Below are 110,957 nucleotides of genomic sequence, written 5' to 3'. Positions count from 1 at the left end.
ACCGCGAGCCCCTGGTCCGCTGGTTCACCGTGATCGCCGTCGTCGAGGCCGTCACCTGGGCCGGGCTGCTGGCCGGCATGTACTTCAAGCACATCGCCGACGTCACCGAGATCGGCGTGCGCGTCTTCGGGCCGCTGCACGGCGCGGCCTTCGTCGCCTACGGCGTCATCACGCTGCTCACCGCGATCAAGCTGCGCTGGCGGCTGTTCTCGTGGACGACGTTCTTCGCGCTGGCCGCCTCCGTCCCGCCGTTCTTCACCGTGCTCTTCGAGCTGTGGGCGCGGCAGACGGGACGGTTGACCGTGCGCGCCGAGGCGGCCGAGCCCGAGCGCGTCGGGGTCTCATAGCCCCAGGTGCGCGGCGAGGTGGCCGATGACCTCACGCGCGTCGTCCTCGATGCCGTGGATGTAGGTCGAGCGGCGGCGGCGCAGGACCGGCAGGCCCAGCCCGTACAGGCCCGGGCTGGCGGTGACCACTCCCCCGTCGTGGCGCAGCAGTCCTTTGGCGTCGAGGACGGGCACGTGCAGCCACCGGTAGTCGGGGCGAAACCCCGTCGCCCACACGATCGTGCCGATCTCACCGCTCCCCAGGTCCAGCCGCAGGCGGCTGCTCGCGGGCACCGCCGTCGGCTCGTACCGCTCGGGCGGCGCGAACTCGCCGTCGCGGCCGGTGGCCTGCGCCCAGGTGTCGAAGGCGTCGAGCAGGCGGGTCATCTTCAGGTCGGCAAGGGCGAAGACGTTGCGCAGGCCGCCGGAGAACAGGGCGTGGCCGTCGCGGATCGCGGCCAGGCGCCCGGCGAGGGTGACGCCTGCGGCGGCGAGGGTGTTGAGGTCGAGCGTGGCCCCGCCGGTCAGCTGCGGTGAGGGCAGGCGGCGGGCGCGCTCCAGGTCGTCGATCTCGTCGTGGCGCTGGGCCCAGACGCCGGTGGCGTCCATCCACCACAGGACGTCGCGGCCGCGGTAGGTGCGCGGCAGGCGCACGTGCTCACCGACGGCGAGGGTGACCGGGCGCCCCGAGCGGTGGATTTCGGCGGCGAGCTGGACGCCGGTCGCCGAGGCGCCCACGACCAGGACGCCCCCGTCGGGCAGCCGCGCGGGGTCGCGGTAGTCGAAAGGTGTGAGCTGCTCGATGCTCGCGGGGACGGCCTCGCGCAGGGCGGGCACCGAGGGCAGGTTGCAGGCGCCGCTGGCGAGGACGAGGGTGTGGCAGGCGATAACGCCGTCGCCCGTGGTGACGTGGTAGCCGCCGTCGGCCGTCCGCACCGACGTGACCTCGGTGCCGGTGCGGACGGGTGAGCGCGAGGCGGCGGCATAGCCGTCGATGAAGGCGACGACGTCGTCCCTGGTCATGTACCCGTCGGGGTCGGGACCGGCGTAGTGGGCTCCGGGCAGGCGGGTCTGCCAGTTGGGGGTGAGCAGGCGCAGGGAGTCCCAGCGCTCGCGGCGCCAGGAGTTGGCCACCCGGCCGCGTTCGAGCACGACGTGGTCGATCGAGCGCTCGCTCAGGAAGTGCCCGGCGGCCAGCCCCGCGTGTCCGGCGCCGATGACGAGGGTGGTGACGTGCTCGATGGCCGGGCTCCTCAGGCGACTTCGACGGCGACGTTGGTGGGGTTGGTGAGGGCGTCGAAGACCGCCGAGCGCTTCTGCGACTGGGCGACCAGGGCCTCGATGTCCTCTTTGGAGGCGTCGGCGTCGACGGTGAAGGTGACCCTGATGTCGTTGAAGCCGTTGCGGACGTCGGGGTCGGCGCCGAGGATGCCGCGGATGTCGTGGTCGCCCTCGACGGTCGCCCGCACCGAGCGCAGCTGGATGCCGCGGTTCTGGGCGACCGAGGCGATCCCGGCGGTCAGGCAGCCGGCGAGGCCGACGAGGAGGTACTCGATGGGGGTGATCCCGTTGTCGGCGGCGGCGAAGACCTCGGGGTGGTCGGCGTCGAAGACGGCCTCGGTCTTGTGGGCCTGCTCCTGGCCGAGTCCGAAGAAGTTCTGGATGCGGGTGGTGCTGTGGACGCCGGCCTCCCATGTGGACGTGGCGCGCCAGGTGAACTGGGCGGCCTCGGGCGCTCCCTTGAGGACGTCGCGGGCCTCCAGTAGCGCCTGGACGTTGACCCCGTTGTCGGCGGTGGTGGTCATGTCCGCACTCCCCTCTCGATATCTCCTATAATTCCTACCTGAGAAGCCGACTTTACCGGACGCCTCCCCCCGAGGACCAGCCATGACCGCGACCGAACAGCAGCCCACCGGGTCCATCGGCGAGGTCGAGACGCGCTTCCTCGACCTGCCCGGCCCCCTGAGACTCGACTGCGGCCGCGAGCTGGGCCCGGTGCGGGTGGCCTATGAGACCTACGGCGAGCTGTCCCCGGAGCGCGACAACGTCGTCCTGGTCTGCCACGCGCTCAGCGGCGACGCCCACGCCGCCGGGATCGCGGTGAGCCCGCTGGAGGCGGGCACCCGCGACGGTTTCGCCGCCGAGAGCCGTGACGGCAAGCGCGGACGGGGGCTCGGCTGGTGGGACGGGATGATCGGCCCCGGCAAGGCCTTCGACACCGACCGGTTCTTCGTGGTGTGCACCAACGTGCTCGGCGGCTGCCGCGGGACGACCGGCCCGTCCTCGGCCGATCCGGCCACGGGCAGGCCCTACGGCTCGGGCTTCCCGGTGATCACGGTGGCCGACATGGTCCGCGCGCAGCGGGCGTTCCTCGCCGAGCTCGGGATCGAGCGGCTGGCGGCGGTCGCCGGTGGCTCCCTGGGCGGGATGCAGGCGCTGGAGTGGGCGGTGCTCTATCCCGAGCGGGTGGACGCGGTGGTGGCGATCGCCAGTACCCACGCGCTGCATCCGCAAGGGGTGGCCTGGAACGCGATCGCGCGGGAGGCGATCATGCGCGATCCGGCCTGGCAGGACGGGCACTACTACGGGACGGGCCGCGAGCCGGAGGCCGGGATGGGTGTGGCGCGGATGGTCGGTCACATCACGTATCTGTCGGCGCCCGCGCTGGAGGACCGGTTCGCGCGGCGGCTGCAGGACGCCCCCGACATCGGCTACACGCTCACCGAGCCGGAGTTCGAGGTGGAGAGCTATCTGCGGCATCAGGCCGCGACGTTCGTGCGGCGCTTCGATGCCAATACCTACCTGTACACCTCGCGGGCGCTGACCTATTTCGACCTGGCCCGCCAGCACGGCGGCGGGTCGCTGTCCCGCGCGCTGGACGCCGTCGCCGCCCGCACGCTGCTGATCGCCTTCAGCTCCGACTGGCTGTACCCGCCCTCGGCCTCCGAGGAGATCGCCGCGGCCCTGCGCGCTCGTGGCAAGACGGTCGAGTACCACCTGATCGAGGCGCCCTACGGCCACGACTGCTTCCTGCTGGAAGAGCCGCGGCAGACACCGATCGTCCGCCGCTTCCTGGCGGCATGAGCGTCAAGGAGGACCCCGTGTCCGATGCAGGGGAGCACGTGTTCGGGTTCGACACCCGGCAGCTCCACGCCGGTCAGCGGCCCGATCCCAACACCGGGGCCCGCGCGGTGCCGATCTTCCAGACCAGCAGTTACGTGTTCGAGGACCCCGAGTCGGCCGCGGCCTACTTCAACCTCCAGGAGTACGGCAATACCTACTCGCGGATCATGAACCCGACCGTGGCGGTCTTCGAAGAACGGGTGGCCAGCCTGGAGGGCGGGTGCGGTGCCGTCGCCTTCGCCAGCGGCATCGCCGCGCAGGCCGCCGCGCTGTTCACGCTGCTGCGGCCCGGCGACCACGTGGTGGCCTCGGCGGCGGTCTACGGCGGGACGGTCAATCAGCTCAAGCACCTGCTGGGCAAGATGAGCGTGACGCTGACCTGGGTGAATCCCGACGACGTCGAGGCGTGGCGGGAGGCGGTGCGCCCGGACACCAAGGCGTTCTTCGCCGAGACGATCGGCAACCCCTCGGGCAACGTCCTCGACATCGAGGCGGTCGCGGCCGTCGCGCACGAGCACGGACTGCCGCTGATCGTGGACAACACCTTCGCCACCCCGTACCTGTGCCGCCCGATCGAGTGGGGCGCCGACATCGTGGTGCACTCGGCGACCAAGTTCATCGGCGGGCACGGCACCAGCATCGGCGGTGTGGTGGTGGAGTCGGGGACCTTCGACTGGTCCAACGGGCGCTTCCCGGTGATCGCCGAGCCCTCGGCGGCCTATCACGGGCTGCGCTTCCATGAGACCTTCGGAACCTACGGCTATCTGATGAAGCTGCGCGCGGAGACCCTCCGCGATCTCGGCGGCGCGCTCTCGCCGTTCAACGCGTTCCTTTTCCTGCAGGGCCTGGAGACGCTGTCGCTGCGGATGCGACGCCACGTGGAGAACGCCGCGACGGTCGCGGCCTTCCTCGACGCCCACGACCTGGCCTCCCGGGTGACCTATCCGGGGCTGGCCGGAAGCCGGTACAAGGCGCTGGTGGAGAAGTATCTGCCGCTGGGGGCGGGCGCGGTGTTCTCCTTCGAGTGCGCCGGTGGCCGCGACGGCGGCCAGGACCTCATCCGGGGCGTCACCCTCTGGTCCCATCTGGCCAACGTCGGCGACGCCAAGAGCCTGATCATCCACCCGGCCAGCACCACCCACCGCCAGCTCGGCGACGACGAGCTGCGCGCCGCCGGTGTCGCGCCCGGATCGGTGCGCCTGTCGGTCGGGCTGGAATCGGCCGAGGACCTCATCTGGGACCTGGAGCAGGGACTGGCCAAGGTCGCCGCCGGGCGGGGTGGGGCGGCATGAGCGGGCTCTCGCGCTACCAGGACGCCACGGCGATCCGGCGGATCCTGCGCACCGCCCGGACGATCGCGATCGTCGGGCTGTCGGGCGATGAGCTGCGCGCCAGCCATTTCGTCGGCTACTACCTCCAGCGGCACAGCTACCGGGTCATCCCCGTCAACCCCCGCGCGAGCGAGATCCTCGGCGAGACCTCCTATCCGAGCCTGCTGGACGTGCCCGTCGCCGTCGACCTGGTCAACGTCTTCCGTCATCCCGACGCCCTGCCCGGCATCGCCCGCGAGGCCGTGGAGATCGCCGCGGGCGGCCTGTGGTGCCAGTTCGGGGTGATCAGCGAGCAGGGCGCGCGCATCGCCCACGACGGCGGGCTCGACGTCGTCATGGACCGCTGCCTCAAGGTCGAGCACGCCCGGCACGCCGGGCGCATGCACTGGCTCGGTTTCAACACCGGCCGCATCACCTCGGTCCGCGAGGGCCTGCAGTGACCCTTCTTCGAGCACCACGGGTGACCGGTCCCACCGATGGCTACGCGGCCTCGCGCACCAGCTTCGTCAGGTGCCGCAAGGCATCGGCGGAGGCGGTGCCCGGCTCGGCGGTGTAGGCGATCAGGCTGACATCGTTGCTGGCCCGGAAACTCTCGAAGCCGACCGTGAACTCACCGACGACCGGATGACGCATCCGGTAGCCGCCGTGGGTCCGGTCGGCCACCTCGTATCCGGCCCACAGCCGCCGGAAGTCCGCGCTGCGCTCGGTCAGCTCCTCGATCAGCGCGGCGAAGGCCGGATCACCCGGGTGCCGGCCGTGGTCCATGCGCAGGTAGGCGACCACGTTCTGCGCCTTGGTCTCCCAGTTGACATACCGGCCGCGCACCTCCTCGTCGCAGAAGACCAGCCACGCGGTGTTCTGCCGTCCCCGCAGCCCCGCCTCGTGGAGTGAGCCGGCCCCGAGCAACTCGGCGTAGAGCGGATTCCAGGCGAGCATGTCCGTCCGGCGGCCCACGAGATAGGCGGGACTGTCGCCCATCGCGTCCAGCAGCTGCCGCTGCCCGGGACGCAGCTCCTGCCGTCCGGGCACCGCGACATGCCGCGGATTGACCGCCCGGGCCAGATTGTGCAGGTGCGCGGTCTCGGCCTCGCTCAGTTTCAGGGCACCGGCGACCGCGTCGATGATCGCGTCGGAGACACCGTCGCCCTTGCCCTGCTCGAAGCGGACGTAGTAATCCACGCTCACGCCCGCCAGCTGGGCCAGCTCCTCACGACGCAGCCCCGGCACCCGGCGCCGCTCGCCATAACGCTGCAACCCCGCGTCCTCGGGCTTGATCCGGGCCCGCCGGGATCGCAGGTACTCGCCCAGCTCGGCTCTACCGTCCATCCCAAGATCGTACTGGGGGGTTCTGACAGAACCAGGCTGGCCGATACCAGGGGAAAGCGCAGCCCTGCCCGGGTTCCGGCGCCGACGGCAAGATCAGTGACGAGCCCGAACAAGGAGAAAAAACATGTACCACATCGCCGTCAGCTTCGACGTCCCCGCCGACCGCCGCGACGAGTTCATCGCCGCCGCGCTGGAGGACGGCCGCGACTCCCACGCCGGGGAGCCCGGCACCCTGCGCTTCGAGCTGATCACCGACGCCGACAACCCCAACCGCTTCTACCTCAACGAGGCCTACACCGACAAGGCCGCCTTCGACCTGCACTGCGAGGGCCCCTACTTCGCCAAGTTCTTCGCCATCATCGAGGACTTCGCCGAGGGCCCCACCTGGCTCATCCAGGGCACCACCGTCGACGACAACGCTTAAGGAGCCACCATGTCCCTCACCATCATCGCCGGATTCACCGCCAAGACCGGCCGCGAAGACGACCTGCGCACCGCCCTGGAAGCCATGATCGAACCCTCGATCGACGAACCCGGCTGCCTGGCCTACCAGCCCTACACCGACCCCAACGAGCCCTCCCGGATGGTCATCATCGAGGAGTGGACGAGCCAGGACGCCCTCGACCTGCACTTCCAGACCCCCCACTTCAAGCACGTCGCCGAGGTCCTGGACCGGCTGCTCGCCGAGCCGTTCACCATCCGGCACCTCACCGACGTGAACTGAGCATCACCGCTCCGCACGAACGGCGGCCGATACTCCGCGGCCATGCCAGTCCCGGGCTGGCAGGCTCCGGTCATGTCGAGCGATCCCCCGCTCGCCCGAACTCGCGGGTTGTGGGAGGAGCCGGCCTCGGTGCCGGTCTCCTTCCCACCGGCGGGCGGCGTCCAGGCGAGTAGCGCTCGCCCTGGGCTTTCGGGAGCTGGGCGCGCAGCTCGGCATCAGAATCGCCTAATCCCACGACGCGGCGACCCGAGCCGAAACCCGCTGACCTGCGCGAACGCCGACTGTGCCGGGTGTGTGCCCGAACTGTGCCTCTGTTCGGTGTCAAAAAACGGGCCTTTTTTGTGCTTAGGGGTGAAGGCGGCCGTGCACTATCGGCCCATCACCGCAGGCCAGGCTCCTACCTGCCTGTCCACCTGCACTTTCGGGCAGCCCGCCCACCTGACGCTGACATATGGTGGTTGGGAACGATGTATCCACCGGGAGCCGCCGATGCGCGCCCAGCACGCCCACCGAGAACCGCGAGGTCAGCTTCTCAGCGCGGTCCGGGCGGGCGCGCCATCACCTCAGGGACGTCTCGTCGGCGCCGCGGCACTACTGGAGCTTCAGCGGACGGCGGGCAACGCCGCCGTGGCCGCGCTGCTGGCCGACCGGCGGGTGGGACCGGTCCTGCAGCGCTGCGGCGACATCCCCGCCGCGCAGTGCCCGTGCCACACGGCGGCCGGTGACGAGGACACCGTCCAGCGGGACGGACCCGACGCCGGGACGGGGAAGAAGCCGCCGAGCCTGCCGCTGGTGGGCACCGCGTGCAGCCCCTTCGGCAGCAAGATCGAGGCCGACCTCGTCCACGACCTGGTGGTGGACAAGTTCCTGCCCGCCGTCGCCTCCCAGTTCGGTTCGGAGACCGAGAGCGTGTGGAGCGACTATCTCTCCCGCGTGCTGGGGGTACCCCGGCCGCTGCGCCAGTTCGACACCCCCGGCGGGCAGATCGTGGGCGGCTTCAGCCGCCACCCCAAGACGCGCAGCACCCAGGACGTGCTGGTCAACCTCGCCGCCGAGGCACTGCGCAAGTCGCCGCGCGCGTTCCCGGCCAACACGCCGGTGACCGTCCCCCTGTCGGACCTGGTGGCGCCGGGAACGGTGTGGAGCACGCTCAACTTCAGCTCCGACAAGATGCGGTTCGAGAACCCGCTGTCGATCCCGGGGCTCCTCGCCGGCGGTATCGACCCGGCCGCCGACACCCGCAACGCCTGGGGCGAGCTGGTCATCACCAACCACGCCACCCCGTTCGGCGCCACCACCGACGTCACCATCGAGCCGAAGCTGACCTTCAAGGTCGAGGACAACGTCAAGTTCTGCCCCGGCAACACCGGCGGCCTGTTCATCCAGCCGCTCACGATTCCGCTGTCGCGCCTGGAGGCGACCGGGACGCGGTTCGGCGCGCCCTACGCCGGCGTCACGCCGTTCTGGGTGCTCTTCGACGGTCCGGGTGGAGTCAAGTCCTTCGGGACCACGATCCCGACGACCCCGGCGGTGCCGATCCCGCCCACGCCGCCCGGCCCCGGTCCGGGTCCCAAGACCGGGCCCGCGCACACCAACGGCACCCAGCTGCGGCTGCGCTCAGGTCCGGGCACCGAGCACGACGTCATCGGCGGCTTCCCCCAGCGCGACACCCCGATCAATGTGCTGGAGCAGGCCGAGGGCACCGAGATCCGCGGCAACAACCTCTGGGACCGCGTCGAGGGCGGCTGGGTCTCCGACTCCTACGTCACCTTCAACGCCTAACTCCGCCGGAGGCAGCGCGGGGTGGTCGGTGGGATAGATGCCGATGGCGAACCCGTACGTGGTCTCCCCCGACCTGGGCAGCCGGTCGAAGGCGCCGACGAGCTCGGCCATGCGGGCCCAGAACTCCGAGGCCTGATCGCGAGAGATGCGCGCGTGGCGGATGAAGCCCCACAGCTCGCCCTCGGCGAACGCCGGCGCCGACTCGCGCGCGGCCACTTCGAAGTCGTTGAAGTCGCCGGTCGCCTCGCCACCGGCGGGTGAGGGCTCGGCGGCGACGTAGAACAGGCGCGCGGTCCGCCCGTAGAAGCGCTCCTCGATCGCCCGGACCTTGCGGGTGGCGACCACCTGGAGCAGGCCGTTGCGGGCGAGCACGTCGACGTGGTGGGCGACGGTGCTCTTGGGGCGTCCGACCGCGCCTGCCAGCTCGGTGACGGTCGCGGCCCGCTCGTGCAGGAGCTGCAGGATCGTGGTGCGCAGGGGGTGGCCGATGGCCTTGACCTGCCCGGGCTCGGTCAGGGCCATTCTGTCGGCCAGTTCATAGCCGGGCGGGTTGTCGGTCATGATGGAACAGACTAGCATCCTCGAATGATCCGGAATGCTGGATCATTCGACTGAGGGAGACCGCCGACATGGCCGAAGTACTGCTGTACCACCACATCCAGGGCCTCACCGACGGCGTGCGCGCCTTCGCCGAGGACCTGCGCGGGGCCGGACACGTCGTCCACACCCCCGACCTGTTCGACGGGCGCACCTTCGGCAGCATCGAGGAGGGCTTCGCCTTCGCCCGCGAGACGGGCTTCGACGCCCTCGGCGAGCGCGCCGCCGCCGTGGCCGACGGGCTCGCGCCCGGCCTCGTCTACGCCGGGTTCTCCTTCGGCGTGATGACCGCGCAGAGGCTGGCGCAGACCCGTCCGGGCGCGCGGGGTGCGCTGCTGATGTACTCCTGCATCCCGTTCACGGAGTTCGGGGAGGCCTGGCCGGAGGGTGTGCCGGTGCAGATCCACGGCAAGGAGGGCGATGAGTTCTTCGACGAGGACCTGCCGGCCGCCCGCGAGCTGGCCGACACCGTGCCCGGGGCCGAGCTCTTCGTCTACCCCGGCGACCAGCACCTCTTCGCCGATTCCTCCCTCGGCGCCCACGACCCGGAGGCGGCGGCGCTGCTGATGGAGCGGGTGAAGGCCTTCCTCGCGTCGGTGTGACCGGGCCCGTCCCCTCTCGCGCGCCCACCGGCCGGAAGAGCGGCCATCGCATCGATGGCCGCTCTGCGTTCCCGGTGTCAGTCCTCGATGGCCTGGTAGGCGGCGGTCCAGAAGTCGTGGATGACGCGTGCGGAGTCCGGGGTGGACATCCCGACCTGGGTGCACAGGACGCCGATGAGCCCGCTGCCCGGGTCGGCGTAGACGCTGGTGCCGGCGCCGCCGTCCCACCCGAACTGGCCCAGGGGCGCGTAGTCGGTGCGGTGGACGCGCACTGTCATCCCGAAGCCCCAGCCGCCCTGCCCGCCGATGCCGTAGGCGAGGTGCCCGACCTGCTCGGCCCAGGCGTCGCGGGCGGCCTGCTGTCCTGGGGTCAGCCGGTTGGTGGTCATCAGCTCGACGGCCGGGGCGGACAGGACGCGCTCACCGGCGTGCTTTCCGCCGTTCAGGAGCATCTGGAAGTAGGCGTGGTAGTCGTCCACGGTGGAGTCCAGGCCCCCGCCGCACGAGGGGAACGCCGGTGGCTTGGCGTGGTGGCCGCCCTCGGCGGGGTCCTCCACGAGGAACTCGCCGGTCTCGGGGTGCGGGGCGTACAGGGGCGGGAACCGGTCGATCTTGTCGTGCGGCACGTGGAAGCCGGTGTCGTCCATGCCGAGCGGGTCCAGGATCCGCTCGCGCAGGAAGTCCTCGTACGGGCGGCCGGTGACCCTGGCGACCAGGACGCCGAGCAGGTCGTCGCCGAGGTTGTACAGCCACCGCTCGCCGGGCTGGTACATCAGCGGGAGGGTGCCCAGGCGGCGCAGCCACTCGTCGGGCCCGGGCTCGGGCAGCATCCATCCGTCGGCCTGGCCGTAGACGCCGCGCTCGAAGAAGGCGCTCATCATCGGCGCGGTCCGGGCGGTCATGTCCAGGCCGAGTCCCAGCGTCGAGGTCATGACGTCGCGGACGCTGATCGGCCGGAACGCCGGCACGGTCTCGTCCAGGGGCGCGTCAGGGCGCTTGAGGACCCGCCGGTCGGCGAGTTCGGGGATCCACTGGTCGATGGGGTCGTCCAGGCGCATGCGGCACTCGTCGAGCAGGACCATGGCGGCCGAGGCGGCGACCGGTTTGGTGGTGGAGGCCATGCGGAAGATGGTGTCGCGGCGCATGGGCGGTCCGCCGTCGTGGCGCATGGTGCCGATGGCGTCGACGTGGGTCTGTCCGTCGCGGGCGACGAGGGCGACGAGGCCGGGGATCTTGCCGGAGTCGACGTGGCGGGCGAGGACGTCGTGGAGGCGCGCGAGTCCTTTGCGGGTGAAGCCGTTCATGGCGGGGTCTCCTTGTTTCTGTGGGGTGGTCAGTGGCCGCGGGCGGTGATGTGGCCGTGTCCGGTGGTGGCGCGGATGGCCAGGACGGCCCGGGTGCCTTCGGTGTTCTTGAGGGCGTTGCGGATGCGGCCGTGGCCGGTGGAGGCGTCGAGGGTGGCCGAGACGCCGGGTGCGGTATCGACGGTCACGTCGCCCATGAGGGTGCTCAAGGTGAGGGTGCCGGTGTCGGCGGAGATGACGCGGACGTCGCCGTGCTGGGTGGTGATCTCGGCGGGGCCGGTGAGGCGTCCGACGGTGACGTCGCCGCCGAGGACGCTGAGGCGGACGTCTTCGGCCTCGTCGATCTTCACCGTGCCGCATACGCCGTCGCAGTCGACGCGGCCGAGGCGTCCGATGCCCCGGAATTCGGCGCCGGCGGATGTCACGGTGACGTGGGAGCCGGTGGGGACCTGGACGGTGATTTCGACGCAGCCGGAGGGGCCGAGGATGCGGCCGCCGTCCAGGGTGGTGGTGACGCGCAATCGGCCGTCGCCGTAGTCGACGGTGGTCTGCTCGGCGGCTCTCACGTCGCGGGCCCTGGAGGCCTTGGCGGGCCGGACCTCGACGGTGGCGTCGGTCCGGTCGGCGGCGATGACCTGGACGCGTCCGGCGGGGACGTCGATGATGGCGGTGATCGGGGTCGTCGCGGTGAACTTCTGCATGATGCGCTCCTGCGTTCGTTGTTTCCGATGCAAGAAACGCTACGTTGCGTTCGCGGGTGCCACAATCACGCCGGATCTTGATTCCAGCGTTTACCCAGGTGAACGTCTTGATTTCATTGCGACGGATGGAAATCTAACGCAATGGACGCACCACACCGTTGCGTTGGTTCTGTTTCGAACGCTACGATGGCGGCCGTGGATCAACACAGAGGAGGCGATGGTGTCGGGTAGCAGGCTGACCCCGCAGGAGCGGGCGCGGATCGCACGGGGGCTGGCCGACGGGCTCGCCTACGCCGAGATCGCCCGGCGCCTCGACCGTCCCACCTCGACGGTCACGCGCGAGGTGATGCGCAATGGCGGCCCCAACGACTACCGCGCCGACCTGGCGCACCTGGCCACCGAGCGCCGCGCCCGCCAGCCCAAGCGCACCACCCTGCGGCGGCAGGGCACGCCCGGGCCGGGATTCGGGCGCGACGAGGCGGCCGTCCGCGCCTACGAGGAGACCTTCACCGATCTCCTGATGAGCCGGGGCATGCCGCGCATGACGGCCCGCGTCCTGACGTTCCTGCTCATCGCCGACACCGGCAGCGTCACCGCCGCCGAGCTCATCGCCCGCCTCGGCGTCAGCCCCGCGACCGTCTCCAAGGCCATCGCGTCCCTGGAGAGCCAGGGCCTCATCCGCCGCGAGCGCCACGACGGCCGCCGCGACCGCTACTTCGTCGACGGCGACGTCTGGTACGAGTCCACCATCGACAGTGCCCGCGCCATGGTCCACGTCGCCGAGGTCGCCCGCCAGGGCACCGCCGTCCTGGGCCGCGACACACCGGCGGGCGTCCGCCTGGAGAACATGGCCCGCTTCAGCGACCACATCAGCGAGAGCATCCTGCGCGCCGCCGCGCAGGTCCGCGAGCTCCTGCACACCACGGCCCCGGGCGACGACGCCACCCGGGCCGGGTGACTCACTTCGCGGGTTCGCGGTTGTAGAGCCGCTTGGCCCACAGAAAGCCGCCCAGCGTGATCAGGGCGCACCACCCGGCGGCCCACAGCGCGCTGTCGCCGATGGGGGTCCCCATCAGCAGCCCCCGCAAGGTCTCGATGAACGGGGTGAACGGCTGGTACTCGGCGAACCACCTCAGGCCGGTGGGCATCGATTCGGTGGGCACGAACCCGCTGCCCATCATCGGCAGGATCATCAGCGGCGTCAGCATGTTGCTCGCCGTGGCCACGCTCTTGGCGGCCATGGCCAGCGCGACCGCCAGCCAGGTCAGCGCGAGGATGATCATCACCAGGACACCGATCGCGCCCAGCCATTCACCGGCGTTCGCACTCGGGCCGAACCCGATAAGCAGCGCCACACCGGTGACGGCGGCGATGCTCAGCATCGTCTGGATCAGGCTGCCCAGCACGTGCCCGGTCAGCACCGAGACGCGGGCGATGGCCATGGTCCGAAACCGCGCGACGATGCCCTCGGTCATGTCGATGGCCACCGAGATCGCCGTCCCCTGCGCCGCGGTGGCCGCCGTCATGAGGATGACGCCCGGGACGACGTAGTCCACATAGGCGTCCCGGCCGCCCGAGGCCGCACCGAGCGCACCGCCGAGGACGTAGACGAACAGCAGCAAGATGGCCACCGGGACCCCGGCGGCGGTCAGGATGAGCGCCGGATAGCGCAGCATGTGCCGCAACTGGCGGCGCAGCATCGTCACCGAGTCGGCGAAGGCGTCGGCGGCGCTGATGGAGACGGTGCTCATCGGGCGGTTTCCTGTTCTGTGACATCGCCGGTCAGGGCGAAGAAGACGTCATCGAGATCGGGGGTGCGGACCTGGAGCTCCTCGACCGTGAGCGCGGCGCGCTCCACGCGGTCCAGCAGCGCGCGCAGCGACGCGACATCACCGCCGGGGACCTGCAGGGTGTACGCCTCGTCATCGCGGGAGACGGCGTCCAGCAGCCCGGCGGCGCGCTCGTAGCCCGGCCGGTCGGCGAACCGCAGGCTGATGTGCCCCGCGCCGACCCGCCGCTTCAGCTCGCCCGGCGAGCCCTCGGCGACCAGCCTCCCCTCGTGCAGGACGGCGATGCGATCGGCGAGCCGGTCGGCCTCCTCCAGGTACTGGGTGGTGAGGAAGATCGTCACGCCCTCATCGGCGACCAGGCCGCGGATGATGTCCCACATGGTCCGCCTGCTGCGCGGGTCCAGCCCGGTGGTCGGCTCGTCGAGGAAGATCACCCGCGGCCGGCCGACCAGCGTCATCGCCAGGTCCAGGCGGCGGCGCATCCCGCCGGAGTACGTCGCGGCGGGCTTGCGGGCGGCCTCGGTCAGGTCGAAGCGCCGCAGCAGATCGGCCGCGCTCGCCCGCCGCAGCGCGCGGGGCAGGCGGTTGAGGTCGGCCATCAGCAGCAGGTTCTCCTCGCCGGTGAGGAACCCGTCGACGGCCGAGAACTGGCCGGTGACGCCGATCGCGGCCCGCACGGCGTCCGGCTCTGCGGCGACGTCGTGACCGGCGACACGCATCCGGCCGGCGTCGGCGCGGATGAGGGTCGACAGGATCTGCACCACGGTGGTCTTACCGGCGCCGTTGGGGCCGAGCAGGGCGAAGACGGACCCTCGCGGGATGTCGAGGTCGATGCCGTCCAGCACGACGTGGCCGCCGTACGCCTTGCGCACCGCGGTCGCGGTGATCGCCGATCGACCGATGTCGACGGTCATGGGGATGTCACTTCCTCTGCGGGGATGTGGAGTCGCGCGGGCGGGTGCCGATGCGGCCCGAGAAGCTTCGCGAGGAGGTGAAAATTACGTTGCGTACACGACGTCGTCAATCACAGAACCGCGAAGCAACAACATCCATGCAGGTAGATAGGCATGAATCATTGCGCGAGGCCTGCGAGTTAACGCAATACCCGTTGCGTAGACTGATCCCCGCCCCCGAACGCGAAGGACGCCCATGGCCGGTGACAGACTCACGCTCCAGGACCGGCGGCGCATCGCCGAGGGCCTGCGCGACGGCTCGACCTACGCCGCCATCGGCCGCCGCATCGGACGCCCCACCTCCACCGTCACCCGCGAGATCACGCGCAACGGCGGAGCACGCGGCTACCACGCCGAGGCCGCCCACCGCGCCGGAGCGCAACCCGCCCGCCGCCCCAAACCCACCCCACCGGCACCGCCCGGACCCGACCCCGGCGAGCGCGATCCACGGCTCATCGACGAAGTCGACGCCCAGAGCACCGAGCTGATGATCCAGGCCGGGCTCCCGCCGATGATGGCCCGCGTCCTGGCCGCCCTGTTCACCACCGACAGCGGCAGCCTCACCTCCGCCGAACTCGTGCGGCGCCTGCGCGTCAGCCCCGCCTCCATCTCCAAGGCCGTCGGCTACCTGGAGAGCCAGGCGCTCATCACCCGCGGCCGCGACCCCCGCGGACGCGTCGAGCGCTACTCCGTCGACGACGACGTGGCGTTCCTGTCCATCATGGCCAGCGCCCGCGTCCAGACCCGGATCGCCGAGGCCTGCGCGTCCGGCGCCGAGAAACTCGGCCCCACCACCCCCGCCGGCGCCCGCCTGGAGACCATGAGCCGGTTCCTCCACCACGTCATCGACGACCTGGTCCACTCCGTCCAGCACTGGCGCCAGGTCTACGCCACCCGCGAGAACGGCGAGGACACCCCGGCCTAGAAGCGCCCGGCGTTCTCCGCCGCCCACTGCGCGAAGGTCCGCGGCGCCCGCCCGAGCACCGTGGCGATGATGTCATTGGGCGTGTACGCGCTGACCGGCGGTGACTCATGCCAGCCGACGACGTAGTCCGCGTCGGCCTGCGACACACCCTGCGCCAGCAGCCTGTCGAGCGCGTCCTGGCGCGTGGTCTCCACGTAGCGCAGCTCGCGCCCGAGCGCCCCTGCCAGGATGGCGGCCCGCTCGGGCGCGGTCAGCGGCTCCGGGCCGTTGATGGAATAGGCGAGCCCATCATGGCCGTCCTCGGTCAGCGCGACGGCCGCGATCTCACCGATGTCGCCCTCGTGCACCACCGCACTGCGGACGCTCGCGAACGGCGCCCGCACCACACCCCCGGCGATGTCGGCGCGCCAGTCGAGCGCGTTGGACATGAACTCCTCGGGCTCCAGCCGCGTCCACTCCACACCCGACTCCGCCACCGCCTGCTCGGCCGGTCCGACATACCCGCCCCACAGGATCGTGATCCGCTCGACGCCCGCGGCCACCGCCCGCCTCACCAGCGCGGGCCCGGACTCCGCGACGCCCTTGGTGACCGTGATGTGCAGGCCGGTGACACCGTCGAGCGCCGCGTCGAGGGTCGAAGGGGCATTGTGGTCGCCGCCGACGACCTCCGCCCCAGCCGGGACGACGGCCTTGGCGGGATCACGAGTGAGCGCGCGGACTGACCGTCCACGCTTGAGCAGCTCGGATACGACGTGTCGTCCAGTGTTGCCCGTGGCGCCGGTGACCAGGATCGTCATGGTGGATCTCCTCTCGCCCCGACCGACGCTAGGAGCCGAACCGCGGTTGAGGTCAAGGCCTGGTGATCGCCGCCACCGGGCCCCGTGGTCCCCCGGCGGTCACTTCGGTTTCGCCGCGGCACGGGCGGCCTGGTACTCCTGCCAGGTATGCCATTGACCGGTGCCGACGGGGATGTCCTCGGCGCTGATGTACTCGGTGGGATCGGCCCGGTTCTGGGCGACGTCGACCTGATCCTCGTGGACGGTGACGCAGTACTCGCCGTAACCGCGGACGTCATCGCCGCGAGCGAAGTGGACGCCTTTCTTAGCGAACTCGCTCTTCGGGGTGTTCTCCCCGGTGTGCGTCAGCGGCTGGTTGGCGACCACGTCCGGGTCAGGGGTGCGGTAGACCAGGTAGTCGTGCGGGTTCTCGGCGACCTTGCGCAGGAACTCCGGCGTCGCCCGCGCCCGCGCGGTCGCCGGCACGTTCGGCCGCGCGTGGGGCGGGTCGATGACATCCCCGCCGGACGCCGACCGGCCCTTGGGCACCGGCCGGTCCAGCACCTTCCCGACGCCCCTCGCGATCCCGCTCACCGCCACACCCGCGACGAGCTCGGCCGCCAGCCCGATCGCGATCAGCGTCAGGGTCTCCTGGACGTCATGGAGCCACTGGTTGAACGCGACCAGATAGGTGGCCATGACCTTGGGAGCCGTCGCCGCCGAGAGCACCGTCGGCACGATCACCGCGCCACCGGCTCCCTCGAAGTAGGCGTGCCGCCCCTCCCCCGCCTTGGCTTGCGCCTCCGCCCGGGACGAGTACACCTGCTGGCTCGCCGCCGTGCTGGGAGCGCCGCCCGAGCGGACGATGTCGCCGGGGATCAGCACCGGCAGCTCCATCCCCGCGATGTACACGAGCATCCCGTCGGCGTACATCGGGCTCACCCCGACCGCCACCATGGCGTTGTCGATGTAGCGGGGACTCTCGCGCGGATTGGTGAAGCGCCCCTGCAGGCCCTCGGCGTCGAGCTCAAGGTCCACATCGATCCGCTCCTCCACCGGGACGTACCGAACCCCGAGCGCGGCGGCCACCGCCCGCTGCGTCCGCTCGACATTCGTCGCACGGCCCGTCTCGGTCCGGTGCGCCGTCAGCAGCTCCAGGTGCGTCCGGTCCAGCGTCGCCAGCACGGCGTCCGCCCGCGCCGCCGACATCTTCCCCAGCCGCTCGAAGGCCGCCGGATAGCGCCCGACGCGAATCGCCCAGTGGACCTCGTCGGCCTCCTGCCGCTGCGCGGCGTCCCCACCGCGCCGAATCCCCATGCTGATCCGAGCCCGGTCGAACAACCCGTCGGCCCGGTTCAGATGCGAGGCCACCAGCCCGCGCTCGGTCCCGGTCAGCATCCCGAACACCTTGGCGATGTCGTCCAGCGCCAGGCCATTGAGCACCCAGTACACCCCGGGCGGATCCGACCCCACCCAGTTCTGGGCGGCCACGGCCTCATGCACCCAGATGCGCCGCTGCTCGAACCACCCCACCTCACCATCGGCACGCTGCACGCTCAGCAACCGCGCCACGGCCCGGTTCCCGGCCATGCGCTGGAGCTGCTCCAGCCCACCCGTGGCCGAGGACGAGCCCCCGGCCCGCGGTCGGGGGTCTAACGCCGCGGCACGGCGGCGGGCGCGTTCCATGAAGGCACGATAGAAGCGCACTGTCGGATATGTCCCAGGCCGCGCGGTCACAAGCACTGGTGCTCCCGGCTGCCCGAAAGGGCAGCCCGACGGCCACGACGTGGCGAACATGGACGCGGCTCACCGGCATTCAACGTCTGATGCGCACCGCTCCCGATGTATCTTCCGCACCACCCGCGATCCAGCCGTACCGTCACCCCAGACGCATGAGCAGGTGCGCGTTGCCCACCAGCTCCTTCGTGGCGATCTCGTCGGGGCTGAGAAACCGCATCGCCAGCCCCTCGCCCAGGACGACATCCTCCTGGCGAGCGTCCGTGCGTCCGGTGAACACGTGAAACCGGACCCCGGCCCCGTCGGCACCGACCTGTTCCACCACCCGGTCGAACTCCAGATCAGCGGTCAGCCCGGTCTCCTCCAGCAACTCACGATGCGCGGCGGTCACCGCGTCCTCCCCGGGCTCCAGATGCCCACCGGGAGGCGTCCACCTGCCAGGTTCCACATAGGCGTCGTGCCCACGTTCCTGCATCAACACCCGCCCGCCCCCGTCGGTGAGAACAACGATCGCGATCTTATGAGTGATCTCCACGCGAGCGACCCTAGGCGGCACCTGGGACACCGGGAGCTTCACCGAGTTGGGGACGGGTGGTTCAATGCCCGCATGTCCGGCAAGAAGCCCACTCCCCTGCGCTTCCTCGTGGTCGCGCGAACGCCGTCCGGCCCCTACCCGCACCCCGTCGAGGTGGGGGTCCATCTGGACGGGGTGAACTCGATCGTCTCGTTCTCGATCGGCCCCCACGCGGCGAACGCTGGCGGGCTGGTCGCCCTCTCCCATGTGCTCGACGAGACGCGGACCGGGATCAACCCGCTCTTCGAGCAGGAGTTCGCGGCGGCCGAGCTCGACTGGCTGGTGCCCCGCCTGATCCGTCTCCACGGCGGAGAGGACGTGACCGACGAGATCATGTCGGCCTATCGCGAGCAGCACGGCAAGCGTCCCGAGACGATGCACGTGAGCCGCCACGGTTCCTGACAGCCCGACCGAAGGCGGCATTCTGATCGAGCGGAATCCCACTTTCGCTCCGTGCGGTGCCGGTGTCCCAGGACCGCCGACACGGTGATCGCGAGCAGCGCCATCACCACGGACGCGGTGGGGCGTTCACCGACGAGCTCGACCTCATCAGCACGGGAGCCACGACCGGTCGACCACTACTCCCATGTAGGGCACTGCGGGTCGTTCGCAAGCGTCGCGCAGAATCGCGGTCCACCTCCACCACCTCCGCGTGAACTCGCCCAAGGCCCATCCGTGGAGCTTTGTGAGGTTGCGGGAGGCACTGAGTTCCCAAGATTCCGCAACCCTCACTACATCGGCCGCCTAGCCGCGGATCGGTGTTTCGGGCGGCCTGGAGACGGGCTTGCGAGGATCGCGGAGCTTCAGAAAAGTCGGTACCTCGGCTTCGTACCCACAAGCCTTACCTCACAGGACCAAGTCGGGTCTCACGGCACGCTTCCCGATTGGGCACCGATGCCTGCCTAATCGGCTTCGCCGATGCAGTTTCCGTCGTGATATCAAAGTTCTTTGTGAAATTTTTCCGGAAAGGCTGGTGTGGAATGCCCAGGATGCCCCGAGGGCTGGACTCCGAGACAGCTGACCTCTCGCGCCCTATTCGCGCTGCTCAGCCTGTTGTGAGATCAGACAAGGCAGCACCCATGGCTTTGCTTGCGATGCAGCGCAGTGCAGGAAATGCCTCGGTTGTGCAGTTTCTGAGCCAAGCCCGGGGATCTGGAGTATTGATCCTGGAACCTCACAAGCACCGAACCGACAGTGGGCGTACCTCTTCAGGTCCAGCGACGACCGGGTCGGCTATCACGGCAAGGGCTGTGCAGCGCAACATCGACGATCATTGGAAGCGGAGCTACTGGCAGAAGGAGGCCGGGAATCGGGCTCCAGTAGCCCCGAGCGATCCCGCCGGCGGGCGGGATCTCAACCACGTTCTTCACCAGGTGGCACGCGGTCTCCTGCAAGAGCTGGCCACCTTGGGACCGGACCAGCGCCAGCTCCGCGTGTTCAGGACCATGTCCCTTCTGGAGGCCAACGAGATCCTGGAGTGGCTCGGCAGGGGAAGACTGGCGGGAACAGAGGCCTGGATCCAGCAGCATGGAGGTCAAGCAGGCCTCGCTCCGCAGTTCCATGCTGCCGCCGGAGAGGATGAATCCCAGGTCGGAACGATGCCGATCAGCGGACATCTCGGCGGCATGGACCAGAGCTATTCCTACTACAAGACCCATCATGATGCCTACTATCTTCAGACGCCAGGGAACGGCCGGAGAGACCCTGCCGGTCGGCCCGATGTCCGTGTCCTGGAGTTCACGCTCAAGCCCGGTGCCCATCGATTGCTCTTCAGCCCAAGGTTCATGGCATTGACCGGCGCGGCAGGCAGCGCCGAGCGGACTCCTGGAGCGTTGCGAAAGATCTACGGGCACAAGGCGCCGCCAGAACACTTCCAGACCGCCCCCGCCGCCGAGGGAAATCTACCGGGGTATGTGGGAATGAAGCTCGAAAGCCGGGCGGACTTCAGCCTGGCCGTCGGAAACGACACCGCTGTGACCCAGCTGTTGTTCCAGCTGTTCGTCCAGGATGTGCGTGACGTGACGAAGAGGGCCAGTGACCGGTGGAACTCGGAGACCACCCACTACTAGTGCACACCCCGCAGATGGCACGGGATGTCCACAAGTGCCCGTGCGGTGAGTCGTAGTGAACTGGACGACGCCGTGCGGTCGGTGGTCACGTCGTTGTTGCCGGAGATCTTCTCTTCAGATGAGGTGATGTCCCGGTAGGGAGATCACCACCGTCGCCTACTCGTTGACGGGAAGCCCGCCTGCTCCGCCACCAATCGCGCCCGCCGCGAACGACCTCGTCGCCAGCAGCGCATCGGCGTCCCGCGCGGCCTCGCCGAGGACCGCGAACAGGCCGGGCCGCATCTGCGCCATGATCGAGCGGGCCGACGGGCCGAGTGGGATGTCCGCGAACCAGGTCAGCGCCCGGTGGAGAAGGCCTCGATCGCATCGGCGATCTCCGTCGGCCGATCGGTGACGTCGGCGAGGATCTCACGCAACTGGCACGCCAGTGCGGGCTGGGCCTTCCAGAACGTGGCGAGTACGCGCAACACTGCCGTCAGCAGGTCACCCGGGTAGAGGTCACCTGCCGACAGAGGATCATCCCGGAGCCGCTCCAGGGCCACCGGGATCACGAACTCAAGCCCGATCCGCTGGCCGATGAGGAGCCGGAGGTCCTCGATGGCCAGCTCCCTCATGGGTATGACGCGACGCCGGTGGGCTTCCCGGATCAGCCGCGTTGCTTCGGGTTCGGGTTGCCTCCATCGTCGTCCATCGAGCTGTTCCAGCGAACGGCTTCGGTCGAACTCTCCGTCCAATGTCGCCGTGCCCTCCGATGTCGGATCTGACGGGAATCTAGACACGCGCGGAGAAGGCTCTGCGCAGTACGGCGGGGTCACCTTCGAGGTGTCCTGCGGCGAGCGCCTGATCGACGGTCAGTGCGCCAGCCGCGAGTCCGACGACGACCTCTGCGGTGGCCGTCAGGGTCGTGGCGGGCCGGTGGTCGGGTTGGGTCGTGGCGTGTGGGCCGTCTTCGTCGATGCGGACGGTGGTGAGGACGCCTTCGACTTCGAAGCCGATGTCGAGCGGCGGGTCCATGGTCACGCCTCGGAGGAGTCCGGGCAGGGCGACGGCCAGCCAGCGTGGTTCGAAGGCGTCGCCGGCGCGGCCGGTCATCATCAGCGGGGTGCCCCAGCGGGCGAGTGCCTCGATCGGTTCGCGGAGTCCGGTGCCCCAGGGGGTGAGGGCGTAGTGGACGCCCGTGTCGCCGAGTCGTCGTTCGACGATGCCCGCGGCTTCCAGGGCTCGCAGTCGCTCGGTGAGGAGGTTGGTGGCGACTCCGTGCAGCGAGGTCTTGAGTTCGTTGAAGCGCATGGGGCCGACGAGCAGGTCGCGTGCGATCAGGAGGTTCCAGCGGTCGCCGACGGCGTCCAGGGCTCTGGAGAGGCCGCAGAACTGTCCGTATGAACGGACGCGCGGGTGCTTGATATTTTCCATCGCAGTTGATTTTATCAAGTAGTGCGAGGATGCGCCCGGGATCGCCTCGGACGCCCGACGAGCGAGGAGCCGCGTCATGAAGATCGACTGGCTTGGCACCGTGCCCGCGATCGTGGTCGGCATGGCCGTGGCGGGAGTCTGGTACGGGAAGGTCTTCCTGGCCCTCTGGTGGCGGCTGACCGGGATCACTCCGGCGGAGTCCAAGAGCGCCAGCAGGAGGAACATGATCCAGCTCCTCATCGCCAACGGCGTCACGGCCGTGGGGCTCACGGTCGGGGACGGGATCGCGTCGGCGGCTCTCGACGATGATTCGGTCTGGCCGGCGCTGCTGGTCGGGGGCGTGGCGTGGCTGGCGTTTTCGGCGACGACTCTGCTGCAGCACAATGCGTTCGAGCTCAAGCCCGCGCGGCTGACCGTCCTCAATTGCGCGTATCAGCTGGTGCTGTTCCTGTCCATGGCGCTGGTGATCGGGCTGCTGTGACGGCCGCACCCACCGCGGACGCTCAGGTCGCGCTCTTCAGTGGGATGCGGGCTGCGAGTAGTTGCTGATCGCGTACGGCCTTGTCGACGCGTTCGGCCAGAGGCCCCGGCGTGGCGGCCGTCTCGGAGTCGGGGACGGCGAACACCGGCACGAGACGCCCCGGGCGGGCGAGGTTCGGGGTGAGCCACCCATCAGCGAGGGGTACGGCGCCTTCCCAGATCACCCCGCCGGGGCGGCGCAGGGCGCGCAGGATCGGGCCGCCGTCAGTGCCGGTTGCGATCATGAGTCCCCAGGCGTAGAGGTTGAGGGCGTTGCGGCTTCCGGTGTCGGCGAGCTTGTGCCAGCCGTGGTGCCACAGGAACTCGCGAGCGGACTGGACGCGCTCGTCTCCGGGCCAGATCTGGATGGTCTCGGGATCGTGGCGCAGCAGAAGCGCCGGGCGCAGACCACTGGCGTCGCGCATGAACACCGGCTCGGGGTCGGCGGCGAGGAGCAGCACGGCTCACTCCTCACCGGGGAACGTCAGACCGGAGATCAGCGCCTCGGCGAGCTCGGCCAGGACACGCGGATCGTAGTAGCAGCGGTTGATACGGACACTCCACACGCGCGGGGTCGCATGACCGCCGACACCGACGCGACCGAGGGGCCGATCCCCCAGATACAGCTCGGCGAGTTGCGGCCCACGTGCCCGTACACCGTGGACGGTGATGGGCACCCGGCCGTGACCGTAGTGGATCGTGCCGAGCGGGACGACGGCGCTCATCGCGCGCTACCGGTCATCGCCACACGCCGCGCGCATGTGGCCTCAACGCGGGCGTCGGGGCACGGGTGCGGGCCGCCACACGAGCAGATCTCGACACGGACGCGCCGGCCGCTGCGATCCTCGTAGTGAACGACCAGCAGGTGGTGCGTCATCGTGGTCTCCTCGGCGACGGTGGTCGGGCGGGCTTCCGTTGCGCCCGGCCGTACCGAGGACGCTATGACCGGTTACTCACCGTCTGGTGCCATCTGGCACCACCGTGTCTATGCTGGGAGCGACCCTCGGAGCATGGAGCCGGACGTGGGCGGTCAGACCATCGGGCAGCGCATCGCCACCCGCCGTGTGCTGTCGGGACGAAGTGTGCGGCAGCTGGCCGCGGAGGCGGGGATCGCGCATACCACGTGGGGTCGCATCGAACGCGGTGAGCGTGGTGCCGACAACCGGGTCATCCTCGGTGACATCGCCCGCGTGCTGAACTGCACGGTCGCCGATCTCACCGGCCGTCCCGGGGAGCCGACCACGCGAGCGGAGGCGGCGCTCGCCGGGAGTGTCCACGGTCTTCTCGCCGCGCTCGTCGAGACCAATCTCGATGATGAGCCCACGGTGGCGCCGGTTCCGTTGCATGTTCTGGCTCGGGAGGCCGAGCTCCTCGATGATCTGCGGGTTCGGGCCGACTATGCCGGTGCGGCGGCGCGGCTGGGGCCGTTCACCCGGCAGCTGCATGCCACGACCGTGCTGGCCTCCGATCCGGTCGAGTATGAGGCGGCGCTGAAGTTGACCGTGCTCGGTGCGTCGCGTGCCGGTGGGATCCTGCGGGATGTCGGGCAGCGCGCGGAGGCGTATCTGGCGGGTGAGCGCGCGCAGCAGGCGGCCGAGGAGCTGGGTGATCCGGTGATGCTGGCGGCGGCGTTTCGGACGCGCGCGGCGGCCGCGATGGGGTGTGGCGGCTTCGCGCGGGCGCACAAGCTGGCGGTGCGCGGTCTGGGCAGTGTGGAGGGTGATCTGGACGTCTTCGGCGCCACCGAGACGGCGGGGCATCTGCACCTGCTGGCGGCGATGACCCTCTACGGGCTGCGCCGTGGCGGTGAGGGCGACACGCACCTGGAGGAGGCCGAGCGGCTCGCCGTCCGTACGGGTGACTCCGATGTCCTGCGGCTCTATTTCGGGCCGACGAACCTGCGGTTCTGGCGCCTGGCGATCGCCGTCGATACCGGTGACGCAGAGGAGGCCGTCCGCATCGTGCGCGGCACCAATCCGGCCGCCATCGGCAGTGTCGACCGGCAGTCGATGTTCTACCTCGACGCCGCCCGGGCCTGCGCCCGTCTCGGACACCGTGACGCCGACCGGGCCGCGATCCGCATGCTCGCCGCCTCCGAGCGCATCGCTCCGCAGCGAGCCCGGAGCCATCCCTTCGCGGCCGAGACGATGCGGGTCATCGTGCGTCGCACGAGGCGATCCGACATGGACGGTCCGCTGCGCGCGCTCGCCGTGCGGCTGGGAGTCACGGCGTGAATCGCGTCGTGCACATCATCGGGTGTGCCGCTCCCCCGGTCCTGGACCTCGCCGGACTCCTGGACGTTCTGGCGGCCGACGGCTGGACGTGCTGCATCGCGCTCACGCCGACGGCCGCGCGATGGGTCGACACCGACATCCTCGCCGCCCGGACGGGCCATCCGGTTCGCGTGGAGCAGCGCCTGCCCGGTGAACGGGACCCGTTCCCGCCGCCGGACGCGCTGCTGGCCGCGCCCCTGACGTTCAACACGCTCAATCATTGGGGCAGCGGCCACAACCACAATGTCGCGCTGGGGCAGCTCAATCGGGCGCTGGGGCGGGGTATTCCGATCGTCGCGGTCCCGGCGGTGAGCGCGGATCTTCGGGCGCATCCGGCCTACGGCGTGCACCTCGACCGGCTCGTCGGTGCCGGGGTCCTGGCGCTGGATCCCGATGAGGTGACCGTCCGGCGGCCTGGCGGGGAGAAGACCTTCGACTGGGAGATGGTCGCGAAGGCGCTCGCCTCACGACTCAGGTGATCTCCAGCGTCCCCTGACGCCGTCCCCGACCGGATGCCAGAGCCCACCACGCGGTGACCTTGATCATGTCGCCCGGCAACCATTCCACTATACCCCCTAGGGGTATATGCTCTGGCGGACGGTCACCGACCGGACCAGCACCGGACCTCGCGCACATGGAGGCGTCATGAACGACCACGCACACCACACGACCGGCCACGGCGGAGCACGTCCGGGCGGACTGGCGGTCTCCGAGGACGGCTACACGCTCGAACTCGACGCGCCGATCCTGGCGAGCGGGACGCAGCGGGTCGCCTTCCGGATCATCGGACCCGACGGGAGGCCGGTGACCGCTTTCGAGCGCGAGCACGAGAAGGAGCTGCACTTCATCGCCGTGCGGCGCGACACCACCGGCTTCCAGCACGTTCACCCCGTCCGCGATGAGACGGGCACGTGGAGCACCGAGCTGACCCTCACCCCGGGTGCGTGGCGGTTCTTCGCCGACATCCACCCGAGTGCGCTCGGCCGGACTCTGACGCTGGGTGCCGACGCGTCGGTCGGTGGGCTGTACGAGCCAAGGCCGCTACCGGAGGACACGGCCACCGCTGGGATCGGCGAGTACACCGTCACTCTCAAAGGCGAACTCACCACCGCTGCGGCGAGCAGGCTGACGCTCACGGTGAGCCGGGACGGTGTGCCGGTCACCGACCTTCAGCCGTACCTGGGCGCGTACGGGCACCTGGTGGCGCTGCGTGCCGGGGACCTGGGGTACCTGCACGTCCATCCGGAAAGCGGCGTGGATGCCGTGCCGGGGCCGGACATCACGTTCGTGGTGGTGGCGCCCACCGGTGGCGTCTACCGGCTGTACCTGGACTTCCAGCATCACGGTGTCGTCCGCACCGCCGATTTCACCGTGCGCGCCACCGATGGGGACGCGCACGACTACCACGGCCACCACTGATCTGGAGAATCCGATGTTCCGCCTCAGCCGGTCCTGTCCGGGCTCGCGTGTGACACCCACCGTCCTGGTTCATCGCGGGCCGACGCCCGCGTTCGACTTCGCCGCGTTCTCCGGGGCACGGCCGCCGTCGCGTGGTCGTGGCCCACCGCACGGAAGGACTCCTCCCTTGCGTTTGTTCTCCATTCGCGCCTACCGGCACTTGTTCGCCGCGCAGATCGTCGCCCTGTTCGGTACGGGGCTGACGACGGTCGCGCTCGGGCTGCTCGCCTATGAGCTGGCGGGCCCGCGGGCCGGTGCGGTCCTCGGTACGGCTCTCACGATCAAGATGGTCGTGTACGTGCTGGTGGCCCCGATCGCGGCCGCCCATGTGGACCGGCTCCCGCGCAGGGCGTTCCTCGTCGTCCTCAATGTCATACGCGCTCTGGTGGTGCTGGCGCTGCCGCTGGTGAGCGAGATCTGGCAGATCTATCTGCTGGTCGGGCTGCTTCAGGCGGCCTCGGCGGCGTTCACGCCGACGTATCAGGCGGTCATCCCCGACATCGTCACCGATCGGGCGGCCTTTACCCGGGCCCTGTCGGCCTCCCAGGTGGCGTCCACGATGGAGAGTCTGCTGAGTCCGGTGCTGGCGGCGGTCGCGCTGGCGTTCATGAGCTTCGACCTGCTGTTCCTGGGCACCTCGGTGGGTTTCGTCGCCGGGTCGCTGCTGATCTGGTCGACGCGGGTCCCCAATGCCCGCCCGAGTACCCATGCCGGTGCCTGGGACAAGGCCGTGAGCGGGATCCGGACCTTCGTCGCGACACCGCGGTTGCGGGGTGTGCTGGCGCTGAACCTGGTGGTCGCGGCGGCCGGGTCGATCGTCGTGGTCAACACCGTCAACGTCGTCCGGGACGAGCTCGGCGGATCGCGGTCGGAGGTGGCGTGGATGCTGGCCGCCTCGGGCGGCGGGACGCTCGTGGCCGCGCTCGTACTCCCCCGGGTGCTGGACCGGGTCGCCGAGCGGGCGGTGATGGTGTCCGGAGCGGTGGTCCTGACCGGTGGCGCGATCGCGGCGGTGGGCATCATCGCGGCGGGACTCGCGTCCTGGGCCGCCACGGCGGTCGTGTGGGGTGTGATCGGTGTGGGCATGGCGCTGGTCATCACGCCGACGGGGAGGGTCATCCGGGACGCCGTCGCACCGGATCGCATCCCGGAGGCCTTCGCCGCGCAGTTCTCGCTGTCGCACGCGGCCTGGCTGGTCACCTACCCGATCGCCGGCTGGCTCGGCACCGACGCCGGGCTGACGCTGACGTGGTCAGTGCTGGCGGGGCTCGCGGTGGCCGGGACCGGCGCCGCTCTCCTGCTGTGGCCGCGCCGCGAGCAAGAGCCGACGGCCGTGCCGGTCGCGTCCGACGAGCGGACACTGGCGGCCTGATCGACACGGCCACCTGGCGGGTCCAGCGCGGCCCGCCAGGTGGCCGTCGCGTCAGCCGTGCAGCAGCAGGTTCGGCGAGGCGTCGGCCGGGTCGAGGTAGTAGGCGCGGATCGAGCGCACCCAGGCCTCGGCGGGGACGGAGCCGTCGGGCTCGGCGAGGCTCTCGTGCAGGAGTGCCGCTCCGTCGGGGGCGAAGCCGAGGGCGTTCAGGCCGTCGAGGAACTCCTGGCGGCCGATGACGCCGTCGTTGTCGCGGTCGCAGACGCCGACCATGGCGCGGGCGTAGTCGGCGACGTGCGCGTCGAAGCCGGCCGGGTCGCCGGCGACGGCGGCGTACTCGGCGAGGGTGACGGTGCCGTCCCCGTCGGCGTCGGCGTGCTCGCGCAGGCCCGCCCAGAAGCGGTTCATGGCCTGGTGGAGGGTGCGGGTCTTGGGGTCGTCGGCGGTGAGTCCGAGGCGCGCGGCCACGCGGTCGGCGGCGGCGGTGAAGTCGTCGTGGCGGAGCCTTCCGTCGCCGTCTACGTCGAGCAGCTCGAACCTGGCGCGCAGGCGCTGCGCGATCGCGTCGGTCATTGATCCCCCATTGGGCGTGTATCGGCGTATTGGCGCCGATATCTTAGCCCGCGGGTGTCTCAGTAGGCGAGGCTGACGGTCTGGCGGACGGTGCCGGGCCGGTCGAGGACCTGGAGCATGTGGGCGGCGACGTCGGCGCGGGAGATGCTCATGCCGCGGCGGACGTTGCGTCCGATGGCGGTGCGGTAGGGGCGCCGGGGCTTGTCGGTGAGGTAGGGCGGGCGCAGGACCGTCCAGTCGAGGTCGCTTTCCCGGAGCAGGGTCTCCATGGTGGCCAGGTCGGCGTAGTGGGCGGCGAGGAACCTGCGCAGCAGCGGGCTGATGAGGTGGCGCATGAAGGGGCCGTCGCCGGGGTCGTGGCCGCCGGTCAGTCCGGCGACGGGGGCGGCGCTGATGGCCACGAGGCGGCGCACGCCCGTGGCGCGCATGGCCTCGGCGATGGCGCGGGTGCCGTGTGCGGCGACTCCGGCCTCGGCGTTGGAGGAGGGGCCGAGCACGGACAGGACGGCGTCGGCGCCGCCGACCGCGGACTGCATTGCGGCCGGGTCGGGGTCGGTGAGGTCGGCGGTGATCACGCGCAGGCCGGGGTGTCCGGGCAGTTTGGCGGGGTTGCGGACGGCGGCGGTCACGTCGTGGCCCGCGGCCAGGGCCTGGTCCAGCAGGTGGCGTCCGACGCCGCCGGTGGCGGCGAAGATGGTGAGTTTCATGGGTGCCTCCGAGGATGGTCTCGTGCCCATGACAGTTGGGGCCGGTCGTATGTGACCGGCCCCGGCAGTGATGCCTCGGATCAGATGTCGGCGATGATCTCGCCGCTGGCCACGACGTGGTCGCCGGTGAGGGCGAGGATGGCCGCCACGCCCGGGTTGCCCGAGCTGGCCTGGAGGGCGGCGTTCATCTGCTCGGCGGACTCCCAGGTCCAGGTGTCGACATAGGAGCCGTCTTCGAGCCCGATCAGGCGGGTCCCGGTCAGGCCGGGGAATCCGGCGCGGATTCCGGTGATGGCCTGGGCGCGGCGGTCGAGGAGGTCGTCGAGCCGGTCGGCGGCGACGGTGTAGCGGTGGACGCGGACGGCGGTCATGGGGGTCTCCTCGGCTACCAGGTCACCGAGCCGGCGAGCTGCCGGGTGGTGGCGTTGAGGCGGTTGAAGGCGTTGGTGGTGGCGATCCAGATGACCAGGGCGGCCAGCTGCTCGTGGGTGTAGTGCTCGGCGGCGGCCGCCCAGACGTCGTCGGGGACCGGGTCGGGGCGGTCGGCGAGGCGGGTGGCGGCCTCGGCGAGGGCGAGTGCGGCGCGCTCGGGTTCGGTGAAGTAGGGGGTCTCGCGCCAGGCGGCGACGGTGTGGAGGCGCTCGTCGGTCTCGCCGGTCTTCTTGGCGGTCTTGACTCCGGCGTCGACGCAGAGGCTGCAGCCGTTGACCTGGCTGACGCGCAGGTGGACCAGTTCCATGGTGGTGGCGGGGACGCCGGTGGAGCGGGTGGACTTGGCGAGGGCGTAGAGGGCCTTGCCGGCGTCGGGGATGAGGGTGGCGGGGTTGGGCATGCGCTGTTCCATGGGGGACTCCGTGGTGAGGTGGTGTGTCGTTCAGTGGGTCTTGCTCGGTGCTGTGATGAGAGTGCGGGGTGGGGTTGATGGGCTCGCGATGTGTTGGCGATGGGTGCCGCGATGTGCCGGTGGGCAGGGGGTATCGGCCGGACGGCGGTGGGGCTGCCGTGCGGGTGGTGGTGTGGCGAGGGGTTAGCCGTGCAGGGTGGTGATGGCCTTGTCGATGCGCCGCTGGCGGGTCTCGGGCTTCTTGGCGCTCTCGATGGCGCGGACGTGCTCGCGCTTGTGGCTGTAGGCCAGGCGGTCCCAGGCGGCGCGGGCGGCCGGGTCGGCGTCGAGGGCCTTGGTGAGGTCTTCGGGTTCGGCGATCACGCGGGGCTCGGTGTCGAGTTCGATCTCGACGTCGACTTCTTCGCCGATGGCGACGTCGGCGGCGGTGCGGTTGGCGTTGCTCAGGCCCAGGAGGTGGCGGCCGCGCATGATGGCCACGCGGCTCTTCCAGGTGTGGCCGTTGAGGGTGATGGTCACCGGTGGGCGGGCTCCGCCGCCGAGGGCCTCGACGATCTCGGGTGGGACCTCCAGGCCGCGCATGGGCTCAGGCGGCTCGACGACGGTGCGGAACTTCACGGCGTCCTCCTTACCGGCGTGCCTCTGGTCCTCAGCGTAGGACTTCTCGGCGCGGTCGAGGTCGGTTACGCCCAGCGTGGTGGTCTTCACGGGTCTTCTCCTCGTGGGTGTGGTCTCAGCGGTCCTGGAGGAGTCCGAGGACGTTGCCGTCGGGGTCGGTGACGGTGGCCACCAGGCGTCCGGCGCCGACGTCGCGGACGGGGTCTTTCACGACCGCGCCGGCGGCGACCAGTTCGGCGAGCCTGGCCTCGATGTCGGGGACCTCCCAGTAGGCGACCGGGGAGGTCATGGCCTGTGGGCCGCCGCCGAGGACGAGGCCGATCTGGAGGCCGTCGACGTCGAAGCCGACGTAGTAGGAGCTGTCGGTCGACGGCGCCACGCCCAGCAGCGCGGTGTACACGGCCTTGGCCGCCGCGAGGTCGGACACGGGGTGCAGCATCGTCTTGATCATGTTCGGCTCCTGGGTCGCGTCGGCGTGGTCGTCCTGGCCACGACATGAGCATCTCCCGGCCAGGACGCGGCCACATCCGTGCCGACCACGTAGACCCACACGTAGGTCTCCGTGCGTGTGGTGCAGGATGGTGCGCGTGGAAGCTCAGGGGATCTCTCGCCGGGAGGCCGAGGTGCTGACCCTGGTCGGGGAGCACCTCAGCAACGCCGAAATCGGCGCGCAGCTGTACATCTCCGTCCGCACCGTCGAGACACATGTGTCCTCGCTGCTGCGCAAGCTCGGTGCGGCCGACCGGCGGGGGCTGGCGCAGCTGGCCGCCGAGTGGAGCCGCGCGGCGCATGGTGGCGTCCCGGCTCCGTCGCTGCCTTCTCCGGTGACGACGTTCATCGGCCGCACTCGGGAGCTGGCGGCGCTGACCGCGGCGGTCCGCGAGCACCGGCAGGTCAGCGCGGTGGGGCCGGGTGGGGTGGGCAAGACGCGGCTGGCGCTGGCGGTGGCCGAGGCCGCCGCGGGTGACTTCGGGGACGGCGTGTGGTTCGTCGACCTGGTGCCGGTCACCGATCCGGGGATGGTCGGTGCCGCGGTGGCCGCCGCCGTGGGTATCGGTGAGCAGCAGGGGCGCGGCATGGACGACTCGGTCGTGGCCGCGCTGGCCGACCGGCGCGCGTTGCTGGTCCTCGACAACTGCGAGCACGTCCGCGACGGTGTGGCGCCGTTCCTGGAGCGGCTGCTGGCCGCGTGCCCGCGGCTGACGGTGCTGGCCACCAGCCGGGCGAGGCTGACGGTGCCGTTCGAGCGCGTCCATCCGGTCGGGCCGCTGTCGCTGGACGGCGAGGGTGACTCCGATGCGGTGGCGCTGCTGCTGGAGCGCGCCTCGGCGGTCGGGTGGCCGGTGGCGCCCGAGCAGCGGGTGCGGGCCGCGGCGATCTGCCGGGGGCTGGACGGTGTCGCGCTGGCCATCGAGCTGGCCGCCGCCCGGCTGCCCGCGCTCGGCCTCGACGGCCTGGCCGAGGTGCTGCCCGACCAGCTGCGGCTGCTGACCGGCGGGGCGCGGGCGGAGGACCGGCACCGCTCGGTGCGGGCGATGCTCGACTGGAGTCACGCGCTGCTGGAGCCGGGCGACCGCGCGCTGCTGCGCCGCATCGCCGTCTTCGTCTCCCCCTTCACCGTGGACGCCGCTCGCCGGGTGGCCGGTTTCGCGCCCTCGGAGACCGCGATGGTGGTCGACGCGCTGGCGCGGCTGACCGAGCAGAGCCTGCTCACGCTCGTCCCCTCCCCCGGTGGCACCCGCTACCGCACCCTGGAGACGATCCGGCAGTACGGGAGCGAGCGGCTGGCCGAATCCGGTGAGCTCGACGACGTCCGCGCCCGGCACCTGGCCTGGTCCCTGACGGTCGCCACCGGCCTGGCCGGGGCGAGGCCGTCGGGGACCTGGCGCGGTGACTTCGACGCGGCCGCCGACGACATGCGCGCGGCCCTGGGCTGGGCCGCCGAGCGTCCCGGGCATCGTGGCGAGGCCCACGACCTGGCGATCGCGCTGGCGCAGCTGACGTTCACCCGGAACCTGGCCGGTGAGTCCCAGCAGCGTTACGAGCAGGCCGCGTCGCTGGCGGGCGATCCGGCGGCGACGCGGGTGGCGTTGCGGCAGGCCGCGGCGGTCGCCGGGTGCCGCCAGGACGGCGACGGGATGTACCGGCTGTACCGGGCCGCCGCCGAGGCCGCGACCAATCCTGGGGACACCGCCCGGGACCTGGCCACCGCGGCGGCCGTCACCTACCGGTTCTCCGGCGCCTTCACCCAACCGCCAGCATCGGGTGAGGCCGCGAGGCTGCTGGACGAGGCGCGCGGCCTGGCCGGGGACGATCCGGCCGCCCAGGCGGCGGTCGCGCTGGCCGCGTGCGGCGTCCTCAATGAAGCGGTCGTGCCGCAGGCGACGGCCCTGGCCGAGGAGGCCGTCGAGCTGGCCACCCGCACCGGCGATCCCCTGGCCCTCAGCGCCGCCCTCGACGCGCTCACCGCCGTCCAGGCCTGGGCGGGCGACACCTTCGCCACCGCCGCGACCACCCGCAAACGCGTCGAGCTCCTCGCGTCGCTGCCGGTGACCCCGGCCAGCGCGCACGAACGCGTCAACGCGCTCTCCGAGGCCGCCGAGACGTCCGTCGGCGTCGGTGACCTCCACGCCGCCCGCCGCTGGGGCGAGCAGCTGCGCGACCTGCCGCTGCTGGCCGAGCGCGGCGACTTCGCCACCTCCCGCCTCCTGGTCGCCGACGCCCTGTCCGGCAACGTCGCCGACGTGCTCACCGGCAGCGGGCGCTTCCGCGACGCCTGGGAGCGCACCGGGAGCCTGCCCGCGCCCGACCTGGCCACCGCGGCCGCCGCCGTGGCGATGGTCCACGGCCTGCGCGGCGACGACGGCGCGAGGGCCGAGTGGCTGTCCATCGTGGCCGCCATGGCACCGGAGCAGGGCGCGGGCTTCAGCGCGGTCTTCGACGCGATCGTGCGGCTCCACCACGGGCACGCCGACCTGGCTCTGCCCGGTCTGCGGGCCGAGCCCGGTGAGATGGGCGAGTGGGCCATCTGGGTCTGGCAGCACTGGTACGTCGCTTTGCGGGCCGAGGCGTCGGTGCTCACCGGACACCCCGAGGCATCCGACCGGATCGGTGCCGCGCGGGCGATCGTGGCCGGGAATCCGGTCGCCGAAGCGCTGCTGGACCGGGCTCGGGCGCTGCTCGACGGTGACCGGGACGGGCTGCTGGCCGCCGCGGCGTCGTTCGAGGCGGCCGGGTGCGGCTACCAGCGGGCGCGCACGCTCGTCCTGGCCGGTGGCGAGCATGCGGCGGCCGGGGCGGACGCGCTGGCGGAGCTCGGTCTGGCCCGTCCGTGACGTCCGGGGCGGACGCGCTGGCGGAGCTCGGTCTGGCCCGTCCATGACGTCCGGCGCGTCGCTTGGTCGTCGCGGGCGAACGCGGCCCCATGCCCGGGGGCCGCGCCCACTGCGGCCGGACGCTACCGGCCGGGATGGCGGAAGATCAGGGTGCCCCACTGGAACCCGGCGCCGATCGCGGCCATCGCGTAGGCCTGGCCGGGTCTGAGCCGCCCGGCGCCGGCGACCTCGTGCAAGGCGGTGAGCATCCCCGCGCCGCCGGTGTTGCCGAGCCGGTCGAGGGTGATGGGCGCTCTCTCGGGCGGTACGCCGAGGGTGGCCAGTGCCTCGGTGAGGATGTTCAGGTTGGCCTGGTGCAGGAAGTAGTGGTCGATCTGCGACGGGGTGAGACCGGCCCGGGCGGCGGCGGTGGTGATGCTGTCGGGCAGGTTGACCGTCGCCGACTTCCAGACGGCGCGGCCGTCCATGTGCACATAGTGGCGTCCGGCGGCCAGGGTCTCGGCGCTGACGGGCAGGCGGGAGCCGCCCGCGGCGATCTCCACGTCGTAGGACAGCTGGGAGCCGTGGTGATGGGCCAGCAGCCCGCCGTCGGTGGCGCGGCCGAGGACGACGGCGGCCGCGGCGTCGCCGAAGAAGATCCTGGTGGTCCGGTCGGCGGGGTCGGTCACCCGGGACGCGCAGTCGGCGGCCACGACCAGGACGGTGCCGGTGGCCGGGTTCTGCAGCAGGTGCGCGGCGAGCAGGACGGCCTGGAGGCCGCCGACGCATGCGGCCTGGGTGAGGTCGAGTGGGAGCGCGCCGGCCGCGCCGAGCCGGTCCTTGACGATGAGCGCCGTCGACGGGAGCGGCTGGTCATAGGTGTAGGTGGACACGATGATCGCGTCGACGTCCAGAGCGGACCGCCCGGCGGCGGCCAGGGCCGCTTCGGCGGCCGGGACGCACATGTCCGAGGTGGCCAGTTCCGGCTCCAGCCAGCGGCGTTCGCGGATCCCGGTGCGCGAGACGATCCACTCGGCGGTGGTGTCCAGGCTCTCGGTCAGCTCCCGGTTGCCGACCACGCGGGGCGGCAGGTGAATTCCAGTGCCCAGGACGGCCACCGGGACGGGCAGGCCGCCGGCGGGTGCGCGGTCGGGGCTCATGCCGCGGTCTCCAGGTCCGGTCGCCGGTTCCCGGCCGCGTCGCGGGGCATCCCGGAGGTGTCGCGTGCGGCGGCGAGCAGCTCGGTGAAGTCGGTGTAGTACCTGCCGGACGGGCAGTCGCCGCCGAGGAGGATCCGGCGGGCGGCGTCGGTGACCAGCGCGCCGCCGAGGGCGACGCCGGAGGCGAGCTGGGGCCAGCTGCTGAGGGTGCGGCCGAGTTCGGCGATCGAGGCGCGCAGTTCGGGGCTGATGCGGTCGAGGTCGACCATGTCGAGGATGAGCGCGATCCGCTCGTCGCGGCTCAGGCCGGCCGCTTCTTGTGCGGTGATGCGGATCCGGCCGTGGAGCAGGGGTCTGGCCGGTTCCAGGTCGAAGCGCTCGACGTCGAGCATGCCGCGGTCATTGCAGTCCATGACGACGGGGACGCCGAGCAGGCGCGCGCGTTCGCGGGCGGCGATCTTGACGTGCGGGCTGTCGCATTCCTCGACGAGGAGGTCGAGGCCGTCGACGAAGTCGGCGAGGTTGCCCTCGTGCAGGCCGTCGGGGAAGATCTCGATGTCGAGGTAGGGGTCGATCTCGAAGAGCTGCCGGGCGGTGAGCACGGTCTTGTTCACGGCGAGATCGGCCACTCCGGCGCGCAGCCGGTTGAGGTTGGACAGTCCGAAGTCGTCGAAGTCGGCGAGGCGGAACCGGCCGCCGATGCCCTCCAGGGCCAGGGTGACGGCGGCGCTGTTGCCCACCGACAGTCCGGCCACGCCGATGGTGCGGCCGAGGAGCCGTCGCTGCTCGGGTCGCTCGATCTTGCCGCGGTTGCGGTCGGTGCGCACGAGCCTGAATTCCTCCCGGGGCAGGACGTGGACCAGGCGCGCCGACCACGGGTAGTGGACCCAGGTCCCGTATTCCCAGGCGGCCAGGCCGGCCAGCTGCTCGGCCCGCTGCGTTGGGTCTGGCACGGTCTTGGGGTCCCGGCTGGAGATCAGCTCGCCGATCTGGTCCTCGATCGTGTCGTGGACCTCGCGGATGACTCCGGAGGCCAGTAGCGCCTCCAGGGCGGTCCGGTCTCCGGGATCGGACGGGGTGAGGAGGGTGGGACGCCAGGAGCGCAGGTCGGGCTCGCGGCCGCGGAGCGCGGCGGGTGTCCCGGAGGATTCCCGTGGCACCTGTCGGGGAAGGATGCCGCCGGTGTGCTCAGCCGTCTCGGGTGGTCCGATGCACAGGGAGGCGAACTCGGCGGCGAGCCGGGCGATGAGGTCGGTGTACTCCCCGGCGCCTTCGGCCGTCCGCTGCATCATGAGGACGACGTCTTCGGTGTAGCGCTCGACGTAGCGGCGTGTGCCCGGTACGGCCCGGAATCCGAAGCGCTCGTGGAATCGGTCCTGGCCGTCCTTGGTGCCGGAGGTGCCGGTCATCGCCGCGGCTCCCAGCGCGTGTGCCGCGGCGATCGCCACGGCGTTGAGGTGGATGCCGAGGCCGAGCTTGCGGGCCCGGTGCTCGACGACGAGGCGGCTGTGCTCGAAGACCCGTCCGGCGGGCAGTCCGTGCTCGGTGAGCAGGGCGTCGTAGGCCTGATCGCCGAGGTACTCGCGGGACTGGAAGCGGGCGGTGGCCCTGGGCATGGCGAGCCGGACGTAGCCCAGTGGCCGGGCGCCGGGCTCGCGGCGGGCCAGGAAGTGCCAGGCGTCGTGGTCGAGGTCCTGGGGGTCGGTGTGGCGTCCGTCGGTGTGGCGGAAGGATGGCCTGCGGCCGTTGTCGTAGAGGACCCTGGCACGCAGGTCTTGGATCTCGGCCAGGGCTTCGGTGTCACCGGAGGCCTGGAAGGCGTCGATCAGCCAGGGACCGACGCTGAACGCCAGGCGCAGGCCGCCCGGCGAGACATCTGCAATCACGGACGAGATCGTAGGTGGCAAACTTCACAATCTTCAGCATTTGAGACTTAAGGCGAGTTTTCACGTGAAACAAGATGAATAGGACTCAACTCCTCGGCTCGCGGAGGCTCGGTGGCGGGCGATAGGGGTCGCTCGTCCCGGTGCGCCACTTCGGCGACTACGCGGGCATGGGGATGCCGTACCGGAATCGGGGCGAGGTGACGCCGCGGTCATGGGTGATCCTCGCCGGGGAGACCGGCATGGACGCCTACGACGTCGAGGTGGACCGGCCGGTGCTCACCGGGAGCCCGGTCAAGGCCGCCGCGCGGCTGGGCGGCTTGGTGGTGGAGTGGGCGCTGTGGCACCTGGCCTGAGCGCCGCCGGTCACGCGCGCCCCTCCATCCGTGACCGCGCCCTCGGCAGCTCCGGCGGCACTCGCCGTCCGGTCGCCGACAGCGCGCGGCGGTAGGCGTCCAGGGCGGCGGTGGCGTCGCCGAGGCGCTCGTTGAGGGCCGCGATCCGTTGCCAGGCGGCGGACTCGTCGCCGCGGGAGTCGCCTCCGGACGCCAGGATCGCGGTCGCCTTCGCCAGCTCCTCGGCAGCCCCCTCGGCTCCGGCGACGTAGATGGCCTCGGCGAGGTTCAAGCGCGCGGCGAGCTCGCGGCGCGTCCCCTCACCGGCCACGCCCGCCACGAGCCGGCGGGCGAGGGTCAGGGCCTCGTCGACGTGGCCGGCGTGCATGGCGGCCTCGGCGTAGTTGCACTCGGCCTGGGCGAGGGCGGCCAGTGGGGCGCCGAGGTCGCGCAGCTCGCCGATGGCCGCTCGCAGGATGGCGAGTGCCTCTTCGGCGCGGTCGGCGTCGGCGTAGGCCAGGAACTGCCCGTAGACCCCGCGCAGGGTCGCCAGGCTCACCGCGTGGTCGGTCTCGCCGAACATGGCGATGGCGCGTTCGGCGAGGTTGAGGGAGTCGGCGGTGCGTCCGCTCATGTGGGCGAAGATCGAGGCGTTCCAGTAGGCCGAGCCCCGGGCCAGTGGGCTGCCCAGCTGGTCGGCGATGCGGATGAGGCGTTCGATCAGCCGGACGGCGCGGTTGAGGTCGCGGAAGCGCAGCAGCCCGGCGAGGGTCACGCCCAGCCGGATCGCCGACTCGTGCCAGGGCAGTCCGAGGTCTTCGAAGGCGGCGAGCGCTTCTTCGGCGAACTCGATGGCGGCGGCGCGGTCGCCGTCGTCGGTGAGGGTGCGGGCCAGGTCCACCGACCGTTCGGCCCAGGCGATGGAGCCGGGTTCGGCGGCCTGCCGCAGTTCGGTGAAGTCGGCGATGGCGTCGGTGAGGCGGTGGAGGGCCTCGTTGGCGTTGGCGCGGCCGAGGAGGGCGCGTGGTCGCAGGCGGGGTGGGCAGTCGGTGAGGACGGCGTCGAACTCGGCGAGGGCTTCGCCGGCGGAGCCGTTGCGGAGGGCGATCTCGGCGAAGGCGATGCGGCGTTCGGGCTCGATGTCGTCGGTGGCGGCGCCGGTGGCCAGGTACTCCGGGGTGGTGCCGAGTTCGCCGGCGAGCAGGCGCAGGGCGGCGGTCGAGGGTGTTCGCGTACCGTTTTCGATCATGGAGAGGTAGCCGGCGGACATGCCGGGGCCGGTGAGGTCGGCCTGGGAGCGTCCGGCGGCCAGGCGCAGGTCCTTCACGCGGCGTCCGGCGTGTTCGTCGGGTACGAGCGGTCCTGCGTGAGGCATGGCGTCATCCTAGTCGTGAACCCTTGACTTCACAAATCTTCACACCTGTGCTCTACTTGCGCCGTGAAAACTTCACAACCGGCGCGATGGAAGTCGGCGACGGTGGTGTGGCTGGGCCTGTTCCCACTGCTCCTCCTGGCCGAGAACCTCATCGGGCCACTGCTGGGAGGCCTGCCCGGGCCCTTGCGGCTCGCGCTCGTCTCCGCCGTGCTGGTGCTGGCGATGACCTACCTGGTCGTCCCGGCGCTGCAGCGGATTCTTCACAACTGGCTCACCACTGGAGTTAACAAATGAGGATCGTCATCTCCCGCGCCATGGGGACCACCGCCGAGTCCCTCTGGTATCCCTACCTGGCCAAGGTCAATCCCGACGCCGAGGTCGTCGTCCCCGAACTGCCGCAGAACCCCGAGATCGGCACCTGGCTGCCGCCGGTCACCGCCGCCGCGGGCGAGGGCCGGCCCGGCGAGACCGTCCTGGTCGGGCACAGCCTGGGCGGACCGAACCTGCTGCGGCTGCTGGAATCGCACGAGGGTGAGCCCTTCGCCGGTGTGGTGCTCGTGGCGAGCATGTCCGAGCCGATCGGCTATGAGGCCCTTGAGCCGTTCTTCGCCGGTGGCTTCGACTGGGCGCGCATCAAGAAGGCCGCCCGCCGTTTCGAGGTGCTGACCGCCGCCGATGACCCGGTGCTGGCCCGGACCCGTTCGTGCACGTGAAGACCTTCGTCACCGAGCTCGGCGCGACGGCCACCGTCAGCGCCGAGGGCGGCCACTTCCCGATCTGGGACGACCAGGCCGCCCCGCCGCTGCCGATCGACCTGCCCGAGGTCGCCCGGCTCGTCGCGAACTGCTTCTAAGTTCGCGACGCGTGTGACGCCCACCCCGCCACGGGAGGGGTGGGCGCACGCTCTGGGGCACTGTGCACCTTGACAGCCCGTGTCCACTGTGACTCAATCGGTGATCTGTGACCTGCGGGTCGATGGTCTCCGGCCGAGGAGGATGCCATGGCACGGCGAGGTGAAGGGGCCGGGGCGGAATTACCCGGCGCGGACGAGCGGCGGCTGCACGAGCTGGGTTACGCCCAGGAGCTGTCGCGGAACATGTCGGGTTTCTCGAATTTCGCGGTCTCGTTCACGATCATCTCGATCCTCTCGGGCTGCCTGACGCTGTACGCGTTCGGGATGAACACCGGCGGGCCGGCCGTGATCGTGTGGGGCTGGCCGGTGGTCGGTGTCATGACGCTGTTCGTCGGGCTGGCGATGGCCGAGGTGTGCTCCAGTTTCCCCACCGCCGGTGGGCTGTATTACTGGTCGGCGAAGCTGGCGCCGTCGAGGGGGGCCGCGTGGAGCTGGTTCACCGGCTGGTTCAACTTCCTCGGGCAGGTCGCGGTGACCGCGGGCATCGACTTCGGGGCGGCGTTCTTCCTGAACGCGTTGCTGGACCTGCAGTTCGGCTTCGACGCCACGCCGGGCAACACGATCCTGCTGTTCGGGGTCATTCTCGTGCTGCACGGGCTGCTGAACACCTTCGGTGTACGGCTGGTCGCGCTTCTCAATGACATCAGCGTGTGGTGGCACATCGGGGGTGTGGCGCTCATCGTCGGTGCGCTGACGGTGCTGCCCGATCATCATCAGTCGGCCGAGTTCGTGTTCACCGGGTTCGTGAACAACACGGGCTGGGGCTCGGGGATCTACGTCGCGCTGATCGGTTTGTTGCTGGCGCAGTACACGCTGACCGGGTACGACGCCTCGGCGCACATGACGGAGGAGACCCGGGACGCGGCGCGCTCTGGTCCCAAGGGGATCGTCATGTCGATCGGCGTCTCGCTGGTGGCCGGGTGGATTCTGCTGATCGGGCTGACCTTCGCCATCCAGGACTACGGTGGCGCGCTCGACAGTGACACCGGTGTGCCGCCCGCGCAGATCTTCATCGACGCGCTCGATCTGCCGATCGCCAAGGCGCTGCTGGTGATCGTGGTCGGGGCGCAGTTCTTCTGCGGGATGTCGTCGGTGACGGCGAACTCGCGGATGATCTACGCGTTCTCCCGGGACGGTGCCCTGCCCGCCTCGGCGTTCTGGCACCGGATCAACAAACGGACGCGGACGCCGACGAACGCGATCTGGCTGGCGGCGGCGGGCGCGTTCGTGCTCGGGCTGCCGTATCTGTGGAACGAGACGGCGTACGCGGCCGTCACGTCGATCGCGGTGATCGGGCTCTACATCGCCTATGTGCTGCCGACGATCCTGCGGCTGCGGCAGGGTGATCGCTTCGTGCGGGGGCCGTGGCATCTGGGACGCTGGAGCCGCCCGGTCGGGGTGGTCGCGGTGGTGTGGGTGGCGTTCATCAGCGTGCTGTTCATGCTGCCGCAGAAGTACCCGGTGGAGGCCGGGACCTTCAATTACACGCCCGTGGCGGTGCTGGTGGTCCTGGGTTTCGCCGGGATCTGGTGGCTGGTCTCGGCGCGGCGCTGGTTCACCGGCCCGAAAGTGCAGGGGACGCCGGAGGAGCTGGCGGCGATCGAGCGCGACCTGGGCTCGGTGTGAGGCGGGGCCTCACCGCGACGGCACGACCGTCGCGGTGAGAGGGAGGCGGTCTAGCGCAGCCAGCCCTTGCGCTTGATGTACCACAGTGGAATCAGCGCGGCGACCAGCGTGAGCGCGGTGGTGATCTCGAAGCCGTGCAGCCAGCTCAGCTCGGGCATGTGGGTGAAGTTCATGCCGTAGAACGTCGCGATCAGCGTCGGCGGCAGGAACACCGCGGTGATGATGGTGAAGATCTTCACGATCTGGTTCTGCTTGACGTCGAGCGAGGTCATGATCGCCTGCTGGAGGTAGCGGACCTTGTCGTGCTCGAACCCGGCGTGCTGTTTGACGCCGTCGATGTCGGCCAGCAGGATGTCGATGAGCCCGGCCAGGTCCGGGTCGCCGGTGCCGACCTCGGCGCGCAGGTGGCGGGCGGCGCGGGCGAGCAGCAGCTGCGACTCCTGGCACTGGGAGACGATCTCCTCGGCCTCGTTCATGCGGGCGATGGTGTCCTGCATGTCGGTGACCCCGATCTCGCGCCCGGCGTCGGTGTAGCCGTTGGTGGCCTGGGCGATCTCGTCGCTCATCGTCTCCAGGACGTCGGAGGCGTGGTCGATGACGCGCTCGGCGGTCTCGTTGAGGGCCCACAGGAGGGCGTACATGACGCCGTGGGCTCCGGTGGCCAGGGCGGGGTTGCGGCGCATCTTGGCGATGGCCTTGTCGAAGGGCGCGAAGGGCTCGCCCGGGTGGAGGGTGATGAGCCGGTGGTCGCCGAGGGCGAAGGTGACGTCGGCGCGGCGGATGGTGTCGCCGTCGCGGACGTTGACGCGCACCGGGAGGTAGGTGAAGTCGTCGGTCTCCCAGACGCGCCCGGGGGCGGTGGTGAAGTCCACGCCGGTGGCCTCGCCGGTGGCGGTGATGAGGGCCTCGTCGGTGTCGGGGAGGCGGATCCAGACGCGGCGCAGGGTGGCGGGGTCGAACTTGCGGTCGATGATCGGGTGGGTCATGTGCTCGGTCCTTTGCGGAAGGGGGTGGCCGGGGTCTTCGGGGACGGATGTCGGGCTCCCGCTAGGGGTTGTAGGGCGAGGTGGAGGAGCTGCCGCTCTCGGCGGGCTCCTCATCGGGGGCGGCGTAGTGCACGGCCAGCAGGGCCACGCAGATGAACAGGTAGAGCCCGATCGTGAACAGCAGTGCCTGCCGCTCCAGGTTCGGGCGGCGGGACGTGGTCTGCGGGACCTTCGTCAATGTGGTCACGGGATTTTCCTTTCCGGCGGGAAATGGGCACGGTGAATGGCGTTTCCGCGCAGAGCACATGCGGAAACCGATCAGTGCTGGAATTCAGGCGTCACGAAATGCCGACGTGACGAGAGTGCGCGAATCATCGCGTGAGAAAGAGGGCGATGCCTCAGGCGCGCGGGCCGTTCGGGCCGACGCGTGCGGGTGCGGACGGCGAAGCGCCCTGGGTACTGTGACTCTGACCGGCGTCCATCGCCGCCACCTCCTCTGTTCCGTAGAACAACAGCCAGGAGGGCCCCGAACAGCCCGAACGCGGGCCGGAAGGGTTATGCCCCTGTCTCGTAAGAGCTTTGGCACTGCGCGGCGTACCCGTCCCCGGAATGAGACGGAAGCCACTTGGGATCACCCCTTAAGCCGAGGTGACCTGTCCTGATCCGGGGCGTCTCTCGACGTTTGGGATCAGTGGCCTGTGTCCACGCAGTAGCCTCACCGAACGAAGCAACGCATTCATAGTGCCATCCGGTAAATGGAGCGTCAACTCGGGGTAGCGGTATTCACATCCGCCCGCGAAATACACCGGTGCCCGAAACCTTCAGTTCTCCTCCCCCGCACCGGCCGGACGCTGGCTCAGCTGCCAGGCGTCCATCGCCGTCGACTCGGCGACACCGAGCAGGCGGGCGGCGCGCAGGACGCCCTGGCGTTTCACACCGGCACCGCGGTCGGCGAGCCACCCGGTCCACTCGCGACGGACGCGGTCGAGGTCGAGTCCGGCGGCGGTGGCCGCGCGCAGGACCTGGTCGCGGTCGAGGTGCCGGTCGGCGAGGACGCCGTGGATGACGATCTGCTCGCCGGAGCGCAGCGCGGTGGTCAGGACGAGGACGTCGAGTGGTTCCCCGGCCGGGGGCTGGGCGAGGGGGCCCAGGCCGTCGGTGAGCGGTGTGGACATGGTCGCCTCCCGGCGGGTCGGTGTGGTGTGTCCAGGATGCGCGCCGCGGGCCCGCCCGGGGTGTCGGCGCGCGGCGTCAGCGGCGGAGGTAGGCCAGGACGGCCAGGACGCGCCGGTTGTCGTCGTCGGAGACGCCGATGCCGAGTTTGGTGAAGATCCCGGCGGTGTGCTTGGCCACGGCGCTCTCGCTGACGTGGAGGGTGGCGGCGATGGCGGCGTTGGAGCGTCCCTCGGCCATCAGTTCCAGGACGTCGCGCTCGCGTGGGGTGAGGGCGCCGATGGTGCCGCGGGCGTCGCCGCGGGCGAGGAGTTTGGCGATGACGTGGGGGTCCATGACGGTGGCGCCGGCGGCGACGCGGCGGACGGCGTCGATGAACTGGGCGGTGTCGGTGACGCGGTCTTTCAGCAGGTAGCCGATGGCGCCCTCGCCGCCGCCGAGCAGTTCCTGGGCGTAGAGCTGGTCGACGTACTGCGACAGCACCAGGACGGGCAGGCCGGGGTGGGCGCGGCGGGCGGCGAGGGCGGCCTGGAGTCCCTCGTCGGTGAAGGTGGGCGGGAGGCGGACGTCGACGACGGCGATGTCGGGCGGGTCGCCGATGAGGGCGCGGTGGAGGGCGGGGCCGTTGTCGACGGGGGTGACCTCGCAGCCGTGTTCGCGCAGGGTGCGCACGAGGCCGTCCCTCAGGAGGAAGAGGTCTTCGGCGAGGACGACGCGCACGGGATCTCCATGGTCACGGTGGTGGGCCCGCCGGGCGGGCTGTGCAGGGCGAGGGTGCCGTCGAAGGTACCCAATCGGCGCACGACGCCGGACAGGCCGGTGCCGCCGTCGATGGTGGCGCCGCCGCGGCCGTCGTCGGTGACGGTGATGTGGAGGCGGTGGCCGTCGTGGGTGACGGCGATGGCCACGGTGCGGGCGCCGGAGTGCTTGGTGGCGTTGGCGAGGGCCTCGCTCACGGCGAAGTAGGCGGCCGATTCGACCGGCGCGGGCAGGCGTCCGATCGGCTCGGCGGTGACGTCGACGTCGAGGAAGCTGTCGAGGGCCAGTGAGCGCAGGGCGTCGGTGAGGCCGCGGTCGGCCAGGACGGGCGGGTGGATGCCGTGGACGAGGTCGCGCAGGTCGGCCAGGGCGCGTGAGGAGGTCTCGCGGACGTCGAGGAGGAGGGCGCGTGCGGTGTCGAGGTCGGTGTCGAGCAGGCGGGTGGCGTGGTCGAGGGTCATGCCGAGGGCGATGAGGCGGGCCTGGGCGCCGTCGTGGAGGTCGCGTTCGATGCGGCCGAGTTCGGCGGCCTGGGCGTCGATGGCGTCGGCGCGGGTGCCGGTCAGGTGCTCCACGCGGCGGGTGAGGGCGGTGGAGCGGGGTGCGGCCAGCAGGAGCCTGGTCCAGCGGGCGTGGAGGCGCAGCACCGGTGCCGTCGCCCAGAGTCCGGCGGCGATGAAGGCGAGGCCGAGGGCGGCGGCGGTGAGCATGGCCGGGGTGCTGGTGACGGGGATGAAGGCGTACCAGTTGCCGTCGTCGACGCGCCGCCAGATGAGGGGCTGGACGAGGGTGCCGAAGAGGCCGTAGGCGACCAGGCATTGCGGGACGGCGACGAGGAGCCCGCCGATGCCGGGTTCGAGGTTGGCCCACAGGAGGTCGCGCCAGAAGGACTCGGCGCCGATGATGGCGCCGGCCTGGCTGCGGCGGCTCGCGGTGCGGTCGGGGTTGAGGGGTTCCGGCTCGGCGACGGGTGCGGCCCAGCGGCGGGCGCGGTCGGTGAGGGACCGCAGCCACGCCGCCGTGCCGGGCAGGATCGCCAGGCCCAGGCCGAGTGGGAGGAGCAGGACGGCGAGGACGACGCAGGCGCCGGACGTCCACGCGGCCAGCGCCAGCCAGCTGCGCAGGACGCAGCGGCCCAGGGCCCGCACCTGTCTCATCGTCTTCTCCCCTTTCACGTCCGGGGGATGCTAGCCCGCGCCTTGAGGGTGTAGGCGATGGCGGCGGTCAGGCAGGAGGCGGCGAAGAGGGCCATGGGTGTGACGGCTCCGGTTTCTTCGTCCATGAACAGCAGCATGCCGAGGTTGATGAGGGTGTGGAAGGTCCCGGCGAGCAGGAGGCGGTGTCCGCTGTGGTCGAGGGCGATGCCGAGGACGACGGACATCGACACGGCGGCCAGGACGAAGGAGGCGGCGTAGAGGGGGTCCTGGGCGAAGACCTGGACGTGCCAGGCGGCCCACATGACCCCGACGGTGACCGATGAGGTGAGCAGGCCGAATCTGGCGCGCAGGAGGGGCTGGAGCAGGCCGCGCCAGCCGATCTCCTCGGCGCAGGCTCCGGCGAACTGGGCGACGGCGATGAGCGCGAAGGGGTGCTCGGGTGCCTCGAAGCCGCTGCGGGAGCGGATGAGGGCGTAGGCGGCGGACGCGGCGGCGATGATCGCCGGTCCGGTGAGCAGGACGGCGATGGGGCGGGCGCGTCCGCCGATGGTTCCGGCGAGGGCGGGGGTGATGCGGCGGCGCCAGAGGAGGGCGAGGATGGCCACGGCGATGGCCGGGCCGAGCTGGACGAGCTGGAGGACCTCGCCGGGGATGTGGGTGGCGGGCTGGATCGAGGCCAGCGCGCCGGAGGCGAGGATGGCGATGGTGTAGAAGGCGGCGGCCGGGAGGAGGACGTGTGCCAGGGGTGGGCGGGGGTGCATGGGTGTCGCTTTCGCCGTCGGTGTGGGACGGCTCGACGATGCCCGGGAATCGGGTGGTCGCCATTGGAGTGAGGTGCCCGGCCGGGGTGTACCCAGGTACACCCCGTGTGGTCACTGCCCGAGGTTGCGGTAGCGGCCGCGGGTGTAGGCGAGCAGGTCGCCGGCGCCTTCGGGGAGGGTGACCTCGTCGATGGTGGCGGTGATCAGGTCGCTCCAGCCGAGGGGGCGGCGGTCGGTGACGGTGACCAGCGCGGTTCCGGCGGCGTCGGCCAGGATGGGGCCGATGGGGCCGTCGGTCCAGTCGCCGGTGCGGAACATCCCGCCGGGTGAGGGGTGGAGTCCGGCGAAGACGTCGGCGAGGGTGCGGTGCGGCCAGCGCAGGATGTTGATGACGGCGCGGCCGTTGTCACCGAGGGTCTCGGCGAGGTCGCTGTCGGGGTCCAGGAGGGCGCAGACCGAGGCCGGTTCGCCCGCGGCGACCATCATCGAGGACACGGTCAGGCCGGTCTTGCCGGAGGTCCACACGGTGACGGGCGCGGTGAGGCGGCCGCGCAGGCGGCGGGCGGGGTCGCGGTCGCCTTCGGGGGTGGCGAAGGGGTGATCGGTGTGGATCATGGCGCCCGGCTCTGGTGCGGTGTTCACGCCACCACCGTACGGTGCGGGGTGATCTCAGGTGCCGGGCTGGGAGCCTTTGGCGGTGCGGGCACGGTGGGCGGCGACGGTGGTGCGGCTGGCGCAGGCGTTGGAGCAGAAGCGGCGGGTGCGGTTGCGCGACTGGTCGACGAAGAAGTTCCCGCATCCGCTCGCCGCGCATCGTCCGAGGGTGACGGCGGGGTCTCCGGCGACGATGAGGGCGAGTTTGGCGGCGGTGAGCCGGCCGAGCCAGTCCCGGGCGGGGGTGCCGTTGCGTCCGAAGTGGACGTGCCAGGCGCCGGTGCCGTCGTGGTCGGACAGGTGCATCTCGGGCGGGTAGTCGCGCAGTAGTTCCCGGACGGCCTCGGGCTCGGTGCCGTCGACGGTTTGGGCGAGGGCGCGGCGGACGAGATCGGGGAGGTCGCCGTAGTCGCCGCCGGGTGGCGGGGTGATGTCGTGCTGGGTGAAGAACGCGGTGACCAGTTCGCCGTCCTGGTCGAGGGTTCCGGTGTTGGCCAGCTCGACGGCCAGCTGTGTCACGTTCCCGATGTAGTTACCGTACTGCACTTGACCGCCTACATTCTCGCCCATACTGTAGGCGCCATGATATCTGATGACGCCTACATCGCCCGCCGTCTGCATATGCTCGGCGAATGGGACGCCGCCCTGGCCGTCCTGGGACCCGACGGCGATCGCGAGGTGTACGCCGAGATCGCCGTCGACCGCTGGTTCTTCCGCGTCGAGGACCACGAGACGGCCGAGAAGGCCGTCGCCGCCCTGGATCCGGCCTCACCGACCGCGCACCTGCTCGCCGCGCGCCTGGCCTACAGCCGCCTGCTCTTCAAGCACGATCCGCGCGAGGACGACCGCGAGGCCGCCGAGGCGCACTACCGCGCGGCGGCCGAGGCGGGGGACGAGAAGACGCGCGCGTGGGCGGAGTACCACCTGGCCGTCCTGCTGGACAACATCGACGAGGACGCCGCCAGCGCCATCCCGCTCTACGAGTCGTCCCTGGCGGTGGCGGTCCGCGACGGTGACGGGTTCCTGGAGTCGTACATCATCCGGCACCTGGCCCCGCACAGGGAACCGGGCGAGCGGCTGGCGATGCTGCGCCGCTCGCTGCACCTGCGCGCCGCCCTGGGCGCGCGGCCGCAGAGCGTGGCGGCGCAGGCGCTGCTCGCCGACGGCCTGGGCGAGGACGATCCCGAGCGCGCCGAGCTCACCGCGACGTTCCGCCCTGCGGCGGAGGAGCTGCGCATCGGCTGGCTGGTGTCGCGCGACTGAGCGTCCGGTACGGGACACCGCCCACGGTTCTTGCGGCGCGAGGGTCCGTGGGCGGTGGTGCGCCGGATCAGCGGCCGATGATGGCGTGCAGGCCGCCGAGGACGGCGATGGCGGTGGGAACGGCGAGGTAGAGCTGCCCGGCCAGGGCCATGCCCACGCCGGAGCCGGTGGCGATGAGCACGATCAGCAGTGTGCGGGTACTCATGAGGCCGCTGTCGCCTTTTTGCTGTTCGCTCGGAGGTCGGGCTGCCATGCTGGGGTTCTCCTGAGGTCGTCGAAGCCGCTGGAGACGAGCGGCCCCCGCTGGAATCGGGTGGCCGCTCGATACTCGTTCGAGCGGCCCGGCCGTCTCTCTGTCCTTGAGCGTGAGAGAACGGCACCCCGAGTGCCAGTCGTGTGTCGGATACTCGTCGGCTCAGGAGAGTTTCTTGGATCCCGACGCCGTCGGCGATCTCGCCGAGGGGTTGTCCTGTCGCGCGCCGTGATCAGGGACCGGGCCGCGCCGGCGGTCGGGAAAGCCGCACCAGGAGGCCTGAGCGCGGGGCGTGGTCGCCGCCGTCCGGCTACCGGTGTTCCAGCAGGCCGGTCAGGACCGCCCTCAGCGCCGCCCGCCTGCGGGCATCGGCGTCGCCCGCGCCGGGAAGCTCCGTGGACAGCAGGGCGGCGATGCGGGGATGCCCTCCGGCGGCGGCCACGTGGCGCAGATAGGTCGCCTGGGCGGCCACGCTCGCGCTCGTTCCCGCGAGGGTGTTGCGCGCGAAGGTCGCCACGGTGGCGTTCATGAGCGCGAAGATCTCCAGTTTCACGCCGCCGTCGGCGGGGTGGCCGGCGAGGACGTCGAGGAAGTGCTCCAGCAGGGCGGTTCCGTTGGGACCCAGGGCCGGGCGGGTCACGACCGCTTCGGCGAGCCAGATGTGCCGCATCATGATCGCGTAGCCCTGCTCGCCGATGGCGACGAGGTCGGCGACCCTGTCGCCGGTGGGTGGCGTGAATCGGTATTCGGCGGCGGTGGCGTCGATCATCAGGTCGAGCAGGTCCTCGCGGCCGGTGACGTAGCGGTAGAGGGAGGCCGCGCCGGTCGCCATTTCGTCGGCGACGTTGCGCATGGACACCGCGCTCAGGCCGCCCCGGTCGGCGACGGCGAGCGCGGCGGTGGTGACCTCGGCGCGGCTGCGTTCGGCGGGGCGGCCGGTGGCGGCGCGTTCGGGCCGCAGCCAGATCGGTGTGTCGGTGGTCATCTCATCCCTCGCGGCGTTTGCGAACAGCGTACCCGAAGGCTATGGTTCGGGAACACCGTTCGCAAACTCTGGAGGACGACATGTCACCCCAACCCACCGGATACGCGCACAACGGCGACGTCCGCATCGCCTACGACGACCTCGGCGGCAGCGGCGGTGAGCCACTGCTGCTGGTCATGGGGACCGGGCTGACCCGGTTGTGGTGGCCGCTCGGGTTCGCCGGGGAACTGATCGGCCGCGGTTTCCACGTCGTGTCCTATGACAACCGCGACTCCGGGCAGTCCACCCGTTTCCCGGCCGCCAAGGCCAATCCCGTCATCTCGCAGTTCCGCAAGCGCGCTCCCGCCTACGCCGCCGAGGACATGGCCGATGACGCCGCGGCGGTCATGGACGCCGTCGGCTGGGAGCGGGCGCACCTGTTCGGGCACTCGATGGGCGGCCTGATCGCCCAGCGCGTCGCGATGCGCCACCCGGACCGGATCCTCAGCCTCACCACCTCGGCCGCGGTTCCCAGCGACGCCTCCCGGCTGAAACTGCTGAGCTACATACGTTTCGGCTTCGTCGCGAAGCTGTCCCGGATGCGCTTCCCGGAGACCCCGGAAGGCGACATCGCGTTCGGGATGGCGTTCCTGCGGGCGGTGGCCTCCCCCGGCTACCCCTTCGATGAGCAGGACGCCCTGTCGCGCGTCAAGCGGGACGACTCCAACCCCTTGCGCGACAACGCCGCCCAGGGGCGCCAGCTCGGCGCGAAGTGGAGCGGCGGACGCCTGGCACAACTGCGCGTTCCGGCGGTGGTGATGCACGGTGAGGCCGATCCGCTGCTGCGCACCAGCGCGGCACGCGCGCTGAGCAAGGCGATCCCCGGCGCGCGGCTGGTGACGTCCCCGGGTGTCGGTCACGACCTGCCGCAGGGCGTGTGGCCCGCCTATGCCGACCAGGTCCGCTCCGTCGCCGACGCGGCGACCGGCAGCACGAGGTGAGGGAACCCCGGCCGAGCAATACATAAAGGCTTCATATAAATCGGTTATGCTTCTGGCATGACTCGCCGAGACGCCGGGCACGGCGCTTCCACCGCCATCGGGTCGGCCCTCTACGGCCTGGCCACCAGGGCCGTGCGGCGCCTGCCCCGCGACATGAGCCTGACCTCGGCGGCCACCCTGGCCACCCTGGACAAGACCGGCCCGCGGCGGATCACCGACCTGGCGGTCGCCGAGGGCGTCACCCAGCCCGCGATGACCGTCCTGGTCCGGGTGATGGAGGAATCCGGGCTCGTCGAGCGCAAGGGCGATCCGTCCGACAAGCGGGTCACGCTGGTGTCCCTGACCGAGGCCGGGGCGGCCTACGTCCGCACGCGCCGCCGGGCGGGCGTCGACGCCTACGCGCGGCTGATCGACCAGCTCACCGCCGAGGAGGTCGGGGCCCTGGCGGCGGCGCTTCCGGCGCTGCTGCGTCTGGCCGAGCTCGAAGGCCGGGAAGAGCCGGGGCGGTGAGCACCGCCCCGACCCGTTCACAGCCGCGGCTGCTCGTCCCCGCCCTGGTGTTCATCGCCCTGGTCGTGGCCGCCGTCGCCAGCCTCGGGACGCCGCTCATCACCAGCGTGGCGACCGCGTTCGGCGTCTCCCTCGACAGTGCGCAGTGGACGCTGACCATCGCCCTGCTCAGCGGCGCGGTCGCCACCCCCGTCCTCGGGCGGCTCGGCGCCGGCGCGCACCGGCGGGCCACGATTCTGGTCACGCTGGCGATCGTCGTCGCCGGCAGCGCGCTCACCGTGCTGCCACTGCCCTTCGCGTGGCTGCTCGCCGGTAGGGCGGCCCAGGGCGTCGGGCTCGGGCTCACCGCGCTGATGATGGGCGTGGCCCGCGACCATCTTCCCGACAAGCGCGGTGCGGCCGCGATCGCGCTGATCTCGGTGGTCTCCATCATCGGCGCCGGTGTCGGCTACCCGCTGGCGGCGCTGCTCGCCGAGTTGGGCGGGCCACGGGCCGCCTACGGCCTCGGCCTGCTCGTCACCGCCGTCGCCCTGGTGACCGCGTGGCGCTCGGTGCCCGCGGCTCCCGAAGGCCGGTCGGCCCACGTGAACGTCGCCGGTGCGCTCGTCCTGGCGGGCGGGCTGTTCCTCGTGCTGTTCCTGGCCGGGCAGCGCGGCCTGTGGAGCCGCCACCTCGCCGTGGCGGTGGCCCTCGCCGTCGCCGCCGTGCTGCTGCTCTGCGTCTGGACCGTCGTCGAGCTGCGGTCCGGGACGCCGCTCGTCGACGTCCGGGCGATGCGGCATCCGGCGGTCGCCGGGGCGAACATCGCCATGTTCGTCGGCGGGAGCGGCATGTACCTCCTGCTCACGCTCATCACCCGCTACGCACAAACGCCGCGGAGCGCCGGTTACGGCTTCGGGCTGTCCACCTTCGTGGCGGGGCTGGTCCTCATCCCGTTCTCCGCGCTGGGATTCCTCGCCGGAAGGCTCACGCCCGGGCTCCGGCGGCGGATCAGCGGCCCGCCGCTCCTGGCCGGTAGCGCCGCCATCGTCGGCGGCGGGTTCGTGCTCTTCGCCGTGGCGCGGTCCAGCCCGGCCGAGCTGCTGGTGGCCATGGGCGTGCTGGGTCTCGGTGTCGGCGGGTTCTCGGCCGCCATGCCCGGCGTCATCCTGGCCGTCACGCCCAAGAGCGAGACGTCGAGCGCGATGAGCTTCAACTACGTCGTCCGCAGCGTCGGGTACGCCCTGGGCAGCGCCATCGGCGGCCTGGTCCTGGCCGCCGGTACCGGCCGTCTCTTCCCGGACGAGGGCGCCTACACCACCGCGGCGCTGGTCGGCGTCGCGGTGATGGCGGCCACGACGCTGGTGAGTCTCATCCTCGCCCGCCGAGGCTCGCCTACGTCGTCGCCGGACGCAGCGTGAGCCGCCGCGACTCCCCCGGGTCGAAGGCGGGCCGCTTGTCGATGCGGGCGCGCACTTCCTCCGAGCCGAAGCGGTAGTCGATGCGGCGGACGGCCTCGGCCCAGTCCTGGCGGGTGGTGACGCCGCGCAGGGTCTCCACCACCCACGGGTCGTCCCAGCGGGCGCGGGAGCGCCGCCACAGCTCCTGGGGGTCGACGGTGAGCAGGCTGCCCACGGTGCCCTCGTAGATGGGCATGGCGCGCACCTCCCCGTCGGGTTCGACCTCCAGGGGCCGGAATCCGGGGTGGGTGGCGATGAAGTCGGGGTGCATCTGGACGGCGAAGTTGTCGGTGGTGCTGACCTTGACGGTGGCCGGTGCCGCGGCCTGGAGGCGCGCCTTGGTCGCCTCGGAGTTCAGGTCGCTGACCTGCTCGTCGGAGAGCATCTCGTGCTCGTTGAACGTGGGACGGCTGGCCAGCCCGGTGGGCACGACCGCGCCCAAATGGAGCTCGGTCAGGTTGGGGAAGCGGGCCACCAGGGCGGCCATGTCGTCGACCTGGTGCCAGTTGCTGCGCACGATGACGGTGTCGATGCCGAAGCGCATCGCCGGCTTGCCCTGGGCGCGGCGGCGGTCGTTCTCGGCGTCCAGCAGGCCCAGGGTGTGCATGGCGCGGTCGAAGGAGCCGGGGCGGCTGCGGATGTAGTCGTGGACGTCGGCGGTGGCGCCGTCCACGCTGACCACGACCTTCTCCAGGACGTCGGCCATCTCGGTGATGGTCTCGGCCGGGATGTTCCAGCCGCTGGTGTAGATGAGCACCTTGACGCCGTTGTCGCGGAAGCGGCGGGCGATGTCCAGGATGCGCGGGACGGTCAGGGGCTCACCTCCGCACAGGCTGATCTGGGTGGGACGAAAGCTGATGAGCGCGTCGGCGACCTTGACCATGTCCTCGTGGCTCAGGTTGCCGGGGCGCCGCCGGCCGGACTCGGTGTAGCAGTGCGTGCAGCGCAGGGGGCAGGCGAAGGTCACGTCCCAGATGAGGAAGTTCGGTCCTGAGTCGGTGGTCATGCGCCAGAAGGCTAGGAGTGGCCGGTGGGTCGGGCATCGGTAGCGCGGCACGCAAATCCACCGTGGAGCACCTAGTCGGCGGCCCTCATGGGCGCGCTCGCGGGGGCGACACTGCGTAGCCGTGGGGGCGGGTTTGCGTACTCGGCTACGGATTCGCGCGAACCCCGTGCCACCTAGCCTTCGCTGCACGGCATCCATGGAGGAGGTGACGGTCATGCGCAAGTACCCCGACGTCGGCGCGTAACGGTCTCAAACGTGGACGCGGTGGCCGCCTCCGGTATGGGGCGGCCACCGTGCCCCGGTCTCCGCACACCCCCATTCCCCCAGGCAGGAGCAGGCCATCGTGTCGACCAAGGCGAGCCGGGGCGGTAGTGCCGCCAGTGGCGTCTTCCCTCTCATCCGTGTCCTGCCCCGGATCAGCCCGGGGCTCTCGGCGCTGCTGGCGCTGCTGATCGCGGCGCGGGTGGCCGGGGTGGTGCTGCTGCCCCTGGCGATCGGGCGGCTGATCACCGCGCTGACCGTGCCGGACGCCGCGGCCGGCGCCGTCCGGCTGGGCCTGGTCCTGCTGGGTGTGGCCTTCGTGCTCGATTTCGCGCTGGAGCCGGTGCGGGGGATGGTGACGGCGAAGCTGAGCGCGGCCGTCGACGGTTTCATGGCGCAGCGCACCGTCGAGGGCGCGCTGCGTCCGCACGGTGTGGCCCATCTCGTCGATCCGGACGTCGCCGACGCCATCGAGCAGGCGCGCGGCCTCGGCGTCGGCGGGCACTCCCCCGGTGAGGCGGTGGACGCGTTGTCGACGCTGCTGCCGATGCGGCTGTCGGGGCTGGCGTGCGGGGTGCTGCTGGGGTGGGCCGGGCAGTGGTGGATGCCGGTCGTGGTGGGCGCGGCCTGGATCATCGTCGGCCTCCGCCAGGACCAGATCATGGCGCGCGCGGTGGCGGCCAACGCCGCCCAGACCGTGCAGCTGCGGCACGCGTCCTACCTGCGCGATCTGGCCGTGACCGCACCGGCGGCCAAGGAGCTGCGGCTGTTCGGGCTGAGCCAGTGGGTGGTCGCGCGGTTCACCCGGGAGTGGTGGGACGGGATCGTGGCGATGCGCCGCAAGACCACCGACCTGCGCCAGCACTACCTGGCCGGCGGGCTGCTCCTCGCCGCGCACCTCGCCGTCATCATCCCCCTCGCGCTGAGCACGTCCCGGGGGAATCTCACCGCGGGCGCGCTGTCGATCACGTTGCAGGCGCTGCTGGGCATGTTCGCCCTCGGCTACATCGGCGACCCGGAGGGGCGGCTGCGCCTGGCCGCCGCCGCGGTCCCGGCCGCGCTGAAGATCGGCGCGCTGCGTGCCAGCGACCGTCCAAAGGCGAGCGCACCGGCGGCCGGGACGCCCGCGCGCGAGATCCGCTTCGAGGGCGTGTCCTTCCGCTACCCCGGACGCGACAAGCCGGTCCTGGACGGCCTGGACCTGGTGATCCCGGCGGGCTCGTCGCTGGCGATCGTCGGCGACAACGGCGCGGGAAAGAGCACCATCATCAAACTCCTCGCCGGGCTGTACGAGCCCGGAGGCGGCCGGATCAGCGTCGACGGCACCGACCTGTCCGGCCTCGACCCGGTGAGCTGGCGGCGGCGGCTGGCGGTGGTCTTCCAGGACTTCGCTCGCTACCCGTTCTCCGTCCGCGACAACATCGCCTTCGGCGCCATCGAGGAGCCGGCGAGCGCCGAGGCGGTCGAGGACGCCGCCCGGCGCGGCGGGTTCCTCGGCGTCGAGCGGGGGCTGGCCGAGGGCTGGGACACCCTGCTGACCACCGCCCGCCTGAACGGCACCGACCTGTCCGGCGGGCAGTGGCAGCGGCTGGCGATGAGCCGCGCGCTCTACGCCGCGCGGAGTGGCGCGAAGGTGCTGATCCTCGACGAGCCGACCGCGCACCTGGACATCATGGCCGAGCACGAGCTCTACGCCCGCTTCCTGGAGCTGACCGCCGGGCTCACCACGATCCTGGTCTCCCACCGCTTCGCCACCGTCCGCCTCGCCGACCGCATCGCGGTGATCGGCGACGGCCGCGTCACCGAGCTCGGCGGCCACGAGGAGCTGCTGGCCGCCGACGGCCGCTACGCGCGGATGTTCGGTGTCCAGTCGGCGCCGTTCACCCAGACCGAGGGAGTCCACCATGTCTAACTGGCTGTCGGCGGCGCGCCTGGTGATCGGCGTGGCGATCCGCTCCGACCCGCGCCGCGCGATCCTCGTCATGGTCCTGATCCCCTTCTTCAACATCGTCGCCGCCGGGCAGGCCCTGGGGCTGCGGCAGATGGTGGACGGCGCGGTCGCCCACGACCTGGGCGCGGCCCTCACCGGCGGCCTGGTGCTCATCGCGGTCACCGTCTTCGTGTTCCAGGCCAGCGCCGTGGCCACCGACCTGCGCCGGTTCCTGCAGCAGAAGGTCGGCCTGGAATTCGACCGCCGCCTCATGGACCTCTGCTCCGGCCCCGCCCACATCGACCACTACCACGATCCCGGCTTCCTCGACGACGCCGAGCTGGTCCGCCAGCGGCGCACCGAGTTCGGCGGGGCCTTCGCCGCGCTGGTGGAGAACTGCGGCATGCTCGCCCGCTTCCTCACCGCGGTGCTCGTGATCGCCCTGGTCAATCCGCTGCTGGCGCTGCTGCCGCTGTGCATCCTCCCCCTGGCGCTGGCCACCCGCCGTCAGGCGAGCCTCATCGCGGCCGCCGAGAAGGCCGGGGCGGGCGCCGACCGGGAGCGCAAGGCGCTGCTGGACCTGGCCACCGATCCCTCCGCCGCGCCCGAGGTGCGGCTCTACCGGCTCGGTGAGGTCATCGCCCACCGCCACCGGGAGGCCTTCGCGTCCTCGGCGCGTGGACGCGACGCCGCCCACGCGCGGGGCACCTGGGCGGTCACCGGTGGCTGGCTGCTGTTCTGCGCGGCGCTGATCGGCGGGCTGTCGCTGGTCACGTGGTCGGTGGTCGCCCATCGCGCCTCGGCGGGTGAGGCGGTCCTCGTGCTGCTGCTGGGGACGCGGCTTGTCGGGGCGACCACGGGCTTGTCCTGGCTGATCGGGTGGCTGCGGCGCTCGCTGGACACCGTGGTCCTCTACCGGCGCCTGGCCGCCCGCGCCACCGGACGCCCCTCCGGGACCGATCGCGAGCTGCCCGAGCACGGTGACGTCGTCTTCGACCGCGTCGTCTTCCGCTACCCCGGCGAGGGCTCACAGGCACTCGGGCCCATCGACCTGCGGCTCCCGGCCGGGTCGACCGTCGCCGTCGTGGGCGACAACGGCGCCGGGAAGTCGACGCTGGTCGCGCTGCTGGCCGGGCTGTACGCCCCCAGCGAGGGCCGCATCACCGTCGGCGGCAAGGATCTGGCCGAGCTGGCGCCGGAGGTGTGGCGCGCGGCGAGCACCGCGGTCTTCCAGGACTACTGCCGCTTCGAGCTCCTGGCGGCCGAATCGGTCGGCGTCGGGCGCCTGTCGGCGATCGAGGACCGGGACGCCATCGGTGCCGCGGTGGCCTCGGCGGGTGCGGCCGACATGGTCGCGAGCCTGCCCGAGGGACTCGACACCCGCCTGGGCGGCACCTATCCCGACGGGACCGACCTGTCCTCGGGCCAGTGGCAGAAGCTGGCGCTCGCGCGGGGCCGGATGCCCCTGGCACCGGGGCTGATCATGCTGGACGAGCCCACCGCCAGCCTCGATCCCGACAGCGAGGCGGAGGTCCTGCGCGCGCTCATGCGCACCCGCGCCAACGGCGGCCCGGCGCCGATCACCGTGGTGGTCTCCCACCGGCTGACCTCGGTGCGCGCCGCCGACATCATCGTCGTCCTGCACGAGGGCGGTCTCGTCGAGCACGGATCCCACGCGGAGCTGATGGCCCTGGGCGGCCGCTACGCGCGGATGTACACCCTGCACGCGGCCTCCTACACCTGACCGAACCAGCGCACGCGCAGCTCCTGGCGCGATCCGACGCCGAGCTTGCGGTAGATGCGCACCAGATGGCTCTCCACGGTGCGGACCGAGAGCACCAGGCGGGCGGCGATGTCGCGATTGGACAGTCCGGTAGCCGCGAGGGCGCCGACCTCGGTCTCGCGGACGGTGAGCGCGGCCTGCGGGGCGTCGGTGGAGGTGATGCCCAGGGCCGCGCGCAGCCGTGCGGTGAGGGCGGCGGCCGCGCCGTAGCCGGGATCGCCCGCCGACAGGAGTTGCGCGGCGGTCTCGGCCAGTCGCCAGGAGCGGCGGTGCAGTCCCATCTCGGCCAGGGTCTCGGCCTGGGCGAACAGGCCCGGCCCGTCGCGGGACAGCAGGGCCAGCCCGCCGTGGGCCTCGGCGAGCAGGCGGGGTGCGTCGACGCGGGCGAGGCACGGGGGGATCTGCTCGGTGAGCTCGTCGGGCTGGCCGTGGCCGGACCATGCCGACCAGGTCAGGTACTGGAGTTCGACGCTGTAGGCCTCGGCGGCCCGCGCGTGGCCGGCGGCCTCGTCCAGGTGGTGGCGGGCGCTTTTCATGTCGCCCCGGGCTGCGGCGATCGCACCGGCCGCCCATGGGCGCAGGCCTGGGAGCAGGGCGAGGGCGTCGGGTGGCTCGTGGTCGAGGATGGCCTGTGCGGCCTCGGGCTCGCCGGTGGCGGCCAGGCTGACGGCGAGCCAGGCGGCGGCCTCCGAGCGGAAGGGCCGCAGTCCCGTCGCCTGCTGGGTGAGGGCCTCGCGCAGGGGCCCGGTGGCCTTGGCGAACTCGCCGGAGGACAGGAGTGCGTAGCCGGTGAACAGGGGCCAGGCGACCGAGTGGAGTGGGGTTCCGGGTACCGGTCCGGGTGTCCTCGGCCAGCGGCCCAGGAGCGGGTCGGTGGCCGGTGGCCTCGCGCGGCCCTCGCGCCACAGGCCGATGAGCGCCTCCAGTGCCAGGGCCAGGCCGGTCTGCTCGGGGGCCGCGTCGGCGGTGAGGCTCGCGCAGGACGCTGCGGCCTCCCTCGTGCGGCCCGAGAGGGCCAGTGCGGTGGCGGTGGCGAGGCGGTGGGTGAGGGTGGCGGGCCGGTCGCGGCGGGTGCGGAGGGTGTCGCCGGTGCGCTGGGCGAGGAGCAGGACGATCGCGCCGGTGGCGTCGATGGCGTCCAGCGCGGCGGTGGGGGCGGCCTCGCGGAGCGCGCGCAGGTCGGTGTGGGCGGCGTCCGGGTCGCGTTCGCACAGGCAGCGGTGCATGGCCAGGGCGGCGGCGATGAGGGCGCGCCCGGTGGCCGAGGGGTGGGCGACGATGGCCTGGTGCAGCACCGATTGGGCCTCGCGGGTGGCGCCTAACTCGGCGAGGGCTCCGGCGAGGGCGACGGCGGCTCCCCCGTGTCCGTGGTGGGCCTTGCGCGCCATGCGCGCGGCCATCTCGGGGCTGTGCGGGCGGAGTCCGCGGGCGATGCGGGCCAGGCTGCCCGCGTGCACGGCCGCGCCGGTCTCCAGGCGCTGGAGGACGACCAGCGGGTCGGCCTCGACGCCCTGGGCTCGCCGGAGCATGGCGGTGGCGACGCGCTTGCGGCGCAGGGGCGAGGTCCGGGACCAGACGAGCTGCTGCATCAGCGGGTTGGCGAAGCGCGCCACGACCTCGCCGTCGGCCTCGGCGGTCTGCAGCAGTCCGAGGTCTTCGAGGGTGTCGACGGTCTTGGGCGCGATGCGGTCGACGATGACGATCGCCAGCGGGCGGCTGCTTCCGGCCACGGCGGCCAGGGCGTCCAGTTGCGCCGGGCTCAGCCGCCGTGGCTCGGGCGGCAGGAGTTCGGCCAGCTGCGGTGGGACGCTGATCGGGCCGCGCCACCACCACAGTCCGCGTTCCTCGACGAGGGCGCCGATCGCGAGGCCGTGGCGGACCAGTTCGGTGGCCAGGCGCGGATTCCCGCCGGTCCACTGGTGCACCAGGTGCGCGGTGGTGGAGGCCGGTGCGCCGCCGAGGCGGCAGCGCAGCAGCGCGGTGGTCTCGTCGACGCCCAGTGGCGGGAGGTCGATGCGACGCAGGTGCCGGTCCTTCCACAGCGCGACGACGGCGTCGGGGACGTGCACGTCCTCGCGGGTGGTCAGCAGCAGCCGGATGCGCCCGTCGTGGGCGAGCCCGAGGAGGGTGTTGGCCGTCTGCGCGTCGACCCAGTGGGTGTCGTCGACGACGAGCAGTGGTGTGCGCGGCCGTCCGCGCAGGATCAGCTGGTCGCGGATCTGGCCGGGGTTGAGCGCTCCTCCCCCGGTGTCGGGCAGCAGCTGCGCGAAGACCCCGAAGGGGATCACCCGGCCGATCTCGGTGGCGGTGGCGCGGTAGACGGCGTGGCGTGCGGCGGGCAGCTGGCGGGCGACCAGTTCGATCATGCTGGTGCGGCCGGTTCCCGATTGTCCGACCAGCACGGCACCGCGACCGGCGGTCACCGCGGTGAGCGTTTCCCTGACCAGGTCAGGCCGAACGAAATGGGTATTCCACACCCTGGAAAGCTAGCCCGCCGAGGGTTTCCGTATTGTGATCCCGTAGCGTCCCGGGCCGTCGAGTGTGGTCGACTGCGCAGGTCTCGGCCGGGATACGGCCGTCCATGAGGGATTCATTCGGTGAAAGCAGAATGTGAACTTTGGACATTCACCGAGGTCTGGATTGGTGAATGAATGCGGATGTGAACCGTGCGCCAATACGGCACCATTGATGGCGGGAATGGCGCGATTGGCGGACTGCTTTTTCGGGGAAATGGTTTAGCATCGCCGCCCGTCGCCCGGGGTCGGCTCGGTCCACAGCGGACGGATCGGCGCGAGGCCGCAGGCGGGTGCGCGGGTGCCACCCTCCGCACTGCCGCGGCCACGTCCGCCTGGAGTGGCACGATGGTTGCGGCAGGTGGCACTCGTGCCACTGTCGCGGCCGCGTCGGGATTCCTAGCCTCTCCACATGAGCATCTCGCTGGAGCTTCCGACCGGCCCGATGGCCGAGGCCGTCGTCTCGGCGGCACGTGGCTGCGAAACCACTCCCGTCTTCAACCACAGTGTGCGCAGCTTTCTCTTCGCGCAGCTCGTGGCCGAGCACGAGGGGTGTCTGGAGGACGCCGCCTACGATCGCGATCTGCTGTTCGCCGCGACGGTCCTGCACGATCTGGGCACCGGCGACCTCGCCAAGGGCGAGGCCCGCTTCGAGGTGGAGGGCGCGGACCTGGCGGCGGCGGTGCTGCGGGAGCACCGGGTTCCCGCGGCCGACGTGGACCGGGTGTGGGAGGCCATCGCCCTGCACACCTCCCCCGGCATCGCCGAGCGCCGGGGGCTGCTGACGTATCTCACGCGCGAGGGCGTGGGATTGGACTTCGGGCGCCGCGCCGAGCTGGCCTCCGCGCGGCAGGCCGAGATCCACGCCGCCTATCCCCGCCTGGACATGGTGCGTTCCCTGGTCGACGCGATCGTGGAACGGGCCGCGCGCTCGGAGGCGGCGGCGCCCCGTTACTCCATCGGCGGCGAGCTGCTGCGTGAGCGCCGTGGCGACGGTGTGACCACATTGGAGCTGGCGGCCGACTCCTCGCCGTGGGGCCGGTAGCCGGGCCCGGGCCGGACGGTCAGGCCGTGGCGAAGGTTTCGCGGTAGGCGCGGGGCGGTACTCCGACGTGGGCCTTGAACAGGGTGCGGAAGTTGGCCGAGGTGCCCAGGCCGCAGCGCCGGGCGACGGCCTCCACCGTCAGGTCGGTCGATTCCAGGAGTTCGCGGGCCAGGCCGAGCCGCGCGTCGAGCAGCCAGCGCATGGGCGGCCGTCCGGTGTCGGTGTGGAAGCGGCGGATGAGGGTGCGGCGCGAGATGCCGGCCCGGCGTGCCAGCTGATCGACGGTGAGCGGCTCGTGCAGGTGGTGCAGGGCCCAGTCGTACAGCGATGCCGGGCCGCCGCCCGCGTCGGGCAGCACCGGCAGGTCCATGAACTGGGCCTGGCCGCCCGCGCGGTGGGGTGCGGCGACCAGCAGCCGCGCGCGCTGATTGGCCACGCGGGTGCCGTGGTCGCGGCGGATCAGGTGCAGGCACAGGTCGATGCCGGAGGTGACGCCGCCGGAGGTCAGCACGTCCCCTTCGTCGATGTACATGGCCTCGGGCCGCACCGTGACCCGCGGATGGCGCGCGGCCAGCGCCGCCGCGAAACGCCAGTGGGTGGTGGCGCGGCGGCCGTCGAGGAGACCGGCGGCGGCGAGGGCGAACGCGCCCGTGCAGATGGACACCATGCGGCTGCCCCTGGCCGCCGCCTCGGCGAGTGCGGTGATGACCGCGGTGGAGGGGGTGTCGGGTTCCAGGTAGCCGGGGACGATCACGGTGTCGGCGGTTTCCAGGGCGTCGAGTCCGTCGGTGACCGCCAGTCCCGGTCCACCGTGCATGGCGACGGCCCCGGGCGTCTCGGTGCACACCGTCAGCGTGTAGGGACCGCCGGGCCAGCTTCCGAACGCCTGCACGGGGATGCCGATGTCGAGGGCGAGGACGCTCGGGATGGCCAGCACGACGACGTGGTGGGTTCCGTCCCGCATCGTCATGGCACGATCCTATTGCCCTACGGCATCTGTGCCACACGTCGGCCCGGCCGTCCCGTGGCGGCGTGGGCGTTCGGGCGTCCCTTGGGGACGATGGGGACGCCCGCATCGCTATGCGTCGGCGGGGGCGTAGCAGAGTTCGAGGATCCCCGAGGCGGGGAAGACCGTGCTCTTGACCAGCCGCAGCCTCAGCGCGGCGTCGAGTTCGGGGAACAGGGCCGCGCCGGTGCCGGTGACGGCGGGCAGGACCCACAGGCGGTACTCGTCGACGACGCCGAGCTTGATCAGCGAGTGCAGGAACGCGGTCCCGCCGGCGGCGACGAGGTCCTTGCCGGGCTCGGCCTTGAGCGCGGCGATCTCCTCGGCGAGGTCGCCGGAGGCGATGCGGGTCTCGGGCCAATCGGCGGTCTGGAGGGTCGTGGAGAAGACGACCTTGGGGATGGCGTTCATGGGCTTGGCGGAGGGGTGGTCGGCGGTGGGCCAGTATCCGGCCATGGCCTCATATGTGTTGCGGCCCATGAGGAAGGCGCCGGCCTCCCAGAGGCGGCTGACGAAGTACTCCTCCTGCTCGGGGTCGTCGATGGACGTCATCACGTCGCGGATGCCGTTGTCGGCGTCGGCGCTCTTGCCGTCGAGTGAGACGTAGAAGCCGAGGATGAGCTTGCGCATGGCGGTGCTCCGTTCAGTTCGGGGTGGCCGCGAGCCAGGAGCGCCATGCCGTGGCGATCTCGCGCTCGTCTTCGGTGTCGCTGAAGCCGTGGTAGCCGACGACGAGGACGTCGCGGTGGCCCTTGATGAGGGTGAGGATCCCGTGCGCGGTGCGCACGCCGACGCAGCGCGGCTCGATGGCGAACTCCACCGTCCCGCCGGTGGCCGGTAGTCCGGGCACGTTCAGGCGGATGGGCGCGCCAACGGTGATGGGGCCGGTCAGCGAGAGGGCGTCGGCGAACCGCGTCCACACCCGCCGCTCGCCGGCGACGGGCGGGCCGGGCAGGAACAGGTTGCGCGTGGCGTGGCGGCCGGGGAAGTGCTCAAGGTAGGCGGCGAGCTGCCGGAGGTACATCAGGTCGCCCACGCGCATGCTCTCGTGGTACTCGGCGTCCCAGTCGCCGTCCAGGACGCCGTCGTGAACGAAGCGCAGGACGGTGCCGCCGCCCTGGCGGCCCTCCAGCAGGTACTCCACGGCCGAGAAGGTCCCGCCGGGGCCGTCCTCCCGGAAGGCCAGGCGCCTGCCGGGCTCCCAGGCGGTGATGGCCGAGGTCTGCGCGAAGCCCATGGTGTCGCTCATGTCGAGGGTGTTGGTGCCACCGGGTCCGGGTTCGATGGTGGTGCGGCCCATGAACCAGGAGTCGATGCCGGGGCCGGTGGCGATGGCGTCCCAGACCTGGTCCGGGGTGGCGTCCAGGGTGATCTCGTCGGCGACCTCGAAGTCGTGGGACATGTCAGTCGTCCGCGGCGACGGTGGGGTGCAGGGCGAGCACGACGCGGTGGTCGCGGCCGTCGGGGGCGTTCTCGTCGTGGTAGCGGCTGACGAGTGCGGCCACGGCCCCGGCGAGTTCCCCGGTGAAGGCGGCGCGGTCGGCCGGGCTCGCGAAGCGCACCTGGGCGTCCAGGCCGAACGTCGCCACCTGCTTGGACGCCTTGTCGGCACCGGCGATCAGGACGCCGACGTCGCGCACGAGCCGCGCGGCCAGCGCCAGCAGCCAGCGCGCGGAGAGCCGGTTGGCCGAGCGTCCGGGGTCGGGTGCCATGGCGGGCAGTACGGCCGGTGAGATGACGTAGGAGCGGGCGGTGGCGCGCACCAGGCGTTCGGTGACATTGCCCTTCCGGCGCTCCTCGACGAGCTCGATGAGGCCGTGTCGTTCGAGCTCGCGCAGGTGGTAGTTGATCTTCTGGCGGGCGAGTCCGACGCGTGCGGCCAGCATGGTGGCCGAGGCGGGCTCGGCGAGTTCGGCCAGCAGCCGGGCCCGCATGGGGTCCAGTGTGGATCCGGCGGCGGCCGGGTCGTCGATCACGGCTACTTCGAGCATGGCTCGACGATAAGTACCGACGACCCAAGTTGTCAAGACAAAAGTATTTGTCGGTGCGTACCCGGCTCAGTCCGTGTCGCCGGTGTCCTGACGGCCGGAGGCGTCGCCTCGATCAAGGGGATCGTGGCCGTTGACCCGGTCGGGCGCACGCTCGCCGGGGTCCTCCTGGTCGGCGGCGCGGTTTCGCGCCTCGCGCTCACCGGCCTCCTCGACGTCGTCGTCATCGCTCGGCCGCCGGTCATCGTTGCCTCGGAAGGGATGCGCCATGAACTCACCGTAACAACGATCGATGTCCCGGGTGAGTGAAACGAAGGCCGCCCAAGCCATCCGGCCGCGTTCTGCGGGGATCAGGTCACCTTGGCGGGACAACGCCGGGCTCGATCCGATAGGTCATGGAGGGGGCCGCTTCACCGGCGCCGATCAACGACCCGTCGGCTCATAGGTCTTGGCACCGGCTGCGATCGCGGCGAAGGTAGCGGTGAGGATGCCGAAGATCATGGTCAGCCCGACGGCCACGCCGTTGCTCTTGTCGAAGCCGAAGATCCAGGTGATCTGATCCCGCAACGGCGTTCCCCGCAGCAGCGGCGCCGCGAACGTCGCCACCACGTAGAGCGCGCACAGCCCGGCCAGCGCCCACGCGCCGGGAACCCTGCGGGCGAAGGTCAGCCCGCCGGTGACCAGCAGCGCGCCCGCCCCGAGGACGCCGCTGAACACGTTCTGCACCGTCAGCGCCGACCAGCCGCCCTCGGGTGAGGTGCCGTAGCCGATGTTGATGACCACGAACCAGACCAGCAGCCCGGCGGTGATCAGGGCGAGGACGCCCGCCGTCAGCGCCGCCGCGGCGTTCGCCCTCGCCCGTCCGGGCGCACCGCCCCACGGCGCGGGGCCGCCGGGGGGCGGACCGTACTGGGGCTGTGGTGAATGGGGCTGCATTGGCGCTCCTCGCGAGTCTTTGCGGCGACACGCCCATCATGTCCGGCGATGATCGGCATCTCAAGGCCGCCGGCGCCGACCGGCCGAGCCGAGACCGCTTCGTGATCGCATCACCGGCATCTCCGGTCACCCTCGGCCGATGTGCTGGAACACCCGCCGGGGCAGGAGGATCCGCCACGTTGGTCCCGCTCCTCCCCGGGCCGGACCCATGACCCGAGGAGCGAGAGGTGTCACGGATTCCCATGAGGGGACGGCCGCACGTCCAGCCGGTAGCCGCGTCCTGAATGGACACTCGCCCCGCCGGGACGGGCCTCCGTCGGCGGGTCAGTGCGGGATGACGCGAGGTTCCCGAGTGGGATGGAAGACCAGCACGGCCTCGGGATCGCAGACCACGATCGGGCGCTGCCACCTGCGCGCCATGGCACGAAGGAAGTTGCGGCACTGCTCGCAAACCACGCCCGACACGGCGAAGACGTCGACGGCCTCGGCGATGAGTTTGACCTCGGCGTGATTGGGGTCGACATCGGCGATACCGAACCTCGCGATCAGGTCCTCACCGGCTCCGGTCTCACCGCCCGGCAGATGTGGCGCGGGGTTACCGGAGAGGACCTCGCGTCCATCGGCGGCCACGGCCCAGCGGTGTGAGCCGCGCATCTGGCTGGGCAGTCGCAGGCTCCGGGCCTCCTCGATGGCCCGGGAAATCCCTCCCTCGGCGGCGGTGGCGAGGCGTCTGGCGAGCCCCTGAAGCCTGGTGCGCAGGGCCGGGTCGGCGGCCAGGGCGGCCGGAAGCGCGGCGTCGCCGGGCAGCGCGGCGACCTCGGCGGCCAGGACGGGATCAGTGCGCAGGACGTCGCGGTAGCGGCGCCACAGCGCGTCATGCCCGGAGACGCCCAGGCTCTGCTCGGCCAGTTGCGCCAGCCGGCGCTCGGTGCGCCAGACCACGCCACGAAGACGCTGCATCACCGCGTCGGACCTCGCCCGTTCACCGGGGGTCATCCTCTCGTGGGGAGCCATCTCGCGCGCCTCCCGCGCCAGGCGCGGGGCGGAGTCGAGGACCTCCTGGAGCCGCATGCGAACGCGTTCCTCCACGGCGGTGGTGGGATTCGGAAGCCGGTAGAGGAGGCGGCGGGCCTCCAGAGCCAGGTCGGCCGCCCCGGCCTCCAGTTCTCCCACCCCGGGCACCGCCGACATCGCCCCGGCCGACATGGCGCCCACCGGCGCGGGTGGCGGCGACTGTGGACCGGCGGTGTGCGAAGGGGGATTGCTCATCGGCGCGCCATGTGCCAGTTCGCGTCCGCTCGCACTGGTGACCGCGCGTTCGGTCTCGGGAGCGGCCCGGCCGACGGTGCCGAGGAGCTCCCGCGCGGTGGCGACCTGGCTGGGACGCAGGTGACCGCCGAGGCGCACGCGCCGGCCCATCGCGGTGATCGCGGCCCGCTCGCCCTCTCCCATCGCCAGCAGGATCCGCGCCAGCCGTAGGGCCGGTGCCCGGGGCAGTCCGGCCGTCTCGGCCAGGGTCCGGCTGGCGGCGACCAGTTCGGCGGTCCCGCGCACGACGCGGCCGGCCGCGCGGAAGAACCCGCCGATCGCGAGCGCTTCGAGCAGTACCGACGCTCCGGCGAGCGCGTATTCTCCGGCGCTGGGACGGTCGCGCGGGTCAGGTCCGAGGGCACGGGCGGCGAGGGATCCGGCCGCGACCAGGTTGCCGAGGATCGGTGTCATGTCGATGGCGAGCCGGGCGGTCGCGAAGAGGATCTCGCCGGCGGCGATCTGGGAGTCGGTCTCGTTGCGGCGGTCGATGAGCCGGAATACGCGTTCGGTGTGGGCGGCGAGTCCCTCGATGTCGCCGCTGAGGATCTCCCAGCTCCCGGGGATTCCGGGCAGCTCGAAACGAATCAGCCGATCGACGCCGGGTGAGGCCCCGAGGGCGGTGTGCAGCGCGTTGTTGACGGCGACCGAGGCGCGCTGGGCGGCGGTGTCCCCCGCTCTCCGTGAGGTTGTGGTGAGCAGCTCGGTGATGGCCTCCTCGACGGCCGTCCTCTCGATGCGGACCGATACCAGGCGCATCAGGTCCCCGAAGGCGTCGCTGGTCACCTCGTAGGAGTCGGTTCCGACGCGGACGAGCGTAGTGCGGCTGGTCGTTCCGGCGCGGGCGACGGCGTCCTGCAGAGCGCGCTCCACCCGGGGCAGCTCGGCGAGGGGCCGGGTGGCGATCAGCTCCCGCAGCGCGGTCTGCGGCAGTGGCGGCCCCGCCATCGGCGGATGCCACCCGCCGTCGCGCTGGACGACCGGCGTGCGGGTGGCGAGGTAGGCGGCCACGGCGGCGTTGCCGACCGAGCGCTGCAGGGCCGTCAGGGACGGCATGGGTGCCCCTCCGCCGGTGGAGCCGTCACGGCCTTTGGCCGGTTCGGTGAGCTCCGGGGCGGCGCCGGGGCGCTGGGCGGGTTCGTGCATCGGCGGCCCCTTTCCGCTTTTCGAGCCTCGCCGTCTCCGCCGTGGGGGCCAAGGACCGAAAGGACAGGTAACAGGGCAGAACATGGCGATCTCACGCGCCCGAAGGCGTCGTTTCTGACCGGTGTGTGCGCTGGGTGCGATGGCCACCCCGCCCGTCACCGGCGGGGTGGCCGTCGTGGCCTGTCAGGTCTCCCGGTACGTCAGGTCCGTCAGCTCATCGCCGGTGAAATGCAGCGTGGTGATGCTGGCCAGCGCGCACTGCCGCCGTCGCGGGTCGTGCCACAGCCGCCCGCCCTGCCAGTGGCGGCGCAGGATCCAGATCGGCAGCTGGTGGGAGACCAGGACGGCGTCGCGCCCGGCCGCCACGGTGCGTGCGTCGTCAATGGCGGCGAGCATGCGGGTGCGGACCTCGGTGTAGGGCTCGCCCCAGGAGGGCCGGAACGGGTTGTGCAGAGCCAGCCAGTGCGCGGGGTTGGCCAGGGCGCGCAGGCTCATGTCGACGCGGCGTCCGGCGAGCCGGTGGCGGGCCTCGACGAGGCGCTCGTCGGGGGTCACCGGGACGCGCAGGGTGGCGCTGATGGGCGCGGCGGTCTGCATGGTGCGTTCCAGCGGACTGGCGGCGAGGTGGGCGACGTCGATGCCGTCGAGGGCGGCGGCGGCGGCCTCGGCCATGCGGTGCCCGGATGGGGTGAGCGGGAAGCCGGGAAGCCGCTCGTAGATGACCTTGCCGGGGTTGTCCACCTCGCCGTGGCGTACCAAATGCACGCGTGTCTGTCCAGTTAGTTGCACTATGTAGTCATAGCATCTAGCTCATGTACATTGATACCGAGTCGACGGTCGGCTCGGCTCCCTCGACGCGTACGTTGATGCGGGCCGCGCGGCGGCTGTATCCCGGTCCGCCGTCGCCGACGATCGCCTTGCAGCGACTGCGTCCCGCCGTCTGTCCGCTCGACCGGGTCCTGCAATACGTTCCCGCCGACGCCCGGGTTCTGGACGTCGGTTGCGGAGGTGGCCTGTTCCTGGGGCTGCTGGCCGCCTCCGGGCGCCGGGTGAGCGGGCATGGCGTGGACATGTCGGCCTCGGCGATCGCGATCGCCGACGCGATGGCCGCGCGGGTCACCGAGACCGGGTCGGTCCTCACCTTCGAATGCCAGGACGCGACCACACCGTGGCCGCGCGGCGAGTACGACGTGGTGTCCATGCTGGACCTGCTGCATCACGTGCCGCCCGGCGAGCAGCGGGCGGTCTTCGCCAAGGCGGTGGCGGCGCTGCGGCCCGGCGGGACGCTGCTCTACAAGGACATGGCCACCCGGCCGCGCTGGCGGGCGGCGGCCAACCAGCTCCACGACCTCGTCCTGGCCCGGCAGTGGATTCACCACGTCGCGCTCGACGAGGTGCGCCGGTGGGCGGTCGAGGAGGACCTCGACATCGTCCACTTCGAGCGGATCAACCGGCTCTGGTACGGCCATGAGCTGCTGGTGCTGCGGCGGAGCGGCTCGTGACGGGGCCGTCTCAGGGGACCGAGACCCTGAGTCACCCGGCCGAGACTCGCACCGCCGGTCGCGGGTTCGACATCGGCGCGGTCGTGATCGCGCTGCGGCCGCGGCAGTGGCTGAAGAACGTCCTGGTCTTCGGTGCGCCCCTGGCGTCGGGGACGATCACGTCCCCGGAGGTGGCGCGCGGGAGCATGGCCGCCTTCGGGATCTTCTGCGCGGCGGCCAGCTCGGTGTACCTGTGCAATGACGTGCGCGACCGCGCCGTCGACGCCCATCACCCGCGCAAGTGCCGCCGTCCGATCGCCGCGGGCCTGGTCAATCCGGTCTTCGCGCTGGTATTGGCGCTGGTGCTGGCGGTGACGGCGCTGGGCGGGGCGTGGCTGGTCACGCCGGAGCTGTTCGCGGTGATGGTGATCTACCTGGTGGTGCAGGCCGCCTATTGCTTCGGGCTGCGCGAGATGGCGGTGGTGGACCTGCTGGTGGTCACCAGCGGGTTCCTGCTGCGGGCCCTGGCCGGTGGTGCCGCCTGCGACATCCCGGTCACCGGCTGGTTCGTCAGCGTCATCGGTTTCGCCTCCCTGTTCGTGGTGGCGGGCAAGCGGTTCAGCGAGGTCGTGGCCGCCGACCGGCAGGAGTCGGGCAAGCGCGCGCTGGCCGGGGTCTACACCGCCAGCTACCTGCGCCTGGTGTGGGGCAGCGCGCTGGCGCTGACCCTGGCCGCCTACTGCCTGTGGGTCTTCGAGGGCACCGGCGCCGATGAGCCGACGCCGTGGCGGGCGGTGTCGATCGTGCCGATGGTGGCCGCGATGCTGCGTTACGCCCAGCTCGTCGACGGCGGCACGGCCGAGGAGCCCGAGCGGGTCCTGCTGTCGGACCGGATGCTGATCGGCTGCGGTGTGGTGTGGCTGGTCAGCATCACCGCGGCGACCGTCCTTTCCTGATCTTCCAGAAAGCGTTCTGACGATGCTCGGTGGCGTTCTCACGCTCGTCCTGTCCAGCGCGCTGGTGTGCGTCACGGCCGTGGTCGTGGTGCGGCGGCTGCGGTTGCGCGGGCTGCTGGAGAGACTGGTGGCCTTCGGGGTCACCGGTGTGGCGACGGTGGTCGCGGTCAGTCTCGTCGTGGGCGGGCTGCTGCGGATGTACCGGCCGCTGCCGCTGCTGTGCGCGTGCGCGCTGATCGCCGCCGTGGCCGTCGCCGCCGAACTGCGGTGGCCCACACCTCGCCGGACGACGTCGCGGTGGGCGAGCGGGTGGCGCGCTCGGCCGTGGTTCACCGCCGCCGCCGGTGTGCTGGCGCTCGCGGTGTGCGGGCAGTACCTGTGGCGGCTGCTGCTGGCGGTGCGGCTGCCCGCGATGGACTGGGACGGCCTGCAGTACCACCTGGTCGCCGCCGACACCTGGATCCAGGCGGGATACGTCGGGCACAGCCCGTACACGGTCTGGGCCGACGTGTACCCGCTGAACATCGAGCTGCTGTTCGGCTGGACGGGCGTCTTCGGGCACACCATGCGCTACGCGCCGCTCGTCCAGTTCCCGCTGTACCTGCTCGGCGGGATCGCGGTGGCCGGGCTGGCGCGCCGCATGGACGCCGGGCGGCGGGCGGCGGTCGTGGCCGGGCTGGTCTACCTGGCGATGCCGGCGGTCTTCGCGCAGGCATCCACGTCCTACATCGACGCCGCCAGTGCCGCACTCGCGCTCAGCGCGCTGTACCTGCTGACGGGGCTGGTCCCGGCCCGCCGCGCCGGGGTGCCGCTGCGGCGCGGAATCCTCGTCTACATCGGACTCGGTGGTGTCGCGACCGGGCTGGCGGTGGGGGCCAAGACGCCCTACCTGGTGCTGCTGCCGGTGGGCGTGGCCGCGTTGCTGGTCTCGCTGTGGCGGCTCACTCCCCCGGCGGAGCGGCGGTGGACGGCGTGGTGCCCGGCGGTCCTGGCGCTGGTGACGGCGGCGGTCCCGGTCGCCGCGTTCGGCTCGTTCTGGTACCAGCGGACCTGGATCGCCTACGGCAACCCGTTCCATCCCTTCACCCTCGGCCCGTTCGCCGGTGAGGGCACCGTCCAGGACCTGATCATGGTCCACAACACGCCCCCGGAGATGGCCGGCGGCGGTCTCTCGGCGATCGCGGCGTCCTGGAGCAGCGACTTCGAGCGGCACGTCGTCCAGTACGACTCGCGCTTCGGCGGGCTCGGCATGGCCTGGCTGACGATCATCGTCCCCCTGGCGCTGGCGGCGATCTGGCTGTATATCCGGAGCGGACGGCGTGGTCCCCTGCCGGTCTACCTGGCCGCCGGGGTCCTGACGTTCGTGATGAGCCCGGCGCCGTGGTGGGCGCGGTACACCCTGCTCACCGCCGCGGTGGGCTGCGCGCTGGCGGCGGTGGCGCTGACCCGGCTGGCCGTCGAGCGGCGCGCGGCCGCCGTGATCTGCCTGGCGGCCCTGACCGGGCTGTCGGGGCTGTCGATGTGGTGGGGCACCAACCCGACGTTCATCTGCCCCGTCGACACCTGCGACACCGAGGGCCCGCTCACCGCGCGAGCCACCTTCGACCTGATGTGGCGGCCCGGCCGCGCCGACCGCATCTGGCCCTGGAAGCACTACACGGCGCTCGACCAGATACCGAACGGGAGCACCATCGCCGTCCCGGCCGAGCCCGAGCAGCGGTTCTTCCACCCGATCTTCGGCGCCGATCTCCAGCGCCGCGTCGTCGTGATCGACCCTCCGTCCACCGTCGACGCCCTCGCCGAGGCGATGCGCGCCACCGGCGCCCGCTACGTCCTGCTGGACCCCAGGATGGCCCACGACGTGGCCGTGGCCGCCGGCCGCGACCCGCGCTTCGCGGTGCGCACCACCGACACCAGGATCTACGGCGCCGACCTCTTCGAGTTCGGGTCATTTCCGGACCAGTGCCGCCACCTCGCCGCCGACATCCGCCTGACCGGCACCGTCCGCGTCGAGACGGGCACCAAGCTGACCTTCACCGTCACCGACGGCTGCCAGCAGCCGATGCCCGGCGCGCGCGTCGAGCTCTACGGCTCCGACCACGACCGGCACCTGCCCTACGACGACGTCCGCACCGCCCGCCGCACCACCGGCGAGGACGGGCGGGTGACCTTCACCGTCGGCGAGAAGCCCGGGCGCTGGGACTACTTCGCCCGCTACACCGGCGGCAACTACGACCAGCCGGCGGTGACGCCGAGGGTGATGGTGACGTCGGGGACCTCGGCGAACCGCTAGCCGGCCGGGAGTTCGGTGAGCAGGGCGCGCACGCGGGCGTCGATGTCGTCGCGGATGGCGCGCACTGCGTCGGGGCCCTGTCCGGCCGGGTCGTCCAGTTCCCAGTTGAGGTAGCGCTTGCCGGGATAGACCGGGCAGGCGTCGCCGCAGCCCATGGTGATGACGACGTCGGCGGCGCGCACGGCGTCATCGGTCAGCGGCTTGGGGTACTCCGCCGACAGGTCGAGGCCGAGTTCGGCCATCACGGCGATGACGGCGGGGTTGATGGTGTCGGCGGGGGCCGATCCGGCGCTGCGGACGGTGACGCGTCCGGCCCCGTGGTGGGCCAGGAGCGCGGCGGCCATCTGGGAGCGCCCGGCATTGTGGACGCAGACGAACAGGACGTCGCTCACGTGGTCTCCTTGAAACGGTGGCGCAGGGCCAGTGCGGCGTGGACGAGGGCGACCAGGACGGGCACCTCGATGAGCGGTCCGACGACTCCGGCCAGGGCCTGGCCGCTGGCCACGCCGAAGGTCGCGATGGCCACGGCGATGGCGAGTTCGAAGTTGTTCCCCGCGGCGGTGAACGCCAGTGTGGTGGTGCGTTCGTAGTTGAGGCCGATGGCGCGTCCGAGGGCGAATGATCCGGCCCACATGATCGCGAAGTAGGCCAGCAGCGGCAGCGCGATGCGGGCGACGTCGAGGGGCCGGGAGGTGATCTGCGCGCCCTGGAGGGCGAAGAGGATGACGATGGTGAACAGCAGCCCGTAGAGGGCGAAGGGGCCCAGGCGCGGCAGGAACGTCGTCTCGTACCAGGTGCGGCCCTTGCTCTTCTCGCCGAGCTTGCGGGTGAGGTATCCGGCCAGCAGCGGGATGCCCAGGAAGATGACGACGGACTTGGCGATCTGGAGTGCGTCGACGTCCAGGCCGGTCTGTTCGAGGCCGAGCCAGCCGGGCAGCACCTGGAGGTAGAACCAGCCGAGGACGCCGAAGGCGAGCACCTGGAAGACGCTGTTGAGGGCGACGAGGACGGCGGCGGCCTCCCGGTCGCCGCAGGCGAGGTCGTTCCAGATGATGACCATGGCGATGCAGCGGGCGAGGCCGACGATGATGAGGCCGGTGCGGTACTCGGGCAGGTCGGGCAGCAGCAGCCAGGCCAGGGCGAACATGAGCGCGGGCCCGAGGATCCAGTTGAGGGCCAGTGAGGACCACATGAGGCGCCTGTCGCCGGTGACGGAATCCAGGCGGTCGTAGCGGACCTTGGCCAGCACCGGGTACATCATGACCAGCAGGCCCAGGGCGATCGGCAGCGAGATCCCGTCGACCTGGACGGCGTCCAGGACGCGCCCGAGCCCGGGAATCGCGCGCCCGGCCAGCAGCCCGGCGCCCATGGCCAGGGCGATCCACAGCGGCAGGAACCGGTCGAGCCGGGAGAGCCTGGCGGCCGGTGCGGCGGTGGTGGTCACGCGGCGGCCACCGTCATGGGCGCGAGGACCTCGGTCAGGCGGGCGAGGGCTTCGGGGACGGGCCGGTAGTAGACCCAGGAGGCGCGGCGCTCGCCGGTGATGAGCCCGGCCTCGCGCAGGACCTTCAGGTGGTGGGAGATGGTCGGGCCGGTGAGGGTGAAGGCGTCGGTGAGGTCGCAGACGCAGGCCTCGCCGCGCGGGTCGCCGGTGATCATGCTCAGCAGCTTCAGCCGGGCCGGGTCGCCGATGGCCTTGAAGGCGCGGGCGAGGTCGGCGGCCCGCTCGTCGGGCATGACGGGGCGCGGGGTGGGGACGCAGTCGTCGAGAAGGGGCAGGAGCGGTTTCGACACGCGCCTATCTTGACAGATGTCTAAATCGATGTCGATCGAAGCCGGGGGGCGAAGCGGCGAATGCGTTCCTCGGCGACCGGCTCGTTCATGCCGCCGGGACGAACAGGATCCATCGGAATGTCTCGATGCGGCTGCCACTGGGACTCTGGCTGATCGCCGGAACGTCGCGGCGCCGTGCGCCCGTCCGCCGTCCGTTCTCGGCCCGGGCCACCGTCTCGCTCGCGCTGGTCATCGGCGCCGTCGGCGGCATCTACTGACGGCCTCGGGAACCGCCCGTTCGCCCGCTGCCCGCCGTCATGACCGCGCCCTACGCTTGAGGTGTCGATGAGGAGCGGTGATGGGGACCGTCGAGATCGGCGGGCTGGAGATACCCGCCGCCGGGCCGGTGTTCCTCACCGCCCTGGCGATTCACGTCCTCGCCGGTCTGGCCTGCGTGGCCTCGGGCGCGCTGGCGGCACTCTCCCGGAAACGGCACGGGTGGCATCCGCGCGCCGGGACGGTCTACGTCCTGGGCATCGCGGTCGTCTTCGCCTCCGCCGCCGTCATGGCGATCGTGCGGTGGCCGCACGACGTCCACCTGCTGGCCATCGCGACGGTCGCGCTCGTCACCGCGCTCGCCGGGCGGGCGCTGCGCCGCCGTGGCCGTCTCGCCTGGCACGGCTCGCTGATGGCGGGCTCCTATGTGGCGCTGCTGACCGGGTTCTATGTGGACAACGGGGCGCGGCCGCCGGTGTGGGACGCGCTTCCGCCGATCGCCTACTGGCTGCTGCCGGCGGCGATCGGGTTCCCGCTCACCTGGTGGGCGCTGGCCCGCCATCACCTTCTGCGCCGCCGGTGAGCCGGGGTGCCCGCCCCGCGAGGGCCAGCAGTCCGGCCGCCGCCAGGCACACCGCAGCCGCGGTCCACATGAAGACGTCGGCCGCCAGCAGCGCGGCTCCGAGTGGCGCCAGGGCCTTGGCGATCGTCATCGGGAACACCATGGTTCCGGCGATGGTGGCGTAGCGGGCCGTTCCGTAGCGTTCGGCGAGGATGGCGGGGCGGGCGATGGTGGCCACGCCGAAGCCGAGTCCGAAGGCGATGACACAGGCGGCGGCCCCGGCCACACTGCCCGCGAGGAAGGGCAGCGCGGCGAGGCCGAGTGCCTGGACGGCGAAGATCGCGGCGGTGATGGCGGGCATGCCGAAGCGGCGGGCCAGCGCGGTGGTGGCCAGCCGCCCGGTGACCGACAGGACTCCCAGCAGCCCGGACAGTGTGGCGGCGAGAGTGGCCGCGTGCCCGGCTTCTGCCAGGTAGGACACCAGCAGCACTCCGATCGCGGCCACCGCGGCGGAGTGAACCACGAACGCCACGGTCAGCAGCCAGAAGCCCTTGTCGGCCAGGGCTCGGCGCACGTCACCGCCGCCGGAACGCACCGAGGAGGCTCGCCGGGCGGTGGGGACGGCGAGCAGATGCCCGGGGATCGCGGTGACCGCGAGCAGGACGGCGAGGGTCACCAGGGCGGTGCGCCAGTCCCAGGTCGCGGCCAGCCATCCGGTGAGGGGGAAGAGGATGCTGCTGGCGAATCCGGCGACGATGGTGACGGCCAGCATCACCGAGGCGCGCCGTTCGGGTGCGGTGACGGCGATGAGGACGGAGAAGGCGGCCTCGTAAAGCGACATGGCCCCGGCGAGTCCGATGAGGACGAAGACGGCGTAGAGCTGCCACAGCTGACTCACCTGGGACCACAGCAGCACGGCCGCGACGCCGAGGATGGAGCCGGTGGTCATCAGGGCGCGCCCGCCCCGCCGGTCGAGCCATCGCCCGACCGGGATCGCCGCCGCGGCGGCGGCCAGGACGGAGACGGTGAGCGCGGTGGTGACCTGGAAACGGCTCGCCCGGAGGTCGGCGCTCATGGGGTTGAGCAGGACCGAGAAGGTGTAGAAGAGGACGCCGTACCCGACGGTCTGGGTGACGGCGAAGACCGCCACCAGCCCCGTGGTCCGGGACGTGGTGGCGGTCCTCGTTTCGGTCGTGGTGGTCACCCGCAACATCCGGTGGTCTTCTCCGCCACCAGCGGGAGGGTGAGCAGGCCGCCGGCGACGCCGGTGGCCAGGCCGCGCTTGATGACGGGGAGGACCTCGGTGGCCGGAGCCGGGGTTCCGCAGCAGGAGTCGGCCCCGGTGGTGGCCGGGGAGGAGGAGCAGACGCCGGTCTCGGGCAGCTCCAGCCGCACGTCGCGGGCCGCGGTCCAGTCACCGGCCAGGGCGGCGACCACGGACCGGGCCTGCTCGTAGCCGGTGGCGAGGAGGAACGTGGGCGCGCGGCCGTAGGACTTGGCGCCGATGGCGTAGAAGCCGGGCTCGGGGTGGGCGAGCTCCTCGGCGCCGTGGGGCGGGACGGTGCCGCAGGAGTGCTGGTTGGGGTCGATGAGCGGGGCCAGTGCGCGGGTGGAGCCCAGGATCGGGTCGAGGTCCAGGCGCAGTTCGGTGGCGATGGAGTGGTCGGGGCGGGCGCCGGTGGCGTTGACGATGACCTCGGCGGCGACCTTGCGGCCGTCGGCGGAGACCACGGCGTCGGCGGTGATCTCGCGGACGTGGAATCCGGTGTGGACGGTGAGGGTCCCGGCCTCGACGAGGTTCCTGATGCGGGTGCCGATGGCGCCGCGTGCCGGGAGGGCGTCGGCCGCGCCGCCGCCGTAGGCGCGGTCGGGGTTGGCCGCGCGCAGCAGCCAGTGGACGGTGGTGCCCGGCAGCTCGGCGAGCGCCAGCAGCGTCCCGGTGGCGGAGTGCCCGGCACCGGCCACGGCGACGGTGCGTCCGGCGAAGGAGGTGCGCAGGCGCCCGAGGACGTCGGGCATCCCGGCGTGGATCCTGTCGGCGGCCTCGGGCTCACCGATGGCGGGCAGGCCGTTGCCGCCGAGGTGGTTGGGAGTGCGCCAGGTGCCGGAGGCGTCGATGACCGCTTGGGCGAGCAGTTCGGTGCCGTCGGACAGGCGCAGCACGAACGGTGCTTCGTCGCGTCCGGTGGTGCGGACCTTGTCGATGCCTTCGCGGGCGATGGCGGTCACCGCGACGCCGGCCCGTAGGCGCGGTGCGATGGCGGGGTGTGCGGCGAGGGGCGCGAGGTAGTCGGTGATGAGTTCGGCTCCGGTGGGCAGTGCGTCGGGGTCGGGCGCTGTCCAGCCGGTGGGCTCCAGCAGTGCGCGGGCGGCCGGGGCCGTGTTGTACCGCCAGGGTGAGAAGAGCCGGACGTGGCCCCACTCGGCGACCGAGGAGGCGATGGTCTCCCCGGCCTCCAGGAGCACGAAGTCGATGCCTCGGTTGGCGAGTTCGGCCGCCGTGGTGAGGCCGACGGGTCCGGCGCCGATGACGGCGATGGGGTGGGTGCTGCTCATGACGCCCTCCGAAGATGTTTCGATGATTGTCGAATCAGATGTGACCGAGCCTGCCACCTGATTCGACGATCGTCAAATCTGATGGAGTGAGACGCGAGTCACTCCCGGCAGGCGCCGGGAGTGCTCGGCGCGGGCTTGCCCATGACGAGGTCGGCGGCCGAGGGGAAGCGGTCGAGGCAGGCGGCGTTGATCCGGTACCGGCGCGCGTTGCCGTCGGGCTCCACCAGCACGAAGCGCACCTCCAGGAGGATCTTCAGATGCTGCGAGACGGTCGACTGGGCCATCTTCATGGCCGCCACGATCTCGCCGACGCTCAAGGACTCCCCGTGTCGCGCGAGCAGCTCGACCAGCTGCACGCGGGTGGGGTCGGCCAGGGCCTTGAACCAGGAGGCGTACTCGACGGCCCGGGCCCGGTCCAGAAGTGCCATGAATCCTCCATCGTTCATCGGCGATCAACGATGATGTTAGACCTCGCCTCCCGCCGGGGGCAAGGCCAGTTCGGTGACCGTCTCGATCAGCAGGCTCGCGGCGGCGGTGAGGGTGGCGTCCTCGACGCGATCGGGCGTCTCGGCCGGTGTCTGGTAGCCGGGCATGCCCATGCCGATCCCGGCCGAGGCCAGTCCGGCGGCGGCGTAGCGGCGGTTGTCGGAGGGCATCGGCTGTGCCTTCAGGGGCACGCCCGAACGTCGCGCCGCCCGGTCGAGTGCGAGCAGCAACGGTGCGGCCGGGCCGCCCGCTTCGACCGCGGCGATTCCCAGTCGTGCGGCGCCGTCGAGGTTGATCACGTAGGTGCCCGGTGGCACCGTCGGCGCGTGGTGGGCCGAGCCGTGCGCACCGGCCTCCTCGGCGTCCAGTAGCGCCACGGACAGGCCGATCCCCGGCGGGAGGACGGCGTGCAGGATCCTCGCGGCCTCGATGACGGCCGCGACGCCGGAGGCGTTGTCGCAGGCGGCCGGGAAACGCCGGTCCGGGTCGTCGCCGACGCCGTCGAAGTGGGCGGTCAGCAGGACCGAGATCGCGCCCGGCGGCCGGAACTCGGCGATGACGTTGGTCGCGGCGACATCCACGGTGCGGACCGGGACGCTCGCGGTGAACTCCCCGCCCTCGGCTCGCATTCGTGCGTGCAGGTCGGTGCGAACGGCAAGGACGGGGATGCCCACCACCGCGGGCCCGGCGATCATCTTCGGCATCCACCCGGCGGTATCGGTGCCGCGTGGCACGAGCAGCCCCACCGCGCCCGCCGAGACCGCCGCGGCGGCCACGTCCGGCCCCCAGGAGGCAGACGCCCACCACGCGCCCGCCATCGCCGCGCCCGAAACCGGAGCGGACACCGGCTCGGGCAGCCCGGCCGAGGCCAGATGCTCACAGAAGTCACGGCGGAAGACCAGGCCCGACCCGCCGAAGCGGGCGATCGGCGTCGCGTGGACCTCCCGCACCGCTCCCGTCACCGCGAACGGGTCGAGGCGAACCTCCGCTCCCGCGTCGCTCAGGAGCGCGGCCAGCCACCCGGCGGCCGCGCGCCCTCCGGGCGTCCCGACACGGCGTCCGGTGAGGTCACCGGCGGCCAGCCGCTCCACGGTCCGGCGCATCCGCAGCCGATCGGGGCCGGTGCCGCCCATGGGCGGCACCGGCGTGACGAAGGCGCTCACCCGCAGCAGCCCGAGCTCCGCGGCGCCTCCGCGGTCTCGGTGCCGCAGCATCCGGCGGCGGTCGCATCGGTGGTCCCGCAGCAGCCGCCCTCCGCCGCGATCGTGGCCACCGCGGCACCCCCGCAACACCCGCCGGAGGAGGCGGGCGGGTGGAGCGCGGCCATGGGATCCCCGGCGAACCCACCTGCGGGCTTGGTCGTTTCGGCGCTCATCTTCGGCTCCCAACTATTTCGATGTTCCTCGAATCACGAGGATGGGTGGAAGTTTGCATCCTGATTCGATGCCTGTCAACATAGGGGCATGCCGAAAGAGCTCCAGCTGCTGCAAGCCACTCCCGGAGGCTGCTGCACCCCCATCACCGAGGAGCCCCTCGCCGCCGGCGACGCCACCGAGCTCTCCCGGCGCTTCAAGGCCCTCGGCGACCCCGTGCGCCTGCGGCTGCTCTCGCGCATCGCCTCGGCCGAAGACGAGATCTGCGTCTGCGACCTCACCGGCGGCGACTTCGAGGTCTCCGCGCCGACGATCTCCCACCACCTGAAGGTCCTGCGCGAGGCGGGCCTGATCACCGGCGAGCGGCGCGGCACCTGGGTCTACTACCGTCCCGTACGCGGCGAACTGGACCGGCTCTCGGCGCTGCTGGGCGGGCAGTGGAGCGCGTAGACGTCGCCGTCATCGGCGGTGGGCAGGCCGGGCTCGCCGCCGGGTACCACCTTCGCCGCGCGAAGGCGGACTTCCTGATCCTGGACGCCGAGCCGGAGCCGGGTGGCGCATGGCGGCACTACTGGGACGCCCTGACCCTGTTCTCCCCCGCCGAGTACTCCACCCTGCCCGGCTGGTGGATGCCACGCCAGGACGGCCACCCCTTCCCCACCCGCGACCACGTCGTGGACTACCTGGCCGCCTACGAGAAGCGCTACGCGCTGCCCGTCCGCAGGCCCGTCACCGTCACCGCCGTCGAGCCCGGTGACGAGCACCTGAAGGTGGTCACCGACACCAGGACCATCGCGGCCGCCGCGGTCATCTCGGCGACCGGGACCTGGCGCTCACCGCACGTCCCGGCCATCGAGGGCCGCGAGGTCTACACCGGGCGCCAGCTGCACACCGTCGGCTACCGCTCCCCCGGCGAGTTCGCCGGGAAGCGTGTGGTCGTCGTCGGTGGCGGCAACTCCGCCGCGCAGATCCTCGCCGACGTCTCCACCACCGCCACCACGACCTGGGTGACCCGGCGCGAGCCGAGGCTCCTGCCCGGCGACGTCGACGGCCGCGCGCTCTTCGGCATCTCCACCAGGGCGCGCACCGACCCCGGCGCCACCCGCGTCGGCGACCTCGGCGACATCGTCGTCACCCCGGCCGTCGCCGAGGCGCGCGAGCGCGGCGTCCTGACCGCCCGGCCGATGTTCGACCGGCTCACCCCCACCGGCATCGCCTGGGACGGCGGCGAGAGCCTCGACGCCGACGCGATCATCTGGGCCACCGGGTTCCGCCCGCACCTGCCCCATCTGGCCGCCTTCAGCGGCCCCGACGGCCGCATCCGCCTCGACGGGAACCGGGCGGTGACCGAGCCGCGCCTGCACCTGCTCGGCTACGGCGACTGGACCGGGCACGCCTCGGCGACCATCATCGGCGCCGCCCGCACCGCCAAGGACGTCGTCCGGACGGTCCTGGAGCAGCTCACCTGACGAGGTGCACCCCTGCCCACCGCGACTTTCCCGCCCCGAGTTCCCCTTCACGCAGCGAAGTGCTCATACTCATGGACCGCCCGCCTGAGTCGATCATGCCGGTGGTGACCAGGACAGAAGCATCTCAAGGGAACTCGCATGGACCACGCCCTCCAGCTCCGCACCGCCACTCCTGACGATCGCGTCTGGATCCACGAGTTGCGCCACCGGGTGTACGCCGAGGAGCTCGGCCAGCATCCGGTGGATCCGTCGGGGCGGCTGAGCGACGGGCTCGACGGGGAGAACGTGTACCTCGTCGCCGCTCGCGGCGAGACGCCGATCGGGTTCGTCAGCCTCACCCCGCCGTGGGTCGGGCGGTACTCGCTCGACAAGTACCTGACGCGGGAGGAGCTGCCCGTCCTCACCGAGGAGGCGCCGTTCGAGATCCGCGTGCTCACCGTCGAGGAGCGCTGGCGGTCCACCGCCGCCGCCCCGCTCCTCATGTACGCGGCGCTGCGCTGGGTCGCGGCACGCGGCGGTCACCAGGTCGTGGCCATGGGCCGCAGGGAGCTGCTCGACATGTACCTCGCCACCGGGCTGCGGCCGGTGGGACGCACGATCCGCTCAGGCGCCGTGGACTTCGAGGTGCTCGGCGGGTCGGTCGCCGAGATCCAGCGGACGGTCGTGCAGCACCTCGGCCGGACGCTGGAGCGGCTCCGCGCCGGGCTCGACTGGCGGCTCGACGTGCCCTTCGCGCCGCGCGCCGACGGCTGTGAGCACGGCGGCGCCTTCTTCTCCGCGGTCGGGACCGACTTCCGGACGCTGGAGCGCCGTCACGAGGTCGTCCCGGCCGATGTCCTCGACGCCTGGTACTCACCGTCGCCGGCCGTTCGCGCGGTCCTCGCGCAGGACCCGGGGTGGGCGGCGCGGACCTCGCCGCCCACCGGCGCGGAGGGGCTGATCGCCGAGATCGCCGCCGTCCGCGGACTGCCGGAGGACTCGGTGGTCGTCGGCGCCGGTTCCTCCGATCTGATCTTCCGGGCGTTCGGGCGGTGGCTGAGGCCGGAGAGCCGGGTGCTCCTGCTCGACCCCAGCTACGGCGAGTACCACCACGTCACCGAGCGCGTCATCGGCTGCCACGTCGACCGGCTCCGGCTCAGCCGCGAGGACGACTGGACGGTCGCCCCCGCCCGGCTCGCCGAGGCGACGTCCGGTGGCGCCTACGACCTCGTGGTCGTCGTCAACCCGAACAACCCGACCGGCCGCCACGCTCCCGCCGACGCGCTGCGCGCCGTCATCGAGGCCTCCCCCGAACGCACCCGGTGGTGGATCGACGAGGCCTACCTCGGCTACGTCGACCCGGCGGACTCACTGGCCGGGCTCGCCGCCGTCGACTCCCGCGTCGCCGTGTGCACCTCGCTGTCCAAGATGTACGCCCTGTCGGGCATGCGGGCGGCCTACCTCGTCGCCGACCCGGAGACCGCCGCCGAGCTGCGCCGCTGGACGCCGCCGTGGCCGGTGAGCCTGCCCGCGCAGATCGCCGCCGTGACGGCGCTGCGCGATCCGGGGTACTACGCCGAGCGCTGGGCGCGCACCCACGTGCTGCGCGGGGAACTCGCCGCCGGGCTCGCCGAGCTCGACGGGTTCGACTCCGTCGACGAGGGCGTCGCCAACTACCTGTCGGTGACGCTGCCGCGCGGCGGGGCGAGCGCCGCCGACTTCGTCCGCGCGTGCCGCGCCCACGACGTGTACCTGCGGGACCTGTCGCCGATGTCGCCGGCCTTCGAGGGCCGGACCGTGCGGATCGCGGTCCGTGACACGACGGAGAACGCCCGGATCGTGGCGGCGTGCCGGAGCGTGCTGGCGGAACTCGCCGTCGCGCCCGGCGCACGGAGCGCGCGATGACGTCGGTCGCCGCGCTCGTCCCGTACCTGGGTGGGGCCCTGGCGGTCGGCGGTGTCGCGGTGGCCGCCACCCGGCGCCGTGAGCTGATCCAGCGCTGGTGCGTGTGGGCGGTCGGGGTTCCGCTGGTCACCGCCGCCTTCTGGCTCGGTCCCCCGGGGATCGTGGTGCTCGCCGCCGTGGTCGCGGTGGTGGCGGTGGCGGAATACGGCGGGCTGCTGCGGCTCGGGCTGCCGGACCGGGTGGTGCTCGGGGCGGCCGTCGCCGGGCTCATCGTGGCGGCCTGGCTGGCGCCCGGCGAGATCCTGCGGGTCGCCGGGATCGGGGCGCTCGCGATCGCCGCGGTGCCCTTGTTCTGCGGCGACGCCGAGCACGGTCTCCGGCGAATGGGCGCGGGACTGCTCGGGCTGGTGTGGCTCGGCGTCCTCGCCGGGCTCGTCTCTCTCGGCGCCCTCGGGCTCGTGCTGTTCGTGGCGGTGTCGGTCGCCGACATCGTGGCGTTCGCGGCGGGCCCCCGCATCGGCGGCCCCCGCCTCTCCCCGCTGTCGCCCGCCAAGCGGTGGAGCGGCACGCTGGCCGGGGCGGTGGCGGGGCTCGGCGTGCTCGCCCTCCTGTCGTCGTTCACCTGGCAGGCGGCGGTCGCCGTAGCGATCGGCGGGCCGCTCGGGGACCTGCTGGAGTCGATGGTGAAGCGGGGCGCCGGCGCGAAGGACGCCGGACGGTGGCTCGCCGGGACCGGAGGGCTGCTCGACCGGATCGACTCGCTCCTGCTGGCTCTGGCGGTGGTCCTGGTCCTGGGGTGAGGCGCGGGCGGCCGCTTGCCGATCGCTCATGCCCCTGACGGGAATGGCCGCGCGTCAGTCCGGCAGCCAGCCCAGCTCGCGCGCCACGGCTTTGGCGACGGCACGGATGCGGCGGTGCAGCGGTGTCTGCTCGCGCGGGAGGACCAGGTAGATGGTCAGGCCGGGCGCGTCCCGCAGTGGCCGCCAGGTCAGACCCGCCGGTTGTACCGTGGCCGCGGCCTCTCCGGCCGGGGCGAGGGTGAGCCCGTCGCGCAGGTCGCGCTGGGACATGTCGAAGGAGACCGCGGGCGCGTGGAATCGGGGGTGCGGCCGGGCGTCCTGGAACAGCGCGGACAGCCGGTCGTGGACCACGGGGTTGGCCGCGCGGTCGGGGAGCCGCAGCGGATAGGCGGCCGCGTCGGCGATCTCGATCTCGGCGTGTTCGGCCAGCGGATGGTGCTCGGCCAGCTGGACCCCGACGCGCATGTGCCGCAGCGGGAACCGGCGCACGCCGCGGCCCGGCTGCTGACCGCGGGTGATCCCGGCGTCGATGCGGCCCTCGGCGACCGCGGGGCAGATATCCGGTGTCGCCATCGGGACCGCGCCGACCTCCAGTCCGCCATTGCCGCCGATCAGCCTGTCCACCAGGGCCGGTGCCGTTTCGGCCCCGGTGGACAGGCTGTATCCGATGCGGAGGGTGCCCAGCTCACCGGCCGCCGCGCTCCGGGCGGTCTCCCATGCGCGGTCCAGGGCCGCCAGCGCGGGCGGCGCGGACTCCGCCAGGGCCGCACCGGCGGTGGTCAGGGCGACGCTGCGGGTACTGCGGACCAGCAGGGCCGTGCCGAGTTCGGTCTCCAGCCGGCGTATCCGGGCGCTGAGGGCGGGCTGTGCGATGCCGATCCGCGCGGCCGCGCGGGTGAAGTTCAGCTCGTGCGCCAGGACCAGGAAGTACCGCAGGCTCACCGTATCCGGCGCCACGTGCCCTCCCGGACGATTGATAGCGATCCGTTCTGAGTCTATCCCGTACCGGTATTTCCCTCGTCCGCCCATCGGGCCCTAACCTGCGGATATACGGTTCCGGTGACCGCGATGCCCGCCGCCGGAATCGATCTGTCAACGCCGAGCCGGACGCGTCCGGCCGAACACGGGAGGTCTCCATGGCCAAGGGCTACTGGGTCAGCGTCTACCCCGCCACTTCCCCCGGGGAGCTGGCCGCCTACGACGAGCTGGCCGGTCCGGCCGTCCAGGCCGGGGGCGGGCGCGTCCTGTCCCTGATCCCCTCGCGTGGCGGACGCGTCGCCGCCCGCGAGGCCGGCAGCACCGAACGCGTCGTCCTCATCGAGTTCGACGGCTTCGAACAGGCCGTCGCGGCCTACGAGAGCGAGGCGTACCAGAAGGCGCTGGCGGCCCTCCCCGACGGCTACCGGCGCGACTTCCGCATCATCGAAGGCGTGGACTGACCGGCCCCGGGTCACACACCCGCCGAGATCGCCAGCGTCACCACCCGCCCGGGACCGGTGAACACCACCGCGGCGATCACCCCGTACTCCGGCTCCTCCCCCGCCTCCGGCAGCCCGAGACCGTGGACGAGCCCGGGGCTCCCGGCCAGCGCGGCGGCGCGCTCGAACAGCTCGGCGCTGAGCAGTTCCACCAGCCGGTCGCCGGGGAAGCGGGGCTGCGGATCGTCGTCGATGTCGTAGTCGCCGATGAGCTCGGCGGCCCAGGCGCCGCCGCGGGCGTTGGCCAGGTTGTCCTCGGTGAAGGAGGCGGCGAAGGCCGCCAGGGTGCCGTCGTCGAGGAGTTCGATGCCGGGTTCCTCGTCCCACAGCCCGGTCAGCAGCCCGGCGGCGGTCTGCGATGTGGGCCACCAGGTGCGGAAGGCGGCGTCGGTGACCGCGGCGAGCCCGTGGTCCTCGCACCTGACCGTGACCTCCAGGCGCTCATTGTTGTTCAGCCACACGTACTCGCCGAGCACCTCGGCGGCGTCGGCGAGCGCCCGGACGGGGTCGCTTTCGGCCGTCGCGGGGGCGGTGAGGGAGAGGATGCGCGTCCCGCCGTCGTGGTCGCGGGAGGCCAGGTGGAGCTCATCGAGGGCCGGCCCGCCGGGCTCGGCGGCGACGGTGACGCGCGCGAGGTCGCCGCCGTCGGCGAGCATCGACGCGATCTGGCCGAGCAGTTCCCGGGCGATCTCGGGGATGTCGCCGGGGTAAGCGGCCGGGAGCAGCGCCTCGACCGTGGCGTGGTCGATGACGTCGACGGCGAGTGCGAACCGTCGCGGTACCGGGGAGGCGAGCGCGGCGGGCAGCGGCGGCTCGGCCCAGGCCCACTCGTGTCGTGGTGGCAGCTCGCCCTGGTAGACGGTGACCGCACGGGCGGGGGCCAGGTGTGCGAGCAGGCGGAGGGCGGGCTGGAGGCGCAGCGAGGTCACCGGTCCAACCTAGACACCCGGTGCGACAGGCGGACGAGGCCGAGGCCGCACCGGGCGTGGCGGATCAGTGCTCGCCGTGGCGGACGACGGGCCAGTCGATGTCGGTTCCGGCGAGCCGGTTGAAGTAGTTGGTGAAGACGTTGAGGGCGACGTGGGCGACGACCTCGGCGACGTCGCCGTCGGTCAGCCCGGCGGCGCGGGCGGCGTCCAGGTCGGCGTCGGTGACCTCACCCTTGGTGGCCAGCACGGCCTCGGCGAGGGTGAGGGCGGCCTGTGCCTTGGCGTCGGCGGACTTGCCGTGGCGGGCGGCGTGGGCCTCGGTCTCGTCGAGTCCGGCGAGGTTGGTGCCGATGTAGGTGTGGGCCGAGAGGCAGTAGTCGCAGGCGTTCTCCTCGGCGGTCAGCAGCGCGAGGCGCTCGCGGACGTCGGCGGAGAGGGAGCCGGTGGCCAGGGCGCCGGAGAAGTCCAGGTAGGCCTTGAGGACGGCGGGGCTGTTGACCATGGCCTTGGTCATGTTGGGGGTGACGCCCAGGGCCTTCTGGACCCCGGCGAGCAGGTCGGCGGCCTTGCCGGTGGCGTTCTCCGGCTGGATCTGCGGGAGGCGGGACATGGATCGCTCCAAAGTGGTCGATCGCGTTCGCGGCGGGTGCCGCGAGCGCCTGTTCACAGCACCGGGAAGCGGTGCTGGAGCGATCGTGCGGGGAAGGGCTGATGCGCCGGCCACTCATTCCCGATGCGGTGGCGGTGTGGCCGCATCATGTCCGCGAGTGATGGCGTCGGCGCGCGTGTTTCGGCGGCCGGGCCGATGTGGATGATGGGGGGCGTGGATCCGGTAGACGCGCAAGCCAATCTCCGCCACCTGCTCAACGAGTGGGATCCGCTCGGTGTCGCCGATGTGGTGGCCGACGAGTACGACTGCATGATCGCCCCGCTGCTGTCGAAGCTCGCCGCCGGTGGCGGCCGGGCCGAGATCGGCGAGTTCCTCTGGCACGAGCTCGGTGACCACATCGGGCTGAGCCACCCCGAGCGCTACGGGACCGATCCGATGGCCGACCGCCTAGTCGCCTGGTGGGCTGCAGTGTCGCGAAACGACTGATGGGCGTGCCCCGGACGCGATCGTCTCGGGGCACGCCGTCGCCTACTTACCCGCGCCGCCGGGTTCGGCCGTGATGGACCGCTGGTATAGCTCGGCGTGCGTCGGCTCGTCCCCGATCAGCTCATCGCAGAAGGCGGCGACGTCGCTGCCGACGACGTCCAGGACGCCCCTGCCGGAGGCGACGCCCTGCTCGAAGAAGTCCAGGAGCTCGGCCAGCAGGTTCCCCTCGGTCAGCGCCACGGGTCCGACCTTGAAGAAGTACTTCTGGATCTCGCGGTAGACGATCTGGTAGTCCGGCGGGAGCGACTTGACGCGCGCCATGTGCGCCCGCCACTGCTTCTTGCCCTCGATGATGTCGTGAATGGTCACATCAGCCTCCCAGCCTGCCCAGTTTCCGCGCGACGTTCCTGTTCAGCTGCTCGCGCCACCGGTCGCGGAAGGTGCGGGCGGGCTCTCCCCCGGCCAGCGCCGAGCTGAACCCGGCGATGTCATCGCCGAGGGCGTCCCGTGCGCTGACGCCGTCGGCGGCGGTGGTCTCCAGCAGCCCGAGGACGCCGTCGAGGATCGGCAGGAGGTTGCGGCCGGTGAAGTCGCCGTAAGGGAAGAGGTGGTACTGGATCTGCCGCCACGCCTCCCGGTGATCGGACGGGAGTGCCGCGGCGCGCGCTTCGAGCGCCTTGTACTCCCTGGTGAGATCGCTGCCGGTGATGGTCTCCCAGAAACTCATCTCCCGCCCTCCTTGAGTTCGTCGATCCGCGCCGACACGTACTCCCACTTGGCCCAGAACGTCGCCAGGTGCCGGCGTCCGGCGTCGTTGAGTGTGTAGAACTTGCGCGGTGGCCCCACCTCGGACGGCCGTTTCGCCGCCTCCACGAGGCCGTTCTTCTCCAGTCGCACCAGGATGGTGTAGACCGTGCCCTCCACGACATCGGCGAAGCCGAGCTCGTTCAGCCGCCGGGTGATGGCGTAGCCGTAGGTCTCCTCGGTGCCGATGATCTGCAGCACGCAGCCTTCGAGGGTGCCCTTGAGCATCTCTGTCAGGTCTTCCATCGGTGTCCTCTTCGTCGCACCACTACTCAGTCTCACTGAGTACCGGTACACGGTACCACTAGATAGTGGACGGGCGTCAAGCGGCGAGCGCCACCGGTGCCGCGCGGACGTCCGTCCGCCGCAGGTCGCGGCCGCCGAAATGCCACCCGGCCGCACCCGTCCCGAGCAGTGCCCACGGCGACATAGTGCGCGGATACCACGAAACGGACCGTAAGGCGATGACCACACGGTCCCTTGTGATCACTGAACGTAGCGGCGAGTGTCATCCCTGACCCCGCATGGACGTCAGTCGATACGCGGGAGGCCCCGCCCCCACGGCGGGGCCGCGATGGATAGGGGATATCCATGTCCGCAAGATTCCTGCCCGCCCGCTGGACGACGATGGCCGCCGCGGCCGTCCTCGGCCTGGCGATGGCGACGGGGGCCACCGCCCCGGCGTGGGCGGCGGCCCCCGCCAACGACGACTTCGCCAACGCCGAGGCCCACGCCAGCGCCTTCGGCACCAGCGGCTCGACCGCCGAGGCCACCATCGAGTCCGGCGAGGACAACACCACGCCGTGCAAGTCCTTCCCGAACGACACCGTCACCCGCACGGTTTGGTACGGCCTGACGCCCACGGTGTCGGGCAACGTCCAGGTCGACAGCGCCGGCTCCAACTTCGACACCATCATCGACATCTACACCGGCTCGGCCGTCAACGCGCTGACCAACATCGCCTGCAACGATGACGGCCTCGGCGGCGGTGGAGCCTCGACGGTGACCTTCGCCGCGACGGCCAGCACCACCTACTGGATCCGGCTCGGCGGCTACCGCAACCTCGGGCGTCCGGAGATCTTCGGGTCCTACAACCTCAACGTGACCCCGCTCAACCCCGACCTGACCGTCGCCGTCACCGACTCCGCCGACCCGATCGCCCTCGCCGGCGGGAACCTCACCTACACCACCACCGTCACCAACAACGGCACCGCCGCCACCGGCGTCTCCGTCGCCACCACCCTCTCCGGTAGCGCCGCCGCCATCGTGTCGACGAGCACCACCCAGGGCTCCTGCTCGACGTCGGCCCCCGTCGTCACCTGCACCATCGGGTCACTGGCCCCCTTCGCCTCGGCGACCACCACCGTCACCGTCACCCCCACCGCGACCGGAACCCTCACCGCCACCTCCGTGGCGCCCCTGACCGAGACCGACGCCAACAGCGCCGACAACACCGACGCCGAATCGACCACCGTCAACAATGGCCTCGGCTGCACCATCACCGGCACCAACGGAAACGACACCCTCAACGGCACCAACGGCGCCGACGTCATCTGCGGCCTCGGCGGCGACGACACCATCAACGGCGGCAACAACAACGACACCATCTACGCCGGCGCCGGAGACGACACCATCGACGGCGGAAACGGCGACGACGTCCTCTACGGCGGCGACGGCGATGACGGCATGGGCGGCGGCAACGGCGCCGACTACCTCTACGGCGAAGCAGGAAACGACACCAACTACGGCGAAACCCTCCTGGGCAGCCTGCTCTACCTCTTCGACAACGGCAACGACCACATCTACGGCGGCCCCGGAAACGACGACCTCGACGGCCAAAACGGCAACGACACCCTCGTCGACACCAACGGCACCGACACCATGAGCGGCAGCCTCGGCAACGACACCATCGACGTCCAGGACGGCACCGGCGGCGACACCGCCAACGGCGGCCTGGGCAACGACACCTGCACCACCGACGTCGGCGACACCACCAGCAGCTGCTAGACCACCCCTGAGAGCAACGCGTGGACGGTCGGGCCCGGGCATCTCACATGCCCGGGCCCGACCATGCCTCCATCAGGAAGCCGTCGCGGCGTACCGCTCGGAGCTCAGCTCGAAGACCCGCACCGGCCGACCCGTGTCGGGCCCGGTGGTCTCGCGGAACAACGTCATCCCCAGCTTGGTCATGATCCGCTCTGAGGCGCCGTTGCCGACCTGGGCGATGCTGACGATGCGGTCCAGGCCCCGGTCCTCGAACGCGAACCGGACGGCCGCCACGGCGGCCTCGGTGGCCAGGCCCTGTCCCCAGTGGCCACGTCCCAGGCGCCAGCCGACCTCGACCGCGGGCAGCACCTCCGGCAGGAAGTTGGGTACCGCCAGGCCGGTGAACCCGGCCAGCTCACCGGTGGAGCGGACCTCCACGGCGAACAGCCCGAAGCCACGCGCCTCCCACTCGCCCTCCCAGGCCCGGATACCGTCGCGGGTCTGCTGTTCGTCGCGGACGCTGCCGTCGCGGATCCAGCGCATCACCTCGGCGTCGCCGTTGATGGCGGTCATGGGCGCGACGTCGTCCTCACGCCAGCGACGAAGGATCAGACGGGGTGTCTCAAGCGTGATCATCTGAGCATTCTGGATCACCGGCGGGCTCCCCCACCATCCGCACCGGCCACTTTCGACACTCGCAGCAGAGGCCATTGTCGTGACCTGCGAACCAACGGCGGGACCAGCCTGGCCGTTAACCCGGGTGTGCTCGGCGCGCCCGTTGAGGATGATGGGCCGATGCTCACCCGGGACCAGATCGATGACCTCCTGCTGCACGAACAGATCCCGCATGCGCTCAAGGCGATCATGGAGCGGGACGGGTGCTCGCTCAAGGATGCGATCGTCGTGGTCGACAAGCGTGTGAGGGAGCTGCGGGACGCGCGTCCCGGGGACTTCACGGTGTCCGAAGAGGACTACGGGCGCGACATCTACACCTAGCACCGATTCGCGGGGGGCGGTGCTCCAGACGTCCTCGGCTACAGCTCCAGCGCCGTACGCACGAGCTCGGCGACGGCCTTCGATCTGCTGTGCGCGGGCCACGCGATCACGGTCGTCACAGCCGGTGCGTCCGCCACGGCCACGATGGCGTGATCGCCGTCCAGCTGCGCCCGCAGCGACTCCGGCACCAGCGCGCAGGCCCGCCCGAGCGTGATCAGCTGGGTCAGCTGGATGAGGTCGCGGACCTTCGGGCCGGGCCCGTCGGGGTAGGTCCCGTCTCGTCGCGGCCAGCGCGGCAGGGGCAGGGGCAGGGCGTCGACCTCGGCCATCGACACGTGCGGCCGGTCGGCGAGCGCATGCCCCTCGGGCAGGACCAGGACCTGGTTCTCGGTGCGCAGGTCCTCGGTGTCGAGTCCGGCGGTGGTGTCGTGGGGCCGCTGGAGGAGGGCGACGTCGGCGCTTCCGTTGCGCAGGAGGGCCTCGGATTCGCCGGGTCCGCAGAGCACGACCTCGACGTCGACGGCGGAGGGGGATGCGGCGTAGGCGTCCAGCAGCCTCGACAGCAGTTCTCTGGACGCTCCGGCCTTGGTGGCCAGCACCATGCCGGGCTGGTCGGGGGCGGCGCGGCGGGTGCGGCGCTCGGCGGCCTCGACGGCGTCGAGGGCGAGGCGGGCCTCGCGCAGGAGCACCGATCCGGCCTCGGTCAGGGTGATGGCGCGGGTGGTGCGGTGCAGGAGGACGACGCCGAGGCGCCGCTCAAGCTGCTGGATGGCGCGTGACAGTGGTGGTTGCGCGATGGTGAGCCGCTGGGCCGCGCGCCCGAAGTGCAACTCCTCGGCGACGGCGACGAAGTACCGCATCTCCCGTGTCTCCACGGGGCCATGATATCCGGCGGTGACCACGTCTTATACCCGTGCAGTATCAATGCGCGCCCGATCGGTCTTGGACGCCGTGTCCGGGGTGGCCGCAGGATCTGCGGTATGACTGAGCAGATGATCGCGCTGGTGACCGGCGCGAACAAGGGAATCGGGTACGAGATCGCCGCGGGCCTGGGCGCGCTGGGCTGGCGCGTCGGTGTGGGGGCGCGGGATCGGCAGCGTCGTGACACCGCGGTGGAGAAGCTGCGCGCGGCCGGTGCCGACGCGTTTGGTGTGCCCCTGGACGTGACCGACGACGCGAGCGCGGCCGCGGCGGCCGCGCTGATCGCCGAGCGGGCGGGCGGGCTCGACGTCCTGGTCAACAACGCCGCCATCACCGGTGCCATGCCGCAGACGCCGAGCACGCTCGATCCGGCGACCGTGCGGACCGTGGTGGAGACCAATGTGATCGGGGTGGTCCGGGTGACCAACGCGATGCTGCCGATGCTGCGCGCCTCGGCGTCGCCGCGCATCGTGAACATGTCCAGCAGCGTCGGCTCGCTGGCCCTGCAGACCACGCCCGGCGTCGACATGGGCCCGGTTCCGGCGGCCTACCTGGCCTCCAAGACCTTCCTGAACGCCCTCACCATCCAGTACGTCCGGGAACTGCGCGACACCGGCATTTTGATCAACTCCGGCTGCCCCGGTTTCACCGCCACCGACCTCAACGGTTTCCAGGGCGTCCGGACGGCCCAGCAGGGCGCGGCGATCGCGATTCGCCTCGCGACGCTGCCCGACGACGGCCCGACCGGCGGGTTCTTCGACGACGAGGGAACGGTGTCCTGGTGACCGGCACGTCGAAGGCGGTCAGGTACGACGAGTTCGGCGGCATTGAGGTCCTGCGGGTCGATGAGGTCGAGCGCCCGGTGCCCGGGGACGGCCAGGTCCTCGTGCGAGTCAAGGCGGCGGGCATCAACCCCGGTGAGGCGGCCATCCGCGCCGGAGCGATGGCCCACATCTTTCCCTCGACGTTTCCGTCCGGGCAGGGCAGCGATCTCGCCGGGATCGTCGCCGAGGTGGGCGCCGGAGCCGACTCGTGCTCGGTCGGGGACGAGGTGATCGGGTTCTCCGAGAAACGGTCCAGCCAGGCCGAACTGGTCGTGGTGGACGCCGACAAGCTCACGCCCAAGCCGCGCGAGGTCTCCTGGGAGGTGGCCGGTGGCCTGTACGTCGCCGGAGCCGCGGCATGGGGAGCGGTGCATTCGGTGCGGCCCGACAAGGGAGAGACCGTGGTCGTCTCCGCCGCGGCCGGAGGAGTCGGCTCGCTCGCCGTCCAGCTAGCCCGCCGTGCCGGGGCCACGGTCATCGGCCTGGCCGGCGCGCACAATCACGCGTGGCTGCGAGGCCACGGGGTGATCGCCGTCGAGTACGGTGACGGCGTCCTCGACCGGATCAAGGCAGCGGCGCCGGACGGCGTGGACGCCTTCATCGACACCCACGGCGGCGGCTACGTCGAGCTGGCCCTGGCCCTCGGCGTCCCGGTCGAGCGGATCGACACCATCGCCGATTTCGCCGCGGCCGCGAGGTACGGGGTCCTGACCGAGCCCGGCCCCAACGCCAGGCCGGGCGCCGAGGTCCTCGCCGCACTCGCCGCCCTGATCGCCGAGGGACACCTCGAAGTCCCGATCGCCAATACCTATCCGTTGGCGCAGGTCAGGCAGGCCTACACCGAGCTCGAACGCCGCCACACCCACGGCAAGATCGTGCTCGCGCCCTAGAGGGTGTGCTCGTCGAAGGCGGTGCCGCCCGCCGCGTGAGCCTTTGGCCTTGCGGCGGTTGACGGTGTCGGCGCCGCATGCCTGATCCCGCGGGCGTCCGCGGGATCAGGCATGCGCGTGGCCCTTGCCTACCGGACGGGCCCTCCCCTACTCACAGTCCTCAGTGGGCTCGATGCGCACACCTCATGTGTCACGGCGTCGCCGGGCGACCAGGAAGATCGCGATGCCCGCGATGATCATTCCGGCGGCGAGCAGGCCCGGCCAGACCGTGTTCGGGCCGGTTTCGGGGAGGACCGGATCGCTCGGCGGGACGGACGTCGTCGGTGTGGGTGGCGTTGGAGTCGGTGTGGGTGGCGTTGGAGTCGGCGTAGGCGGCGACGGGCTCGGCGTGGGCGGCGATGGACCCGGCGTGGGCGGTGTGGGCTGGTGTTGCCTGATCAGTCCCGCGTCCTGGTTCAGGTCGCAGTTCACTCCGATCAGCGCGCCGGAGTCGGTGGTGTCCTTGTTCAGGGTGAACGGGTCGCCCGCGCCGTTGGAGCCGGCCACCGAGTTGCTCGCGGGGTCGGTACCGGCGTTCTTCGTGGTGAACGTGTACCCGATGGGTTGAGTGAAGGTCGCCGTGTAGGTACCGGGACGCAGGTTGCCGAAGCGGTACTTGCCGTCTTTGCCGGTCTTGGTGGTCCTGCGCACCTGGCCGCCCAGATCATCGGTGCCGGTCAGTGTCACCGTGACGTCGGGGACCGCGGGATCGTTCCCGCTCTGGACGCCGGTGCGCTTCTCATCCAGCCAGACGAAGTCGCCCGCGCAGCCGGCCACCACCCGCACGGGCACGTCCGGGGACTCCACGGGCAGTGCGATCTCGGGCGCGGCGGCGCCCGCCCGGTTCGTGTAGACGTCACCGGCGGCCTGGTCGGTGTTGCGCAGGCTGATGCCCAGTGACACGCCGGCGCTCGGGGCGATGGGGCCGGGCTTGTCGTACCGGAAGGCGGTGGCCTCGGCCAGGCCCGTGGGGCAGCCGGTTGTGCCGAAGTCGGCCTCGACGCACCATGTGGAGGTTCCGCCGGGACCGTTGGAGGCGGCGTTGGGGTTCAGGGAGATGCCATTCGGCGCGGCCTTGGTGTACCGCAGGGTGCCGCCGGCCGGGGTGGGTGTCGGCGCGGCCGCCAGCTCGGCGCGGCCGGTGAAGCCCGAGGCCGGGTTGCGGTTGTCCCCGCGGTGGGGCAGCACGTCGATGATGTCGATTGTGGACAGTGCCGATGAGGTGCGGTTGTCGGCCGTGAGGGTGTACTCCATCCGGTCGCCGATGATCACCGTGGGTTTCACGACCCGCTTGGACACGATCAGACCCTTGCCCTCGACAACGGTCAGCTGCCGCTGGGCGGTGCGTTCCTTCTCGGCACTGGTGTCCAGCGGGGTGCCGATGACCGCCTTGTTCACCAGGTCACCGGCGGGCGCGGCGGGATCGGCGCGTACCTCGAAGGTGATCGGGGCGATGGATGTGCCCGGGACGGTCTGTGGGTAGACCCAGGTGATCGTGGTGGTGCCGTCCGGGTTCTCCACGACCGAGGACGGTTCCCTGGTGGCGCTTCCGGACACGTACTGCAGGTACTTCGGCAGGGTGTCGACCACGGTGACGTCCTGGGGCCCGGGTGGCTTGCCCCCGCTGGTCAGGCTCGGGTAAAGCGCGAATTTCGCGGTGGTGCCGGCGGTGACGATCTGGTCCTTGTTCTGGGTGGTGCTCGCGTTGGTGCCGGGATCGACGGTCTTCTTGACGATTCGGGCCAGCACGGGAGACAGCAGCAGATAGTCGGCCAGGCAGCAGTCGGCCAGGTCGGGGTTGGAGCCGGTCAGGGTCCAGTTCCCGTTGTTGGTGTTGGCGTCCTGGTAGGCGCCGTAGTTGCGGACCCGGTCGTCGAGGCGGGCATCGTCGCGGATCCGGAACTCCATGTTCAGGTACCGGGCGGATTGCCCGGCCACCGGGCCCACCACCCGCACCCGGCCCACGGCCGCGGCCCCACCGGGCACGGCGGTGATGCCGTCGTACCAGGGACCGTCGGTGTCCCCGCAGGTCTGGGTGGCCATCTGCTGGGGGGTCTGCCGGGTCGGCTGGGCGGCGTACTGGACCTTGGTGCCGGCCGGCTCGGGATCGGCACGCGCCGCCACGATCGTCATCTGGGTCTTGTCGAAGACATCGCAGGCGATCTGGGGATCCACCACACCCAGGCCCTGGTTGCGGGCGATGACGTACGCGAGCACCTGGGATCCGGGCGCGTAGTAGCGGTCGTTGTCGGTGAGGACGAAGTTCTTGTCGTAGCCGAGACCCATGCTGAGCTTGTTGCTCATCTGGTAGGAGTTGTTCGCGGGCGGGTCGACGTTCGTCTGCCCGGAGGTCGAGGTGGGGCTGAATCCGGTGAGGGTGTCCTTCATCCGCACCACCCCGCCCGTGGCATCGGCCGCGGCCCGAAGATCGGTGTCCGGGATCCAGATGGCCAGCATGATCGAGGCGACATAGCCGTTGCCGGCGGGCAGGGAGTTCCACAGCGCACGGGACGGCACATGGGTGGCGGAGGTGTCGGTACCGGTGAGCGTGACGTCGATGTTCGCGCCCGACGCGGACTGGGCGCAGCTCACCGCGCCGCTGTCGGTGACGAAGGCCGGGCCCCCGCCCGCGCCACCCGGCTGATCACCGGCGCCGAACTTCTCATAGCTCGGCAGCCAGCAGCCCGGCCCATCCTTGCCCCATGTGTACAGCCGGGCGTCCGGGCTGGCCACGCCCTCCAGGATCTGGGAGATGTCGTCGGTGAAGCTGAGCGGCGAACGGAGCTGCTCGGCGCCGAGCCGGTGCGGGATCGACGGGTCACGGGGGGTGTTCTCGATGGCGATCGGGTAGTAGAAGACCCGGCCGGACGTTCCGTCGGGGGCCGCGGCGGCCACACTGCGGTGCTCGAACCGGTCCTTGACCAGGTCGAACCGGGGCGCGGCGGAGACCCGGGTGATCGGCGGATTCGGGGCGGGCACGTTGGGTGTGGTCGCGTTGTCGGCGGTGACCGTGCCCGTGACCTGCACGGTGTCACCGTTCTGCTTGGCGCCGGTCACCCGCAGGGACGGCTGTACCACCTGGCTCTGATTGGTGAGGGAGCCGAGGTTGCAGATCAGCTGCCGGCCGTTGATCCGTGAGCCGCCGCCCGTGCATTCGGTGGGCAGCTGCAGCCACTCGGTGCCCTCGGGGGCGGTGAGTGTGAAGGTCTCGTTCTCGGCCGTGCCGCCCACCACGTTGACGTTCACGTCATAGGTGATGATGTCGTTGGTGCGCACGATCCCGTTGCTCGGCCCGGAGTCATCGCCGGGCTGGTCGGTGGCACCGAAGGGCGCCGAGCCGTCCTTGGACACCCCGATCCGGATATCGACCCCGACCGTGGCCTCCCAAACCCGCACCGGCGCGTTACCCGGCCTCGCCGGACCCGCCGACGCGACACCGGGAAGCATTGCCACCGCGAGCAGCGCCGCCACTCCTCGCCACAGTTCCCCACCCCATCGAAGGCTCACTATCGCATTCCCCCGTAGCGACATCAGCCGCACGGCGCGACTACAGCGAAACTATATGGACCTTTCCTCCTTTTTTTGGCGATGACGGATGATTTGTGGATCTTGCCGTCGGTGCATGTCGCCGGCCACCGTGTGCGGCGATGCGGCTCGCCGCACACGGGGAGGTCCCGGCTCAGTCGCGGCGGCCGAGGGTCAGCACGGTGACCCCGGTGCGGGTCAGCCGCGTGTCGCGGGCCTCGAAGCGGGTGAGCGGAAAGCCCTCGGGGAACAACCGCTGCCCCTTCCCTGCCACGACGGGGTGCAGCAGCAGGGTGAGCTCGTCGACGAGACCAGCGGTGATCAGCGACCGCAGCAGCGAGCCTCCACCCTGGACGATGAGCTCACCGTCCCCGCCGTGCCGCAGCTCGCCGATCCGCTCGGCGAGAGGCCCGGTGACGGGGATCGAATTGGCCCACTCCAGCGGCTCGGTACCCGAGGTGAAGACGTACTTGTCGACGCCGTTGATGAAGTCGGCGAAGGGGTCGTCGGTCTGCCCGGGCCAGTACCCGGCCCACATGTCGTAGACGCCACGGCCCATCACGACAGCGTCGGCGCGTGCGGTGGTGGCGGCGAGCAGTTCGGCGAGGTCGGCGTCGAAGTGGTCGAAGGTCCACAGCTCGGGGGACTCGGTGACGGCGTCGAGGGAGATGAACGGGTAGGCGGTGACCTTGCGCATGGGTGGTCCTCTCAGGTGCGCGGGATCAGGCGGGTGATGTGGGCGGCGGCGGCCAGCGCGGCCGCGTCGCCGGTCCTGGTGTGGACCTCCACCGCGGTGTCGGTGAACTTGATGACGTGCTCGTCGCCGTGCCAGATGGCCTCGGCGAGCGCGTCCTCGGGGGCGGTGTGAGCCGTGGGTGGCGGGGGTTGGGGTGTGTGCGCGTAGGCGGAGTGGACGGCGGCTGCGGCCTCCCAGACGGCGGTGAGGCTGGGCGCCCACAGCTCCGGCGGCAGTGCGGGGAGGCTGTGGAGGACGGCGTTGGGCGCGGTGGCGGTGTGGACGAGCAGGACGGGTGAGGCGTGGCCGTGGGCGAGGTAGCGGGTGGTCATGGTGTGGACGAGGTCGGCCAGGACGCCGGGAATCTGGTCGTGGTCACTGGGGACGGCCAGGCGTCCGGCGGCCTGTGTCCAGTCCGGGGAGTCGCCCAGGCGGGTGAGGCGCTCGGCGAGGCGGCCGGGCTCGCTTCCGCGCAAGGGCAGGCCGTCGACGGCCTCGGCGGGGGCCAGCGCCCGGCGTGAGGGTGTCCCCTGTGGCGGGTTGTGTGCGTGCGCGGCCCAGAAGGCCAGGGCGGCGGCGAGTTCGGTGAGGCTGTCGGTGTGGTCGGATCCGGCGAGCAGGGTCCGCACGACGTGCCCGGTGCGGATGACACCGTGGGTGGCTCCGGCGGCGATGCCGGGCAGCAGGAGCGGCCACCATGCGGCCAGGACCTCGCGCCATGGCGCCTCGGTGAGGCACTGGGTGTAGAAGTCGGTCCAGTCGGTGACGCGGCGGGGGTCGCCGATCGCCTCGGCCCAGTTGCCGGAGTGGATGCGGGTGTGACGTGCGGGGGTGTCGTCGAGCCGGGTGAGGTAGCCGGTCACCCATTCCTCGACGGCGTCGGCGCGTCCCCTGCGGACCAGGACCTCGGCGGCCATGGGGCCGTGGTTGGTGAGGCGGTTCTCGCCCCATTCGGGTCCGGTGCGCGCGAAGCGCCGGTAGGCCTCGGCGAGTGATCCTCCGCTCATGGCTCCTCCTCGTGTCGTGAGGAGATCCTGCGGGGAGGAGGCGCCGGCGGGCATCGGTGGCGGCCACTCACCCGCCACTCAATGGCGCCGCCGATGCACCATGGTGGCGTGCCGAACTCCCCGGTTTCTCCCCGTGAGGAAGAGGTGCTGGTCCTGCTGGGCGAGCACCTGACGAACGCGCAGATCGCGCGCCGCCTGCACCTGTCGGTGCGGACGGTGGAGAACCACGTGTCGGCGCTGCTGCGCAAGACGGGCGTGCCCGGACGCCGGGAGCTGGCGCGGGTCGCCGCCGGACGCGCGGTGGCCACCGTCCCGTCCGGCCCGCCGACGCCCCGCACGTCCTTCGTGGGCCGTGCGGTGGAGCTGGATCTCCTCGCCCCCTTGCTGACCGGCGGCGGCCTGGTCACGCTGGCCGGTCCCGGGGGCGTGGGCAAGACCCGGCTGGCGGCCGCGGCGGCGTCCTCGGTGGCGATCGGCGCGGTCTGGGTGGATCTGGTGCCGGTGCGGGAGGGTTTCGCCGCGCAGGCGGTGGCGGCGGCGCTGGGTGCGGCCGAGACTCCGCAGCTGCCGCTTCGCGAGGCGATCGCCGCCCGGCTGGGCGCGCGCAGGCTCCTGCTGGTCCTGGACAACTGCGAGCACCTGCTGGATGAGGCCGCGTCACTGGCCGAGCTGGTCCTGGACGCCGGGCCGGCCGCGACGGTCCTGGCCACCAGCCGGGAGCGACTGGGCGTGGCGGGCGAGCGCGTCGTCCACGTCGCGCCACTCCCCCTCGGCTCCGATGCCGAGGCCCTGTTCTCAGCGCGTGCCCCGGGGCTGGCGGGTGACCTGGCGCTGGTGGCCAGGGTGTGCTCACGGCTGGACGGGCTTCCCCTTGCCATCGAGCTGGCCGCCGCCCGTGGTGATTCCCTCGGCGCGGTGGGCCTGCTGGCCGCACTCGACGACCCGCTGCGCCTGCTGTCCGGGGCACGTGGTGGGCAGGCCCGGCACCGCTCGCTGCGGGAGGTCATCGCCTGGAGCCACGACCTCCTCGCGCCCGCCGAACAGGTCCTCCTGGCGCGCCTGAGCGTCTTCGCCGGGCCCTTCGACCTGACAGCGGTCGCGGCGGTCTGCGAGGAAGCGCCCGCGACCGTCGCCGACCTGCTGGGACGCCTGGCCGACCAGAGCCTCATCACCGCCCAGCCCGGCACCGGCCGCTGGCGGCTGCTGGAGGCCGTCCGCGCCTTCGCCGCCGAGCGCCTCGACGCCCGCGCGGAGGCCGCCGACGTGCGGACGCGGCACGTGTCCTGGGCACGCGAGGCCGCCATCGGGCTGAGCGCCTTCGCCCCCGGCTGGCGGGAGGTCTTCGACGCGCTCGCCGCCGACCTGCGCGAGGCCGCCCGCGGCGACCACGGCACGGTCCGGGCCCTGGCGCGGCTGACCTTCGCCCGCCGCTTCCTGCGGGAGTCCTTCGAGCACTACCTGACCGCCGCGCGCCTGGCACCGTCCCCAATGGAGGCGCACACCGACCTGATGGACGCCGCCGAGGCCGTGTTCTCCTTCGGGCACGCCGAGGCCTCCTACCGGCTGTTGCTGGACGCCGCCGCTGCCGCACGCGACGCGGGCGCCGGCAACGCCGAGGCCGCCGCGCTCGCCGCCGCCGTCACCACCGCGGGGCGACTGCCGTCCGGCTTCACCGAGGAGATCCCCTACACCGAGATGCGCGCGATGCTCACCCGCGCACGCTCCCTCGCCGACCCGGGCGACCCGCTGGTCACCGCCCGCCTGGCCGCCGCCACCACCTGGACGCAGGGCCCCGCCCGCCTGACCGCCGATGCCGCCACCGCGTCCACAGCCCATGAGGCGGCCCTGGCCACCGGCGACCCGATCCTGATCAGCGCCGCCCTCGACGCCCTGAGCAGCGTCGCCGCACACCACGGCGACCTCGCCGAAGCCGACCGCCTCGCCCGCCGGCGCCTGGCCCTGCTCCCGACCATCGACCGCACCCGCCCGGCCTCGGCGGCCGAGATCCTCGACATCCACCTCACCGCCACCCAGTCCGCCCTGGCCACCGGCGACCTGCCCGCCGCCCGCCGCAACACCGAGCTGATCCTCGACGACGACCTCCTCAAAAACCACCCCTACCGCGCCACCAGCCGCCACGTCGCCGTCCTGGTCCTCCAGGGCGAGCTGGACGAAGCGGTCGCGCTGGCCCCGGGCCTCCTCGACGGCTGGCGGCGCAGCGGAAGCCCGGCCGCGGCCTGGATGTCCCCGGGCGCCTCCTGCCTCGTGCTGGCCCACGCCCTCCTCGGCGACGAGGCCTCGGCCGCCGCCTGGCGCCGCGTCGCCCAGACCGCAGGAGGTCACGGCAGCCCCGGCTACGCCCGCAACGCCGCCGCCTTCGCCACCTTCGTCGACGCCCGCCTCGCCCTCCACACCACAACCGCACACGACCTCACCCCCGCATCCGGCAGATACGCCGACTACGCCAACGCCGCACTCGCCGAGCTCGCGGTGTCCACCGGCGACCCGCGCGTCCCGGAGCTACTGGCGCTGGCGGAGGAGTCGGCGCCGCGAAACGCGTGGGCGGCGGCGACCGTCCTGCGTGCTCGCGCGCGCCTGTCGGGCGATTACGCGCGGGCGGTGGCGGCGTGGGATGGGCTCGGTGCGCGGTTTGAGGCGGGGTACACGCGGGAGCTGGAGAGCCGAGCAACGCGGTGACGCGTGGTCGTCGACAGCGGGCCACGACTCGTGGACGTGGCTCCGGCCATTGTGACTGGGACGGGCCACTCACCGGCCGCGACCTGATCCTCGGAAAGCTGGCGCCCTCCTGATGTCCACGCCCTCTTGTTCCGTGAGCGGTCGTATCTCTCATCCCTGAAACCGCAGATGATCCGCCTCATACCGACGAGTTCCGACAGCACACTGTGGATCACGAATTGGTAACGATCGATCACGATGATTGAGTTGATCTCCCGGACTCAATAGCTTGAGCCTCGCCCGCTTTACCTTGTGCCCGAGGAGTGCCCATGCATCGCATGTGTGCCGTTTTGCTGTCCTTTGGGGCCGCAGTTGTCATCGGTGGTGCTCCGCCATCGGCGTCTGCGGCGTCTGAAGGCTGTATTCCAGGTGGTTCGACCGACTTCAACGGGGACGGGACCGTCGATGTGGCGGTCGCCGATCCCGGGGCGACCGTCAACGGAGTGGTGAACTCCGGTCGGGTGCACGTTCTTTCTGGCGGACAGGAGGGCACGGTCAGCCTGCCGCTCACGCCTCCTGGCGGGGCGGTCCGCTTCGGCACCGCGCTGGCCACCACGGATGTCAACCTCGATGGGTGCGACGATCTGCTGGTTGGCGCGCCGGACGAGGCTGTGACCGTCGGTGGTGCCACCGTCGACAAGGCCGGGGCGATCTACCTTTATTTCGGCGCCCAGGACGGGCTCGGCACGCCGATGAGGATCACCCAGGGAACCACTCTCGGAGGCAGTGCGCCCGAGGCCGGGGACAACTTCGGCGCGAGCCTCGCCGCTGGTACGACCGCGTCAGGTGTTCCGTTCGTGCTCGCCGGCGCACCCGGTGAGTCGGTTGGGAGCCTGAGCGCCGCCGGATCGGTCTTCTACCTCTACAACGGCGCGTGGACCGAGCTCACCGAGGATTCCCCGACGGTCGAGGGCTTCGCCGAGGCAGGCGACCGGTGGGGCAGCGTGCTGGCGGCCACCTCGCTGCACTTCGCCGTAGGCGACCCGCTGGAGGACATCTCCCAGTTCGTCGATTCGGGAAACGTCGACGTCTTCCGTCACGCTTCGGCTTCGAACGGCGCGATCTCCGTCGGGTTCCTCAACCAGGAGATGCCCGGGCAGTCCGGGTACGGGGAAAGTGGTGACCACTTCGGGGCGAGTCTGGCGATGACGGTCTTCACCGACGGAACCAGGCTCAAGTCCCTGCTGGCCATCGGTGTACCGGGTGAGGCCATGGAGTCGAACAGCCAGCCCGATGCCGGTCGCGTCGTGGCCACCGTGACGATCTCCGACGCCGTCGATACCACCGAGCTCCTGGAGATCCACCAGGATGTCGCCGACGTCGACGGTGCCTCCGAGACCGGAGACGCCTTCGGTTCGGCTCTCGCCATCGTCAACCGGGCCGCGACCGGTGTGGTACCGGCCTGGAGCGATCTGCTGCTCGCGGTGGGGATTCCAGGCGAGGAAGGCGGCCTGACCGATCAGGGCGGAATCCAGGTGTTCTCGCTGGTAGGCGGGGCTGGCGAACATGATCGCTGGGTGGATCCAGCCATCGTCGCCAACACCGGCTGGACGCCCAAGGCCGGCGCGCGCATGGGTGCGTACCTGTCCGCCTCATCTTCGCACCTGTTCATCGGGGATCCCGCCGGGAACACCCCGGCGCTCTGGGCCGTGCCTTGGAGCGTGGTGACCGGGCAGTCCACGACGGACCCGATCTACGCCATCCGGCCGGGTCTCAACGGCGTCCCGCCCACCGGGACCGGCACGTTCGGGGCGGCGGCGGTATGAGCGCCGAGTCGCACAAGGGCAGTTCTTTAACGACCGGTCCTCGACGGGGAGTCGCGATGACACGCACACGATTGGCCACCGGAATCACCGCAGCCCTCATCAGTGGTCTTCTCACCATTCCGTTGACCGCCTCCGATGCCGCGGCCGCCTGCCCGTCGGGACTGTGGGGGCAGGACGAGGCACTGGCCGAGGCGGCGGCCTGCGCCGGCGACGTCGAGGTCCTGTCGCTCAAGGGTGAGACCGCGCAGGTCTGGGCTCGGCCGGACGGTCAGCTCGCAGCTCGCGCCTCGATGTACCCCGAGCGCGTCCAGAATGAGAGCGGGGCATGGGTCCCTAGCGATGCGACCCTCGCCGTGGGACCACACGGTGAGATCACTCCCGCTGCCGCATCCGTCGACATGTGGTTTCCCACGGCCGGGGCCTCGCCGACCGTCGTCGCGCGTATGGGCGAGACCGAACTGACCGTCACCCTCGATGGCGTTACCGCCGCTCTCCCCCAGCCCGTGCTCTCGGGGAATGTCGCGACCTACCCGGAGATCTCCCCGGGAATCGACCTCCAGTTGACCGCCGAGGTCACCGGCTTCTCTCATGTGCTCGTCGTCAAGACCCCGGCGGCGGCCGAGAGCCCGCTGGCCAGGGATGCGTCCTTCACCGTGGCGGTCGAAAACGGCGAACTCCGCGAGGGCGAGGCCGAAACACTCGAGGTGGTCGATCCCACCACCGGCACAGTGCTGCTGTCAACCGGTACGGCCACGGTCTGGGACTCCAGTGTCGCCGTACCGGCCGCCGGGTCAGGCGCGCGAGGAGCGGCCACCGGTGGGGCGGTGCCCGCGCCGAGGCACGTGACGATGGATGTGAGCATGCGCGGGACAAAGGTGAGCGTCCATCCCGACACCGCGTTCCTGACCGACCCTGCGACGACGTTTCCGGTCTACATCGACCCGCCCTGGAGCGAGTCGGATTCGGCCTACGCGATCCTCACCGACCAGCGCGGGTCGTATTACAACTCACCGCACCCACCGTCGAACAAGAATGAGGGATACCTCAAGGTCGGTTACACCACCGAGGACTACGTGTTCCGGTCGCGCAGCCTGCTCAAGTTCCCGCTCGACATGAAGACCCTCGCCGGCACGAAGATCACCGCCGCGAGGCTCCAGCTGACCCAGGGCTGGTCGTGGAAGCCCGGGTCCGGTGACTGCGACGGCGGCAGTGGTGTCGGGCTCTACCGGGTTCCCGCCTTCAACAAGAACGTCACATGGTCCACCTCGTGGAACTCCGGTGGCGGCGGGTGGGGTGACAAACTGTCCAGCAACTACCAGCAGCGGCGCTGGAACAGCGCCTCCTGCTCTGCCGCTCAGGTCGAGTGGGACGCCGTCGGTGGTGTGCGTGACGCGGTCTCGGCCGGAGAGTCCTCCATATACCTCGGGCTCCGGGCGAACAATGAGGGAGACATCACCGAGTGGCGCAAGTACCGCACAGACGCCACCCTCTATGTCACCTACAACACCTATCCGGCGATCGACTCCGGTGGCGTCCGGGTGGACGGCAAGGAGTGCGCCACCGGTGCCACCAGGCCGTCGGTCTCCGACGCGACAAGGGGTGACGGGCGCGGCCCGAAAATCGAGGCCGTGGTCCAAGACCGGGACGTGGCAGCCGACGGAAACGCGCTCAAGACCCGCATGTGGTGGAAGAAGGACAGTGACGCCTCCTTCCCCCCGGGCGTTCAACGCGATCAGGGCGGTCTCGGTGACGGCACGACCGCGGTGATGTACACCGACGAGCTCGACGAGGGCGTCTACGCCGTGAAACTCGACGTCACCGACGGGAAGTTGGACAGCAGGAAGCAGATCACATGTGAGTTCGTCGTGGACCTCACCGCCCCGGGTGCCACCACGATCGCCTCGAGCGACTATCCGCCGTTCAGCACGAAACCCGAGGGCGAAGGGGGAATCGGGGTCACGGGGTCTTTCACTCTCACCTCGACCGACACCGATGTCGTCGCGTACGAGGTGTGCTTGAACGAGGGGGGCTGCGACGTCACCGTCCCGGCCGGTGGCACCGTGCGGGTCACCCCCACGCAGGCGGGCAAGAACATCCTCATCGTGCGAGCCGTCGACAAAGCCGGGAACACTCCGGAGGCCGCCTCGGAGTACGAGTTCGGTGTGGGCGCCAAGGAGGTTCCGGCCGTCGGGTCCTGGACGTGGCAGAGGCTCAATGGTGGGGCCGTCCTCAACGAGGTGACCGGTGGTGTAGTGCTTCAGCCGTACGGCAGCCCCAGCTCCCCTGCCGGACACCTGCGCGTCGATGCCGCCGCAGGGACCTCGGCGACGGCCGGATACTTCGCGCCGAACGACAAGGTGATCGACACGGCCAGAAGCTTCACGATCTCAGCGTGGGCGAAGCCCGACAATCTCATCGGGCACCAGACGGTGCTGTCGGTGGCCGCGGTCAACCGCCCGGGGGTGTACCTGAAGTACAACCCGGATTTCCAGCGCTGGACGTTCGACTGCCCGGACGCCGACGTCGCCTCACCCGCCTGGTTCACCGTCAAGTCCATCAACCAGCCGGTTGTCGACAGATGGACCCACCTGGTCGGGGTTTTCGACGAGGGCTCGAAACAGATGAGCCTCTATGTGGACGGTGTGCTTCAGGGCACCACGGCCAGAACCAAGGCGTACACCTCTCCGGGCCCGATGTGGGTCGGGCAGGCGGCGGGTACCGCCGGCGGTGGGAGTGTCTGGTCGCCCTTCACCGGCGCGCTGGATGACGTCCAGGTGTGGAACCGGGTAGTGACCAAGGACGAGATCGGTCTCAGAGCGACGCAGACCGAGCGGACTGGACGATGGACCCTCGACATGGGATCGGGTACGGACACGGGAGGCTACAACTCGGCCCTCACCCTGGGAACCGGAGTGTCGACATCCTCCGACAAGACCGGGCTGAACCTCGCCGGAACCGGATGCGCCGAGGCCGCGCGGCCGGTGCTGTGGACCAGCAGGTCCTTCTCCGCAGCGGCCTGGGTGCGACTGAGCGACAAGACCGCCGACCGAACCGTTCTCTCTCAGGCCGGTGCGAACAGGACCGCGTTCGCGCTCGAATACAACGCCACCGCCGACCGATGGCGGTTCTCAATGAGTTCGGCCGACAGCACCACCTCGGCCGTCACGGTCGTGGACTCCGCGGCGAGCCCGCTCATCAACAAGTGGATGCACCTGACGATCACCTTCGACGCGGTGACCGGCCGCATGAGCCTCTACGTCAATGGCGGTGCTGCCGCCACCGCGACCCACACCGGTATCTGGAACGGACCCGGAGTGTTCCGGATCGGCTGTGGTGGGCCGGCGCCGGGCAGGTACTGGCGTGGCGACATTGACGATGTGTCGACCTTCGCCGGTGTCCTGTCGACCGGCGACGTCAAATCACGGGTCGACACCGTGGATCGCGTGATGGCCGAGGCCAAGCGCAAGCCCGAGACGCTTCCCCAGCGTCCACGCGATGACCGAATGCTCACCCTGGAGTTCAGTGAGGGCGGCAATGCCGTGATCCGTGCGCTCGGGTACGACAAGTACAGCGGGAGCTGGAACGAGTCCGCCCTGTGGATGTCGTCGGATTCCGACCACTACGCCCGGACCACCAGCATGCGGACGGGGTACCTCAACGGTGACGGCATTCTGGACGCGGTCATCCTCCACGAGGCCCACACCTATGAGATGCGGCCCGGATGGACCCATTCGGTCATCAGCTCCCGGACGGTGACAATGACGGTCCTCATCGGGCGTGCCTCCGGCTTCAGTCCCCAGGGGCGTCCGACGCTCTTGGAGACGACGACCGGTACAACGGAGAATCCGACCGCACCGGCCGGTGTGTGGAACCCGGCCATCACGCGCCTGGGCATAGGTGACATCGACACCGATGGCGACGGCGACCTGATCGCCACGTCCGACATCTGCTCGGGTGGACCGAGGATCTTCCTGAACGCGGGGAAGACGTTCGCGGCGCCGGTCACCGCTCCTGCGAGTTCGATCGACTGGTGTGTGCGGGGGGCCGCGCAGCCGCAGGTCACCGACCTCAACGGTGACGGTGCCGCCGAATTCGCCGTACTGGCCACCGCCGGATTCGGGGTCGGAGCCCGGTTCGGGGTCCACCTTGGTCTCGGAAACGGTGGCCTCGTCGCACCGTCGGCAGCGGCGTGGTCCTCCACCAGCGCGGGATGGAATGCGGTGAATCTGCAGACCGTCTCCGGTGACCTCACCGGAGACTCCGCCCCCGACGTGGCCGTACTCCGGAAGAACACCACCACCGGAAACTGGACCTTCGATGTCTTCGCGACGGTGAAGGGAACGACCGGGGTGTCGAATCCGGTCACGAGGCTGTCGACCGCCACACCGAACAGGTTCGACTTCGCGACGCCGACGCTCCTCGATGGTGACGGGGACGGGGACCTGGACCTCGTCATCCGTTACGCCGACGGCACGGTCACGCAGGCCTGGCTCTACAAGAACACCGGTGGCGCCTTCGGTGGAGAGAGTCTGCTCTGGACCCGTGAGGTCCCCGTGACGTAGCTGGCCGGCGGCGTGCCCGGCACCGCCAACTCGTGTCCCCCAATCCCTCCCAACAGCCCTATGGAGGAACCAGGATGTTCGTGCCCGTTGTCCGCTGGTGGATGAAGCTCTCTCGTCGAGTCAGGTACGGCGTGGCCGGAGGCATGGCCGTCGTTCTGGTGGCCGGTCTACTCACGATCCCCGCCTTGCGGGACGCGCTGCCGGAGTTGGGTGAGCCCGCTGACGAGTCCTCTGTGGAGACGACCACGGCACAGGCGTCCAAGCCGCAAAGCGACCCGACCGCGGGGTCGATCATGACGCAGGCGCCGCCGGCTCCGGTCTGGCCGACGGCCGCCGCCGCCGAGATCGCGGCGAACGGCTCCCCTACGACCGTGGGCGGTCTCCCGATAGCGGTGACCGGCCGGGACTCCTCCCGGAAGGTCAAGGTCGATGTCTACGGCCAGGACGTCAGCAGCGCGCTGGGGATCGACGGCGTCGTGGCCCGGCTGGGGGACCCGGGCGGCCCTGCCACGGTCCAGATTGGATACGCCCCCTTCGCCACCGCCTTCGGGGCCGACTGGGGCGTGCGACTGCGGGTCACGAAACTGCCGGAGTGTGCCCTGAGCCGTCCCGGTGATCGCGACTGTGTCGGCAGCCCTCTGCGCACCACGAACAGCGCACCGAAGCAGACCTTGACCGCGGCCCTCGACGCGGGTTCCTTGTTCGCGGTCACCGCCGCCCCCGCGGGTGCCTCCGGCGACTACGCCGCCACCACCCTGACCTCGTCCTCGGGCTGGTCCGCGGGAAGCGCGACCGGCGACTTCACCTGGTCCTACGAGGTCCCGATCCCCTCCGCCTGGACCGGCGGTCCCGGAGCCAGGGTCGGGATCTCCTACTCCTCGGGCAGCGTCGACGGCATGACCGCGGCAAGCAACAACCAGCCGTCCTGGGTCGGTGAGGGCTTCGCCTACGAGCCGGGCTTCATCGAGCGCAAGTACACCGGTTGCGCCATGGACCAGGACGGCGGCAACAACACGGAGAAGACCGGCGACCTCTGCTGGTTCGACGACAACGCGTTCCTCTCCTACGGTGGCACCGCCACCGAACTCGTCAAGGACAAGACATCCGGTACATGGCGGCCGAAGAACGAGGACGGGACCCGCATCGAACGAAAGACCGGTGGCCCCAACGCCGACGACAACGGTGAGTACTGGCTCGTCACCCTCATGAACGGCACCAAACTCTGGTTCGGGCGCAACCAGCTCCCCGGCTGGGCCACCGGAAAGGCCGTTACCAACTCCGTGTGGACCGTGCCGGTCTTCGGTAACCAGTCCGGCGAACCATGCCACGCGACCTCCTTCGCCGCCTCCAGCTGCGCGCAGGCCTGGCGATGGCAGCTCGACTACATCGAAGACCCACACGGGAGCACCACCAGCTACTGGTACAGCACCGAGACCAACAAGTACGCCCGGAACCTCGATCCAAACAACCCCGTCACCTACACCCGCGCTGGCCTCCTCGACCGGATCGAGTACGGCACCCGCAACGACACCGCCTACGGCCGGGCACCCAACCGCATCGAGTTCGCCACCGCAGACCGCTGCCTGTCCAACTGCTCCGACCACAAGGAAGCCAACTGGCCCGACACCCCCTGGGACCAGGAGTGCACCGGCAGCACCTGCGCCGACCACTACTCACCGACCTTCTGGTCGACCAGACGTCTCGCATCGGTGACCACAAAGGTCTGGACGGGCACCGCCTACTCGAAAGTCGACGACATCCTCCTACGGCACTCATTCCGTAACCCTGGAGACGGGACACGCGCGGGTCTGTTCCTCGAAGGGCTCACCCGCACCGGCTACGGCATCGGTGAGGTGCCGATGTCGCTCCCCGAGATCACCTTCGGGGCGGCGCAGCTGCCCAACCGTGTCGACGGCATCGACAACGCCCCGGCGATGAACTGGTTCCGGCTGTCCTCGATCATCACCGAGACCGGTGGTGAGATCCTCGTCGACTACTCCGAACCCGACTGCGTCGCCGGCACCCGTATCCCCAGCGAGGCGGGCACCAACACCTGGCGTTGCTTCCCCGTCTACTGGAACCCGGCCGAGCACGGAGACCCGGAGCTGGACTGGTTCCACAAGTACGTCGTGGACACCGTCTCCCAGATCGACCACTCCGGCGGAGGATCGCCACGCTCCATCGTGCGTTACACCTACGGCGGCGGCGGAGCCTGGCACTACGACGACACCAACGGGCTCAGTGAGAAGAAGTACCGTACCTGGAACCAGTGGCGGGGCTATGAGACCGTCACGACTACCAACGGCGACACCGCTGACAACCAGCCGCTCGCCGCAGTGAGCCTCTTCCACCGCGGCATGGACGGCGACAGGAACCCGGCCGGCGGCACCAAGACGGTCAAGACCGTCGGCTCCGACGGCGTCCAGGTCCCCGACGACGACGTGCTGGCCGGGCGTGTCCGCGAACAGCGGGCGACCATCGCCGCCACCGGCGAGATGGTCTCCACTCAATTCACCGACTACTACATCTCCGGCCCCACCGCCACGAGGACCATAGAGGGGCGTGACATCCATGCTCGCTATGTGCACACCTCGAAGGTGACGGCCAGTACGAAGCTGAACGGCACCGGAACGTGGCGAACGACCGCCAGCACCATGGTCTACAACGAGTACGGTCAGCTCGTCCTGGCCGGCAGCCTCGGGAAGCTCGACACCACCTCCGATGACACTTGCGTGCGGACGACCTACCTCAAGAACACCCCCAAGTGGATCCTGACCGCGGTGTCGATGGTCGAAACCTATGAACTGCCCTGCTCCGCGCTTCCGTCCACGCCCGAAACCGTCTCCGACCGCGACTCGCTGCGCGCGGTCAACCGCTTCTCCTTCGACGGCCAGGCCAACGGCGTCGCTCCCACGGTGGGTAACTCCACCTATGCCGACCACTTCGTGGGCTGGACCTCCACCGGGCCGCGCTACGTGAAATCGGTCAGCACCACCTACGACGCCTACGGGCGTCCCACATCCATGACCGACGCCTCGGGCGATACGAGCAGCACGGCGTACGAAGGAGCGTTCGACGGGTCCTACCTGGACCGCACCATCCACACCAACCCGCTCGGGTACACCCAGACCATCAACTTCGAGCGCCTGCGGGGCCAGGCGACCTCGGTCATCGATGCCAACGGCTTCGTCACCAACTACGAGTACGACCCGCTCGGCCGCAAGACCAGGATCTGGACGCCGGGGCAGCCCACCACCGCGACACCGAGCATCGAGTACATCTACGACCTCAAGCACAGCGGGCCGACCACCGTCGCGACGAGGTCCCTCATTCACAACGGCGCCCAGGTCACGACCTACACCCTCTACGACTCGTTCCTGCGCCAGCGCCAGAGCCAGGTGCCAGGGGTCAACGGCGGCCGGATCGTCTCCGACGTCTTCTACGATAGTGCTGGCCGTGCATGGAAGACCTTCGACGCCTACCACGACGCGGATGCCCTACCCGGCCCTGACCTCGCCGTACCGACTGCTGAGAGCCGCCTCCCGCGCATCGGGGTCACCCTGTTCGACGACTACGGACGCGTCACCGACTCGATCTTCTACTCCTTCGGCACCGAGAAGTGGCGCACGAAGTACATCAATCACGGCGACCGCACCGACGTGATTCCCCCCAACGGGGGCACCGTCAGCTCCGTCCTCACCGACTTCTACGGCCGGACCAGTGAAAGCAGACAGTACGAGGGCCGCACCCCCACCGGCCCCTACGATGCGACCACCTACACCTACGACAAGCACGGCAACCTCAAGTCCTGGACCAACTCCAGTGGTGAAACCTGGTCGTACGAGTACGACGTACTCGGACGCGTCATCTCCAGTAGTGACCCGGACT

The 110,957-nt window shown here is 71.2% G+C and carries 111 protein-coding genes and 1 riboswitch (2 of these 112 only partly in view); of the genes, 48 read left to right on the top strand and 63 right to left on the bottom strand.

The genetic code is table 11. From position 1 onward, the window contains the following. On the top strand, window positions 1-347 hold the 3' portion of the coding sequence (locus QSK10_RS16290) for a DUF3817 domain-containing protein (RefSeq protein WP_285663668.1). The gene continues 25 nt to the left of window position 1, outside the view; 347 of the gene's 372 nt are visible here — the last part of the coding sequence; the start codon falls outside the window, past its left edge; the stop codon is at window positions 345-347. Here QSK10_RS16290 and QSK10_RS16285 read toward each other — a convergent pair. Both QSK10_RS16285 and QSK10_RS16280 read right to left on the bottom strand, forming a co-directional pair. Continuing rightward, window positions 342-1,544 (bottom strand): NAD(P)-binding domain-containing protein, encoded by a 1,203-nt coding sequence (locus tag QSK10_RS16285; protein WP_285664462.1) that lies wholly within the window; start codon window positions 1,542-1,544, stop codon window positions 342-344. The genes QSK10_RS16290 and QSK10_RS16285 overlap by 6 nt on opposite strands. A 35-nt stretch (window positions 1,545-1,579) precedes the next feature. Then, complete coding sequence (locus QSK10_RS16280) at window positions 1,580-2,131, bottom strand: OsmC family protein (protein WP_285663667.1); 552 nt, start codon at window positions 2,129-2,131, stop codon at window positions 1,580-1,582. Between the two features lie 82 nt (window positions 2,132-2,213). On the opposite strand from QSK10_RS16280, the gene metX reads away from it, so the two are divergent. Genes metX through QSK10_RS16265 form a run of 3 tightly spaced genes read left to right on the top strand, consistent with a single transcriptional unit; the run spans window position 2,214 to window position 5,220 of the window. Continuing rightward, complete coding sequence (gene metX / locus QSK10_RS16275) at window positions 2,214-3,410, top strand: homoserine O-acetyltransferase MetX (protein WP_285663666.1); 1,197 nt, start codon at window positions 2,214-2,216, stop codon at window positions 3,408-3,410. Window positions 3,411-3,427: 17 nt separating this feature from the next. Continuing rightward, window positions 3,428-4,741, top strand: a complete 1,314-nt coding sequence (locus tag QSK10_RS16270) for an O-acetylhomoserine aminocarboxypropyltransferase/cysteine synthase family protein (RefSeq protein WP_285663665.1) — start codon at window positions 3,428-3,430, stop codon at window positions 4,739-4,741. Then, window positions 4,738-5,220 carry a CoA-binding protein gene (locus tag QSK10_RS16265; protein ID WP_285663664.1) on the top strand — a complete coding sequence of 161 codons (483 nt, stop codon included), beginning with the start codon at window positions 4,738-4,740 and terminating at the stop codon, window positions 5,218-5,220. Before QSK10_RS16270 ends, QSK10_RS16265 begins: the two co-directional genes overlap by 4 nt. A gap of 40 nt (window positions 5,221-5,260) precedes the next feature. Here the strand turns inward: QSK10_RS16265 and QSK10_RS16260 are convergent, their stop codons facing one another. Next, window positions 5,261-6,106, bottom strand: coding sequence for a helix-turn-helix transcriptional regulator (locus QSK10_RS16260; protein ID WP_285663663.1), 846 nt, complete (start codon window positions 6,104-6,106; stop codon window positions 5,261-5,263). 124 nt (window positions 6,107-6,230) lie between these two features. Here QSK10_RS16260 and QSK10_RS16255 point away from each other — a divergent pair, with 124 nt between their 5' ends. Both QSK10_RS16255 and QSK10_RS16250 read left to right on the top strand, forming a co-directional pair. After that, the gene (locus QSK10_RS16255) at window positions 6,231-6,530 is read left to right on the top strand and encodes a putative quinol monooxygenase (RefSeq protein ID WP_285663662.1); all 300 of its coding nucleotides are present in this window, start codon (window positions 6,231-6,233) and stop codon (window positions 6,528-6,530) included. A 9-nt stretch (window positions 6,531-6,539) separates the two neighbouring features. Further along, a complete protein-coding gene (locus QSK10_RS16250; RefSeq protein WP_285663661.1) occupies window positions 6,540-6,830 on the top strand; it encodes a putative quinol monooxygenase in 291 nt (96 codons plus the stop codon). Window positions 6,831-8,447: 1,617 nt separating this feature from the next. Here the strand turns inward: QSK10_RS16250 and QSK10_RS16245 are convergent. Then, a complete protein-coding gene (locus QSK10_RS16245) occupies window positions 8,448-9,173 on the bottom strand; it encodes an ArsR/SmtB family transcription factor (RefSeq protein ID WP_285663660.1) in 726 nt (241 codons plus the stop codon). Window positions 9,174-9,241: 68 nt separating this feature from the next. Between QSK10_RS16245 and QSK10_RS16240 the strand changes: the two genes are divergently transcribed. After that, a complete protein-coding gene (locus tag QSK10_RS16240; RefSeq protein ID WP_285663659.1) occupies window positions 9,242-9,811 on the top strand; it encodes a dienelactone hydrolase family protein in 570 nt (189 codons plus the stop codon). 77 nt (window positions 9,812-9,888) lie between these two features. On the opposite strand, the gene QSK10_RS16235 is transcribed toward QSK10_RS16240, so the two are convergent. Further along, entirely contained in the window at window positions 9,889-11,115 is a 1,227-nt protein-coding gene (locus QSK10_RS16235; RefSeq protein WP_285663658.1) for a serine hydrolase domain-containing protein, read from the bottom strand. A 29-nt stretch (window positions 11,116-11,144) separates the two neighbouring features. Further along, window positions 11,145-11,816, bottom strand: coding sequence for a DUF4097 family beta strand repeat-containing protein (locus QSK10_RS16230; RefSeq protein ID WP_285663657.1), 672 nt, complete (start codon window positions 11,814-11,816; stop codon window positions 11,145-11,147). Window positions 11,817-12,036: 220 nt separating this feature from the next. Here QSK10_RS16230 and QSK10_RS16225 point away from each other — a divergent pair, with 220 nt between their 5' ends. Beyond that, on the top strand, window positions 12,037-12,774 hold the full coding sequence (locus QSK10_RS16225) for a GbsR/MarR family transcriptional regulator (protein WP_285663656.1): 738 nt from the start codon (window positions 12,037-12,039) through the stop codon (window positions 12,772-12,774). A gap of 1 nt (window position 12,775) precedes the next feature. On the opposite strand, the gene QSK10_RS16220 is transcribed toward QSK10_RS16225, so the two are convergent. Both QSK10_RS16220 and QSK10_RS16215 read right to left on the bottom strand, forming a co-directional pair. Then, on the bottom strand, window positions 12,776-13,567 hold the full coding sequence (locus tag QSK10_RS16220) for an ABC transporter permease (RefSeq protein WP_285663655.1): 792 nt from the start codon (window positions 13,565-13,567) through the stop codon (window positions 12,776-12,778). Further along, the gene (locus QSK10_RS16215) at window positions 13,564-14,520 is read right to left on the bottom strand and encodes an ATP-binding cassette domain-containing protein (protein WP_285663654.1); all 957 of its coding nucleotides are present in this window, start codon (window positions 14,518-14,520) and stop codon (window positions 13,564-13,566) included. The genes QSK10_RS16220 and QSK10_RS16215 overlap by 4 nt, the downstream gene beginning before the upstream one ends. Window positions 14,521-14,755: 235 nt before the next feature. Here QSK10_RS16215 and QSK10_RS16210 point away from each other — a divergent pair, with 235 nt between their 5' ends. Next, entirely contained in the window at window positions 14,756-15,484 is a 729-nt protein-coding gene (locus QSK10_RS16210) for a GbsR/MarR family transcriptional regulator (RefSeq protein WP_285663653.1), read from the top strand. Here QSK10_RS16210 and QSK10_RS16205 read toward each other — a convergent pair. The 3 genes from QSK10_RS16205 to QSK10_RS16195 form a co-directional block, all read right to left on the bottom strand. Continuing rightward, window positions 15,481-16,281, bottom strand: coding sequence for an NmrA family NAD(P)-binding protein (locus tag QSK10_RS16205; RefSeq protein ID WP_285663652.1), 801 nt, complete (start codon window positions 16,279-16,281; stop codon window positions 15,481-15,483). The two genes, QSK10_RS16210 and QSK10_RS16205, sit on opposite strands and share 4 nt — an antisense overlap. Window positions 16,282-16,380: 99 nt before the next feature. Next, entirely contained in the window at window positions 16,381-17,946 is a 1,566-nt protein-coding gene (locus QSK10_RS16200; RefSeq protein ID WP_285663651.1) for a hypothetical protein, read from the bottom strand. 193 nt (window positions 17,947-18,139) lie between these two features. Next, the gene (locus tag QSK10_RS16195; protein ID WP_285663650.1) at window positions 18,140-18,532 is read right to left on the bottom strand and encodes an NUDIX domain-containing protein; all 393 of its coding nucleotides are present in this window, start codon (window positions 18,530-18,532) and stop codon (window positions 18,140-18,142) included. Window positions 18,533-18,604: 72 nt separating this feature from the next. Here QSK10_RS16195 and QSK10_RS16190 point away from each other — a divergent pair, with 72 nt between their 5' ends. Then, the gene (locus QSK10_RS16190) at window positions 18,605-18,973 is read left to right on the top strand and encodes a hypothetical protein (RefSeq protein ID WP_285663649.1); all 369 of its coding nucleotides are present in this window, start codon (window positions 18,605-18,607) and stop codon (window positions 18,971-18,973) included. Window positions 18,974-19,821: 848 nt separating this feature from the next. Then, window positions 19,822-20,640 (top strand): hypothetical protein, encoded by an 819-nt coding sequence (locus QSK10_RS16185; protein ID WP_285663648.1) that lies wholly within the window; start codon window positions 19,822-19,824, stop codon window positions 20,638-20,640. A gap of 156 nt (window positions 20,641-20,796) precedes the next feature. Here the strand turns inward: QSK10_RS16185 and QSK10_RS16180 are convergent, their stop codons facing one another. Genes QSK10_RS16180 through QSK10_RS16170 form a run of 3 tightly spaced genes read right to left on the bottom strand, consistent with a single transcriptional unit; the run spans window position 20,797 to window position 22,053 of the window. Further along, window positions 20,797-20,922 carry a hypothetical protein gene (locus QSK10_RS16180; protein ID WP_285663647.1) on the bottom strand — a complete coding sequence of 42 codons (126 nt, stop codon included), beginning with the start codon at window positions 20,920-20,922 and terminating at the stop codon, window positions 20,797-20,799. 53 nt (window positions 20,923-20,975) lie between these two features. Next, window positions 20,976-21,419 (bottom strand): contact-dependent growth inhibition system immunity protein, encoded by a 444-nt coding sequence (locus tag QSK10_RS16175; RefSeq protein WP_285663646.1) that lies wholly within the window; start codon window positions 21,417-21,419, stop codon window positions 20,976-20,978. Then, complete coding sequence (locus QSK10_RS16170; RefSeq protein WP_285663645.1) at window positions 21,412-22,053, bottom strand: winged helix-turn-helix transcriptional regulator; 642 nt, start codon at window positions 22,051-22,053, stop codon at window positions 21,412-21,414. The genes QSK10_RS16175 and QSK10_RS16170 overlap by 8 nt, the downstream gene beginning before the upstream one ends. A gap of 76 nt (window positions 22,054-22,129) precedes the next feature. On the opposite strand from QSK10_RS16170, the gene QSK10_RS16165 reads away from it, so the two are divergent. After that, entirely contained in the window at window positions 22,130-22,534 is a 405-nt protein-coding gene (locus QSK10_RS16165; RefSeq protein WP_285663644.1) for a DUF1761 domain-containing protein, read from the top strand. A 22-nt stretch (window positions 22,535-22,556) separates the two neighbouring features. On the opposite strand, the gene QSK10_RS16160 is transcribed toward QSK10_RS16165, so the two are convergent. Together QSK10_RS16160 and QSK10_RS16155 are read right to left on the bottom strand one after the other, a co-directional pair. After that, the gene (locus QSK10_RS16160; protein WP_285663643.1) at window positions 22,557-23,033 is read right to left on the bottom strand and encodes a hypothetical protein; all 477 of its coding nucleotides are present in this window, start codon (window positions 23,031-23,033) and stop codon (window positions 22,557-22,559) included. Window positions 23,034-23,036: 3 nt separating this feature from the next. Next, window positions 23,037-23,297 carry a hypothetical protein gene (locus QSK10_RS16155; RefSeq protein ID WP_285663642.1) on the bottom strand — a complete coding sequence of 87 codons (261 nt, stop codon included), beginning with the start codon at window positions 23,295-23,297 and terminating at the stop codon, window positions 23,037-23,039. 285 nt (window positions 23,298-23,582) lie between these two features. Here QSK10_RS16155 and QSK10_RS16150 point away from each other — a divergent pair, with 285 nt between their 5' ends. The 4 genes from QSK10_RS16150 (at window position 23,583) to QSK10_RS16135 (ending at window position 27,675) form a co-directional block, all read left to right on the top strand. Further along, window positions 23,583-24,806: a helix-turn-helix domain-containing protein gene (locus QSK10_RS16150; RefSeq protein ID WP_285663641.1), complete on the top strand. Its 1,224-nt coding sequence runs from the start codon at window positions 23,583-23,585 to the stop codon at window positions 24,804-24,806. Further along, window positions 24,803-25,324 carry a flavoprotein gene (locus QSK10_RS16145; protein WP_285663640.1) on the top strand — a complete coding sequence of 174 codons (522 nt, stop codon included), beginning with the start codon at window positions 24,803-24,805 and terminating at the stop codon, window positions 25,322-25,324. The genes QSK10_RS16150 and QSK10_RS16145 overlap by 4 nt, the downstream gene beginning before the upstream one ends. 166 nt (window positions 25,325-25,490) lie before the next feature. Beyond that, a complete protein-coding gene (locus QSK10_RS16140) occupies window positions 25,491-26,264 on the top strand; it encodes a DUF8832 domain-containing protein (RefSeq protein WP_285663639.1) in 774 nt (257 codons plus the stop codon). 166 nt (window positions 26,265-26,430) lie between these two features. Next, window positions 26,431-27,675, top strand: a complete 1,245-nt coding sequence (locus QSK10_RS16135) for an MFS transporter (protein WP_285663638.1) — start codon at window positions 26,431-26,433, stop codon at window positions 27,673-27,675. Between the two features lie 51 nt (window positions 27,676-27,726). Here the strand turns inward: QSK10_RS16135 and QSK10_RS16130 are convergent, their stop codons facing one another. The 6 genes from QSK10_RS16130 to QSK10_RS16105 all read right to left on the bottom strand — a co-directional run bounded on the left by QSK10_RS16130 (window position 27,727) and on the right by QSK10_RS16105 (window position 30,868). After that, on the bottom strand, window positions 27,727-28,248 hold the full coding sequence (locus QSK10_RS16130; RefSeq protein ID WP_285663637.1) for an EF-hand domain-containing protein: 522 nt from the start codon (window positions 28,246-28,248) through the stop codon (window positions 27,727-27,729). A 59-nt stretch (window positions 28,249-28,307) separates the two neighbouring features. Further along, complete coding sequence (locus QSK10_RS16125) at window positions 28,308-28,955, bottom strand: NAD(P)-dependent oxidoreductase (protein ID WP_285663636.1); 648 nt, start codon at window positions 28,953-28,955, stop codon at window positions 28,308-28,310. A gap of 80 nt (window positions 28,956-29,035) precedes the next feature. Then, window positions 29,036-29,326: a hypothetical protein gene (locus QSK10_RS16120; protein WP_285663635.1), complete on the bottom strand. Its 291-nt coding sequence runs from the start codon at window positions 29,324-29,326 to the stop codon at window positions 29,036-29,038. 14 nt (window positions 29,327-29,340) lie between these two features. Beyond that, entirely contained in the window at window positions 29,341-29,799 is a 459-nt protein-coding gene (locus tag QSK10_RS16115) for a carboxymuconolactone decarboxylase family protein (protein WP_285663634.1), read from the bottom strand. Between the two features lie 183 nt (window positions 29,800-29,982). Continuing rightward, complete coding sequence (locus tag QSK10_RS16110) at window positions 29,983-30,507, bottom strand: YdeI/OmpD-associated family protein (RefSeq protein ID WP_285663633.1); 525 nt, start codon at window positions 30,505-30,507, stop codon at window positions 29,983-29,985. 25 nt (window positions 30,508-30,532) lie between these two features. Continuing rightward, window positions 30,533-30,868: a VOC family protein gene (locus QSK10_RS16105; protein WP_285663632.1), complete on the bottom strand. Its 336-nt coding sequence runs from the start codon at window positions 30,866-30,868 to the stop codon at window positions 30,533-30,535. 136 nt (window positions 30,869-31,004) lie between these two features. Between QSK10_RS16105 and QSK10_RS16100 the strand changes: the two genes are divergently transcribed. Next, window positions 31,005-33,752, top strand: coding sequence for an ATP-binding protein (locus QSK10_RS16100; protein ID WP_285663631.1), 2,748 nt, complete (start codon window positions 31,005-31,007; stop codon window positions 33,750-33,752). 122 nt (window positions 33,753-33,874) lie between these two features. On the opposite strand, the gene QSK10_RS16095 is transcribed toward QSK10_RS16100, so the two are convergent. After that, window positions 33,875-34,891, bottom strand: a complete 1,017-nt coding sequence (locus tag QSK10_RS16095; protein ID WP_285663630.1) for a 3-oxoacyl-ACP synthase III family protein — start codon at window positions 34,889-34,891, stop codon at window positions 33,875-33,877. Further along, entirely contained in the window at window positions 34,888-36,777 is a 1,890-nt protein-coding gene (locus tag QSK10_RS16090; protein ID WP_285663629.1) for a ThiF family adenylyltransferase, read from the bottom strand. Before QSK10_RS16090 ends, QSK10_RS16095 begins: the two co-directional genes overlap by 4 nt. A 140-nt stretch (window positions 36,778-36,917) precedes the next feature. Here QSK10_RS16090 and QSK10_RS16085 point away from each other — a divergent pair, with 140 nt between their 5' ends. Further along, complete coding sequence (locus tag QSK10_RS16085) at window positions 36,918-37,130, top strand: hypothetical protein (RefSeq protein WP_285663628.1); 213 nt, start codon at window positions 36,918-36,920, stop codon at window positions 37,128-37,130. A gap of 10 nt (window positions 37,131-37,140) precedes the next feature. Here the strand turns inward: QSK10_RS16085 and QSK10_RS16080 are convergent, their stop codons facing one another. Then, the gene (locus QSK10_RS16080) at window positions 37,141-38,484 is read right to left on the bottom strand and encodes a helix-turn-helix domain-containing protein (protein ID WP_285663627.1); all 1,344 of its coding nucleotides are present in this window, start codon (window positions 38,482-38,484) and stop codon (window positions 37,141-37,143) included. 63 nt (window positions 38,485-38,547) lie between these two features. On the opposite strand from QSK10_RS16080, the gene QSK10_RS16075 reads away from it, so the two are divergent. From QSK10_RS16075 to QSK10_RS16060, 4 genes are all read left to right on the top strand, one after another. Continuing rightward, entirely contained in the window at window positions 38,548-38,778 is a 231-nt protein-coding gene (locus QSK10_RS16075; protein ID WP_285663626.1) for a putative antibiotic biosynthesis monooxygenase, read from the top strand. After that, complete coding sequence (locus tag QSK10_RS16070) at window positions 38,775-39,197, top strand: alpha/beta fold hydrolase (protein WP_285663625.1); 423 nt, start codon at window positions 38,775-38,777, stop codon at window positions 39,195-39,197. Before QSK10_RS16075 ends, QSK10_RS16070 begins: the two co-directional genes overlap by 4 nt. Beyond that, window positions 39,194-39,337: a hypothetical protein gene (locus QSK10_RS16065; RefSeq protein ID WP_285663624.1), complete on the top strand. Its 144-nt coding sequence runs from the start codon at window positions 39,194-39,196 to the stop codon at window positions 39,335-39,337. Before QSK10_RS16070 ends, QSK10_RS16065 begins: the two co-directional genes overlap by 4 nt. Window positions 39,338-39,484: 147 nt before the next feature. Further along, window positions 39,485-41,023 carry an amino acid permease gene (locus QSK10_RS16060; RefSeq protein ID WP_285663623.1) on the top strand — a complete coding sequence of 513 codons (1,539 nt, stop codon included), beginning with the start codon at window positions 39,485-39,487 and terminating at the stop codon, window positions 41,021-41,023. Between the two features lie 50 nt (window positions 41,024-41,073). Here the strand turns inward: QSK10_RS16060 and QSK10_RS16055 are convergent, their stop codons facing one another. The 8 genes from QSK10_RS16055 to QSK10_RS16020 all read right to left on the bottom strand — a co-directional run bounded on the left by QSK10_RS16055 (window position 41,074) and on the right by QSK10_RS16020 (window position 47,059). Then, window positions 41,074-42,009, bottom strand: coding sequence for a CorA family divalent cation transporter (locus tag QSK10_RS16055; protein WP_285663622.1), 936 nt, complete (start codon window positions 42,007-42,009; stop codon window positions 41,074-41,076). A gap of 61 nt (window positions 42,010-42,070) precedes the next feature. After that, window positions 42,071-42,256 carry a hypothetical protein gene (locus QSK10_RS16050; RefSeq protein ID WP_285663621.1) on the bottom strand — a complete coding sequence of 62 codons (186 nt, stop codon included), beginning with the start codon at window positions 42,254-42,256 and terminating at the stop codon, window positions 42,071-42,073. A 307-nt stretch (window positions 42,257-42,563) separates the two neighbouring features. Further along, window positions 42,564-42,743: riboswitch (M-box (ykoK) riboswitch) on the bottom strand. Window positions 42,744-42,830: 87 nt separating this feature from the next. Then, window positions 42,831-43,184 (bottom strand): hypothetical protein, encoded by a 354-nt coding sequence (locus tag QSK10_RS16045; protein ID WP_285663620.1) that lies wholly within the window; start codon window positions 43,182-43,184, stop codon window positions 42,831-42,833. Window positions 43,185-43,260: 76 nt separating this feature from the next. Next, window positions 43,261-43,902, bottom strand: a complete 642-nt coding sequence (locus tag QSK10_RS16040; protein ID WP_285663619.1) for a LuxR C-terminal-related transcriptional regulator — start codon at window positions 43,900-43,902, stop codon at window positions 43,261-43,263. Further along, entirely contained in the window at window positions 43,866-45,098 is a 1,233-nt protein-coding gene (locus QSK10_RS16035) for a sensor histidine kinase (RefSeq protein WP_285663618.1), read from the bottom strand. The genes QSK10_RS16040 and QSK10_RS16035 overlap by 37 nt, the downstream gene beginning before the upstream one ends. A gap of 14 nt (window positions 45,099-45,112) precedes the next feature. Then, on the bottom strand, window positions 45,113-45,859 hold the full coding sequence (locus QSK10_RS16030; RefSeq protein WP_285663617.1) for a CPBP family intramembrane glutamic endopeptidase: 747 nt from the start codon (window positions 45,857-45,859) through the stop codon (window positions 45,113-45,115). Window positions 45,860-45,970: 111 nt separating this feature from the next. After that, window positions 45,971-46,501, bottom strand: coding sequence for a flavin reductase family protein (locus QSK10_RS16025; protein WP_285663616.1), 531 nt, complete (start codon window positions 46,499-46,501; stop codon window positions 45,971-45,973). Window positions 46,502-46,528: 27 nt separating this feature from the next. Then, the gene (locus tag QSK10_RS16020; protein ID WP_285663615.1) at window positions 46,529-47,059 is read right to left on the bottom strand and encodes a CGNR zinc finger domain-containing protein; all 531 of its coding nucleotides are present in this window, start codon (window positions 47,057-47,059) and stop codon (window positions 46,529-46,531) included. Window positions 47,060-47,095: 36 nt separating this feature from the next. Here QSK10_RS16020 and QSK10_RS16015 point away from each other — a divergent pair, with 36 nt between their 5' ends. Then, window positions 47,096-47,776, top strand: coding sequence for a hypothetical protein (locus QSK10_RS16015; protein ID WP_285663614.1), 681 nt, complete (start codon window positions 47,096-47,098; stop codon window positions 47,774-47,776). A 67-nt stretch (window positions 47,777-47,843) separates the two neighbouring features. Here the strand turns inward: QSK10_RS16015 and QSK10_RS16010 are convergent, their stop codons facing one another. Both QSK10_RS16010 and QSK10_RS16005 read right to left on the bottom strand, forming a co-directional pair. Next, on the bottom strand, window positions 47,844-47,981 hold the full coding sequence (locus QSK10_RS16010; protein ID WP_285663613.1) for a hypothetical protein: 138 nt from the start codon (window positions 47,979-47,981) through the stop codon (window positions 47,844-47,846). Window positions 47,982-48,339: 358 nt separating this feature from the next. Continuing rightward, window positions 48,340-49,014, bottom strand: coding sequence for a TetR/AcrR family transcriptional regulator (locus QSK10_RS16005; RefSeq protein ID WP_285663612.1), 675 nt, complete (start codon window positions 49,012-49,014; stop codon window positions 48,340-48,342). An 80-nt stretch (window positions 49,015-49,094) separates the two neighbouring features. Here QSK10_RS16005 and QSK10_RS16000 point away from each other — a divergent pair, with 80 nt between their 5' ends. The 3 genes from QSK10_RS16000 to QSK10_RS15990 are packed head-to-tail and all read left to right on the top strand — an operon-like array spanning window position 49,095 to window position 51,904. Continuing rightward, window positions 49,095-49,994: an alpha/beta fold hydrolase gene (locus QSK10_RS16000; protein WP_285663611.1), complete on the top strand. Its 900-nt coding sequence runs from the start codon at window positions 49,095-49,097 to the stop codon at window positions 49,992-49,994. A 57-nt stretch (window positions 49,995-50,051) separates the two neighbouring features. Next, the gene (locus QSK10_RS15995) at window positions 50,052-50,504 is read left to right on the top strand and encodes a MarR family winged helix-turn-helix transcriptional regulator (RefSeq protein ID WP_285663610.1); all 453 of its coding nucleotides are present in this window, start codon (window positions 50,052-50,054) and stop codon (window positions 50,502-50,504) included. Beyond that, window positions 50,501-51,904, top strand: a complete 1,404-nt coding sequence (locus tag QSK10_RS15990; protein ID WP_285663609.1) for an MFS transporter — start codon at window positions 50,501-50,503, stop codon at window positions 51,902-51,904. The genes QSK10_RS15995 and QSK10_RS15990 overlap by 4 nt, the downstream gene beginning before the upstream one ends. Here the strand turns inward: QSK10_RS15990 and QSK10_RS15985 are convergent. Then, window positions 51,879-52,949: a radical SAM protein gene (locus tag QSK10_RS15985; protein ID WP_285663608.1), complete on the bottom strand. Its 1,071-nt coding sequence runs from the start codon at window positions 52,947-52,949 to the stop codon at window positions 51,879-51,881. The genes QSK10_RS15990 and QSK10_RS15985 overlap by 26 nt on opposite strands. Window positions 52,950-53,292: 343 nt before the next feature. Here QSK10_RS15985 and QSK10_RS15980 point away from each other — a divergent pair, with 343 nt between their 5' ends. Beyond that, window positions 53,293-55,122: an ABC transporter ATP-binding protein gene (locus tag QSK10_RS15980; protein ID WP_285663607.1), complete on the top strand. Its 1,830-nt coding sequence runs from the start codon at window positions 53,293-53,295 to the stop codon at window positions 55,120-55,122. Then, window positions 55,115-56,884, top strand: a complete 1,770-nt coding sequence (locus QSK10_RS15975) for an ATP-binding cassette domain-containing protein (RefSeq protein ID WP_285663606.1) — start codon at window positions 55,115-55,117, stop codon at window positions 56,882-56,884. The genes QSK10_RS15980 and QSK10_RS15975 overlap by 8 nt, the downstream gene beginning before the upstream one ends. On the opposite strand, the gene QSK10_RS15970 is transcribed toward QSK10_RS15975, so the two are convergent. Beyond that, complete coding sequence (locus tag QSK10_RS15970; protein WP_285663605.1) at window positions 56,875-59,346, bottom strand: helix-turn-helix transcriptional regulator; 2,472 nt, start codon at window positions 59,344-59,346, stop codon at window positions 56,875-56,877. The two genes, QSK10_RS15975 and QSK10_RS15970, sit on opposite strands and share 10 nt — an antisense overlap. 502 nt (window positions 59,347-59,848) lie before the next feature. Here QSK10_RS15970 and QSK10_RS15965 point away from each other — a divergent pair. After that, the gene (locus QSK10_RS15965) at window positions 59,849-60,481 is read left to right on the top strand and encodes an HD domain-containing protein (RefSeq protein WP_285663604.1); all 633 of its coding nucleotides are present in this window, start codon (window positions 59,849-59,851) and stop codon (window positions 60,479-60,481) included. A 19-nt stretch (window positions 60,482-60,500) separates the two neighbouring features. Here the strand turns inward: QSK10_RS15965 and QSK10_RS15960 are convergent, their stop codons facing one another. The 8 genes from QSK10_RS15960 to QSK10_RS15925 all read right to left on the bottom strand — a co-directional run bounded on the left by QSK10_RS15960 (window position 60,501) and on the right by QSK10_RS15925 (window position 67,654). After that, on the bottom strand, window positions 60,501-61,451 hold the full coding sequence (locus QSK10_RS15960; RefSeq protein WP_285663603.1) for a GlxA family transcriptional regulator: 951 nt from the start codon (window positions 61,449-61,451) through the stop codon (window positions 60,501-60,503). Window positions 61,452-61,559: 108 nt separating this feature from the next. Beyond that, a complete protein-coding gene (locus QSK10_RS15955; protein ID WP_285663602.1) occupies window positions 61,560-62,117 on the bottom strand; it encodes a dihydrofolate reductase family protein in 558 nt (185 codons plus the stop codon). Window positions 62,118-62,130: 13 nt separating this feature from the next. Next, window positions 62,131-62,889, bottom strand: coding sequence for an SRPBCC family protein (locus QSK10_RS15950; protein WP_285663601.1), 759 nt, complete (start codon window positions 62,887-62,889; stop codon window positions 62,131-62,133). A gap of 1 nt (window position 62,890) precedes the next feature. Continuing rightward, window positions 62,891-63,478, bottom strand: coding sequence for an ArsR/SmtB family transcription factor (locus QSK10_RS15945; RefSeq protein ID WP_285663600.1), 588 nt, complete (start codon window positions 63,476-63,478; stop codon window positions 62,891-62,893). Between the two features lie 66 nt (window positions 63,479-63,544). Next, window positions 63,545-63,745 (bottom strand): hypothetical protein, encoded by a 201-nt coding sequence (locus QSK10_RS15940; protein WP_285663599.1) that lies wholly within the window; start codon window positions 63,743-63,745, stop codon window positions 63,545-63,547. A gap of 153 nt (window positions 63,746-63,898) precedes the next feature. After that, window positions 63,899-64,411: a hypothetical protein gene (locus QSK10_RS15935; protein WP_285663598.1), complete on the bottom strand. Its 513-nt coding sequence runs from the start codon at window positions 64,409-64,411 to the stop codon at window positions 63,899-63,901. A 324-nt stretch (window positions 64,412-64,735) separates the two neighbouring features. Further along, the gene (locus tag QSK10_RS15930) at window positions 64,736-66,865 is read right to left on the bottom strand and encodes a serine/threonine-protein kinase (RefSeq protein WP_285663597.1); all 2,130 of its coding nucleotides are present in this window, start codon (window positions 66,863-66,865) and stop codon (window positions 64,736-64,738) included. A gap of 183 nt (window positions 66,866-67,048) precedes the next feature. After that, a complete protein-coding gene (locus tag QSK10_RS15925) occupies window positions 67,049-67,654 on the bottom strand; it encodes a histidine phosphatase family protein (RefSeq protein WP_432705333.1) in 606 nt (201 codons plus the stop codon). A gap of 23 nt (window positions 67,655-67,677) precedes the next feature. Here QSK10_RS15925 and QSK10_RS15920 point away from each other — a divergent pair, with 23 nt between their 5' ends. From QSK10_RS15920 to QSK10_RS15910, 3 genes are read left to right on the top strand one after another with little or no spacing between them, the layout of a single operon-like run. Further along, window positions 67,678-68,367, top strand: a complete 690-nt coding sequence (locus tag QSK10_RS15920) for a class I SAM-dependent methyltransferase (protein ID WP_285663595.1) — start codon at window positions 67,678-67,680, stop codon at window positions 68,365-68,367. Continuing rightward, entirely contained in the window at window positions 68,364-69,302 is a 939-nt protein-coding gene (locus QSK10_RS15915) for a decaprenyl-phosphate phosphoribosyltransferase (RefSeq protein WP_285663594.1), read from the top strand. Before QSK10_RS15920 ends, QSK10_RS15915 begins: the two co-directional genes overlap by 4 nt. A 22-nt stretch (window positions 69,303-69,324) precedes the next feature. Continuing rightward, complete coding sequence (locus tag QSK10_RS15910; protein ID WP_285663593.1) at window positions 69,325-71,595, top strand: hypothetical protein; 2,271 nt, start codon at window positions 69,325-69,327, stop codon at window positions 71,593-71,595. Here the strand turns inward: QSK10_RS15910 and QSK10_RS15905 are convergent. The 3 genes from QSK10_RS15905 to QSK10_RS15895 are packed head-to-tail and all read right to left on the bottom strand — an operon-like array spanning window position 71,592 to window position 73,389. Beyond that, a complete protein-coding gene (locus QSK10_RS15905; protein ID WP_432705332.1) occupies window positions 71,592-71,987 on the bottom strand; it encodes an arsenate reductase ArsC in 396 nt (131 codons plus the stop codon). The genes QSK10_RS15910 and QSK10_RS15905 overlap by 4 nt on opposite strands. Further along, window positions 71,984-73,039, bottom strand: coding sequence for an ACR3 family arsenite efflux transporter (gene arsB / locus QSK10_RS15900; RefSeq protein ID WP_285663592.1), 1,056 nt, complete (start codon window positions 73,037-73,039; stop codon window positions 71,984-71,986). Before arsB ends, QSK10_RS15905 begins: the two co-directional genes overlap by 4 nt. Further along, entirely contained in the window at window positions 73,036-73,389 is a 354-nt protein-coding gene (locus tag QSK10_RS15895) for an ArsR/SmtB family transcription factor (RefSeq protein ID WP_432705331.1), read from the bottom strand. The genes arsB and QSK10_RS15895 overlap by 4 nt, the downstream gene beginning before the upstream one ends. 125 nt (window positions 73,390-73,514) lie before the next feature. Here QSK10_RS15895 and QSK10_RS15890 point away from each other — a divergent pair, with 125 nt between their 5' ends. Then, on the top strand, window positions 73,515-73,646 hold the full coding sequence (locus tag QSK10_RS15890) for a hypothetical protein (RefSeq protein WP_285663591.1): 132 nt from the start codon (window positions 73,515-73,517) through the stop codon (window positions 73,644-73,646). A gap of 80 nt (window positions 73,647-73,726) precedes the next feature. Beyond that, complete coding sequence (locus QSK10_RS15885) at window positions 73,727-74,227, top strand: DUF2306 domain-containing protein (RefSeq protein WP_285663590.1); 501 nt, start codon at window positions 73,727-73,729, stop codon at window positions 74,225-74,227. On the opposite strand, the gene QSK10_RS15880 is transcribed toward QSK10_RS15885, so the two are convergent. The 4 genes from QSK10_RS15880 to QSK10_RS15865 all read right to left on the bottom strand — a co-directional run bounded on the left by QSK10_RS15880 (window position 74,181) and on the right by QSK10_RS15865 (window position 78,462). Further along, window positions 74,181-75,419 (bottom strand): MFS transporter, encoded by a 1,239-nt coding sequence (locus QSK10_RS15880; protein WP_432705330.1) that lies wholly within the window; start codon window positions 75,417-75,419, stop codon window positions 74,181-74,183. The two genes, QSK10_RS15885 and QSK10_RS15880, sit on opposite strands and share 47 nt — an antisense overlap. Beyond that, window positions 75,407-76,762: an FAD-dependent oxidoreductase gene (locus QSK10_RS15875; protein WP_285663588.1), complete on the bottom strand. Its 1,356-nt coding sequence runs from the start codon at window positions 76,760-76,762 to the stop codon at window positions 75,407-75,409. Before QSK10_RS15875 ends, QSK10_RS15880 begins: the two co-directional genes overlap by 13 nt. 98 nt (window positions 76,763-76,860) lie before the next feature. Next, window positions 76,861-77,190: an ArsR/SmtB family transcription factor gene (locus QSK10_RS15870; RefSeq protein WP_285663587.1), complete on the bottom strand. Its 330-nt coding sequence runs from the start codon at window positions 77,188-77,190 to the stop codon at window positions 76,861-76,863. Between the two features lie 36 nt (window positions 77,191-77,226). Continuing rightward, complete coding sequence (locus QSK10_RS15865) at window positions 77,227-78,462, bottom strand: M28 family metallopeptidase (RefSeq protein ID WP_285663586.1); 1,236 nt, start codon at window positions 78,460-78,462, stop codon at window positions 77,227-77,229. 249 nt (window positions 78,463-78,711) lie between these two features. Here QSK10_RS15865 and QSK10_RS15860 point away from each other — a divergent pair, with 249 nt between their 5' ends. The 4 genes from QSK10_RS15860 (at window position 78,712) to QSK10_RS15845 (ending at window position 82,774) form a co-directional block, all read left to right on the top strand. After that, window positions 78,712-79,071, top strand: a complete 360-nt coding sequence (locus tag QSK10_RS15860) for an ArsR/SmtB family transcription factor (protein WP_285663585.1) — start codon at window positions 78,712-78,714, stop codon at window positions 79,069-79,071. Further along, on the top strand, window positions 79,059-80,090 hold the full coding sequence (locus QSK10_RS15855) for an ArsO family NAD(P)H-dependent flavin-containing monooxygenase (protein ID WP_285663584.1): 1,032 nt from the start codon (window positions 79,059-79,061) through the stop codon (window positions 80,088-80,090). Before QSK10_RS15860 ends, QSK10_RS15855 begins: the two co-directional genes overlap by 13 nt. A gap of 138 nt (window positions 80,091-80,228) precedes the next feature. After that, complete coding sequence (locus tag QSK10_RS15850; protein WP_285663583.1) at window positions 80,229-81,974, top strand: pyridoxal phosphate-dependent aminotransferase; 1,746 nt, start codon at window positions 80,229-80,231, stop codon at window positions 81,972-81,974. After that, on the top strand, window positions 81,971-82,774 hold the full coding sequence (locus tag QSK10_RS15845) for a phosphatidate cytidylyltransferase (RefSeq protein ID WP_285663582.1): 804 nt from the start codon (window positions 81,971-81,973) through the stop codon (window positions 82,772-82,774). Before QSK10_RS15850 ends, QSK10_RS15845 begins: the two co-directional genes overlap by 4 nt. A gap of 54 nt (window positions 82,775-82,828) precedes the next feature. Here QSK10_RS15845 and QSK10_RS15840 read toward each other — a convergent pair whose 3' ends face one another. Continuing rightward, window positions 82,829-83,731, bottom strand: a complete 903-nt coding sequence (locus QSK10_RS15840) for a LysR family transcriptional regulator (protein ID WP_285663581.1) — start codon at window positions 83,729-83,731, stop codon at window positions 82,829-82,831. Window positions 83,732-83,910: 179 nt separating this feature from the next. Here QSK10_RS15840 and QSK10_RS15835 point away from each other — a divergent pair, with 179 nt between their 5' ends. Next, window positions 83,911-84,213, top strand: coding sequence for a DUF1330 domain-containing protein (locus QSK10_RS15835; RefSeq protein ID WP_285663580.1), 303 nt, complete (start codon window positions 83,911-83,913; stop codon window positions 84,211-84,213). 11 nt (window positions 84,214-84,224) lie between these two features. Here the strand turns inward: QSK10_RS15835 and QSK10_RS15830 are convergent, their stop codons facing one another. After that, the gene (locus QSK10_RS15830; RefSeq protein WP_285663579.1) at window positions 84,225-85,181 is read right to left on the bottom strand and encodes a hypothetical protein; all 957 of its coding nucleotides are present in this window, start codon (window positions 85,179-85,181) and stop codon (window positions 84,225-84,227) included. Between the two features lie 64 nt (window positions 85,182-85,245). Beyond that, a complete protein-coding gene (locus QSK10_RS15825; protein ID WP_285663578.1) occupies window positions 85,246-85,791 on the bottom strand; it encodes a carboxymuconolactone decarboxylase family protein in 546 nt (181 codons plus the stop codon). Window positions 85,792-86,004: 213 nt separating this feature from the next. Here QSK10_RS15825 and QSK10_RS15820 point away from each other — a divergent pair, with 213 nt between their 5' ends. Then, the gene (locus QSK10_RS15820; protein WP_285663577.1) at window positions 86,005-86,277 is read left to right on the top strand and encodes a hypothetical protein; all 273 of its coding nucleotides are present in this window, start codon (window positions 86,005-86,007) and stop codon (window positions 86,275-86,277) included. 42 nt (window positions 86,278-86,319) lie between these two features. Here QSK10_RS15820 and QSK10_RS15815 read toward each other — a convergent pair whose 3' ends face one another. Genes QSK10_RS15815 through QSK10_RS15805 form a run of 3 tightly spaced genes read right to left on the bottom strand, consistent with a single transcriptional unit; the run spans window position 86,320 to window position 87,327 of the window. Further along, window positions 86,320-86,646, bottom strand: coding sequence for a DUF1048 domain-containing protein (locus QSK10_RS15815; RefSeq protein WP_285663576.1), 327 nt, complete (start codon window positions 86,644-86,646; stop codon window positions 86,320-86,322). Window position 86,647: 1 nt separating this feature from the next. Further along, a complete protein-coding gene (locus QSK10_RS15810; protein WP_285663575.1) occupies window positions 86,648-87,004 on the bottom strand; it encodes a DUF1048 domain-containing protein in 357 nt (118 codons plus the stop codon). Further along, entirely contained in the window at window positions 87,001-87,327 is a 327-nt protein-coding gene (locus tag QSK10_RS15805; RefSeq protein ID WP_285663574.1) for a PadR family transcriptional regulator, read from the bottom strand. Before QSK10_RS15805 ends, QSK10_RS15810 begins: the two co-directional genes overlap by 4 nt. 345 nt (window positions 87,328-87,672) lie before the next feature. On the opposite strand from QSK10_RS15805, the gene QSK10_RS15800 reads away from it, so the two are divergent. Beyond that, complete coding sequence (locus QSK10_RS15800; RefSeq protein WP_285663573.1) at window positions 87,673-89,088, top strand: calcium-binding protein; 1,416 nt, start codon at window positions 87,673-87,675, stop codon at window positions 89,086-89,088. A 72-nt stretch (window positions 89,089-89,160) separates the two neighbouring features. On the opposite strand, the gene QSK10_RS15795 is transcribed toward QSK10_RS15800, so the two are convergent. Beyond that, window positions 89,161-89,703, bottom strand: a complete 543-nt coding sequence (locus QSK10_RS15795; protein WP_285663572.1) for a GNAT family N-acetyltransferase — start codon at window positions 89,701-89,703, stop codon at window positions 89,161-89,163. A gap of 159 nt (window positions 89,704-89,862) precedes the next feature. On the opposite strand from QSK10_RS15795, the gene QSK10_RS15790 reads away from it, so the two are divergent. Continuing rightward, entirely contained in the window at window positions 89,863-90,063 is a 201-nt protein-coding gene (locus QSK10_RS15790; RefSeq protein WP_285663571.1) for a hypothetical protein, read from the top strand. 38 nt (window positions 90,064-90,101) lie between these two features. On the opposite strand, the gene QSK10_RS15785 is transcribed toward QSK10_RS15790, so the two are convergent. Next, window positions 90,102-90,938, bottom strand: a complete 837-nt coding sequence (locus QSK10_RS15785; protein ID WP_285663570.1) for a LysR family transcriptional regulator — start codon at window positions 90,936-90,938, stop codon at window positions 90,102-90,104. A gap of 105 nt (window positions 90,939-91,043) precedes the next feature. Here QSK10_RS15785 and QSK10_RS15780 point away from each other — a divergent pair, with 105 nt between their 5' ends. Continuing rightward, window positions 91,044-91,769: an SDR family NAD(P)-dependent oxidoreductase gene (locus QSK10_RS15780; RefSeq protein ID WP_285663569.1), complete on the top strand. Its 726-nt coding sequence runs from the start codon at window positions 91,044-91,046 to the stop codon at window positions 91,767-91,769. Beyond that, window positions 91,766-92,698 carry an NADP-dependent oxidoreductase gene (locus tag QSK10_RS15775; RefSeq protein ID WP_285663568.1) on the top strand — a complete coding sequence of 311 codons (933 nt, stop codon included), beginning with the start codon at window positions 91,766-91,768 and terminating at the stop codon, window positions 92,696-92,698. The genes QSK10_RS15780 and QSK10_RS15775 overlap by 4 nt, the downstream gene beginning before the upstream one ends. A 183-nt stretch (window positions 92,699-92,881) precedes the next feature. Here the strand turns inward: QSK10_RS15775 and QSK10_RS15770 are convergent, their stop codons facing one another. From QSK10_RS15770 to QSK10_RS15760, 3 genes are all read right to left on the bottom strand, one after another. Then, the gene (locus QSK10_RS15770; RefSeq protein WP_285663567.1) at window positions 92,882-96,088 is read right to left on the bottom strand and encodes an SdrD B-like domain-containing protein; all 3,207 of its coding nucleotides are present in this window, start codon (window positions 96,086-96,088) and stop codon (window positions 92,882-92,884) included. A 328-nt stretch (window positions 96,089-96,416) separates the two neighbouring features. Beyond that, complete coding sequence (locus tag QSK10_RS15765; protein WP_285663566.1) at window positions 96,417-96,959, bottom strand: dihydrofolate reductase family protein; 543 nt, start codon at window positions 96,957-96,959, stop codon at window positions 96,417-96,419. 11 nt (window positions 96,960-96,970) lie between these two features. Further along, window positions 96,971-98,005, bottom strand: a complete 1,035-nt coding sequence (locus QSK10_RS15760; RefSeq protein ID WP_285663565.1) for a questin oxidase family protein — start codon at window positions 98,003-98,005, stop codon at window positions 96,971-96,973. Between the two features lie 108 nt (window positions 98,006-98,113). Between QSK10_RS15760 and QSK10_RS15755 the strand changes: the two genes are divergently transcribed. The 4 genes from QSK10_RS15755 to QSK10_RS15740 form a co-directional block, all read left to right on the top strand. Beyond that, complete coding sequence (locus QSK10_RS15755; RefSeq protein WP_285663564.1) at window positions 98,114-100,702, top strand: ATP-binding protein; 2,589 nt, start codon at window positions 98,114-98,116, stop codon at window positions 100,700-100,702. Window positions 100,703-101,010: 308 nt separating this feature from the next. Then, complete coding sequence (locus QSK10_RS15750) at window positions 101,011-102,507, top strand: FG-GAP and VCBS repeat-containing protein (protein WP_285663563.1); 1,497 nt, start codon at window positions 101,011-101,013, stop codon at window positions 102,505-102,507. 56 nt (window positions 102,508-102,563) lie between these two features. Then, entirely contained in the window at window positions 102,564-107,069 is a 4,506-nt protein-coding gene (locus tag QSK10_RS15745; RefSeq protein WP_285663562.1) for a LamG-like jellyroll fold domain-containing protein, read from the top strand. A 74-nt stretch (window positions 107,070-107,143) separates the two neighbouring features. Then, window positions 107,144-110,957: the 5' portion of a DddA-like double-stranded DNA deaminase toxin gene (locus QSK10_RS15740; RefSeq protein ID WP_285663561.1), read on the top strand. Its footprint extends 3,260 nt past the window's final position; the window shows 3,814 of its 7,074 coding nt (coding positions 1-3,814); it begins with the start codon at window positions 107,144-107,146; its stop codon lies beyond the right edge, outside the window.

Source organism: Actinorhabdospora filicis (assembly GCF_030269765.1).
Classification (GTDB): domain Bacteria; phylum Actinomycetota; class Actinomycetes; order Mycobacteriales; family Micromonosporaceae; genus Actinorhabdospora; species Actinorhabdospora filicis.
Note: the sequence above shows the minus strand (reverse complement) of the source record. Positions and strands in the feature narration are given on the sequence as shown.

Excerpts from the sequence above, each read along its gene's own strand:
- QSK10_RS16095 (WP_285663630.1), bottom strand. The coding sequence starts at position 34,891 with ATGAGCCCCGACCGCGCACCCGCCGGCGGCCTGCCCGTCCCGGTGGCC.
- QSK10_RS16000 (WP_285663611.1), top strand. The coding sequence starts at position 49,095 with ATGTCACCCCAACCCACCGGATACGCGCACAACGGCGACGTCCGCATC.
- QSK10_RS15790 (WP_285663571.1), top strand. The coding sequence starts at position 89,863 with ATGCTCACCCGGGACCAGATCGATGACCTCCTGCTGCACGAACAGATC.
- QSK10_RS16130 (WP_285663637.1), bottom strand. The coding sequence starts at position 28,248 with ATGACCGACGCGATCGCGCAGCGCCTGCGCGCCAGGTTCGAGCTGCTC.
- QSK10_RS15765 (WP_285663566.1), bottom strand. The coding sequence starts at position 96,959 with ATGCGCAAGGTCACCGCCTACCCGTTCATCTCCCTCGACGCCGTCACC.
- QSK10_RS15870 (WP_285663587.1), bottom strand. The coding sequence starts at position 77,190 with ATGGCACTTCTGGACCGGGCCCGGGCCGTCGAGTACGCCTCCTGGTTC.
- QSK10_RS15780 (WP_285663569.1), top strand. The coding sequence starts at position 91,044 with ATGACTGAGCAGATGATCGCGCTGGTGACCGGCGCGAACAAGGGAATC.
- QSK10_RS16210 (WP_285663653.1), top strand. The coding sequence starts at position 14,756 with ATGGCCGGTGACAGACTCACGCTCCAGGACCGGCGGCGCATCGCCGAG.
- QSK10_RS15975 (WP_285663606.1), top strand. The coding sequence starts at position 55,115 with ATGTCTAACTGGCTGTCGGCGGCGCGCCTGGTGATCGGCGTGGCGATC.
- QSK10_RS16230 (WP_285663657.1), bottom strand. The coding sequence starts at position 11,816 with ATGCAGAAGTTCACCGCGACGACCCCGATCACCGCCATCATCGACGTC.
- QSK10_RS16255 (WP_285663662.1), top strand. The coding sequence starts at position 6,231 with ATGTACCACATCGCCGTCAGCTTCGACGTCCCCGCCGACCGCCGCGAC.
- QSK10_RS15955 (WP_285663602.1), bottom strand. The coding sequence starts at position 62,117 with ATGCGCAAGCTCATCCTCGGCTTCTACGTCTCACTCGACGGCAAGAGC.
- QSK10_RS15810 (WP_285663575.1), bottom strand. The coding sequence starts at position 87,004 with ATGAGTTTCTGGGAGACCATCACCGGCAGCGATCTCACCAGGGAGTAC.
- QSK10_RS15825 (WP_285663578.1), bottom strand. The coding sequence starts at position 85,791 with ATGTCCCGCCTCCCGCAGATCCAGCCGGAGAACGCCACCGGCAAGGCC.
- QSK10_RS15750 (WP_285663563.1), top strand. The coding sequence starts at position 101,011 with ATGCATCGCATGTGTGCCGTTTTGCTGTCCTTTGGGGCCGCAGTTGTC.
- QSK10_RS16010 (WP_285663613.1), bottom strand. The coding sequence starts at position 47,981 with ATGAGTACCCGCACACTGCTGATCGTGCTCATCGCCACCGGCTCCGGC.
- QSK10_RS16060 (WP_285663623.1), top strand. The coding sequence starts at position 39,485 with ATGGCACGGCGAGGTGAAGGGGCCGGGGCGGAATTACCCGGCGCGGAC.
- QSK10_RS16120 (WP_285663635.1), bottom strand. The coding sequence starts at position 29,326 with ATGACCGCCGTCCGCGTCCACCGCTACACCGTCGCCGCCGACCGGCTC.
- QSK10_RS15930 (WP_285663597.1), bottom strand. The coding sequence starts at position 66,865 with ATGCACGAACCCGCCCAGCGCCCCGGCGCCGCCCCGGAGCTCACCGAA.
- QSK10_RS16280 (WP_285663667.1), bottom strand. The coding sequence starts at position 2,131 with ATGACCACCACCGCCGACAACGGGGTCAACGTCCAGGCGCTACTGGAG.
- QSK10_RS16140 (WP_285663639.1), top strand. The coding sequence starts at position 25,491 with ATGAACGACCACGCACACCACACGACCGGCCACGGCGGAGCACGTCCG.
- QSK10_RS16070 (WP_285663625.1), top strand. The coding sequence starts at position 38,775 with ATGAGGATCGTCATCTCCCGCGCCATGGGGACCACCGCCGAGTCCCTC.
- QSK10_RS15965 (WP_285663604.1), top strand. The coding sequence starts at position 59,849 with ATGAGCATCTCGCTGGAGCTTCCGACCGGCCCGATGGCCGAGGCCGTC.
- QSK10_RS15950 (WP_285663601.1), bottom strand. The coding sequence starts at position 62,889 with ATGTCCCACGACTTCGAGGTCGCCGACGAGATCACCCTGGACGCCACC.
- QSK10_RS16190 (WP_285663649.1), top strand. The coding sequence starts at position 18,605 with ATGTCCGGCAAGAAGCCCACTCCCCTGCGCTTCCTCGTGGTCGCGCGA.
- QSK10_RS16220 (WP_285663655.1), bottom strand. The coding sequence starts at position 13,567 with ATGAGCACCGTCTCCATCAGCGCCGCCGACGCCTTCGCCGACTCGGTG.
- QSK10_RS16250 (WP_285663661.1), top strand. The coding sequence starts at position 6,540 with ATGTCCCTCACCATCATCGCCGGATTCACCGCCAAGACCGGCCGCGAA.
- QSK10_RS16180 (WP_285663647.1), bottom strand. The coding sequence starts at position 20,922 with ATGCGGCCCGGCCTGTTCGCGGTCCTCGGCGAGGCCGCGCGGGACGCC.
- QSK10_RS15845 (WP_285663582.1), top strand. The coding sequence starts at position 81,971 with ATGACGTCGGTCGCCGCGCTCGTCCCGTACCTGGGTGGGGCCCTGGCG.
- QSK10_RS15920 (WP_285663595.1), top strand. The coding sequence starts at position 67,678 with ATGTACATTGATACCGAGTCGACGGTCGGCTCGGCTCCCTCGACGCGT.
- QSK10_RS15835 (WP_285663580.1), top strand. The coding sequence starts at position 83,911 with ATGGCCAAGGGCTACTGGGTCAGCGTCTACCCCGCCACTTCCCCCGGG.
- QSK10_RS16030 (WP_285663617.1), bottom strand. The coding sequence starts at position 45,859 with ATGCACCCCCGCCCACCCCTGGCACACGTCCTCCTCCCGGCCGCCGCC.
- QSK10_RS15800 (WP_285663573.1), top strand. The coding sequence starts at position 87,673 with ATGTCCGCAAGATTCCTGCCCGCCCGCTGGACGACGATGGCCGCCGCG.
- QSK10_RS16035 (WP_285663618.1), bottom strand. The coding sequence starts at position 45,098 with ATGAGACAGGTGCGGGCCCTGGGCCGCTGCGTCCTGCGCAGCTGGCTG.
- QSK10_RS16205 (WP_285663652.1), bottom strand. The coding sequence starts at position 16,281 with ATGACGATCCTGGTCACCGGCGCCACGGGCAACACTGGACGACACGTC.
- QSK10_RS15880 (WP_432705330.1), bottom strand. The coding sequence starts at position 75,419 with ATGTTGCGGGTGACCACCACGACCGAAACGAGGACCGCCACCACGTCC.
- QSK10_RS15860 (WP_285663585.1), top strand. The coding sequence starts at position 78,712 with ATGCCGAAAGAGCTCCAGCTGCTGCAAGCCACTCCCGGAGGCTGCTGC.
- QSK10_RS15760 (WP_285663565.1), bottom strand. The coding sequence starts at position 98,005 with ATGAGCGGAGGATCACTCGCCGAGGCCTACCGGCGCTTCGCGCGCACC.
- QSK10_RS15850 (WP_285663583.1), top strand. The coding sequence starts at position 80,229 with ATGGACCACGCCCTCCAGCTCCGCACCGCCACTCCTGACGATCGCGTC.
- QSK10_RS16215 (WP_285663654.1), bottom strand. The coding sequence starts at position 14,520 with ATGACCGTCGACATCGGTCGATCGGCGATCACCGCGACCGCGGTGCGC.
- QSK10_RS16200 (WP_285663651.1), bottom strand. The coding sequence starts at position 17,946 with ATGGAACGCGCCCGCCGCCGTGCCGCGGCGTTAGACCCCCGACCGCGG.
- QSK10_RS15945 (WP_285663600.1), bottom strand. The coding sequence starts at position 63,478 with ATGCTCGAAGTAGCCGTGATCGACGACCCGGCCGCCGCCGGATCCACA.
- QSK10_RS16015 (WP_285663614.1), top strand. The coding sequence starts at position 47,096 with ATGATATCTGATGACGCCTACATCGCCCGCCGTCTGCATATGCTCGGC.
- QSK10_RS16155 (WP_285663642.1), bottom strand. The coding sequence starts at position 23,297 with ATGAGCGCCGTCGTCCCGCTCGGCACGATCCACTACGGTCACGGCCGG.
- QSK10_RS16115 (WP_285663634.1), bottom strand. The coding sequence starts at position 29,799 with ATGGAACAGCGCATGCCCAACCCCGCCACCCTCATCCCCGACGCCGGC.
- QSK10_RS15875 (WP_285663588.1), bottom strand. The coding sequence starts at position 76,762 with ATGAGCAGCACCCACCCCATCGCCGTCATCGGCGCCGGACCCGTCGGC.
- QSK10_RS16125 (WP_285663636.1), bottom strand. The coding sequence starts at position 28,955 with ATGAAACTCACCATCTTCGCCGCCACCGGCGGCGTCGGACGCCACCTG.
- QSK10_RS15795 (WP_285663572.1), bottom strand. The coding sequence starts at position 89,703 with ATGATCACGCTTGAGACACCCCGTCTGATCCTTCGTCGCTGGCGTGAG.
- QSK10_RS16165 (WP_285663644.1), top strand. The coding sequence starts at position 22,130 with ATGAAGATCGACTGGCTTGGCACCGTGCCCGCGATCGTGGTCGGCATG.
- QSK10_RS16240 (WP_285663659.1), top strand. The coding sequence starts at position 9,242 with ATGGCCGAAGTACTGCTGTACCACCACATCCAGGGCCTCACCGACGGC.
- QSK10_RS15940 (WP_285663599.1), bottom strand. The coding sequence starts at position 63,745 with ATGGCGCATCCCTTCCGAGGCAACGATGACCGGCGGCCGAGCGATGAC.
- QSK10_RS16105 (WP_285663632.1), bottom strand. The coding sequence starts at position 30,868 with ATGATCAAGACGATGCTGCACCCCGTGTCCGACCTCGCGGCGGCCAAG.
- QSK10_RS16150 (WP_285663641.1), top strand. The coding sequence starts at position 23,583 with ATGGAGCCGGACGTGGGCGGTCAGACCATCGGGCAGCGCATCGCCACC.
- QSK10_RS15865 (WP_285663586.1), bottom strand. The coding sequence starts at position 78,462 with ATGCTGCGGCACCGAGACCGCGGAGGCGCCGCGGAGCTCGGGCTGCTG.
- QSK10_RS15960 (WP_285663603.1), bottom strand. The coding sequence starts at position 61,451 with ATGACGATGCGGGACGGAACCCACCACGTCGTCGTGCTGGCCATCCCG.
- QSK10_RS16055 (WP_285663622.1), bottom strand. The coding sequence starts at position 42,009 with ATGACCCACCCGATCATCGACCGCAAGTTCGACCCCGCCACCCTGCGC.
- QSK10_RS16245 (WP_285663660.1), bottom strand. The coding sequence starts at position 9,173 with ATGACCGACAACCCGCCCGGCTATGAACTGGCCGACAGAATGGCCCTG.
- QSK10_RS15805 (WP_285663574.1), bottom strand. The coding sequence starts at position 87,327 with ATGGAAGACCTGACAGAGATGCTCAAGGGCACCCTCGAAGGCTGCGTG.
- QSK10_RS15890 (WP_285663591.1), top strand. The coding sequence starts at position 73,515 with ATGCGGCTGCCACTGGGACTCTGGCTGATCGCCGGAACGTCGCGGCGC.
- QSK10_RS15885 (WP_285663590.1), top strand. The coding sequence starts at position 73,727 with ATGGGGACCGTCGAGATCGGCGGGCTGGAGATACCCGCCGCCGGGCCG.
- QSK10_RS16235 (WP_285663658.1), bottom strand. The coding sequence starts at position 11,115 with ATGAACGGCTTCACCCGCAAAGGACTCGCGCGCCTCCACGACGTCCTC.
- QSK10_RS15935 (WP_285663598.1), bottom strand. The coding sequence starts at position 64,411 with ATGCAGCCCCATTCACCACAGCCCCAGTACGGTCCGCCCCCCGGCGGC.
- QSK10_RS16045 (WP_285663620.1), bottom strand. The coding sequence starts at position 43,184 with ATGTCCACACCGCTCACCGACGGCCTGGGCCCCCTCGCCCAGCCCCCG.
- QSK10_RS16080 (WP_285663627.1), bottom strand. The coding sequence starts at position 38,484 with ATGCCTCACGCAGGACCGCTCGTACCCGACGAACACGCCGGACGCCGC.
- QSK10_RS15745 (WP_285663562.1), top strand. The coding sequence starts at position 102,564 with ATGACACGCACACGATTGGCCACCGGAATCACCGCAGCCCTCATCAGT.
- QSK10_RS15985 (WP_285663608.1), bottom strand. The coding sequence starts at position 52,949 with ATGACCACCGACTCAGGACCGAACTTCCTCATCTGGGACGTGACCTTC.
- QSK10_RS16170 (WP_285663645.1), bottom strand. The coding sequence starts at position 22,053 with ATGGAAAATATCAAGCACCCGCGCGTCCGTTCATACGGACAGTTCTGC.
- QSK10_RS15910 (WP_285663593.1), top strand. The coding sequence starts at position 69,325 with ATGCTCGGTGGCGTTCTCACGCTCGTCCTGTCCAGCGCGCTGGTGTGC.
- QSK10_RS15995 (WP_285663610.1), top strand. The coding sequence starts at position 50,052 with ATGACTCGCCGAGACGCCGGGCACGGCGCTTCCACCGCCATCGGGTCG.
- QSK10_RS16260 (WP_285663663.1), bottom strand. The coding sequence starts at position 6,106 with ATGGACGGTAGAGCCGAGCTGGGCGAGTACCTGCGATCCCGGCGGGCC.
- metX (WP_285663666.1), top strand. The coding sequence starts at position 2,214 with ATGACCGCGACCGAACAGCAGCCCACCGGGTCCATCGGCGAGGTCGAG.
- QSK10_RS16005 (WP_285663612.1), bottom strand. The coding sequence starts at position 49,014 with ATGACCACCGACACACCGATCTGGCTGCGGCCCGAACGCGCCGCCACC.
- QSK10_RS16265 (WP_285663664.1), top strand. The coding sequence starts at position 4,738 with ATGAGCGGGCTCTCGCGCTACCAGGACGCCACGGCGATCCGGCGGATC.